The organism is Pedobacter ginsengisoli (assembly GCF_002736205.1).
Classification (GTDB): domain Bacteria; phylum Bacteroidota; class Bacteroidia; order Sphingobacteriales; family Sphingobacteriaceae; genus Pedobacter; species Pedobacter ginsengisoli_A.
Genome location: NZ_CP024091.1, coordinates 4959434 through 5074776, shown reverse-complemented (window position 1 = coordinate 5074776; position 115343 = coordinate 4959434). Strand labels below are relative to the sequence as shown.

The 115343-nt window shown below is 37.2% G+C and carries 116 protein-coding genes (2 of these 116 running past the window's edge); 36 read left to right on the top strand and 80 right to left on the bottom strand.

Annotated elements, in window-relative coordinates:
• Nucleotides 1-580: the 5' portion of a tetraacyldisaccharide 4'-kinase gene (lpxK, locus tag CPT03_RS21425; RefSeq protein ID WP_099440730.1), read on the bottom strand. It extends 482 nt beyond the left edge of the window; only the first 580 of its 1062 coding nucleotides appear in the window; it begins with the start codon at nt 578-580; its stop codon lies beyond the left edge, outside the window.
• Between the two features lie 113 nt (nt 581-693).
• Here lpxK and pruA point away from each other — a divergent pair, with 113 nt between their 5' ends.
• Nucleotides 694-2322, top strand: a complete 1629-nt coding sequence (gene pruA, locus CPT03_RS21420; protein WP_099440729.1) for an L-glutamate gamma-semialdehyde dehydrogenase — start codon at nt 694-696, stop codon at nt 2320-2322.
• A gap of 43 nt (nt 2323-2365) precedes the next feature.
• On the opposite strand, the gene CPT03_RS21415 is transcribed toward pruA, so the two are convergent.
• The 3 genes from CPT03_RS21415 to CPT03_RS21405 form a co-directional block, all read right to left on the bottom strand.
• On the bottom strand, nt 2366-3037 hold the full coding sequence (locus CPT03_RS21415; protein ID WP_099440728.1) for a carbonic anhydrase: 672 nt from the start codon (nt 3035-3037) through the stop codon (nt 2366-2368).
• A 5-nt stretch (nt 3038-3042) separates the two neighbouring features.
• Complete coding sequence (locus CPT03_RS21410) at nt 3043-4647, bottom strand: SulP family inorganic anion transporter (protein WP_099440727.1); 1605 nt, start codon at nt 4645-4647, stop codon at nt 3043-3045.
• Between the two features lie 76 nt (nt 4648-4723).
• Complete coding sequence (locus tag CPT03_RS21405; protein WP_099440726.1) at nt 4724-5062, bottom strand: hypothetical protein; 339 nt, start codon at nt 5060-5062, stop codon at nt 4724-4726.
• Between the two features lie 196 nt (nt 5063-5258).
• On the opposite strand from CPT03_RS21405, the gene CPT03_RS21400 reads away from it, so the two are divergent.
• The 6 genes from CPT03_RS21400 (at nt 5259) to CPT03_RS21375 (ending at nt 12309) form a co-directional block, all read left to right on the top strand.
• Nucleotides 5259-6494, top strand: a complete 1236-nt coding sequence (locus tag CPT03_RS21400; protein WP_099440725.1) for a porin — start codon at nt 5259-5261, stop codon at nt 6492-6494.
• 25 nt (nt 6495-6519) lie between these two features.
• Nucleotides 6520-8061: an acyl-CoA carboxylase subunit beta gene (locus CPT03_RS21395; protein ID WP_099440724.1), complete on the top strand. Its 1542-nt coding sequence runs from the start codon at nt 6520-6522 to the stop codon at nt 8059-8061.
• 5 nt (nt 8062-8066) lie between these two features.
• Nucleotides 8067-8486 carry a GNAT family N-acetyltransferase gene (locus CPT03_RS21390; protein ID WP_099440723.1) on the top strand — a complete coding sequence of 140 codons (420 nt, stop codon included), beginning with the start codon at nt 8067-8069 and terminating at the stop codon, nt 8484-8486.
• 51 nt (nt 8487-8537) lie between these two features.
• On the top strand, nt 8538-9653 hold the full coding sequence (locus CPT03_RS21385) for a M42 family metallopeptidase (RefSeq protein WP_099440722.1): 1116 nt from the start codon (nt 8538-8540) through the stop codon (nt 9651-9653).
• A gap of 105 nt (nt 9654-9758) precedes the next feature.
• On the top strand, nt 9759-11303 hold the full coding sequence (locus CPT03_RS21380; protein WP_099440721.1) for a helicase HerA-like domain-containing protein: 1545 nt from the start codon (nt 9759-9761) through the stop codon (nt 11301-11303).
• 103 nt (nt 11304-11406) lie between these two features.
• Nucleotides 11407-12309 (top strand): NDP-sugar synthase, encoded by a 903-nt coding sequence (locus CPT03_RS21375; RefSeq protein ID WP_099440720.1) that lies wholly within the window; start codon nt 11407-11409, stop codon nt 12307-12309.
• 74 nt (nt 12310-12383) lie between these two features.
• Here CPT03_RS21375 and dnaK read toward each other — a convergent pair whose 3' ends face one another.
• The 33 genes from dnaK to CPT03_RS21210 form a co-directional block, all read right to left on the bottom strand.
• Complete coding sequence (gene dnaK, locus CPT03_RS21370) at nt 12384-14294, bottom strand: molecular chaperone DnaK (RefSeq protein ID WP_099440719.1); 1911 nt, start codon at nt 14292-14294, stop codon at nt 12384-12386.
• 163 nt (nt 14295-14457) lie between these two features.
• On the bottom strand, nt 14458-15648 hold the full coding sequence (locus CPT03_RS21365) for a class I SAM-dependent methyltransferase (RefSeq protein WP_099440718.1): 1191 nt from the start codon (nt 15646-15648) through the stop codon (nt 14458-14460).
• Nucleotides 15649-15738: 90 nt separating this feature from the next.
• Entirely contained in the window at nt 15739-16266 is a 528-nt protein-coding gene (gene rplQ / locus CPT03_RS21360; protein ID WP_099440717.1) for a 50S ribosomal protein L17, read from the bottom strand.
• 92 nt (nt 16267-16358) lie between these two features.
• Nucleotides 16359-17351 (bottom strand): DNA-directed RNA polymerase subunit alpha, encoded by a 993-nt coding sequence (locus CPT03_RS21355; RefSeq protein WP_048907425.1) that lies wholly within the window; start codon nt 17349-17351, stop codon nt 16359-16361.
• A 75-nt stretch (nt 17352-17426) separates the two neighbouring features.
• Nucleotides 17427-18035: a 30S ribosomal protein S4 gene (gene rpsD / locus CPT03_RS21350; RefSeq protein ID WP_069379645.1), complete on the bottom strand. Its 609-nt coding sequence runs from the start codon at nt 18033-18035 to the stop codon at nt 17427-17429.
• Nucleotides 18036-18100: 65 nt separating this feature from the next.
• Nucleotides 18101-18490, bottom strand: a complete 390-nt coding sequence (gene rpsK / locus CPT03_RS21345) for a 30S ribosomal protein S11 (RefSeq protein ID WP_048907426.1) — start codon at nt 18488-18490, stop codon at nt 18101-18103.
• A 22-nt stretch (nt 18491-18512) separates the two neighbouring features.
• Nucleotides 18513-18890, bottom strand: coding sequence for a 30S ribosomal protein S13 (gene rpsM, locus CPT03_RS21340; protein ID WP_048907427.1), 378 nt, complete (start codon nt 18888-18890; stop codon nt 18513-18515).
• 83 nt (nt 18891-18973) lie between these two features.
• Nucleotides 18974-19090 (bottom strand): type B 50S ribosomal protein L36, encoded by a 117-nt coding sequence (gene ykgO / locus CPT03_RS21335; RefSeq protein ID WP_008244551.1) that lies wholly within the window; start codon nt 19088-19090, stop codon nt 18974-18976.
• Between the two features lies 1 nt (nt 19091).
• A complete protein-coding gene (gene infA, locus CPT03_RS21330; protein WP_048907428.1) occupies nt 19092-19310 on the bottom strand; it encodes a translation initiation factor IF-1 in 219 nt (72 codons plus the stop codon).
• 71 nt (nt 19311-19381) lie between these two features.
• Entirely contained in the window at nt 19382-20167 is a 786-nt protein-coding gene (gene map, locus CPT03_RS21325) for a type I methionyl aminopeptidase (protein ID WP_099440716.1), read from the bottom strand.
• Between the two features lie 9 nt (nt 20168-20176).
• The gene (gene secY / locus CPT03_RS21320; protein ID WP_099440715.1) at nt 20177-21511 is read right to left on the bottom strand and encodes a preprotein translocase subunit SecY; all 1335 of its coding nucleotides are present in this window, start codon (nt 21509-21511) and stop codon (nt 20177-20179) included.
• Between the two features lie 3 nt (nt 21512-21514).
• Nucleotides 21515-21961 (bottom strand): 50S ribosomal protein L15, encoded by a 447-nt coding sequence (rplO, locus tag CPT03_RS21315; RefSeq protein WP_099440714.1) that lies wholly within the window; start codon nt 21959-21961, stop codon nt 21515-21517.
• A gap of 111 nt (nt 21962-22072) precedes the next feature.
• Complete coding sequence (gene rpmD / locus CPT03_RS21310) at nt 22073-22252, bottom strand: 50S ribosomal protein L30 (protein WP_099440713.1); 180 nt, start codon at nt 22250-22252, stop codon at nt 22073-22075.
• Between the two features lie 4 nt (nt 22253-22256).
• Entirely contained in the window at nt 22257-22775 is a 519-nt protein-coding gene (rpsE, locus tag CPT03_RS21305) for a 30S ribosomal protein S5 (protein ID WP_099440712.1), read from the bottom strand.
• An 18-nt stretch (nt 22776-22793) separates the two neighbouring features.
• Entirely contained in the window at nt 22794-23147 is a 354-nt protein-coding gene (rplR, locus tag CPT03_RS21300) for a 50S ribosomal protein L18 (protein ID WP_099440711.1), read from the bottom strand.
• A gap of 5 nt (nt 23148-23152) precedes the next feature.
• Nucleotides 23153-23710 (bottom strand): 50S ribosomal protein L6, encoded by a 558-nt coding sequence (rplF, locus tag CPT03_RS21295; RefSeq protein ID WP_099440710.1) that lies wholly within the window; start codon nt 23708-23710, stop codon nt 23153-23155.
• 18 nt (nt 23711-23728) lie between these two features.
• Nucleotides 23729-24127, bottom strand: coding sequence for a 30S ribosomal protein S8 (rpsH, locus tag CPT03_RS21290; protein WP_099440709.1), 399 nt, complete (start codon nt 24125-24127; stop codon nt 23729-23731).
• A 110-nt stretch (nt 24128-24237) separates the two neighbouring features.
• On the bottom strand, nt 24238-24507 hold the full coding sequence (gene rpsN / locus CPT03_RS21285; protein WP_012780786.1) for a 30S ribosomal protein S14: 270 nt from the start codon (nt 24505-24507) through the stop codon (nt 24238-24240).
• Nucleotides 24507-25073 (bottom strand): 50S ribosomal protein L5, encoded by a 567-nt coding sequence (gene rplE, locus CPT03_RS21280; protein ID WP_099440708.1) that lies wholly within the window; start codon nt 25071-25073, stop codon nt 24507-24509. Before rplE ends, rpsN begins: the two co-directional genes overlap by 1 nt.
• Entirely contained in the window at nt 25073-25411 is a 339-nt protein-coding gene (rplX, locus tag CPT03_RS21275; protein WP_099440707.1) for a 50S ribosomal protein L24, read from the bottom strand. Before rplX ends, rplE begins: the two co-directional genes overlap by 1 nt.
• Before the next feature lies 1 nt (nt 25412).
• Nucleotides 25413-25781: a 50S ribosomal protein L14 gene (gene rplN / locus CPT03_RS21270; protein WP_008244575.1), complete on the bottom strand. Its 369-nt coding sequence runs from the start codon at nt 25779-25781 to the stop codon at nt 25413-25415.
• Between the two features lies 1 nt (nt 25782).
• Nucleotides 25783-26037, bottom strand: a complete 255-nt coding sequence (gene rpsQ, locus CPT03_RS21265; protein ID WP_048907439.1) for a 30S ribosomal protein S17 — start codon at nt 26035-26037, stop codon at nt 25783-25785.
• Nucleotides 26038-26050: 13 nt separating this feature from the next.
• Nucleotides 26051-26260, bottom strand: a complete 210-nt coding sequence (gene rpmC, locus CPT03_RS21260; RefSeq protein ID WP_099440706.1) for a 50S ribosomal protein L29 — start codon at nt 26258-26260, stop codon at nt 26051-26053.
• Between the two features lie 72 nt (nt 26261-26332).
• Complete coding sequence (gene rplP / locus CPT03_RS21255) at nt 26333-26755, bottom strand: 50S ribosomal protein L16 (protein ID WP_008244578.1); 423 nt, start codon at nt 26753-26755, stop codon at nt 26333-26335.
• Nucleotides 26756-26793: 38 nt separating this feature from the next.
• Complete coding sequence (gene rpsC / locus CPT03_RS21250; protein WP_099440705.1) at nt 26794-27642, bottom strand: 30S ribosomal protein S3; 849 nt, start codon at nt 27640-27642, stop codon at nt 26794-26796.
• Between the two features lie 5 nt (nt 27643-27647).
• Nucleotides 27648-28010, bottom strand: coding sequence for a 50S ribosomal protein L22 (gene rplV / locus CPT03_RS21245; RefSeq protein WP_099440704.1), 363 nt, complete (start codon nt 28008-28010; stop codon nt 27648-27650).
• A gap of 7 nt (nt 28011-28017) precedes the next feature.
• On the bottom strand, nt 28018-28284 hold the full coding sequence (gene rpsS, locus CPT03_RS21240) for a 30S ribosomal protein S19 (RefSeq protein ID WP_008244581.1): 267 nt from the start codon (nt 28282-28284) through the stop codon (nt 28018-28020).
• A complete protein-coding gene (rplB, locus tag CPT03_RS21235) occupies nt 28284-29108 on the bottom strand; it encodes a 50S ribosomal protein L2 (RefSeq protein ID WP_099440703.1) in 825 nt (274 codons plus the stop codon). The genes rpsS and rplB overlap by 1 nt, the downstream gene beginning before the upstream one ends.
• A gap of 24 nt (nt 29109-29132) precedes the next feature.
• Complete coding sequence (rplW, locus tag CPT03_RS21230; protein ID WP_099440702.1) at nt 29133-29423, bottom strand: 50S ribosomal protein L23; 291 nt, start codon at nt 29421-29423, stop codon at nt 29133-29135.
• 1 nt (nt 29424) lies between these two features.
• Nucleotides 29425-30054 carry a 50S ribosomal protein L4 gene (rplD, locus tag CPT03_RS21225; RefSeq protein ID WP_099440701.1) on the bottom strand — a complete coding sequence of 210 codons (630 nt, stop codon included), beginning with the start codon at nt 30052-30054 and terminating at the stop codon, nt 29425-29427.
• A 4-nt stretch (nt 30055-30058) separates the two neighbouring features.
• A complete protein-coding gene (rplC, locus tag CPT03_RS21220; protein WP_099440700.1) occupies nt 30059-30676 on the bottom strand; it encodes a 50S ribosomal protein L3 in 618 nt (205 codons plus the stop codon).
• 179 nt (nt 30677-30855) lie between these two features.
• Complete coding sequence (locus CPT03_RS21215; protein WP_099440699.1) at nt 30856-31248, bottom strand: DUF1634 domain-containing protein; 393 nt, start codon at nt 31246-31248, stop codon at nt 30856-30858.
• Nucleotides 31245-32081: a sulfite exporter TauE/SafE family protein gene (locus CPT03_RS21210; RefSeq protein WP_099440698.1), complete on the bottom strand. Its 837-nt coding sequence runs from the start codon at nt 32079-32081 to the stop codon at nt 31245-31247. The genes CPT03_RS21215 and CPT03_RS21210 overlap by 4 nt, the downstream gene beginning before the upstream one ends.
• A 128-nt stretch (nt 32082-32209) precedes the next feature.
• Between CPT03_RS21210 and CPT03_RS21205 the strand changes: the two genes are divergently transcribed.
• Entirely contained in the window at nt 32210-32818 is a 609-nt protein-coding gene (locus tag CPT03_RS21205; protein WP_099440697.1) for a hypothetical protein, read from the top strand.
• A gap of 78 nt (nt 32819-32896) precedes the next feature.
• Here the strand turns inward: CPT03_RS21205 and rpsJ are convergent, their stop codons facing one another.
• From rpsJ to CPT03_RS21180, 5 genes are all read right to left on the bottom strand, one after another.
• Nucleotides 32897-33202 carry a 30S ribosomal protein S10 gene (rpsJ, locus tag CPT03_RS21200; protein ID WP_008244591.1) on the bottom strand — a complete coding sequence of 102 codons (306 nt, stop codon included), beginning with the start codon at nt 33200-33202 and terminating at the stop codon, nt 32897-32899.
• Nucleotides 33203-33262: 60 nt separating this feature from the next.
• A complete protein-coding gene (gene fusA, locus CPT03_RS21195) occupies nt 33263-35377 on the bottom strand; it encodes an elongation factor G (RefSeq protein WP_099440696.1) in 2115 nt (704 codons plus the stop codon).
• 17 nt (nt 35378-35394) lie between these two features.
• Complete coding sequence (gene rpsG, locus CPT03_RS21190; RefSeq protein ID WP_099440695.1) at nt 35395-35862, bottom strand: 30S ribosomal protein S7; 468 nt, start codon at nt 35860-35862, stop codon at nt 35395-35397.
• Nucleotides 35863-35878: 16 nt separating this feature from the next.
• Nucleotides 35879-36292 (bottom strand): 30S ribosomal protein S12, encoded by a 414-nt coding sequence (gene rpsL, locus CPT03_RS21185; RefSeq protein ID WP_008244597.1) that lies wholly within the window; start codon nt 36290-36292, stop codon nt 35879-35881.
• 297 nt (nt 36293-36589) lie between these two features.
• Nucleotides 36590-36811 carry a VF530 family DNA-binding protein gene (locus CPT03_RS21180; RefSeq protein WP_099441213.1) on the bottom strand — a complete coding sequence of 74 codons (222 nt, stop codon included), beginning with the start codon at nt 36809-36811 and terminating at the stop codon, nt 36590-36592.
• Between the two features lie 48 nt (nt 36812-36859).
• Between CPT03_RS21180 and CPT03_RS21175 the strand changes: the two genes are divergently transcribed.
• A complete protein-coding gene (locus CPT03_RS21175; protein WP_099440694.1) occupies nt 36860-37501 on the top strand; it encodes a hypothetical protein in 642 nt (213 codons plus the stop codon).
• Between the two features lie 61 nt (nt 37502-37562).
• Here the strand turns inward: CPT03_RS21175 and CPT03_RS21170 are convergent, their stop codons facing one another.
• The 3 genes from CPT03_RS21170 to CPT03_RS21160 form a co-directional block, all read right to left on the bottom strand.
• Nucleotides 37563-39527, bottom strand: coding sequence for a M1 family metallopeptidase (locus CPT03_RS21170; protein WP_099440693.1), 1965 nt, complete (start codon nt 39525-39527; stop codon nt 37563-37565).
• A gap of 74 nt (nt 39528-39601) precedes the next feature.
• Complete coding sequence (locus CPT03_RS21165; RefSeq protein WP_099440692.1) at nt 39602-40339, bottom strand: hypothetical protein; 738 nt, start codon at nt 40337-40339, stop codon at nt 39602-39604.
• 93 nt (nt 40340-40432) lie between these two features.
• Nucleotides 40433-40780: an arsenate reductase gene (locus CPT03_RS21160; RefSeq protein WP_099440691.1), complete on the bottom strand. Its 348-nt coding sequence runs from the start codon at nt 40778-40780 to the stop codon at nt 40433-40435.
• A gap of 137 nt (nt 40781-40917) precedes the next feature.
• Here CPT03_RS21160 and CPT03_RS21155 point away from each other — a divergent pair, with 137 nt between their 5' ends.
• The 5 genes from CPT03_RS21155 to CPT03_RS21135 all read left to right on the top strand — a co-directional run bounded on the left by CPT03_RS21155 (nt 40918) and on the right by CPT03_RS21135 (nt 49200).
• The gene (locus tag CPT03_RS21155; protein WP_099440690.1) at nt 40918-42420 is read left to right on the top strand and encodes a sensor histidine kinase; all 1503 of its coding nucleotides are present in this window, start codon (nt 40918-40920) and stop codon (nt 42418-42420) included.
• Between the two features lie 83 nt (nt 42421-42503).
• Nucleotides 42504-43190 carry a LytR/AlgR family response regulator transcription factor gene (locus CPT03_RS21150; protein ID WP_099440689.1) on the top strand — a complete coding sequence of 229 codons (687 nt, stop codon included), beginning with the start codon at nt 42504-42506 and terminating at the stop codon, nt 43188-43190.
• Nucleotides 43191-43278: 88 nt separating this feature from the next.
• Nucleotides 43279-46755, top strand: coding sequence for a response regulator (locus CPT03_RS21145; RefSeq protein ID WP_099440688.1), 3477 nt, complete (start codon nt 43279-43281; stop codon nt 46753-46755).
• Between the two features lies 1 nt (nt 46756).
• Nucleotides 46757-47581: a CheR family methyltransferase gene (locus CPT03_RS21140; protein ID WP_099440687.1), complete on the top strand. Its 825-nt coding sequence runs from the start codon at nt 46757-46759 to the stop codon at nt 47579-47581.
• A 26-nt stretch (nt 47582-47607) separates the two neighbouring features.
• Nucleotides 47608-49200, top strand: coding sequence for a response regulator (locus CPT03_RS21135; RefSeq protein WP_099440686.1), 1593 nt, complete (start codon nt 47608-47610; stop codon nt 49198-49200).
• On the opposite strand, the gene pth is transcribed toward CPT03_RS21135, so the two are convergent.
• The 3 genes from pth to CPT03_RS21120 form a co-directional block, all read right to left on the bottom strand.
• Nucleotides 49190-49750, bottom strand: a complete 561-nt coding sequence (gene pth / locus CPT03_RS21130) for an aminoacyl-tRNA hydrolase (protein ID WP_099440685.1) — start codon at nt 49748-49750, stop codon at nt 49190-49192. The two genes, CPT03_RS21135 and pth, sit on opposite strands and share 11 nt — an antisense overlap.
• Before the next feature lie 111 nt (nt 49751-49861).
• Nucleotides 49862-50440: a 50S ribosomal protein L25/general stress protein Ctc gene (locus tag CPT03_RS21125; RefSeq protein WP_099440684.1), complete on the bottom strand. Its 579-nt coding sequence runs from the start codon at nt 50438-50440 to the stop codon at nt 49862-49864.
• A 61-nt stretch (nt 50441-50501) separates the two neighbouring features.
• A complete protein-coding gene (locus CPT03_RS21120; protein WP_099440683.1) occupies nt 50502-51443 on the bottom strand; it encodes a ribose-phosphate pyrophosphokinase in 942 nt (313 codons plus the stop codon).
• A gap of 534 nt (nt 51444-51977) precedes the next feature.
• Between CPT03_RS21120 and CPT03_RS21110 the strand changes: the two genes are divergently transcribed.
• Nucleotides 51978-55004: a DUF2723 domain-containing protein gene (locus CPT03_RS21110; protein WP_099440682.1), complete on the top strand. Its 3027-nt coding sequence runs from the start codon at nt 51978-51980 to the stop codon at nt 55002-55004.
• A gap of 334 nt (nt 55005-55338) precedes the next feature.
• Here CPT03_RS21110 and CPT03_RS21105 read toward each other — a convergent pair whose 3' ends face one another.
• The 6 genes from CPT03_RS21105 to CPT03_RS21080 form a co-directional block, all read right to left on the bottom strand.
• The gene (locus tag CPT03_RS21105; RefSeq protein ID WP_099440681.1) at nt 55339-56304 is read right to left on the bottom strand and encodes an acetyl-CoA carboxylase carboxyltransferase subunit alpha; all 966 of its coding nucleotides are present in this window, start codon (nt 56302-56304) and stop codon (nt 55339-55341) included.
• A 211-nt stretch (nt 56305-56515) separates the two neighbouring features.
• Nucleotides 56516-58060 carry a glycerophosphodiester phosphodiesterase family protein gene (locus CPT03_RS23195; protein WP_245869913.1) on the bottom strand — a complete coding sequence of 515 codons (1545 nt, stop codon included), beginning with the start codon at nt 58058-58060 and terminating at the stop codon, nt 56516-56518.
• A gap of 22 nt (nt 58061-58082) precedes the next feature.
• Nucleotides 58083-59495 carry a calcineurin-like phosphoesterase C-terminal domain-containing protein gene (locus tag CPT03_RS21095; protein ID WP_099440680.1) on the bottom strand — a complete coding sequence of 471 codons (1413 nt, stop codon included), beginning with the start codon at nt 59493-59495 and terminating at the stop codon, nt 58083-58085.
• A gap of 58 nt (nt 59496-59553) precedes the next feature.
• Nucleotides 59554-61011 carry a SusD/RagB family nutrient-binding outer membrane lipoprotein gene (locus CPT03_RS21090; protein ID WP_099440679.1) on the bottom strand — a complete coding sequence of 486 codons (1458 nt, stop codon included), beginning with the start codon at nt 61009-61011 and terminating at the stop codon, nt 59554-59556.
• A gap of 53 nt (nt 61012-61064) precedes the next feature.
• The gene (locus CPT03_RS21085) at nt 61065-64331 is read right to left on the bottom strand and encodes a SusC/RagA family TonB-linked outer membrane protein (protein ID WP_245869912.1); all 3267 of its coding nucleotides are present in this window, start codon (nt 64329-64331) and stop codon (nt 61065-61067) included.
• 136 nt (nt 64332-64467) lie between these two features.
• Nucleotides 64468-66030 (bottom strand): glycerol-3-phosphate dehydrogenase/oxidase, encoded by a 1563-nt coding sequence (locus tag CPT03_RS21080; RefSeq protein ID WP_099440677.1) that lies wholly within the window; start codon nt 66028-66030, stop codon nt 64468-64470.
• 201 nt (nt 66031-66231) lie between these two features.
• Between CPT03_RS21080 and CPT03_RS21075 the strand changes: the two genes are divergently transcribed.
• Together CPT03_RS21075 and CPT03_RS21070 are read left to right on the top strand one after the other, a co-directional pair.
• On the top strand, nt 66232-66996 hold the full coding sequence (locus tag CPT03_RS21075; RefSeq protein ID WP_099440676.1) for a DeoR/GlpR family DNA-binding transcription regulator: 765 nt from the start codon (nt 66232-66234) through the stop codon (nt 66994-66996).
• Nucleotides 66997-67063: 67 nt separating this feature from the next.
• Nucleotides 67064-67705, top strand: a complete 642-nt coding sequence (locus CPT03_RS21070; RefSeq protein ID WP_099440675.1) for a DUF47 domain-containing protein — start codon at nt 67064-67066, stop codon at nt 67703-67705.
• 11 nt (nt 67706-67716) lie between these two features.
• Here CPT03_RS21070 and CPT03_RS21065 read toward each other — a convergent pair whose 3' ends face one another.
• Both CPT03_RS21065 and CPT03_RS21060 read right to left on the bottom strand, forming a co-directional pair.
• On the bottom strand, nt 67717-69159 hold the full coding sequence (locus CPT03_RS21065) for a M28 family peptidase (RefSeq protein WP_099441212.1): 1443 nt from the start codon (nt 69157-69159) through the stop codon (nt 67717-67719).
• Between the two features lie 49 nt (nt 69160-69208).
• Nucleotides 69209-70180 carry a polyprenyl synthetase family protein gene (locus CPT03_RS21060; protein ID WP_099440674.1) on the bottom strand — a complete coding sequence of 324 codons (972 nt, stop codon included), beginning with the start codon at nt 70178-70180 and terminating at the stop codon, nt 69209-69211.
• A gap of 71 nt (nt 70181-70251) precedes the next feature.
• On the opposite strand from CPT03_RS21060, the gene CPT03_RS21055 reads away from it, so the two are divergent.
• Nucleotides 70252-71244 (top strand): alpha/beta hydrolase, encoded by a 993-nt coding sequence (locus CPT03_RS21055; RefSeq protein WP_099440673.1) that lies wholly within the window; start codon nt 70252-70254, stop codon nt 71242-71244.
• A gap of 4 nt (nt 71245-71248) precedes the next feature.
• Here CPT03_RS21055 and CPT03_RS21050 read toward each other — a convergent pair whose 3' ends face one another.
• The 5 genes from CPT03_RS21050 to CPT03_RS21030 form a co-directional block, all read right to left on the bottom strand.
• Entirely contained in the window at nt 71249-72670 is a 1422-nt protein-coding gene (locus CPT03_RS21050; protein ID WP_245869911.1) for an MBL fold metallo-hydrolase, read from the bottom strand.
• A 54-nt stretch (nt 72671-72724) separates the two neighbouring features.
• Nucleotides 72725-73741 carry an asparaginase gene (locus tag CPT03_RS21045; protein WP_099440672.1) on the bottom strand — a complete coding sequence of 339 codons (1017 nt, stop codon included), beginning with the start codon at nt 73739-73741 and terminating at the stop codon, nt 72725-72727.
• A gap of 2 nt (nt 73742-73743) precedes the next feature.
• Nucleotides 73744-74511 carry a TatD family hydrolase gene (locus tag CPT03_RS21040; protein WP_099440671.1) on the bottom strand — a complete coding sequence of 256 codons (768 nt, stop codon included), beginning with the start codon at nt 74509-74511 and terminating at the stop codon, nt 73744-73746.
• 108 nt (nt 74512-74619) lie between these two features.
• Entirely contained in the window at nt 74620-75612 is a 993-nt protein-coding gene (locus CPT03_RS21035; RefSeq protein WP_099440670.1) for an FKBP-type peptidyl-prolyl cis-trans isomerase, read from the bottom strand.
• A gap of 32 nt (nt 75613-75644) precedes the next feature.
• Entirely contained in the window at nt 75645-76655 is a 1011-nt protein-coding gene (locus CPT03_RS21030) for a DHH family phosphoesterase (protein ID WP_099440669.1), read from the bottom strand.
• A gap of 194 nt (nt 76656-76849) precedes the next feature.
• On the opposite strand from CPT03_RS21030, the gene CPT03_RS21025 reads away from it, so the two are divergent.
• The 3 genes from CPT03_RS21025 to CPT03_RS22915 all read left to right on the top strand — a co-directional run bounded on the left by CPT03_RS21025 (nt 76850) and on the right by CPT03_RS22915 (nt 78323).
• Nucleotides 76850-77269 (top strand): nucleoside-diphosphate kinase, encoded by a 420-nt coding sequence (locus CPT03_RS21025; RefSeq protein WP_099440668.1) that lies wholly within the window; start codon nt 76850-76852, stop codon nt 77267-77269.
• A gap of 92 nt (nt 77270-77361) precedes the next feature.
• On the top strand, nt 77362-78102 hold the full coding sequence (locus CPT03_RS21020) for an FKBP-type peptidyl-prolyl cis-trans isomerase (protein ID WP_099440667.1): 741 nt from the start codon (nt 77362-77364) through the stop codon (nt 78100-78102).
• 53 nt (nt 78103-78155) lie between these two features.
• On the top strand, nt 78156-78323 hold the full coding sequence (locus CPT03_RS22915) for a hypothetical protein (protein WP_172954205.1): 168 nt from the start codon (nt 78156-78158) through the stop codon (nt 78321-78323).
• 14 nt (nt 78324-78337) lie between these two features.
• Here the strand turns inward: CPT03_RS22915 and CPT03_RS21015 are convergent, their stop codons facing one another.
• Together CPT03_RS21015 and recF are read right to left on the bottom strand one after the other, a co-directional pair.
• Nucleotides 78338-78628 (bottom strand): DUF721 domain-containing protein, encoded by a 291-nt coding sequence (locus CPT03_RS21015; protein WP_048907487.1) that lies wholly within the window; start codon nt 78626-78628, stop codon nt 78338-78340.
• Nucleotides 78621-79724, bottom strand: a complete 1104-nt coding sequence (recF, locus tag CPT03_RS21010) for a DNA replication/repair protein RecF (protein WP_099440666.1) — start codon at nt 79722-79724, stop codon at nt 78621-78623. The genes CPT03_RS21015 and recF overlap by 8 nt, the downstream gene beginning before the upstream one ends.
• A gap of 238 nt (nt 79725-79962) precedes the next feature.
• Here recF and CPT03_RS21005 point away from each other — a divergent pair, with 238 nt between their 5' ends.
• The 6 genes from CPT03_RS21005 to CPT03_RS20980 all read left to right on the top strand — a co-directional run bounded on the left by CPT03_RS21005 (nt 79963) and on the right by CPT03_RS20980 (nt 84446).
• Nucleotides 79963-80631 (top strand): tetratricopeptide repeat protein, encoded by a 669-nt coding sequence (locus CPT03_RS21005; RefSeq protein WP_099440665.1) that lies wholly within the window; start codon nt 79963-79965, stop codon nt 80629-80631.
• 115 nt (nt 80632-80746) lie between these two features.
• Nucleotides 80747-81238 (top strand): 6,7-dimethyl-8-ribityllumazine synthase, encoded by a 492-nt coding sequence (ribH, locus tag CPT03_RS21000; protein WP_099440664.1) that lies wholly within the window; start codon nt 80747-80749, stop codon nt 81236-81238.
• Nucleotides 81239-81456: 218 nt separating this feature from the next.
• Nucleotides 81457-81789, top strand: a complete 333-nt coding sequence (gene ytxJ / locus CPT03_RS20995; RefSeq protein WP_099440663.1) for a bacillithiol system redox-active protein YtxJ — start codon at nt 81457-81459, stop codon at nt 81787-81789.
• A 280-nt stretch (nt 81790-82069) separates the two neighbouring features.
• Complete coding sequence (gene lipA / locus CPT03_RS20990) at nt 82070-82948, top strand: lipoyl synthase (RefSeq protein WP_099440662.1); 879 nt, start codon at nt 82070-82072, stop codon at nt 82946-82948.
• Between the two features lie 66 nt (nt 82949-83014).
• On the top strand, nt 83015-83566 hold the full coding sequence (locus tag CPT03_RS20985) for an RNA polymerase sigma factor (protein WP_099440661.1): 552 nt from the start codon (nt 83015-83017) through the stop codon (nt 83564-83566).
• A 1-nt stretch (nt 83567) separates the two neighbouring features.
• On the top strand, nt 83568-84446 hold the full coding sequence (locus tag CPT03_RS20980; protein WP_099440660.1) for an anti-sigma factor domain-containing protein: 879 nt from the start codon (nt 83568-83570) through the stop codon (nt 84444-84446).
• Nucleotides 84447-84452: 6 nt separating this feature from the next.
• Here the strand turns inward: CPT03_RS20980 and CPT03_RS20975 are convergent, their stop codons facing one another.
• The 4 genes from CPT03_RS20975 to CPT03_RS20960 all read right to left on the bottom strand — a co-directional run bounded on the left by CPT03_RS20975 (nt 84453) and on the right by CPT03_RS20960 (nt 90208).
• Nucleotides 84453-85388, bottom strand: coding sequence for an NAD(P)H-hydrate dehydratase (locus tag CPT03_RS20975; RefSeq protein WP_099440659.1), 936 nt, complete (start codon nt 85386-85388; stop codon nt 84453-84455).
• A gap of 3 nt (nt 85389-85391) precedes the next feature.
• Nucleotides 85392-88235 (bottom strand): excinuclease ABC subunit UvrA, encoded by a 2844-nt coding sequence (gene uvrA, locus CPT03_RS20970; RefSeq protein ID WP_099440658.1) that lies wholly within the window; start codon nt 88233-88235, stop codon nt 85392-85394.
• Between the two features lie 90 nt (nt 88236-88325).
• Entirely contained in the window at nt 88326-89369 is a 1044-nt protein-coding gene (locus CPT03_RS20965; RefSeq protein WP_317044317.1) for a ferredoxin--NADP reductase, read from the bottom strand.
• 101 nt (nt 89370-89470) lie between these two features.
• Nucleotides 89471-90208, bottom strand: coding sequence for a lytic transglycosylase domain-containing protein (locus CPT03_RS20960; RefSeq protein WP_245869910.1), 738 nt, complete (start codon nt 90206-90208; stop codon nt 89471-89473).
• A gap of 369 nt (nt 90209-90577) precedes the next feature.
• On the opposite strand from CPT03_RS20960, the gene CPT03_RS20955 reads away from it, so the two are divergent.
• A complete protein-coding gene (locus tag CPT03_RS20955) occupies nt 90578-91909 on the top strand; it encodes a pseudouridine synthase (protein WP_099440656.1) in 1332 nt (443 codons plus the stop codon).
• Between the two features lie 8 nt (nt 91910-91917).
• Entirely contained in the window at nt 91918-93030 is a 1113-nt protein-coding gene (locus CPT03_RS20950; protein WP_099440655.1) for a lactonase family protein, read from the top strand.
• Between the two features lie 62 nt (nt 93031-93092).
• Here the strand turns inward: CPT03_RS20950 and bshA are convergent, their stop codons facing one another.
• The 3 genes from bshA to tilS form a co-directional block, all read right to left on the bottom strand.
• Nucleotides 93093-94238: an N-acetyl-alpha-D-glucosaminyl L-malate synthase BshA gene (bshA, locus tag CPT03_RS20945; protein ID WP_099440654.1), complete on the bottom strand. Its 1146-nt coding sequence runs from the start codon at nt 94236-94238 to the stop codon at nt 93093-93095.
• Nucleotides 94239-94304: 66 nt separating this feature from the next.
• Complete coding sequence (locus tag CPT03_RS20940) at nt 94305-94787, bottom strand: hypothetical protein (protein WP_099440653.1); 483 nt, start codon at nt 94785-94787, stop codon at nt 94305-94307.
• A gap of 85 nt (nt 94788-94872) precedes the next feature.
• A complete protein-coding gene (gene tilS, locus CPT03_RS20935; protein ID WP_099440652.1) occupies nt 94873-96198 on the bottom strand; it encodes a tRNA lysidine(34) synthetase TilS in 1326 nt (441 codons plus the stop codon).
• A gap of 50 nt (nt 96199-96248) precedes the next feature.
• On the opposite strand from tilS, the gene CPT03_RS20930 reads away from it, so the two are divergent.
• Entirely contained in the window at nt 96249-98555 is a 2307-nt protein-coding gene (locus CPT03_RS20930) for an OstA-like protein (protein WP_099440651.1), read from the top strand.
• On the opposite strand, the gene rdgB is transcribed toward CPT03_RS20930, so the two are convergent.
• Together rdgB and CPT03_RS20920 are read right to left on the bottom strand one after the other, a co-directional pair.
• Nucleotides 98527-99108, bottom strand: a complete 582-nt coding sequence (rdgB, locus tag CPT03_RS20925) for an RdgB/HAM1 family non-canonical purine NTP pyrophosphatase (protein WP_216641679.1) — start codon at nt 99106-99108, stop codon at nt 98527-98529. The two genes, CPT03_RS20930 and rdgB, sit on opposite strands and share 29 nt — an antisense overlap.
• Nucleotides 99108-99680 carry a DNA polymerase III subunit psi gene (locus CPT03_RS20920; protein WP_099440649.1) on the bottom strand — a complete coding sequence of 191 codons (573 nt, stop codon included), beginning with the start codon at nt 99678-99680 and terminating at the stop codon, nt 99108-99110. Before CPT03_RS20920 ends, rdgB begins: the two co-directional genes overlap by 1 nt.
• Nucleotides 99681-99791: 111 nt before the next feature.
• Here CPT03_RS20920 and CPT03_RS20915 point away from each other — a divergent pair, with 111 nt between their 5' ends.
• The 3 genes from CPT03_RS20915 (at nt 99792) to CPT03_RS20905 (ending at nt 102781) form a co-directional block, all read left to right on the top strand.
• Complete coding sequence (locus tag CPT03_RS20915) at nt 99792-100382, top strand: hypothetical protein (RefSeq protein ID WP_099440648.1); 591 nt, start codon at nt 99792-99794, stop codon at nt 100380-100382.
• A gap of 66 nt (nt 100383-100448) precedes the next feature.
• A complete protein-coding gene (locus CPT03_RS20910; RefSeq protein WP_099440647.1) occupies nt 100449-101813 on the top strand; it encodes a peptidylprolyl isomerase in 1365 nt (454 codons plus the stop codon).
• Nucleotides 101814-101818: 5 nt separating this feature from the next.
• Nucleotides 101819-102781 carry an AAA family ATPase gene (locus CPT03_RS20905; RefSeq protein ID WP_099441210.1) on the top strand — a complete coding sequence of 321 codons (963 nt, stop codon included), beginning with the start codon at nt 101819-101821 and terminating at the stop codon, nt 102779-102781.
• Between the two features lies 1 nt (nt 102782).
• Here the strand turns inward: CPT03_RS20905 and CPT03_RS20900 are convergent, their stop codons facing one another.
• The 7 genes from CPT03_RS20900 to mutL all read right to left on the bottom strand — a co-directional run bounded on the left by CPT03_RS20900 (nt 102783) and on the right by mutL (nt 110815).
• Entirely contained in the window at nt 102783-103667 is an 885-nt protein-coding gene (locus tag CPT03_RS20900) for a glycerophosphodiester phosphodiesterase family protein (protein ID WP_099440646.1), read from the bottom strand.
• A 103-nt stretch (nt 103668-103770) separates the two neighbouring features.
• A complete protein-coding gene (locus tag CPT03_RS20895) occupies nt 103771-104628 on the bottom strand; it encodes a nuclear transport factor 2 family protein (protein ID WP_099440645.1) in 858 nt (285 codons plus the stop codon).
• Nucleotides 104629-104706: 78 nt separating this feature from the next.
• The gene (cysS, locus tag CPT03_RS20890) at nt 104707-106167 is read right to left on the bottom strand and encodes a cysteine--tRNA ligase (protein ID WP_099440644.1); all 1461 of its coding nucleotides are present in this window, start codon (nt 106165-106167) and stop codon (nt 104707-104709) included.
• Between the two features lie 18 nt (nt 106168-106185).
• Nucleotides 106186-107298 carry an endonuclease/exonuclease/phosphatase family protein gene (locus CPT03_RS20885; protein ID WP_099440643.1) on the bottom strand — a complete coding sequence of 371 codons (1113 nt, stop codon included), beginning with the start codon at nt 107296-107298 and terminating at the stop codon, nt 106186-106188.
• 33 nt (nt 107299-107331) lie between these two features.
• Nucleotides 107332-108192, bottom strand: a complete 861-nt coding sequence (locus CPT03_RS20880; protein WP_099440642.1) for a rhomboid family intramembrane serine protease — start codon at nt 108190-108192, stop codon at nt 107332-107334.
• Complete coding sequence (locus CPT03_RS20875) at nt 108185-108928, bottom strand: rhomboid family intramembrane serine protease (RefSeq protein ID WP_099440641.1); 744 nt, start codon at nt 108926-108928, stop codon at nt 108185-108187. The genes CPT03_RS20880 and CPT03_RS20875 overlap by 8 nt, the downstream gene beginning before the upstream one ends.
• Nucleotides 108929-108934: 6 nt before the next feature.
• Complete coding sequence (mutL, locus tag CPT03_RS20870; protein WP_099440640.1) at nt 108935-110815, bottom strand: DNA mismatch repair endonuclease MutL; 1881 nt, start codon at nt 110813-110815, stop codon at nt 108935-108937.
• A gap of 192 nt (nt 110816-111007) precedes the next feature.
• On the opposite strand from mutL, the gene CPT03_RS20865 reads away from it, so the two are divergent.
• On the top strand, nt 111008-112825 hold the full coding sequence (locus CPT03_RS20865; RefSeq protein WP_099440639.1) for a serine hydrolase domain-containing protein: 1818 nt from the start codon (nt 111008-111010) through the stop codon (nt 112823-112825).
• A gap of 99 nt (nt 112826-112924) precedes the next feature.
• A complete protein-coding gene (locus tag CPT03_RS20860; protein WP_099440638.1) occupies nt 112925-113491 on the top strand; it encodes a DUF1579 domain-containing protein in 567 nt (188 codons plus the stop codon).
• A gap of 60 nt (nt 113492-113551) precedes the next feature.
• On the opposite strand, the gene CPT03_RS20855 is transcribed toward CPT03_RS20860, so the two are convergent.
• The gene (locus tag CPT03_RS20855; protein ID WP_099440637.1) at nt 113552-114514 is read right to left on the bottom strand and encodes an isopenicillin N synthase family dioxygenase; all 963 of its coding nucleotides are present in this window, start codon (nt 114512-114514) and stop codon (nt 113552-113554) included.
• Between the two features lie 244 nt (nt 114515-114758).
• Here CPT03_RS20855 and msrA point away from each other — a divergent pair, with 244 nt between their 5' ends.
• Nucleotides 114759-115343 carry the 5' portion of a peptide-methionine (S)-S-oxide reductase MsrA gene (msrA, locus tag CPT03_RS20850; protein WP_099440636.1) on the top strand. Its footprint extends 15 nt past the window's final position, so only the first 585 of its 600 coding nucleotides appear in the window; its start codon is at nt 114759-114761; its stop codon lies off the right edge, out of view.

Here is a 115343-nt window from a genome sequence, read left to right as displayed (position 1 = left end):
GTGCTTCAATATTTTCCGGGCCTTTTGTAATCAACAATGCCTGTGCACGATGATACCCGAAAAAAGGTTCTCTTAAATTCCCGGCAGGAAGCAAAAACTGCATACTCAATAGCTTTTGATATTCAAACAGAAGAATGCTAAAACCTGGTTTTACGCTTCTATGCTGAAAGGCATCGTCGAGTATAATTAAATCGTGGTTGCTTTTTAAATGATTAATTCCCGCAACCCGTTTCTCACAAACTGCAACAGTAACGTTAGGAAACTTATTATAAAATTGCATGGGCTCATCGCCTATCGATTCGGCAGTTGCAGTGGCATCTGCAAGGATGTATCCTGTAGTTTTACGCCCATATCCTCTGCTTAGAATTGCAATACGCTTATCAGGAAATAAATTTACAAGATATTCTGTTACCGGACTTTTGCCAGAACCACCAACAACAAGGTTACCTACACAGATTACAGGCAGATTAAAAGCAGTTTGCTTAAACACACCTATGTCATAAAGCTTATTCCTGATCAGGGTTATTAAGCCATACACTACAGAAAACGGAAGTAATAATAGTCTGAGGTATTTAGTCATGTGCGGTTTCAAAAATAAGAATTATTACGGCTCATTTTATCACCTATATAACGTTTCCTATTTACCAGCGTAATAAATAAAAGGTTACCTTTGTAAAAATAACTTATTACAAAATGCTTAAAGGATTTTTTAACGTACCAGCTCCTGTAAATGAGCCCATTTTGGGTTATGCGCCAGGAAGTAAAGAACGTGAACTTTTGAAGGCCGCTTTAGCCGATGCCCGTTCCAAACAAATTGAAATACCAATGTATATTGGTGTTGAGGAAGTGCATACAGAAGTTAAAGGAAAGGTTACCCCTCCGCACGATCATCAACATATATTGGGTAAATATAGTATTGGAAATAAAAACCATGTAAAGCAAGCTATTGATGCAGCTTTAGCTGCCAAAGCTGACTGGGAAAATTTGGCATGGGAACACCGCGCTGCAATTTTCTTGAAAGCTGCTGATTTAATTGCGGGTCCTTATCGCTACAAGTTAAACGCAGCAACAATGCTTGGGCAATCAAAAAATGCTTATCAAGCTGAGATTGATTCGGCATGTGAACTGATCGATTTTCTTCGTTTCAATGTTAGCTACATGGCCGAAATCTATAAGCAACAACCTCCTGTATCGCCTAAAGGATCATGGAACCGAGTTGAACAACGTCCTTTAGAGGGTTTTGTATTTGCTTTAACGCCTTTTAACTTTACAGCTATTGCAGGAAATCTTCCTACATCTGCAGCTATGATGGGTAACGTGGTAGTATGGAAGCCAGCTGACACACAAATTTTTGCCGCAAATGTTTTAATGCAGATATTTAGAGAAGCCGGATTACCTGATGGCGTTATCAACCTGGTTTACGTTGATGGCCCCGAAGCTGGTGAAGTAATATTTAGTCACCCGGATTTTGCAGGAATTCACTTTACAGGATCTACTGCTGTTTTCCAAAATATCTGGAAAACTATTGGCAATAATATCCATAAATTTAAAACCTATCCGCGCATTGTTGGCGAAACCGGAGGTAAGGACTTTATCCTTGTACATGGTTCGGCAGACCCGGAAATATCAAGTACTGCTATTATCCGTGGTGCTTTTGAATATCAAGGCCAGAAATGTTCTGCTGCATCTCGTGTATATATTTCGAAAACTGTATGGCCAGAAATTAAGGACCTGATGTTACGTGATCTGGCAACATTTAAAATGGGCGGGACTGAAGATTTCAGCAACTTCATTAATGCAGTTATTGACGAGAAATCTTTTAACAAACTAGCTAAATATATTGATGAAGCTAAGCAAGATAAATCTGTAGAGATCATTGCAGGTGGAAATTACGACAAATCTAAAGGTTACTTTATTGAGCCTACAGTTCTTGTTGTTAAAGATCCAAAGTACGTTACAATGTGCGAAGAACTTTTTGGCCCTGTATTAACAATCTATGTTTACGAGGATAAAGATTTTGATAAAGTTCTTGACATTATTGACACTACTTCTATCTATGCATTAACAGGAGCTGTTATTGCTCAGGATCGTTACGCTATTGAAAAAGCTACTCAGCGTTTAAGAAATGCTGCTGGCAATTTCTATATTAATGATAAATGTACTGGTGCAGTTGTTGGACAACAACCTTTTGGCGGTGCCAGAGGATCTGGTACAAATGACAAAGCCGGATCGATGATTAATCTTTTACGCTGGGTTTCTCCACGTACTATTAAAGAAACATTTGATCCACCGAAGGATTATCGTTATCCTTTTTTAGGATAAAAAGATCAAAAAAAACTCCCGGTGATGAACCGGGAGTTTTTTTTTATTTTTCAGCTTTCATTTTAAAGACCGGAGAAATATCATCTCCACTTGATGCACTCACCAGCATGTCTGTAATCAATCCTGTTTTTAAGCTGTAAACCCAGGCATTAACAGAAAGCTCTTGGCCTGAAGCCCATGCATTTTGTACAATTGAAGTACTCATCACATTTGCAGCACTTTCTATTGCGTTTAGTTCAACCAAACGATCTGATCTCTTTTGAGGATCTTTAATGGTCGACATTTCACGCTCATGTATACGAATCACGTCTTTGATATTTCTTAACCAGTTATCAATTAATCCTACTTGCTTATCTCCAAGTGCGGCATTTACACCGCCACACCCATAATGACCACATACAATGATATGTTTTACTTTAAGCACGTTTACTGAATAATCCAGTACGCTTAACAAATTCATATCTGTATGTGTTACCACATTAGCAATGTTGCGATGTACAAAAATATCGCCCGGCAAAGTATTAGTGATCTGATTTGCAGGCACACGACTGTCTGAGCAACCTATCCACAATACTGGAGGAGCCTGACCAGCAGACAAGCGGTCAAAAAACTGAGGGTCTTCTTTAAGAGTTGCAGCAACCCATTCTTTATTTCCCTTTAATAAACTATCGTATGTAATCTGATCTGTATGTTGTTTTTCTAATTTAGCGCACATAATATTTAACTGTTAATTTCTTCAATGACTTTATTGTTTAATTTAGGTACGGTATATTGTTCTTTTATATTTTCTAAAATTACAATAATACCTTTAGTATAAGCATTATGCTTATAGTTAAAAATGGTTTCCAATACATCCGGATCTATGTACCTTGAATTGGATCCGTCGATGATTACATTTGTTTCTTTAGGAATTTTATTTAACACTACCTGAATTGCGGCCTTATTTAAAAAGGATACTTCTTCAGCGAGCTTTATCCTTAAATTCTTTTTATTCCCTTCTTCCTGTATTTTATAGAAATATGGGTTGCGCATGTTGGTACGCAATAAATAAAATATTGAGAATAGCATACCTATAGCTACGCCTTTTAACAAATCTGTTAACAAAACGGCAACTATAGTAATAACAAATGGGACAAACTGATCCCAACCCTTATGGTACATATGTTTAAAAAGCTCTATACGTGCTAATTTATATCCTGTTACCAATAGAATTGCCGCCAAACATGCTAAAGGAATCATGTTTATAATTCCAGGTATAAAAAGAAGAGACAACAGCAACCACACGCCATGAAAAATAGCTGACATCTTTGTTCTTCCGCCTGCATTTACGTTTGCTGAGCTTCTTACTATTACTGATGTTAGTGGTAAACCACCTAATAAACCACTCACCATGTTGCCGGTTCCCTGAGCTACCAACTCTCTATTTGTTGGCGAAACACGCTTAATTGGGTCTATTTTATCAATCGCTTCTATACTTAGCAGTGTTTCAAGACTTGCTACCACTGCAATTGTTCCAGCTACAACCCATACCTTTCCATTTAGTATCTGTGAAAAATCGGGTGCTGTAAATAAACCTGTAAATTCCGACCAGCTGTTTACAACCGGAATCTCTACCATTTGTTTTGCTTGCAAGGCATAATTACTACCTTGAAAAACAATAGTAAGTACAACCCCGATTACCACCACAACTAATGGTGCAGGCACAATACTTAGCTTCTTAAATTTTGGCCAGAAAATCAGAACCAAAATTGATAATACACTAATCACAATAGCCGCCAGGCTAAAATGACTTAATGCCCCACCAATGGCTGAAAATGTATTTTCATTATCTTTTTGGAAGAAACTTTCATCACCAAAAAAATCTGAATCCACACCCAGTGCATGAGGAAGCTGTTTAAGTATCAATGTTAGTCCAATTGCAGCTAGCATTCCTTCAATTACACTTGAAGGAAAATAGTTACCTATTGTTCCGCCCTTTAATAATCCCAACACTATCTGAATTGCACCAGCAAGAACAACTGCAACTAAAAATATCTGATAACCTCCTAATTGACCAATAGCCCCCAAAACAATTGCAGTTAGCCCTGCAGCGGGCCCACTAACACTTAATTGTGAGCCACTTGCACTTGCAACTACAATTCCACCAACTATACCAGTAATTAAACCGGCAAACAATGGTGCACCTGAAGCAAGGGCAATACCCAAACAGAGGGGCAAGGCAACAAGAAATACCACAATACTAGAGGGCAAATCACGCTTCAGGTTCTTTTTTAATATATATTTCTTCACTTCCAATCTTGAAAAGATTGAGTTTCCACTTTGCATAAAACTATGTTTTAATCTTTTAAACTAATTTCAAAAAATTGCATACCAATTCTTAAAATTGGTTACACACACTAAATTAGCTTAAGTTAGGAGGCGGTGTAGGCACCGAAGGATGAAATGGATCGAAATACCGTTTGAAATTATCTATAAAACTATTATTTATACCATATAGATGAAGCACAGATGACCACACATAAGTGTGTTGAAAATCTGCTTTGTAATCAAAGAGCTTTACTTTAGCCTTACCGGAATCTCCATCAGTACTATGTTCAGCTTCAATTTGCATGATTACGGAAACCATGATATTCTTATCAATATGACTAAAAAACACCGGTGCGCCAGAAATTACCATCTTCGCCGAGAAGATACTTAAGAAGGTAATCACTATTAAAAAACGGTATTTTCTTAGAAACATTTGTTTTTACTTTTTTCTAACTCACCAAAAATAGCTCCAAACATTGCTTACTTACAAATTATCATGTAAAAAAAATGTAATTTAGTTGTTGCTTCTCCTTGTGCTATACCCCTACTTTTTAAAATATCTGGAAGCATTTTAAAGAAAAATGCTTCATTTACCGTAATTTAGGCGATCAAAATTCTTTTACTCATTCATGAAAAAAATACTATTAATCCTGATATTTTTTTATCCGGTTGTTCTTTTTGCCCAAAGTAATAATGCTCCTTCTACCTATGATCCTCACGAAATTGCTATAACAGGTTATTTGCAAACACAATTTCAAAAAGCACAATCTGAAGGAATTTCTTCCTTTTCGGGTGGAGATTTCTCAAAAAACTCTGATAGTCGTTTCATGATACGCAGGGGCCGATTGAAGATTGACAGGGCAGATAAGTATTCAAGTATTGTTTTTCAAATAGATGCTACGCAAAACGGAATTCAATTGATGGATGCATTTATACAATTACACCAACCTGATTCAAAAACCCTTCTCTTAACCGCAGGTCTGTTTAACCGCCCTTTTGGCCATTCTATTGTTTATTCATCAGGATATAGGGATTTCCCTGAAAGAGCACGGGTTTTCCAGACTTTAATGCCAAGGGAAAGAGATATTGGCGCTATGGTAACTTACCATCCAAAAAAGCTTTTTAAATTTCTGACAGCAGAATTAGCAGTTGTAAATGGAAGTGGTTATAATGCAAGAGACTATGATTCAAAAAAAGATATTATTGGAAATCTTGGTTTCAAATTCGATAGCCTGGCAAATAAAAAACTTCACCTAGGTTTTGGAGCCTCTATTTATGAGGGCAGTGTGCGGAATAATACAGAGAGTTATTATTCAGCAACAGCCTCAGGTTTTGAAAAAAATACTAGTCCAAATAACGTAGGCTATTTTGGCAAACGAGAATATTATGGGGGTAATTTGCAACTCCAGTATGATAATACCTTTGGCAGAACCATCTTTAAGGCCGAATATCTTCAGGGCACGCAACCTGGTGTAGCAGCCTCGGCAAGTGTAATAGGTCCTCTTTCAAGTACTAGTTTCTCAGCACAGCCTGCAACAGATTTATACCTGCGTCCATTTTCTGGATACTACTTATGGCTAACCCAGCAAATTGCAAATACTAAATTCACTGCACTTGTATCTTATGATGTGTACGATCCAAACAGAGAAATAAGTGAATCGGAAATTGGTGTTGCAGGAAATAACACTACAGCCGGTGATATTAAATTCAGTACCCTTGGCTATGGCATTACCTATCTAATAAATTCAAGATTTAAACTTACATTGTACAACGAGCATGTGGTAAATGATGGCACAAAGCTTCCAGACTATACTGCTGACTTAAAAGACGATGTATTTACTACCAGATTGCAATATCGCTGGTAAATAATTAAAATTATTAGGGTTTAACATGAAGAATAAAATTGAGGCACTTCAGGACAAAATAAAAAAAGCGAATGAAGGTGGTGGCCAAGCGAGAATTCAAAGTCAGCACAAAAAGGGTAAATTAACCGCAAGAGAGCGAATTCATTTTTTATTGGATGAAAATTCGTTCGAAGAAATCGGCATGATGGTAACCCATAGAAGTGTAGATTTTGGAATGGAACGCGAGAAATATCTGGGCGACGGAGTTGTAACTGGTTATGGGAACATAAACGGCCGTCTGGTTTATGTGTTTTCACAGGATTTTACAGTTTTTGGAGGTTCCCTTTCTGAAACACATGCCGAAAAGATCTGTAAAATAATGGACATGGCCATGAAAAATGGGGCCCCTCTTATTGGCCTGAATGATAGTGGCGGAGCAAGGATACAGGAAGGCGTAGTTTCATTAGGTGGTTATGCAGATATTTTTTACAGAAATGTTCAGGCTTCGGGAGTTATCCCTCAACTTTCGGCAATAATGGGGCCTTGTGCAGGCGGCGCAGTTTATTCACCCGCTATTACTGATTTCATTTTAATGGTAGAGAATACCTCATACATGTTTGTTACGGGACCAAATGTTGTTAAAACTGTAACTCACGAGGAGGTTAGCTCTGAAGAACTTGGAGGTGCTTCAACTCATGCTACAAAATCAGGAGTAACTCATTTTGCTTGCCCAAATGAACTGGATGCCATTAATCATGTTAAAAAATTACTGAGCTATATGCCTCAGAATTGCGAGGAAATTCCAACACAATTACCTTATACATTAACAAATGAAAGTCGCTTGTCTCTTAACTCCATTATGCCTGAGAATGCGAATCAGCCTTACGATATAAGATCCATAATAACTGAAGTTGTTGATACAGATAGCTTTTTGGAAGTACATAAAGATTATGCGGAAAATATTGTTGTCGGATTTGTCCGCTTAGCTGGTAGGAGCATAGGAGTTGTTGCAAATCAGCCAGCTTACCTGGCAGGGGTTTTAGACAATCATGCTTCTACAAAAGCAGCCAGATTTGTACGCTTCTGCGATTGTTTTAACATTCCTTTGCTTGTTTTTGAAGATGTTCCCGGCTTTTTGCCTGGTACAGATCAGGAATGGAATGGAATTATTACAAATGGAGCTAAACTATTATATGCTTTTAGCGAGGCAACAGTACCGCGCATTACCGTAATTACCCGCAAAGCATACGGAGGTGCATACGATGTAATGAACTCCAAGCATATTGGGGCCGATTTAAATTATGCATGGCCTTCGGCAGAGATTGCAGTGATGGGTGCAAAGGGCGCTGCTGAAATAATTTTCAAGAAAGAAATTACCAGCGCCGAACACCCTGAGGAAAAATGGCTGGAGAAAGAGAAACTATATTCTGATATTTTTGCAAATCCTTACAGAGCTGCAGAACGCGGCTTTGTAGATGAGGTAATTGAACCTGCGCAAACCAGAATTAAGCTTATTAAAGCATTTAAAATGCTGGAAAATAAAGTTGTTAACCGCCCACGTAAAAAACACGGGAATATCCCATTATAACCTTGATGCCGGAAGTCCATATTGAACAAATCAGAACTGACTTAACCTGGAGGATAAGACATGAAGTGATGTATCCTGATTTACCTTTTGATGCTATAAAATTGGCAAATGATGAAGAGGGAATACATTTTGGATTATTTGTGGGCAATCAATTAGCATCTGTAGTTTCATTATTTAACAAAGGCAACATTTATCAGTTCAGAAAATTCGCAACAATTGTGGAATTGCAGGGAAAGGGGTATGGATCACTTTTACTGGATCATATAATTAGCTTTGTTAAAACTTTTGGAGCTATAAAGTTATGGTGTAATGCACGCGTATCAGCAATTCCTTTTTACAACAAATTTGGCTTCATTCAAACAGATAAAATTTCTACCAATAATGGTATCGACTTTGTCATTATGGAGTTAGAACTCAATAATTAGCTTGCTGCTTAGGCCTTAGTTTCTATATTTGTTTACAATAAAAAATATAAGATGGCAAAGAAAAAAGAAGATAAAAAGAAACACGTAAGTGTAGTAAATAAGAAATCGCTTCAATTTTTTGAAAAATATATCAATAACCCGTCTCCGACAGGGTTTGAATATCCCGGCCAAAAGTTATGGCTGGATTATTTAAAGCCTTATATAGATGAAAGTTTTATAGATAATTACGGAACAGCAGTTGGTGTTATTAACCCTAAAGCAGATTTTAAGGTAGTTATTGAGGCTCATGCAGATGAAATCTCTTGGTTTGTTAATTATATAACAGCAGATGGCTTAATTTATGTAATCCGCAACGGAGGTTCGGATCATCAAATAGCTCCGTCTAAAAGAGTGAATATTCATACGGATAAAGGCATGGTTAAAGCCGTATTTGGATGGCCTGCAATTCATACCCGTAACGGAGGCGAAAAAGAAGAAGCTCCGGCATTAAAAAACATATTTCTTGATTGCGGATGTACATCTAAAGAAGAAGTGGAAAAACTAGGCATTCATGTAGGCTGTGTAATTACTTACGAAGATGAATTCATGGTTTTAAATGACCGCTATTATGTGGGTCGTGCACTTGACAACAGGGCTGGTGGATTTATGATTGCTGAGGTTGCAAGACTGCTTCAGGAAAATAAAAAGAAATTACCCTTTGGACTTTATATAGTGAATTCCGTTCAGGAAGAAATTGGATTAAGAGGGGCTGAAATGATTGCACATAGAATTAAACCTAATGTAGCAATAATTACTGATGTTACTCATGATACTACAACCCCTATGATCAGTAAGATCACCCAGGGAGATTTAGCTTGTGGTAAAGGCCCGGTAGTTTCATATGCCCCAGCTGTTCAAACAAATCTGAATAAATTGCTTATTGAAACAGCTGAAAAGAATGACATACCTTTCCAGCGCCAGGCATCATCACGTTCAACTGGTACAGATACTGATGCTTTTGCATACTCTAATGGCGGCGTTCCATCGGCATTAATTTCTTTACCATTAAGATACATGCATACTACTGTAGAAATGATTCACAAAGAAGATGTTGATAATGTAATTAACCTGATTTATCACTCACTGCTGAACATAAAAAAAGATCACGATTTTACCTATTCCAGGTAAATTTAAATAACTAATTTTTAAGCGTGCCCGTTAATTCGAGGCACGCTTTTCTTTTTGTTTAGATTTCGGGTGCTTTTCTTACTTTTATAAAAAAACTATGTTCCTATGAGTGATCAATCTGCAAAATTCACAGAAAAAATTAAGGCTTCCTATACACCAAGTGGGTCATACATCTATTTGGGGGCAGGTATTCTGGATGGGCAAGTAATTGCTGAGGCTGAGGTTAACCTTTCGCTAAAGATGATGAACAGGCATGGTCTAGTTGCAGGAGCAACGGGCACAGGAAAAACCCGCACATTACAATTGCTATCAGAACAGCTATCCGACGCAGGTGTACCTGTGTTTATGCTTGATGTAAAAGGAGATTTGTCGGGTCTTAACCAGCCAGGGCCAATCAATCCGAAAATAGAAGAGAGAGCGAGTCAGCTTGGCAGGCCTTTCAGCCCTTCCGGATTCCCTGTCGAGATTTTTTCTCTGTCTGGCAAACTAGGTGCACAAATGCGAGCTACAGTTCTTGAATTTGGCCCCACCCTACTCTCTAAAATTCTTGATTTAAATGATACGCAAGCAGGTGTGCTGGCTGTGATCTTTAAATATGCCGACGATAATAAGTTGCCAATTATTGACCTGAATGATCTTAAAAAATTAGTTTCATATTTAGCCGAAGGTCAAGGCGCCGAGGAGATTAAAAGTTCTTACGGCAAAATATCTACCGCAACTTCTGGAACAATATTAAGAAAGATCGTTACTATTGAACAACAAGGCCTTAGTGCGATGTTTGGCGAACGATCTTTTGACATAGAAGATCTTTTTACCAAAACCGATGGCAAAGGAGTAATTAGTTTACTTAATATCTCAGATGTACAAAACCAGCCTGTACTTTACTCTACTTACCTGCTAAGTTTACTTGCTGAGATTTTCTATAACATGCCTGAGGCGGGAGATTTGGATAAACCTAAACTGGTTTTCTTTTTTGATGAGGCACACTTATTATTTAAAAATTCATCAAAAGCATTCCTTGAGCAGATAGAAACTATTATTAGATTGATCAGATCAAAAGGAATAGGCGTATTTTTCTGTACTCAGGCCCCTACCGATGTCCCTGAGAGCGTATTATCTCAACTTGGGAACCGTGTTCAGCATGCTTTAAGAGCATTTACACCTAACGATGTTGATGCGCTTAAAAAGACTGTAAATACTTATCCCAGATCCGAGTTTTACGAGATTGATAAAATGTTAACTTCATTAGGAACCGGACAGGCATTGATAACTGTATTAAATGAAAAAGGTATCCCAACAGAAGTAGCCGCAACAATGCTTACCCCTCCAAGAGCAATTATGGGTCCTCTTAGTGCTGCAGATTATAATAGCCTTATCCAGTCAAGTGAGCTAACTGCTAAATATCAGGAATCAATTGACCCTGAGAGCGCCTATGAAATTCTAACTAAACGTGTAAATGACAAATTAGCTGAGGAGGAATCAGAAGAAATAGAAGAAGCGCCAAAGAAAAATGAGAAAAGTTTAGTAGAACAGGTAATGGGTGCAACTATAACCAGACAAATAGGAAAAGAAATAGTGCGTGGCATATTTGGTATGCTTACAGGGAAAAAACCTCGCAGCAGTGGTGGAAAGGGAATATTTGGATTTTAACCACCGCCATACTCCTATGATACAGTGAGAAACGTTAAAAAACTAATAAAAAAACTATCTCACTTTTTACATTGAATATAAATTGAATCATTATTTTCGCTGCATGAAAAAACCTACCTTATTAATATTAGCAGCTGGCATGGCAAGTCGCTATGGCAGTATGAAACAAATTGATGGCTTTGGCCCCAATGGAGAAACAATTATTGATTATTCTATATACGATGCAATTAAAGCCGGATTTGGCAAAGTAGTTTTCATCATCAAAGAAGAATTTGTAGAAAACTTTAAAGCCATATTTGAACCTAAATTAAGCGGTAAAATTGAAACGGATTATGTTTTCCAAAATTTCGATTTGAAACAATTTGGAATAGAGGAAGAAATCTATCGTGAAAAACCATGGGGAACTGCTCATGCTATTCTATCTGGTAGAAATGTAATTAAAGAGCCTTTTTGCGTAATCAACGCAGATGACTATTATGGCTATGATGCATTTAAAAAAATGGTAGACTTTTTAAATAATGAGGCAACTGATAGTAATTATTCTATTGTTGGTTATCAAATTGGAAAGACGCTATCTGATTTCGGATCTGTATCTCGTGGTGTTTGCAAAACCAATGATGCTGCATATCTTGAAGAAATTACTGAACGCACACAAGTTTATAAAAAAGATGGTGGAATAGTATATGAGGAAAAAGGATCTGAATATCCATTAGAATATAATACCCCTGTTTCTATGAACTTTTGGGGCTTCACTCCAGCAGTTTTTAAACTAACGGAAGATTTATTCAGAGTATTTGCTTTAGAAAATAAAGAAAAACCAAAAGCTGAGTTCTTTATTCCTTTGATTGGTGAGAATCTTGTAAAAAGCGGTGCAGCTTCTTTCAAAGTTATTCCTACGGATAGCCAGTGGTTTGGAGTAACCTATAAAGAAGATAAACCTTTTGTACAGGAATCTATAGATCAGCTGGTAAAAGATGGAACTTACCCTGCTAATCTTTGGAACTAGTTAAACGCTATTAAAGGCAATAAAAAAAGCCTCCTGGTAAATTTACCAGGAGGCTTTTTTTATTGATTAAAGGACTATTTCTTATCGTCTTTTACTTCTTCAAAATCAACATCAGTAACGTTATCGCCACCATCAGCTGCCTGAGCTCCATCCTGAGCACCGCCTTCAGGTTGTGCACCATCCTGTCCTGATTTATACATTTCCTCTGAAGCTGCATTCCATGCATTTTGCAATTCAGCTTGTGCTGTATCAATATCAGCAAAGTTTCTCGCAGCATGTGCATCTTTAAGTTTTTTCAAACCTTCTTCAATAGGTGCTTTTTTATCAGCCGATAATTTATCACCGAATTCTTTTAATTGTTTCTCAGTTGAGAAGATTAAAGCATCAGCACCGTTGATTTTTTCTGCTTCTTCTTTAGCAGCTTTATCAGCTTCTGCATTTTTCTCGGCCTCATCTTTCATTCTTTTAATCTCTTCATCAGTTAAACCTGAAGAAGCTTCGATACGGATTTTCTGCTCTTTACCAGTTGCTTTATCTTTAGCACTTACATGCAAAATACCATTTGCATCAATATCAAATGCTACTTCAACTTGAGGAACTCCACGAGGTGCTGGTGGAATACCATCTAATATAAAGCGCCCAATTGTACGGTTTTGAGCCGCCATAGGGCGCTCTCCTTGTAAAATGTGGATTTCAACTGAAGGCTGATTATCAGCTGCAGTAGAAAAAGTTTCTGCTTTTTTAGAAGGTATGGTTGTGTTAGCTTCAATTAACTTCGTCATTACACCACCCATAGTCTCGATACCTAAAGAAAGAGGGGTTACATCTAATAACAATACATCTTTAACTTCTCCGGTTAAAACACCACCTTGAATTGCAGCACCAATAGCTACCACCTCATCAGGGTTAACACCTTTAGATGGTTCTTTACCAAAGAAAGCTTTTACTGCATCCTGAATAGCAGGAATACGTGTAGAACCACCAACAAGTATAATCTCATCAATATCACTTGTTTTTAAACCTGCATTTTTCAAAGCTGATTTACAAGGGTCAATTGTACGTTTAATTAAATCACTAGCTAATTGCTCAAATTTAGCACGGGTTAAAGTTCTTACCAAGTGTTTTGGACCTGTTGCATCAGCAGTGATATATGGCAAGTTAATCTCAGTCGAAGTTGTACTCGAAAGCTCAATTTTAGCTTTTTCAGCAGCTTCTTTAAGACGTTGCAATGCCATTGGATCCTGATGAAGATCCATGCCGTTCTCATTTTTAAACTCCTCAGCTAACCACTCAATAATGATATGGTCAAAGTCATCACCACCAAGGTGAGTATCACCGTCAGTTGATTTTACTTCAAATACACCATCACCTAATTCTAATACAGAAACGTCATGAGTACCACCACCACAGTCAAACACAACAATTTTCATATCCTTGTGTGCTTTATCCAATCCATAAGCTAAAGCAGCTGCAGTTGGCTCGTTAATGATACGTTTAACAGTTAATCCTGCAATTTCTCCAGCTTCTTTTGTTGCCTGGCGCTGAGCGTCATTAAAATAAGCTGGCACAGTAATAACGGCTTCTGTTACTTCCTGGCCTAAGAAATCTTCTGCAGTTTTTTTCATTTTCTGCAAAACCATTGCAGAAATCTCTTGTGGTGTATATTTACGGTCGTCAATTTCAACCCTTGGTGTATTATTATCACCCTTCACTACCTTATAAGGCATGCGGGATATTTCTTTAGAAACTTCAGCAAAGCTGCTTCCCATAAAGCGCTTAATTGAAGAAATTGTTTTTGTTGGGTTAGTAATTGCCTGACGCTTCGCAGGCTCACCTACTTTACGTTCTCCATTTTCTGCAAAGGCAACAATGGAAGGCGTAGTACGTTTACCCTCGCTGTTGGCTATAACTACAGGTTCGTTACCTTCCATTACGGCTACGCAAGAGTTTGTTGTTCCTAAGTCTATACCAATAATTTTTGACATGCTATTTTTATCTATGTTAATGTTTGTGAAATCTTTATTTACATCTGATTAACAAGCAATGTGCCAATAGAGTTTTGGCAGAAAAAATAGTTTTCCTATAAGATTTTCAATATAAAACTGTCCGAATTACATAATAAAAATGTGACAGTATGACAGAATTCGTTTAAATCTCTTCTTTTAAGAGTTTTTCCAGATGATGATAACTTATTCCAAAATAATCCTTAGTCGCCTCTATCTGAGCAAGTATCTCAGTTTTTTTATTGTTATCAACGCTACCTTTTATACCTACTACTAAAACATTTTTAGGGGTATGAACATCTGATATAAATTCAAATACTTTAGTTTTATAACCAAAATACTCCAGTACTAATGCCCTAATGCCATCAGTTATCATCTCTGCCTGACGCTCCAGAAATATTCCATACTTGGTTAAAAAGGAAACACTATTTTTAGCTTTACCCTTTTCCATTTCTCTTCTGATCTGCTTATGGCAGCAAGGTGCTACAACAATTAATTCAGCCTTTGCCTTTATTCCTTTATAAATGGCATCATCGGTTGCAGTATCGCAAGCATGTAGGGCAATTAACAAATCTATTGAATCAGAACTATAACTATCAATGCTCCCTTGCTCAAATCGCAATTGATTAAAGCTTGCCTTTTCAGCAATTCCATTACACAACTGTACTAAGTCCTCTCTGAATTCAACACCAACCATATTCACACTTAGATTAAGAACATTATGTAAGTAATCATAAAGAGCAAAGGTGAGATACCCCTTGCCAGAGCCCATATCCACAACATTTCGAATTCCCGCATTTGATATTTCCTTAATCAAAGAGCTCAAAATCTCAATATACTGATTAATCTGCTTGTACTTGTCTTGAGAATTTTTAAAAACATTCCCTTCCTGATCTGTAATTTTTAGATCTTGCAAATAAGTTTTTCCCTCTGGCCCGATAATTCTTTTCTTCTCTCTATCATGAGCCAAATTTGGCTTAACATTAGAAATGTTCTGACGTTCTCTTAAGGAAATTGCCCCCTTCTTCCCATGTTCAATAATTACTTCCTTTTCAGTAGTAAATAGTGTACATATCCTAAAATCATTGCTGATCAGATTACCTATCAAATCAGAACCTTCCGGGATACTCAAGTTCTTAAAAATATCGCGGGTTTTATAACGATAATTAAAAGAAAGCACATCTACTCTCTTAATCTTTACTCTACGAACATATATATTCTTAAGCTCTTTTTCATTGCCATGATAATTGCCTAAAGATGCTTTTAGAAAAAGATTTAAAGAGATGCTTTCAGATAATTGATCCAGAAATAATTGGATATTCAGTTGATTCGACATGAAATTAGATTACTGTACAAAGATAGTTTTTTTAAAAACAAAAAAAGTCGGTCCAAATTGAACCGACTTTCGTATTTTGATATGGAAATATTATTCTCCTTTATCTTCTTTTGCTTCTTCAGCAGCAGGAGCTTCTTCAACAACCTCTTCAGCTTTAACTTCTTCGGTTTTTGCTGCAGGAGCGTCAGATTTTTTAGCTTTGCTTCTACCACGACGAGTAGTTTTCTTCTCAGCTGCTTCTGCTTCTTTACCGTAAACTTCGTTATAGTCAACTAATTCGATTAATGCCATTTCAGCATTATCACCTAAACGATTGTTTAACTTAATGATCCTGGTGTAACCACCTGGACGGTTAGCAACTTTTGCAGCAACATCACGGAATAATTCAGTAACAGTTTCTTTATCTTGTAAGTAACCGAAAACAATACGACGAGAGTGTGTTGTATCAGATTTTGATTTAGTGATAAGAGGCTCCACATACGTACGCAAAGCTTTTGCTTTTGCTAATGTTGTAGAGATTCTCTTATGTTTAATTAACGATGAAGCCATATTAGCCAGCATCGCCTTACGATGTGAATCTGTTCTTCCTAAGTGATTTACTTTTTTACCGTGTCTCATTTTTAAATTTATTCAGTGTATACCGTCTCTATGAAATTAATCTGAGGGAATTACACACTATTAACAATATATAATTTATACTTTTTAATCTATTATTCTTCATCCAGTTTGAACTTAGATAAGTTCATACCAAAAGATAAACTTTTAGATTTTACAAGTTCTTGTATCTCTGTTAAAGATTTTTTACCGAAGTTTCTGAATTTTAACATATCAGCTACATCATAAGAAACCAAATCAGCTAAAGTACGAATATCAGCTGCTTTTAAGCAATTCAATGCACGAACTGATAAGTCTAAATCAACCAATTCAGTTTTTAAGATCTTACGCATATGCAAGATTTCCTCATCAACTTCCTTAGTTTCTTCTTTAGCTTGAGATTCTAATACTAAATTCTCATCTGAGAACAACATAAAGTGCTGGATCAAGATCTTAGCAGCTTCTTTTAATGCCTCTTCAGGATGGATAGATCCATCAGTAGAAATATCTAATATTAATTTTTCGTAATCTGTTTTTTGCTCAACACGATAGTTTTCAATCGTGTATTTTACATTTTTCATTGGAGTGAAGATCGAGTCTATCGCAATAACTCCAACTACAGCATCATTGATTTTGTTCTCTTCTGCTGGTACATAACCACGTCCTTTATTAATGGTCAGTTCCACCTCTAAAGTAACAGATTTCTCCATGTTACAGATAACGAAATCTGGATTAAGAACTTCAAAGTTATTAGAGAATTTAGTGATATCTCCTGCAGCAAATTGCTCTTGGCCATTTACTACAATAAAAACTTTCTCAGAATCACCTGAATCACCTACTTTTTTAAAACGCACTTGTTTTAAATTAAGGATAATTTCAGTTAAATCTTCTACAACACCTTTCATTGTAGAAAACTCATGAGATACGCCAGAAAAACGAATACTTGTAATGGCATAACCTTCTAAAGAAGAAAGTAATATTCTTCTTAGGGCATTACCAATTGTTACACCGAAACCGGGCTCTAAAGGACGAAATTCAAATATACCATCGAAATCTGTTGATTTCTGCATGATTACCTTATCGGGTTTCTGAAATGCTAAAATTGCCATTTATAATGTTTTTAGATCGTTATTAAAATTATGCAACATAAAAAATTAATTGCCCGTAGGCAATTAATAAATATATTACTTAGAGTATAACTCTACTATAAGGTTTTCTTTGATGTTTTCTGGTATCTCATCACGATTAGGATAAGTTAAAAATTTACCAGTTAACTCACTTGCATTCCAGTCTAACCAATTGAACTTATTGATTACTCTTCCTGCTACAGAATTGGTAATTGCTTCTAATGTTTTTGATTTCTCACGAACTGCAACAACATCTCCTGCTTTTAATTGATATGAAGGGATATTAACTACCTCACCGTTAACTGTTACGTGTTTATGGCTAACTAACTGACGAGCAGCTGAACGTGTTGTAGCAATACCTAATCTATAAACTGTATTATCTAAACGAGCTTCCAATAATTGCAATAAGTTATCACCTGTAATACCTTCACGTGAAGATGCTTTTGTAAACAAGTTACGGAACTGACGCTCCAATACACCATAAGTATATTTAACTTTTTGCTTTTCCATTAATTGAACAGCGTACTCAGATTGTTTTCCTCTTCTTTTTGAGGCACCGTGTTGCCCAGGAGGATAATTTTTTCTATCTAGAACTTTATCAGGGCCGAAAATTGGCTCTCTGAACTTACGCGCGATTTTGGACTTTGGTCCTGTATATCTTGCCATTGCTTTTTGTTTTAAAGTATCATGCAGCCTAAAGCTACAGACTCTTAGCTTTAAAAATTAATAAATTAAACTCTTCTCTTCTTAGGAGGACGACATCCATTGTGTGGAAGCGGTGTAATATCTTTGATTGAGGTTACTTCAATTCCTGAAACTTGCAATGTTCTAATTGCAGACTCACGACCTGAACCTGGACCTTTAACAAAAACCTCTACTTTACGTAGGCCTAAATCAAATGCTACTTTACCGCAATCAGATGCAGCTTGACCTGCTGCATATGGAGTGTTCTTTTTAGAACCTTTGAATCCCATTTTACCTGCAGAAGACCATGAAATAGTTTGACCGTTGTTATTTGTTAGGGTAACAATGATATTGTTAAAAGTAGCATTGATGTGCGCCTGACCAACAGGCTCTATAACAACAATACGCTTTTTGGTAACTTTTTTACTCTTAGCCATAATTATTATTCAGTACTAATTTTTATTTAGTAGCTTTTTTCTTGTTCGCAACTGTTTTTCTCTTGCCTTTACGTGTACGAGAGTTGTTTTTAGTACGCTGACCACGTACAGGTAAACCTTTTCTGTGACGTAAACCACGGTAACAACCAATATCCATTAAACGTTTAATGTTTAGTTGAACCTCTGAACGTAAAGCTCCTTCAACTTTTACGCCATCATTTATAATAGTACGAATTGCTGATAATTCATCATCAGACCAGTCCTGTACTTTTTTGCTTAAATCGATACCTGCCTCAGTTAATATACGTTGTGCAGTTGATCTACCTATTCCGAAGATATAAGTTAATCCAATTTCGCCTCTTTTGTTTCTTGGTAAATCAATACCTGATATCCTTGCCATATTTGTACTAAATGTTTGATTATTTGATTAAACGACAGATTGAGTAACCTGTACATTCAATCCAATCATACTTCAATAATTTCTTAACCTTGACGTTGCTTAAACTTAGGGTTTTTCTTGTTTATAACGTAAAGCTTACCTTTACGACGAATAACCTTGCAATCAGCGCTACGTTTTTTAATTGATGACCTAACTTTCATTTTATTTATATCTATAAGTAATCCTGCCCTTTGATAAATCGTAAGGCGACATCTCTAATTTTACTTTATCTCCGGGTAAAATTTTGATGTAATGCATCCTCATTTTTCCCGAAATATGAGCTATTATCTCATGTCCATTTTCTAGTTCAACTCTGAACATGGCATTTGATAATGCTTCTTTTATTACACCGTCTTGTTCAATTGAGGCTTGTTTAGCCATATAATATTGATTTTTACTTAATTAGCTGCTATTAAACAGGGTTGCAAAATTAAATAAAAAATTTTAATTATTTACTTTTTTTCTATTAAAACTTCTTCAATTAAAGAAAAGGTAGATAAAACATCTGCTTTTCCCTTTTTTACAGCCACTGTATGTTCAAAATGTGCAGAAGGTCTATTATCACTACTGGTTACTGTCCAGCCATCAGACCAAAACTTCACTCCGGCTGTGCCGGCATTTATCATTGGTTCTATTGCTATTACCATCCCCTCTTCCAGCTTAATTCCACTTCCACGTTTACCGTAGTTAGGAACCTCTGGCTTTTCATGCAATTTAACTCCTACTCCATGTCCTACAAGCTCTCTAACCACCCCAAAACCATTCTTTTCAGCAAGGTCTTGAACAGCAAACCCAATATCTCCAATCCTGGAACCTACTACAGCTTTTTCAACAGCTAATCGCAAACACTCCTGAGTTACCTCTACCAACTTCTTCTTCTCAGCACTTACTTCCCCAATTGAGAATGTATAAGCAGAATCTCCAAAGTAGTTATTCTTAATAACCCCACAATCTACTGAGATAAGATCACCTTCCTGAATCACATAGTCGCTAGGAAAACCGTGAACTACTTGCTCATTAGGCGAAATACACAATGAATAAGGAAAGCCATTATAGTTCAAAAAAGCGGGAATCGCCCCATGATCTTTAATAAAAGTCTCAGCCAGCTGATCTAACTTTTTGGTTGTAACACCTGGCTGAATAACTTTTGCTACTTCAGCTAATGTCTTTGACACTAACAAAGAGCTTTCTCTTATTAACTCTATTTCCTCAAGGGATTTATAATAGATTTTAGACATCCTCTTCTACTATATCACTGCGTTGCTTCCGCTAGCGGCTGGGATCCCCGTTCTTCCGGTAACACGACCAGTCTTCATTAAGCCATCATAATGACGCATTAACAAATAACTCTCGATCTGTTGCAATGTATCTAACACTACACCTACCAGAATTAATAAAGAAGTACCGCCATAGAAATGAGCAAATTCTGACTTAATTCCAAACTTTACTGCAATTGAAGGAAGAATAGCGATGATTGCTAAAAAGACAGCACCTGGAAAGGTAATCTTTGAAATCACATCGTCTATAAAAGATGAAGTAGACAATCCAGGCTTGATCCCAGGAATAAACCCTCCGTTCTTTTTCATATCATCCGACATCTGAGTAGGATTAACCGTAATAGCAGTATAGAAAAACGTAAATGCAATAATTAAAAAAGCAAATGTTAAACTATAGGCCAGTGAAGTATAATCACTAAACTGGATTAACCATGTATTTTGCAATGAAGGAAAAAATTGCGTTAAAGTAGCCGGGATAAACATTAATGCCTGAGCAAAAATGATCGGCATTACACCTGCTGCATTCACTTTTAATGGGATGTACTGTCTTACACCACCAAATTGTCTGTTACCAACAATTCTTTTAGCGTACTGAACCGGCACTTTACGTACACCTTGTACAATCATAATAGTAAACATAACAACTGCAAAAAGAGCAACTATTTCAATAACCAAAGCGATAAGTCCGCCATCTCCTACAAATCTTGAGCTGATTTCTTGCTGCAAAGCAATAGGTAAACGCGCAATAATCCCTACCATAATGATCAAAGAAATACCATTACCGATACCTTTATCTGTAATCTTCTCTCCTAACCACATTACAAATAATGTACCTGCGGCTAACACAAAAGTTGCCAGAACAAAGAATAATGTATGATTAATGATAATTGCCTCTGGTGGAACCTGAGTTTTTACATAACCAATTGCTTGTACAGCTGTAATAGCAACAGTTAGATAGCGTGTAATTTGATTCAGTTTATTTCTTCCACTTTCACCTTCCTTTTGCATTTTCTGAAACGAAGGTACAGCAATACCTAATAGCTGAACTACAATTGATGCAGAAATATAAGGCATAACTCCTAAAGCAAGAATAGATACTCTGGAGAAAGATCCCCCAGCGAACATATCCAAAAGACCTAAAAGGCCAGACTTTTCATTATCGCCTAAAAGAGTTGCATCAACACCTGGTAAAACCACATGCGATACAAATCTATATACCAAAAGAATCATGAGCGTAAATACTATACGCTCTTTCAATTCTTGAATTTTCCAAATATTACTTAAAGTAGTAAACAGCTTCTTCATTAATTACAATTTTTCGATTGAGCCTCCAACAGCCTCAATAGCTTTTTGTGCAGTAGCAGAAAAAGCATGTGCTTTAACTTCTAATTTAGATTTAACCTCACCACGACCTAATACTTTTACAAGATCATTTTTTGATGCCAAACCGTGCTCTTGCAAGGTAGCAAAATCAATGGTAGTTAAGTTAAATTTCTCAGCCAAACCTTGTAAAACATCTAAGTTTACACCAACATATTCAACACGGTTAATTGGTTTGAAACCTACTTTAGGTACACGACGTTGTAATGGCATCTGACCACCTTCGAATCCAATTTTAGTTGAATGTCCTGAACGTGATCCAGCACCTTTATGTCCACGTGTCGAAGTACCACCACGACCAGAACCCGTTCCACGACCTATTCTCTTACTATTTTTAGTAGAACCTGCTGCAGGTTTTAAATTACTTAAGTTCATTTTTAAAACTTATTGTGTTGCCCTTCGCTTTCACTAATCAGGGACAACGGTTAAACAATATACAAAGGTTGCAAATGTAGTCATATAACTCACATTTGCAACCTTAAATAATTATATACTCTCGATAGCTACTAAGTGATTAACTTTTCTAACCATTCCAATAATGGCAGCAGTTGCTTCTACTTCTACACTTTGGTTCATTTTAGTTAAACCTAAAGCCTGCATCGTTCTTTTTTGGCGTTCGCTTCTATCGATAATGCTTTTTACCTGGGTTATTTTGATCTTCGCCATAATATTATCCGTTAAAAACTTTATTTAAATCTACACCACGTTGCTGAGCCACAGTATAAGCATCACGCATCTTAGTTAAAGCATCAACAGTTGCTTTTACCACGTTATGTGGATTAGATGAACCTTTTGATTTTGCCAATACGTTATGTACACCGGCACTCTCTAATACAGCACGCATTGCACCACCTGCAATTACTCCGGTACCTACTGCAGCTGGTTTAATTAAAACAAAACCACCTGAGAACTTACCGATTTGCTCGTGAGGAACAGTACCTTTTAACAAAGGAACTTTTACTAAGTTCTTTTTAGCATCATCAATGCCCTTTGCAATTGCTTCTGTTACCTCTTTAGCTTTACCCAATCCGTAACCTACGATTCCGTTTTCATCTCCAACAACCACGATTGCTGAGAAGCTGAAAGTACGACCACCTTTGGTTACTTTGGCCACACGCTGTATGCTAACTAAACGATCTTTCAATTCGATTTCGCTAGTCTTAACTCTTTTTATATTGATAGTTGACATTCTTATCCTATTTTCAGATTAAAATACTAAACCAGCTTCGCGAGCACCTTCTGCCAACGATTTTATACGTCCATGGTATAAATAGCCATTTCTATCGAAAACAACTTCTTTAACACCTGCTGCGATTGCTTTTTCGGCAACTAATTTACCTACAGCCACAGATTGCTCCGATTTGCTTCCAGTACCTGAAAAATCTTTAGATAAAGATGAAGCTGATACAATTGTACTACCGGTTACGTCGTTAATGATTTGAGCATAAATTCCTTTATTGCTTCTATAAACCGATAAACGTGGACGGCTTTCAGAACCTGCTAATTTTTTTCTGATTCCTTTTTTTATACGATCTCTACGAGATAATTTTTTCCCTGCCATGATGATTATTTTTTAGAAGCTGATTTACCTGCTTTTCTTCTTAACACTTCTCCTACAAACTTGATACCTTTACCTTTATATGGCTCTGGTGCACGTAACGAGCGGATTTTCGCAGCTACCTGTCCTATCAGTTGCTTATCAATACTTTCCAAAATAATTTTTGGAGTCTGACCTTTTTCTGAAGTTGTCGTTACCTTAATTTCTTCCGGTAATTGGAAAACATAATGGTGAGAATATCCTAAAACAAGATCTAAAGTATTTCCTTGGTTAGTAGCACGGTAACCCACACCTACTAATTCTTGTTCTAATTTATAACCATCTGTTACACCAACAACCATATTATTCAACAAAGAACGATACAAACCATGTAACGCTTTGTGTCTTTTTTGATCTGATGGACGTTGTACAGTTAGTACACCATCTTCCTGACTTACAGTGATATCTGAATCTACTGCTTGAGTTAACTCACCTTTAGGACCTTTTACAGATACAACGTTATCTTTAGATACCGTAATTGTAACACCTGAAGGGACATTAATTGGGGCTTTTCCTATTCTTGACATTTTGCTATCCTCCTTTAATTAATAAACGTGACACAAAACTTCGCCACCAATGTTTAGTTTGGCAGCTTCTTTATCAGTCATAACACCCTTAGATGTAGATAAGATCGCGATACCTAAACCATTTAATACTCTTGGCATATTCTCTACGCCAGCATATTGCCTTAAACCTGGTTTACTGATACGTACTAATGTACGGATTGCAGGTATTTTCGTGATAGCATTATATTTCAAAGCTATTTTGATTGTACCTTGAGCATTAGTGTCCTCAAATTTGTAGTTGGCAATGTAACCTTTATCAAAAAGAACTTTAGTAATTTCCTTTTTAAGGTTTGATGCAGGAATCTCTACAATTCTGTGATTTGCCTTGATGGCATTTCTTACCCTTGTAAGATAATCTGCTATTGGATCTGTATTCATTTTTATATAGTTGTGATAGTGGTTTCCTTCCCGACCTATTCGGGACGACCTGCCATCGGTTAATATTTAATTTCTACTCAAGGCACAACCTTAAGCACAAAGAAGCTGTATTACCAGCTTGCTTTTCTAACTCCAGGTATTTTACCTGCTAAAGCCATATCACGGAAAAGTACCCTTGATATACCGAAAGTACGCATATAACCACGAGGACGACCTGTTAATTTACAACGATTGTGCAAACGTACAGCAGATGAGTTTTTTGGTAACTTATCTAATCCTTCATAATCACCAGCAGCTTTAAGTTCAGCACGTTTCTCTGCATACTTAGCTACTAATTTCTGGCGCTTAATTTCGCGAGCTTTTACTCCTTCTTTTGCCATTATAGATTTGTATTTTGATTTTTAAATGGTAATCCAAATTGTTTTAAAAGTTCCAATGCTTCAACATCAGTAGTAGCAGTAGTTACAAAAGTAATGTCCATACCTAAAATCTTATTGATCTTATCGATGTTGATCTCTGGGAAGATGATTTGTTCAGTAACACCTAAAGTATAGTTACCTTTTCCATCAAAACCTTTATCATTGATACCTTTGAAATCACGGATACGAGGCAAAGCTACGGAAATTAAACGATCTAAAAACTCATACATGTTATTATCACGCAAAGTAACACGTACACCTACCGGCATACCTTTACGTAACTTAAAGTTTGAGATATCTTTTTTAGATTTTGCTCCAACCGCTTGCTGACCTGAAATAGTAGTCATCTCTAAAATAGAGCTGTCCATTATTTTCTTATCAGTTACAGAGAAACGCCCAACACCTTGGTTAATAGCGATTTTCTCTAACTTAGGAACTTGCATAACACTTTTATAGTTGAACTTCTCTTTAAGTGCAGTTACAATTTCCTCTTTATATTTACTTTTTAATCTTGGTACGTAAGCCATTATTTGATCTCCTCTCCTGATTTTTTACTAACCCTAACTAATTTCCCATCAGCATTAAGCTTTCTGCCAACGCGTGTTATTTCACCTGATTTAGGATCTATTAACGCTACGTTAGAAATATGAAGAGCAGCTTCTTTTTTAATGATACCACCATTTGGTGTAGCAGCATTTGGTTTTGTATGTTTTGATACAAGGTTAACACCTTCTACAAGGATTCTGCTTTTAGTAGTTAATACTGAAAGAACTTTTCCTTGTTGGCCTTTTGAATCGCCAGCTATAACCTTTACTAAATCTCCTTTACGGATTTTTATTTTTGGTGTAGTTACTTTATTTTTCATTTTATAATACCTCCGGTGCTAATGATACAATTTTCATGAATTGTTTTTCACGCAGTTCTCTTGCTACCGGGCCAAAAATACGTGTACCACGCGGCTCATCTTGTGCATTTAATAATACTGCTGCATTGTCGTCGAAACGGATGTAAGAACCATCTTTACGTCTGATCTCTTTCTTTGTTCTTACAACAACTGCTTTAGAAACTGTTCCTTTCTTGATGTTTCCAGAAGGCAATGCACTTTTAACGGTAACAACAATTTTGTCACCAATAGAAGCATATCTCTTTCCGGTACCACCAAGCACACGGATAACCAATACTTCTTTTGCGCCGCTATTGTCGGCTACGTTTAATCTTGATTCCTGTTGTACCATGTTATTTAGCCCTTTCTAAAATTTCCACTAATCTCCAGTTCTTGTTTTTACTCAGCGGACGAGTCTCCATGATCAGTACTGTATCTCCAATACCGCAATCGTTTTTCTCGTCATGAGCCATAAATTTGGTAGTTTTCTTAACAAACTTACCATAGATCGGGTGTTTCACTTTACGTTCTACCGCTACAACAATAGATTTATCCATCTTGTTGCTTACCACCAACCCGGTTCTTGTTTTTCTTAATTGTCTTTCCATTTCGACTCTAAAGTTATTTAGTTTCAGTAGCTGACGCAGCTTTACGCTTAGTCACTTCAGTATTTAATCGGGCGATATCTCTTCTTACCTTTTTAATACGGGTAGGATTCTCTATAGCCGAAATTGTATGTGCAAATTTTAACTTTACTAAGTTTTCCTTTTCTTCTGCAATCCTGGCTACTAGTTCTTCTTGTGAAAGCCCTGTGATTTCTGAGTTCTTCATTTTATTAATTTTTATGTTGTGGGTCTAGCGGTTATAATAACAAGTTACTTACAACATTCAACCCATAACTTATTATGCCTCTACGTAATCTCTACGTACTACAAATTTTGTTTGGATCGGTAATTTTTGAGCTGCCAATCTCATAGCCTCTTTAGCAATTTCTAAAGGAACTCCTTCGGCTTCAAAAATAATACGTCCGGGTCTAACTACGGCTACCCAGTACTCTGGAGCACCCTTACCTTTACCCATACGTACCTCAGCTGGTTTCTTAGTTACCGGTTTATCCGGGAATATTCTAATCCAAACCTGGCCTTCACGTTTCATGAAACGAGTTACGGCAATACGGGCTGCCTCTATCTGACGACTGGTAATCCAAGTCGACTCTAAAGATTTAATCCCGAAAGACCCGAATGATAATTCAGCACCACGAGTTGCTAAACCTTTCATTCTGCCCTTTTGCATCTTTCTGAACTTCGTTCTTTTTGGCTGTAACATTTTATTTTAATATTATCGTTAAACGATCTGTTAACTAATTATTTACGAGGACCTCTGTTCTGAGTATTTCCGCCTCTATTATCTCTTCCTGCGCCAGAACCACCTTGACCTGGGCCTCTTCCGCCACGACCTTTGTCGTTTCTTCTGTCGCCACCGCCACGGTTATCTCTGTCTCTACCACCACCTGCAAAAGCACCTTCTGGTCTTCCACCTTTACCAGGAGCATTGCTCGTAGCACCGATGTTTGGAGAAAGATCACGTTTACCGTAAACTTCACCTTTACAGATCCATACTTTAACACCTATTTTTCCATAAGTAGTTAAAGCTTCTGCTAATGCATAATCAATGTCAGCACGGAAAGTATGCAAAGGAATTCTTCCTTCTTTATACTGTTCGCTACGAGCCATCTCAGCACCACCTAAACGACCAGAGGTCATAATTTTGATACCTTCAGCACCCATACGCATTGTTGATGCGATAGTAGATTTCATTGCTCTACGGAATGAAATCCTTGCTTCTAATTGTTTTGCAACACCTTCAGCTACTAATTGAGCATCAAGTTCAGGACGTTTAATTTCAAAAATGTTGATCTGAATTTCCTTTTTAGTCAATTTTTTCAACTCTTCTTTGATCTTGTCAACTTCCTGTCCTGCTTTACCTATCACAATCCCCGGACGAGCTGTGTGAATAGTAACAGTGATACGTTTCAACGTACGCTCAATTACTACTTTAGCTACACCGCCTTTTGCGATACGTGCAGAAAGGTATTTTCTTATTTTTTCGTCCTCAACTAATTTATCAGCATAGTTGTTGCCACCGAACCAGTTAGAATCCCAACCTTTGATGATTCCTAACCTGTTACCTATTGGATGTGCTTTTTGTCCCATTTCTGTTAATTAGTTTGAGTTTCAACGTTTTTACTATCTACTATCAAAGTTACGTGGTTTGAACGTTTACGTATTCTGTAACCGCGTCCTTGAGGTGCTGGTCTTAATCTTTTTAACTGACGACCACCGCCTACCATTATCGTTTTCACGTATAATTGATTTTCTTCAGGGCGAGAACCTTCATTCTTAGTTTCCCAGTTTTTGATAGCTGATAATAATAGTTTCTCAACTTTTATTGCTGCTTCTTTATTGGTAAACTTTAAAATATGTAAAGCTTTCTCAACACGCTCACCTCTGATAAGATCTACAACCAAACGCATTTTACGTGGTGAGGTTGGACAATTGTTTAATTTCGCTACTGCTTCCATCTCTTAATTATTTTTTCTTTTCAGAGTGACCCCTAAATGTTCTGGTTGGAGCAAACTCTCCCAGCTTATGACCAACCATGTTTTCTGTTACGTATACCGGTATAAATTTATTACCGTTGTGTACTGCAAATGTATGACCCACAAAATCTGGTGAAATCATTGATCTGCGTGACCAAGTTTTAATTACAGACTTCTTGCCTGAATCATTCATAGATACTACTTTCTTCTCTACGTTATGGTCAATATAAGGTCCTTTTTTTATCGAACGAGCCATTATTTCTTCCTTTTCTCTATGATGAAACGATTTGAGTATTTTTTAAGTGTACGGGTTTTGAAGCCTTTGGCATACATACCGTTTCTTGAGCGAGGCTGACCTCCTGATGAGCGACCCTCACCACCACCCATTGGGTGATCTACCGGGTTCATCGCTACTGGACGTGTTCTTGGACGACGTCCCAACCAGCGGCTGCGACCTGCTTTACCTAATACCTCATTTGCATGATCTGAATTGGAAACTGCTCCGATTGTAGCCAAACATGCAGTCAAGATTAATCTTGTCTCGCCTGAAGGCATTTTCAATGTAGCATATTTACCATCACGAGCTGCTAACTGTGCATAAGCACCTGCGCTACGTGCTAACTGTGCTCCACGGCCTGGATGAATCTCTACATTGTGTACAATAGATCCCAAAGGAATATTGGCCAATGTAAGGGTATTTCCTACCTCTGGAGTAGCTGTTTCTCCCGAAACTACTGTTTGTCCTACTTGCAACCCTTCAGGTGCAATAATGTAACGCTTCTCGCCATCTGCATAATGTAATAATGCAATACGTGAGGTACGGTTTGGATCGTACTCAACAGTTGCTACTGTTGCAGGAATGTTAAATTTCTCACGTTTAAAATCAATTAAACGGTAAGATTTTTTGTGACCACCACCAATGTAGCGCATAGTCATCTTTCCTGTATTGTTACGTCCTCCCGATTTCTTAGAAGATACAACCAATGATTTTTCGGGCTTGGTTGCTGTAATCTCCGTAAAACTGGCACCAACTCTAAAGCGGGTTCCCGGAGTAACTGGTTTAAATTTTCTTAAGCCCATAGTTTATAAATAATTCAATTCTTATTAAATATTCGCGTAATAATCTATTGTTTCGCCTGCTTTCAAGGTAACAACAGCTTTTTTGTATTTCGGGCTACGACCAGTAACTAATCCGCCTTTTGTATTTCTAGATTTAACTTTTCCAACTACAACCATAGTGTTGATAGCTAAAACGTTAACGCCATACATTTTTTCAATAACTTGCTTAATCTGCAATTTATTAGCTTTTGGATCTACCTGAAAAGTAAAACGATTAGACTTTTCTGTTAATGCCGAAGCCTTTTCTGTTAATATTGGTTTTCTTAAAAGTTCCATATTACTTGGCAAATGCCTCCTCCAATGTTTTAAGAGAATCAGTAGTCAACAAAAGCTTACCACAGTTTAATACATCATAAGTATTCAATTGGTCTGCAGTAATTACTTTAGCTTTCTGAATGTTTCTGCTTGATAAATAGATATTGTTATTTTGTGAAGGTAAAACCAACAATGTCTTTTCGTTAACCAAGTTCAATGCGCTAACTAAATTCAAGTAGTTTTTAGTTTTGATTGAATCAAAAGTGAAGCCTTCTAAAACCACAACATTTTGATCTTGTGCTTTATAAGATAACGCAGACTTACGAGCTAACGCTTTCAATTTTTTATTCAATTTAAAACTATAATCGCGTGGTTGAGGACCAAATACACGACCACCACCATTAAACAATGGAGATTTAATACTTCCGGCACGAGCACCACCAGTACCTTTTTGTTTATATAATTTACGGGTTGAACCAGCAATCTCATTACGTTGTTTAGACTTGTGAGTACCTTGACGTTGATTAGCCAAATACTGTTTAACATCTAAATAAATTGCGTGGTCAACAGGCGTAATGCCAAATACCGACTCAGGAAGCTGCACCTTGGCACCTGTCTCTTTTCCTGAAATGTTTAATACTTTAACTTCCATCTGCTTACTTATCTAAGATTACGTAAGAACCCTTAGCTCCTGGTACGGAACCACTAACTACAACTAGATTTTGATCAGCGTAAACTTTCAAAACTTGTAAGTTTTGAACTTTCACTCTATCTCCACCCATTCTTCCCGCCATACGCATGCCTTTAAATACACGTGAAGGATAAGAAGCAGCACCTAATGAACCTGGCGCACGCATTCTGTTATGCTGTCCGTGAGTTTGCCCACCAACACCACCGAAACCATGGCGTTTAACAACACCCTGGAAACCTTTACCTTTTGATGTACCAACTACATCCACAAAATCACCTTCGTTAAAGATGTTTACCGTTACAGTATCGCCTAAATTTAACGATTCTTCAAACGGGTCAAATTCAACCAATTTACGTTTTGGGGTAGTGTTTGCTTTCGCAAAGTGGCCTTTAAGGGGCTGAGTGGTGTTTTTTTCTTTAGCTTCGTCGAAACTCAACTGAACTGAAACGTAACCGTCTTTTTCTTCGGTCTTTACCTGTGTAACTACACAAGGCCCAGCTTCGATCACCGTGCATGGAATATTCTTTCCTTCGGCGTCGAAAATGCTGGTCATTCCTACTTTTTTTCCAATAATACCTGACATTTTCTATTTTAATTTAACACCCATCGAAGCAGTAGGGCTTCGTTCAAGGTGGATACACATCCCTGTTAAGGGACGGCAAAAATAAGAAAGAAATCTTAATTTTCAAATAGTTAGCTCATTATTTTTTCAAATAATTGCAAAAAAATATTTCTTGGGGTAGCGCTCATTTAAAACCGCATTTACCCAACCAACTTATTACTTAGACTAAAAAGAATTACACACAAAACGAAAGCGCCAATCAAAACATACAGATAATCGCGTTCAATTAAGAAGCTAAAAATAGAAAAAACAACCCGCATAATCGGCGTAAAGATCAACAGCAGAACACCAAATTGAATAATAGCACTCCCCTTTAAATCTCCCAAACCTATAAAAATATCAGAAACGGCCGAGAATCCCGACTTAACAGAATCAAATTGGCTATAATTCACAATTTCTGAATGATTAGAGCCCAAGTATACCAACCCTCCTATTAAAATTACGCTCATTGAAGCAATTACACCAACTCTAAGTAATGTTCCAAGGATGATCTGAATATCCCTGTCTGCAAAGAAATTTTTCTCCTTACTCATAATTTACCTGTTAATCCATTATATATCATTTGCAGTGCTAAAAAAGCAACAACAACAGCAAAAATAATTTTAAGCTTATCCGTTTTTGTTTTCACCAATATCTTGGAGCCTACTGTTGCTCCCGTTAAAACACCCAATGCTACAGGCATCGCAATCCCCGGATCAATCTGCCCTCTGTGTAAATATACAATGGCACTAGCCGCTGCCGTAACCCCCATCATAAAATTACTTGTTGTAGTTGACACCTTAAAGGGGATTCGCATAATATTATCCATCGCAATAACCTTTAAAGCCCCCGATCCAATTCCAAGTAATCCAGAAATAATACCCGCCACAAACATCATAAAGAAACCACCTGCTACATTATGCACCGCATAATTTTGCATCCCCTTATCTGTTGGGTAGCTACCATTCAATTTTAAGAAAACCGCCAATTTTCCAGATGTGTCATTATCAGAATGGTCAACCTTTTTACGTACCATCATTATGGCCGAGAACAACAAGATGACACCAAAAATTATTGCAATATAACTTGGGTTAATAAACACAGTTATAACGGCTCCAATAATTGCACTTATTGTAGTAGCAATCTCCAGAAACATTCCGATCCTAATATTTGTGATACCCTCCTTTACATAAGCCGCGGCCGACCCGGATGAGGTTGCTATTACAGAAATGATGGATGCTCCTATTGCATAGTGAATATCAACCCCTAATACCAGTGTTAATAACGGAATGATAATTACTCCTCCACCTAAGCCGGTTAGTGACCCTACTAATCCAGCTACAAAAGCTCCCAGCAAGACAATAATTGTAAATAATAATACCGACATTGTTGCAAATATACTATCTCCTAACAAAACACAATAAAATTAAAATATGAATGTTAAATTAGAGGTAAACCACTTTGGTATACCCAAACCGAATAAACAACTACCATATATAAAACAAAAGTCTATCAATGAGAAAAATCTTACTACCAATCATCACAATTCTGTTTATTAATTTTACTGCCCTGGCACAGGTAAAAACTGATACCACCAAAATTGACCCTACCCTAAAAGGACAATATCAATTGCTATTGTCAAAATCAAAAACTTTAAATGGATACAAGCTTGTAAATCCATCCAGGTTATCTGGATTCTGGCAAAACGTTAGAGACAGCTTAAATACCGACCGCAAACAATTAGTGGTAACCAGAAAAAAAATAGCAGATCAGGGGAAAGAAATCGTTAATCTCAAAAAACAAATTTCTGACACCGAATCTTCACTTGCCAGCTCTAATACCAAGTTAAATGAAATCAGCTTTCTTGGTATAGGATTTACCAAATCCAATTACAACCTTTTTGTATGGGGCTTAATAATTGTATTAGGACTAGCATTGGTTATAATAATTTTACGATCGGCAAAGCATATACACGAAGCCAGGTATAGAAGCACCTTGTATGATGAAATCTCACAGGAATACCAAAACTATAAAGTAAAGGCAAATGACAAGGAGAAAAAGTTAGCCAGAGAATTGCAGGATGAGCGCAACAAATTAGACGAATTTAAAAGTCGCGGCAGATAAACTGCTTATCTCAACATAAACAAAAAGGCCCTTGAAAAATAAACTTCAAGGGCCTTTTTGTTAACCGTTAAAGTATAGTTATACTTTAATTTCTACTTCAACTCCGCTAGGTAATTCAAGTTTCATTAAAGCATCAACTGTTTTAGAGTTAGAGCTATAAATGTCTAACAAACGTTTGTATGCACATAATTGAAACTGCTCACGTGCTTTTTTGTTCACGTGTGGTGAACGTAAAACTGTGAATATTTTCTTTTCTGTTGGCAACGGAATTGGTCCGCTAACCACTGCACCCGTAGGTTTAACAGTTTTTACGATTTTCTCAGCAGATTTATCTACCAAGTTGTAATCGTAAGATTTTAATTTAATTCTGATTCTTTGGCTCATCGTATTTATTTAATTAAGGCGCCGGTTAGAGCTATTAATAACCGGCAGCCAGTTTATTTTTTATTCTACAGATTTAATTCTGCCTTTTGATTTAGCAATAACTTCATCCTGAACGTTTTTCGGAGCTGGTTCGTAGTGATCAAACTCCATTGTAGAGGTTGCACGACCAGAAGTAATAGTACGTAACTGAGTTACATAACCAAACATCTCTGAAAGAGGTACAGTTGCTTTAATTACCTGAGCACCATTACGTGTATCCATTCCTAAAAGTTGACCACGACGACGGTTCATGTCACCGATAACATCTCCCATGTTTTCTTCAGGAGTAAGAATCTCGATTTTCATGATTGGCTCCATCAATACAGGGCTACATTTAGGTAATGCCTCGCGGTATGCCATTTTAGCAGCAAGCTCAAAAGATAAAGCATCTGAATCGACTGCGTGGAATGAACCATCAATTAAGCGAACTTTCATATCAGGTAGTGGGTAACCAGCCAATACTCCGTTAGCCATAGATGCAGCAAATCCTTTTTCTACAGATGGGATAAATTCACGAGGAATTGAACCACCGGTGATTTCGTTAACAAACTGCAATCCGCCTTTTTCCCAATCAGCATCAATAGGAGAGATAACAACTTGGATATCCGCGAATTTACCACGACCACCAGATTGTTTTTTATATGTCTCACGATGTTGAACGGTTCCATTAATTGCTTCTTTGTAAGCAACTTGTGGCGCACCTTGATTAACCTCAACCTTAAACTCACGTTTTAAACGGTCAATCAAAATATCTAAGTGAAGCTCACCCATACCAGAGATTACAGTCTGGCCAGTTTCCTGATCAGTTTGAACTCTAAAGGTAGGATCCTCTTCAGCCAATTTAGATAAGCCCATACCTAATTTATCAATATCAGCTTGAGTTTTAGGCTCAATTGCTAAACCGATAACCGGTTCTGGGAAATCCATTGATTCAAGGATAATTGGGTTTTTCTCATCACAAAGTGTATCACCTGTTTTAATATCTTTAAATCCAACTACAGCAGCAATATCACCAGCACCTACATTAGGAATTGGGTTTTGCTTGTTAGCATGCATTTGGAAGATACGAGAAATACGCTCTTTGCTTTCAGAACGTGCGTTATAAACGTACGAACCAGCTTCTAAGTTACCCGAATAAACACGGATAAAGCACAAACGACCTACGAAAGGATCTGTTGCAATTTTAAAAGCTAAAGCTGCAAAAGGCTCTTTTACATCTGGCTGACGAGTTACTTCTTTACCAGTTTCTGGGTCAGTACCTGTAATACCATCCACATCCATTGGCGAAGGCAATAATTCCATTACCAAATCAAGCATGGTCTGAACACCTTTGTTTTTGAAAGATGAACCACAAACCATAGGAACAATTTTTGCATCTAAGGTAGCTTTACGCAATGCATCAAGAATTTCACGCTCAGTGATTGAACTTGGATCTTCGAAGAATTTCTCCATCAAAGACTCATCATAATCAGCAACAGCTTCTAATAAATTCTCTCTCCATTCAGCAACCTCATCAATCATATCATCAGGAATTGGCACTTCAGTAAAGGTCATACCTTTATCATGCTCATTCCAAACAATACCACGGTTATTGATCAAATCAACAACACCTTTAAAGTTATCTTCAGCACCAATTGGTAACTGCAAAGGAACAGCGTGGCTACCCAGCATGTCTCTTACTTGTTTAACAACTTTTAAGAAATCAGCTCCTGAGCGGTCCATTTTGTTAACGAAACCAATACGTGGAACTGCATAGTTGTTAGCTAAACGCCAGTTAGTTTCAGATTGAGGTTCAACACCATCAACAGCTGAAAATAAAAACACTAATCCATCCAAAACACGTAATGAACGGTTTACCTCTACGGTAAAATCCACGTGTCCGGGAGTATCGATAACGTTTACCTGATATTTGTTACCGCGGTAAGGCCAGAATACAGTAGTTGCAGCAGACGTGATGGTTATCCCACGTTCAGCTTCCTGTACCATCCAGTCCATAGTTGATGCACCTTCGTGTACCTCACCAATTTTGTGGTTTACCCCAGCATAATAAAGGATACGCTCTGTTGTTGTAGTTTTACCTGCATCAATGTGAGCTGCAATCCCGATATTTCTAGTAAATTTTAAATCTCTTGACATTATAATAATTTCAAATATTAGAAACGGAAATGTGAGAACGCTTTGTTAGCCTCAGCCATTTTATGCGTATCTTCTTTCTTTTTCACTGCTGCACCTTCACCTTTAGCTGCTGAAACAATTTCACCTGCTAATTTCTCTTTCATTGTTTTTTCACCACGTTTACGAGCGTAAGAAATTAACCATTTCATGCCTAAAGCAATCTTACGGTCTGGTCTTACTTCTGTAGGCACCTGGAAGTTAGCACCACCAACACGGCGTGACTTAACCTCTACTGCAGGCATTACATTTGCTAAAGCACGTTTCCATACTTCTAAACCGTTCTCACCAGCTTTTTTCTCAGCTAATTCAACAGCATTATAAAAAATATCATATGCGATAGATTTTTTTCCATCGTACATCATATTATTTACAAATCTCGTCACCTGAACATCGTTAAATTTTGGATCAGGAAGGATAATTCTCTTTTTTGGTTTTGACTTTCTCATTTTTCTTTCCTCCTAATTATTTCTTTTTACCTTTTGTTGGTGCCGCTGCTACTTGTCCCGGTTTAGGGCGTTTAGTACCATATTTTGAACGACGTTGGTTACGACCAGCAACTCCTGAAGTATCTAATGCTCCACGGATGATGTGATAACGTACACCTGGTAAATCTTTAACACGTCCACCACGAATCAATACGATTGAGTGCTCCTGTAAATTGTGACCTTCTCCAGGGATGTAAGCGTTAACCTCTTTACCATTGGTTAAACGTACACGTGCAACTTTACGCATTGCTGAGTTTGGTTTTTTAGGGGTAGTGGTATATACACGTGTACATACACCTCTTCGCTGTGGACAGCTGTCCAACGCCGGAGACTTACTCTTGAACTCCAGTGCTACTCTACCTTTTCTAACTAATTGTTGAATGGTTGGCATTGTTCTTTTTTGTTTTTCTTATTTTATGTTTAAAAACTTTACCCCTCAATAAGGGACTGCAAAGGTAAGACAATACATTTTATAAATCAAGGGGTTAACTAATATTTCCATCAAGGATATATTATTTTTTCTAAAAACCACGATAACACGGCTTTTCATGTAAGAACAAAAACAACGGTTCTTCACAAGATTAGCATTTCTTCACACCTCCTTCACACCAAATACACAAACAGGTACCTTTTTGTGAAGGAGGTGTGTAGAATGTGTGAACCATGTGAGGACTTGACCCTAACAGGGTTAATGGAATGTATTTAGATATAATCTCTCAACTTTTTTCCTGGCCCAGTCGGTTTTCCTTAAAAATTTAAGACTCGAATTCATGGTGGGGTTATTATTAAAGCAGGCAATTTTTACGAGTATGCCCAATTCTTCCCAACCATAATGCCATACAAGTTGTTTTAGGATAAATTCGAGTGTTTTTCCGTGTAATGGATTATTTTTCTGTTCATCGATGGCCATGCCACAAAAATAATAAGAATAACTAAATTTGGACATAAATAAAAGTGTATGAATTTCAAACTAGGAGACTTTGTTCGTTTTGTTGACGAGAATTTAGAAGGGTACATTACCCGAATTATCGACAAAGACACCATTGGTGTTACTGATGCCAATGATTTTGAGATACCAGTTTTAGCATCTAAAGTAACATTGGTACACGGAGAGGTTACAGACAATGATGTTGTTACCAATCGCCCTGCACCAGTTACACCTCAAACAGAGTTTATAAAAAACGGTGTATTTCTTGCTATAGTAACCGATCAGCACAGTAATTCTGTAGCGCACTTTCATATCGTGAACGAAACATCATTCCAATTACTTATTAGTTTAACTACTGAAAAAGGAGGAGATTTTAAAGGGGAATTTGCTAACATTTTAGCTCCTCATTCAACAAAAAAAATCTATTCAGATCACTTGGGCGATATCCAGATCTGGCCTAAGTTTATTATTGAAGCCCTGTTTAATACAGTAGCTAATATAGAACCTAAGCCTCCAATAGTTATAAAAAGAAGCCTGAAAGGCAAAGATCTTTCTGTTGCTAAAGTAGATATTGCTTTGCTGAAGCAAAAAGGATGGCTAATTCGACTTGACGAAACTGAGGCATTAATAGATCCCCAGAAATTAAAGGAAAGCTTTTTTAAAAGCCACTAGCTAAAGCCAATTATGTTAAAAGAAGAAGGGGTATCATTAGATCATGATACCCCTTCTTCTTTTAATTTTTCTTCCATTTATTATTGTCGCTGTTTACATCGGGCAATAAATTCTCCGGATCTAAAACAACCGACACCACTTCCTCTGTTGTAGGATAAGGAACTGTCCATGTATTATTTCTCATCCAAACATCTACCGGAATTTTTACCTGATCGGTTTTGCCGCTTTTGGTTTTTATTTCCAAAATGATTGGCATTGGCATTTTTTCAAGATTTGCAACAACAATATTATAACCTTTAGGTTCATCTCGGTTAGATTCTGTTACAGAAACAATAGCCTGATCCATTTTCCAGTTATCCAGGAACCAGCCTCTCCAAAACCACGAAAGATCCTCGCCAGCACCGTTTTCTATTGAACGGAAGAAATCTTGCGGTGTTGGATGTTTAAAGGCCCAATGATCTATATATTGCCTGAAAGCGTAATCAAAACGGCCGGCTCCTAATACTACGTTTCTAAGGATATTCAGGCCTTGAGCTGGCTTATAGTACAAGTTCTCTCCAATGTTACGCTCTTTCATAGCATCGGGGCTTAACATGATATATTCCAACTCCGGATTTTGTAGCTTCTCTGCAACTTTATGCATGTTATCGGGATCTTTCTTGTACTCTCCGTTGTTAAATTCCGAAGAAGATATTCTATTGATAAAGGTATTAAAACCTTCGTCCATCCAGCCGTATTTACGCTCATTACTACCCACAATCATCGGAAACCAGGTATGGCCAAATTCATGATCTATAACTCCCCATGCACTGCCTTTTTTAGCCTTCCAGCCACAAAAAACAATACCAGGGTACTCCATACCACCAACATTACTGGCAACATTAACTGCCATTGGGTAAGGATACTCGAACCATTTCTCTGAATAGTGTTCTATAGATGTTTTAACATATTCAACAGCGCGGCCGTAACCGTCATTCCCATTACTTTCAACCGGATGAACCGAAACTGCCAATGATTTTTTGCCGCTTGGTAAGTTAATACGAGCTGCATCTAAAACAAAGGCCTTTGATGAACCCCAGGCAACATCTCTGGCATTTTTCATTTTAAATTTCCAGGTAAGTTTATCCTTTTCAGGACGGGATTTAGGATCATTAACTTCAGATTCAGATCTAATTGAGATTGTTTTGTCGCTTGATTTTGCTTCATTCCATCGTTGCAATTGTACAGGAGTAAAAACCTCTTGTGGATTTACCAACTCGCCCGAGCCCATAACAATGTGGTTTGCCGGTGCTGTAACAGAGAAATCAAAATCGCCATATTCGCAATAGAATTCGCCAGCACCCCAATAAGGCAGGGTATTCCATCCTAATACATCATCGTAAACACACATCCGCGGAAACCATTGGGCTATTGAAAATATTTCGCCATTTTTTGTAGTTAAATGTCCCATCCTATCAGACCCGTTAATAGGAATGATAAATGAGAAATTCATTTTTATGGTAACCACGTCGCCTGCAGCAGCCATTGGTTCAGCCAATCTTATCTGCATACGGGTATCCTCTATTAAAGAAGTAAATTTAACTGCTTTCTGTTTTTGAGATACAGATAAGGCTTCTATTTTGTATCCACCAATTAGTTTTTCGCCTCTGGCGCCATATCTGCTTCCGGCAGCAATGAGTGAGTTCCCTCTGGATTCGGGTGCAAATAAATTCTGATCTAACTGCAGCCATAAATAAGGTAATTTATCGGGGCTGTTATTTTTATAGGTAATGGTAACTGAACCTGTAATTTTATTATTTGCTTCATCAAGATCTGCACTTATAATATAATCTGCATGATTTTGCCAGTATTTTGGGCCTGGATAACCACTTGCCGATCTGTATTCATTACCATTTTGAGTGTAAAAAAGCGGATTAAATGCTGCATGTGCATCATAATTACTTGATTTTGTATCCGTTTGCTGTGCCACTGTGGTCAATGCAAATACACACAACAATACCATCAGGATGGTTGACTTATAAGACATATAAAAGTTTAGTTTAAAGATTTCGAAATAAAGGTATAAAATCCAAGCAATCACCTGGTAATGTAACGACTTTATTAGTTTTTCTTTAACCTTGGTACCTGAGGCGGTTTTCTTTGAGAAGGTGGTAGTTTCAACCACTGATGATATGCCTGTACGGTATAATACTTGTAGTTGAATGGTCTGGCACTTTGCACAGTTGCAACAGGTGGCCTATATAAGGTCATAAAATCTTTTAAATCCTGACCTTTTAGCTTTACCAAATCCGAAACATAGGCTTCGGTAAAAACACTTTTTATTTCGTTTTCATATTGATCTTTCTCTTCCAAATCCTTTGCCTTGGCTTGCTGCTCTTTGTATTTGCCATATCCTAAGTTCAGCTTAATACCACCTGCTCTTGAAATATTTGGTTTCCCACGATAATCATCTGCCTCAACCCGCTTAGATTCTTTTGCCTCGGGATCGGGGCTTAAAATTGTAGGGTTTATTTTAGCACTTAATATCTTTACTTCTTTTAAGCTGGTAGAGCTTCCCGGGAGGAATATGGTTTTTGGAGAAAGGTTTGTAAGGTAAAGTGTATCTTTATGATACCCGTTTAATGAGAACTCTAATACATCGCCAACGTTGGCTGCAAGCGTGAATTTACCCGAAGCTTTTGTTGTTGTACTTTGATTATTATTAAAGTTTTTAACACTTACCTCTTGAAGTGGTAAAGTCTTTATTTCAAAATCATAGACAGTTCCTGAAACAACATCCTGTGCCCACAGTGTTGCAGGGGTCAATAAGATCAATGCCAACAAAAGTTTCTTAAGCATGCTCAAATATAACGCTGTTTAAATATTACGTTAGTTATTTAACAAATATTAACAGGAAAATGTTCGTGTACAGTACTAAATTTTTATGTATTGCTACTTTAAAATGCTTTGGTAGCTTTCTTCGCTAAAGCTAATTAAAACAGGCTTCCCATCAACCTCTATTATTGGACGTTTAATGGCACTTGTATAAGTCATTAAGACCTTAATTGCACTCTCTTTGCTATTTACTTCTTGCTGTTCCTCTGTGCTTAACTTTTTCCAAGTAGTTCCTTTTTTGTTCAGTACGGTTTCCCAACCAAATGTATCACACCAGGCATTTAATTTTTCGGCACTGATTCCTTTTTTCTTAAAGTCATGAAACTCTGGTTTAAACCCATTTTCAGTTAACCATGTCATGGCCTTTTTTACAGTATTGCAATTTGGTATTCCGTATACGATCATGCCCACAAACTTAAAAAAAAGAATTCAAATGATAATTCGTCACATTTTTTAACTGTTTCATCACATTTTAAATTTTGAGATCTTGCGTCGTTGTACTATTGCATTAACAAAGCATATCGAAAATTAATAAATAGCAAATGAAATTATCAGAATTAACGAAGGTTGAATTTTGGATAGCCACAAGCCTTTATGGGTTTGCAATCCTTTTACTTGTTTCAAATTCGGGCGATCGGACCCCTAGCCAGCTTGAATATTTGGCCAAAGGTGCAAATATGGAATATTCTTATGTTTCCAATTATCTTGTTCCTGAACTATTCCGTTTTTCAATACTCTACTTTAGTTTTCTCTTATTAAATTTCTGTATCATTCCGGCTCTTTTTAAGGCAAATAGCCGGGCATTGTCGCTGGTGATTTTAATTGGCCTGTTTCTGGGTATTGGATTAATTACAAGCGTCACATATACCTATAGCAAAGTTTATATGTTTCCTGATTTTAACAGCACTCAGGATGCCTATAATCACTTCTTTTTTAAAGGTTTTACCTATTCTGCGTGGTTGATGTTGGTTATAACCATATATGTATGTCTCAAAAAACTAATTATTAGTATTAAAGAGAATGAGAACACAGGTAATGATCCTTACAACCGCACTAAGCTAGAGGCTGTTTTTGGCGCAGCATTCTGGTTTGTGGGTCTGCTTTTACTAATAGCTACCTCATCGCCATTTGAGGTAATAGTATGCTGGACACTGGTGATCTGTTCAACAATAGCTATTGTTATCTTTTCTTTATACTATCTCATCCCACAAGTAAAAGAGTCGGGAAAGGGCTTTTGGAACTATTTCTGGAAGATATTTTTTATTACCCTAGCATCTTGTGTTCCTCTTTCTCTTATCGCATTAATGTTTAGTAATCATGGCGAAGTGGCAGCTGTTGTAATAGCTTTCCATATACCTACCCAACTTATCATAAGTGCTCCTTTATCGTGGTATATCTATAAAAAAAGAAATGAAAGTACTAATGAGCTTAACAACTTAAAAACTGAACTTGGAAAATCTGATGCAAGTTTAAGTTTCCTCAGGTCTCAAATTAACCCACACTTCTTGTTTAATGCTTTAAATACATTGTACGGGACCGCCTTACAAGAAAAAGCTGAACGTACGGGCGAAGGTATCCAGAAATTGGGCGATATGATGAGGTTTATGCTTCAGGAAAACCTGCAGGATAAAATTTCGCTAACCAGAGATGTAGATTACCTGAATAATTACATTGCTTTACAAAAATTAAGGACCTCCCGCTCTGCTTCAATTTCAATAGAAACACAAATTGAAGATCAGATTAATGGTCAACTGATAGCGCCAATGTTGCTTATTCCCTTTGTAGAAAATGCTTTTAAACATGGTGTTAGTTTACAACATCCATCACATATAAAAGTTACCCTCCAAACAAAGGAGAATACTTTATACTTTGATGTAAATAACAGTATTCATATTAAACCCGACAATGACCCAGAAAAACTTAAAAGTGGTATTGGCTTACAAAACGTAAAACAAAGACTTGCACTTTTATATCCGCGGAGGCATGAGTTAATTGTAAGGGAAAGTGCCAATGAATTCTTTATTCATTTAACACTGCAACTATAATAGTTATCGGGTTAACAAACTTACTTAAGTTATCTATATTTGAGCATAAAAGAAGATTCAACCATAACAAATGAGATTATAAAATGCTGGCAATAGCAATTGATGACGAGCCAATAGCCCTGGATATAATAGAGTCGCACGCGTCAAAAGTTCCATTTATTGAACTGAAGGCTACTTTCATAAATGCTTTTGAGGCCATAACTTATTTGCAAAACAATAAAATAGACTTAATTTTTCTGGATATCAAGATGCCTGATATCAGCGGTATTGACTTTTTAAATAGCTTAACAAACCCTCCGATGGTTATTTTTACAACCGCATATTCCGAACATGCGGTTAAGGGTTTTGAGCTCGATGCTGTAGATTACTTATTAAAACCATTTTCACTTGCCCGTTTTTTAAAGGGTTGCAACAAAGCACAGGAATTTTATACCCTCAGAAATAGTGCTGAAAGTGAGGAACAACCGGCTGCTATTTTTATAAAAGATGGCTATGAGCAGATAAAGGTTTATATTGATGATATATTATATGTAGAAGCTTCGGGCAATTATACACTGGTACACCTTGCAAACAAACCTCTTCTAAGTACCAGAATTCCAATAAGCGAAATGCTTTTACTGCTTCCGGCTAAAGCTTTTATTAGAACCCACCGTGCATTTATAGTTTCAAAAAACAAAATTAGTAAGTTCGATCGTTCTCAGATTTGGATTGGTGAGCAGGTTATCCCAATAGGAGTAACTTATTCTCAATGTTTAAGGGAATTACATTAAATTTATCTTGCAATAGTTAGTGAACTTGTCATAACAAGCACTATCATTGTATTTACTTTTAAAGGCTTCAATATTTATTAATTTACATATGTTTAAATTATCTTTTAAACAACAAGTGCTAACAGGATTTGCTATATCCTTATTATTTGTTCTGGTGTCTGCAATTACATCATATCTTAGCATTGACCAGCTAAGTAAAGACACAAAATGGCAAGGTCATACATATGATGTTATGAATTTAGCTAAGGATGTTGAATTCCAGGTTTTAAACTCAGAAACCAGCATCAGAGGGTTCGTTTTATCTGGAAACAAAGAATATCTAAATCCTTACCACACTAATGTTTCAAAGATTCTGCCTACAATAGCCGAGTTAAAAAGGTTAACAATTGATAATGCTGAACAGCAAATCAGAATTGATACCCTAAGTCAGTACGCGCATGCTAAAATTGAGGAGATGAAAGAAGTTCTCCGCATTTATGAATCGAAGGGAAAAGATGCGACATCAGCAAGGGTAATGGGAGGTTTGGGCCAATTTTATAAATCCCAAATATTAAAATCAGGAAACCAAATAATCCAGAATGAAGTTAAGCTGCTAGCCAAAAGAAAAGCTGCAATTGTAAGTAGCAGCAAGCAAAGCGAATGGGTAGTTCTGCTAAGTGCTATAATTATTTTCTGTTTGATATTGTTTCTCTTTTCTTACATCAAAAAAACTTTTGATCAGCAAAAATTAACAGAAAGACAAATCAGAGAATCTAATATTGAATTAGAACGGATTTCAGCTGAAAATGAACAAAAGAATTGGTTACTATCTGGTGTAACCGCTGTAAATGAAGCTATGCGGGGCGAACAGGACACAGAAGAGTTTTCTACAAAAGTATTGGCATCAATATGTAATTATATAAATGCCTCTGTTGGATCGCTATTTCTGGCTAATCGCTCAAAAAAAACAATAAAATTTGTGGGGGGCTATGCATTCGAAACAGCAAAAGGAGCCGTAAAGGAATATCAATTTGGGGAGGGGCTAGTTGGACAAACTGCGATTGAAAAACAAGCCAAACTTCTTAACAAGGTTCCTTCAGATTATATAAAAATACAATCGGGATTAGGAAGCATGATTCCGAGTCATATATTTCTACTTCCAATACTATTTGAAAATGAAACGCTGGCAGTGATAGAATTGGGTTTAAACAATGAACCAGATTCATCTACTTTGTTGTTTTTAAACACAATTGCCGAGAACATTGGTATTGGAATAAACAGTGCCGTAGCACGTGTTACATTACGGGCCTTATTTGAGCAAACTCAGCAACAGGCCGAGGAATTGGAAAGTCAGCAGGAAGAACTTCGTACAACAAACGAGGAACTTGTTTATAAATCTGAGCAGTTGCAGGCATCAGAAGAAGAACTTAGGGTACAGCAAGAGGAACTTCGCCAAACAAATGCAGAACTAGAAGAAAAGGCGCAACAGCTTGAAGAACGGAACATACTTGTAAATCAGGCCCGGGAAGCGATGAGTTTAAAAGCTGAAGAACTTGAGATTTCGAGTAAATATAAATCTGAGTTTTTGGCCAATATGAGTCATGAGTTAAGAACTCCATTAAATAGTATATTGATTCTGGCAAGAATTTTAAAAGAGAATAGACCTGAGAATTTAAACGAAGATCAAATTAAATATGCGGGTGTTATCCATAATGCGGGTTCCGATCTGTTAGCTCTTATTAATGATATTCTTGATCTTTCAAAAATTGAATCCGGCAAAATAGACCTAACTATTGAGCACATTCAGCCTAAAGTTGTTCAGCAAGATATGGATGCGTTATTCGGTGAATTGGCTAGGAGCAAGAAAATCACTTTTAAAACAACGCTTGAACAAAATTTACCAGATTCAATATTCACTGATCAGACCAGGCTGGAGCAAATAGTAAAAAACCTATTATCAAATGCCTTTAAATTTACTTCAGAGCATGGAGAGATTTCTTTAAATATAAGCAATGCAACAAAGGAATCGAGGTTTTATTCTGAGCAGCTAAGAAACTCTACTAAAAAAATTATAGCAATAGAAGTAAAAGATACGGGAATTGGAATACCAGAGGATAAGCAAAAGCTAATCTTTGAAGCATTTCAGCAAGCAGATGGATCTACGAGCAGGAAATACGGCGGAACCGGGCTGGGTCTGTCTATTAGCAAGGAGCTAGCGTACATATTAGGTGGCGAAATTCAGGTTAAGAGTGAGCCTGGCCATGGAAGCATATTTACGCTTTTTATTCCTGAGGAGAATACGACAAACAGCCCTAAAGAGGCAATTAACCATGTTGCGGAGGAGGCTAAAATTGTGCCGCTAATTCCAGAACCTGTATTGCTCCCGGTTAAGAATGGTACCGCTCAAACTTTATTAATAGTAGAAGATGATGTTGTTTTTGCGGATGTATTAAATGACTACGCTATAGAAAAGGGTTTTAAACCTCTTCTTGCTCATAGCGGAGATGTTGGACTGGAAATGGCGATATCTCAACTTCCCGATGCCATTGTGCTTGATATTATGCTGCCAGTAATGGATGGATGGACAATACTTAAAAAACTTAAAGAGAATCCGAAAACCAAACACATTCCTGTGCACATGATGTCGGCCGGCAATGAAAAGGAAAGTAAGGCCAAAAAAGAAGGTGCAATTGGGTTCCTTAAAAAGCCTATTGAAAAGGACAGGTTAGATGAAGCTTTTGAACTTCTAAGTTCTGCATATATAAAATATGATTTCAATACGGTTTTAGTAATTGAAGATCAGGAACTGCATAGTACACTCTTAACCCAGCAGCTTACTGAAAGTGGTGTTGAAGTAAAGCAAGCATTTAACGGAAAAGAGGCTCTGGAACTTTTAGAAAACCACACTTTTGATTGTATTATACTTGATTTAAAACTTCCGGATATTTCTGGGTTTGATTTATTGGACATGATTAAGTCTAAGCCGGAACTTGTACATGTGCCTGTAATTATAAATACGGCAATGGAATTGAGTGACGAAAAAATGGCTCACATTATGAGGTATACTGAGGCTATGGTTTTGAAATCGAACAAGTCAAACGATAGACTAATTGATGAGGTAAGTCTTTTCATGAATAAGCTTAAACAAGGTGACAAGTCGCCTACAGTTCAAAGTCAAAATAAAAGTAAGGGAACCTCTACTATTGAGAAGGCATTAAAGGACAAAACTATTTTAATTACGGATGATGATATGCGTAATATTTTTGCCCTTTCGAGTGCATTACAACTTTATGATATAAATATTATAATAGCAAATAATGGCAGAGAAGCACTTGAAAGACTGGCCGAGCATGAACAGATTGATCTTGTTTTAATGGATATTATGATGCCAGAAATGGATGGATATGAGGCAATGAAAGCAATTAGAACGGAGAAACGTTTTTCTAAGCTCCCAATTATTGCTTTAACTGCAAAAGCCATGAAAAATGACAGAGAGAAATGTATTGAAGCAGGTGCAAATGATTATATCTCTAAACCGGTGGATATGGACAAGTTGTTATCAATGTTAAGGGTTTGGTTGAGCTAATATGAATCAATCGGCAGATACAATAACATACGAGCAGCTAAAAGATCTGGTAGATTTCATCAGGAATGTGCATGGTTTTGACTTTGGAGATTATTCGGCCGCGTCTTTAAAAAGGAGGGTGACCAGAATTATGCAGTTACAAAGGCTCTCACTATTTGATTTACGTACACTATTAACAAATGACCCGGATTACTTTGAAACTTTTTTAGTTGAGGTTACAGTAAATGTGACTGAAATGTTTAGAGATCCGCAATTCTATAAGTCTGTTGCTACCAATATAATCCCCTATTTAAAGTCATACCAACGGATAAAAGTTTGGAATGCAGGTTGTTCGACAGGAGAAGAACTTTATTCGTATGCTATACTTTTCTCTGAAGAAAGCCTTTATGAAAGATGTTTTTTTTATGGGACAGACATCAATGTGGACGTTTTGGAATATGCCCGCAATGGAATATATGATTTGCAAAAGATGAAGCTATATTCCGAAAATTTCCATAAAACGGGCACAATACATACACTATCTGATTATTATACAGCAAAGTATGATGCTGCCAAGATTAATCATTCTTTAAAGAAAAATGTATTGTTCTCTGTTCATAACCTAGCCTCGGATGGAGTGTTTAATGAATTTCAGGTTATATCATGCCGCAATGTGCTAATCTATTTCAATACCGATTTACAAAAAAGAGTAATTGAACTATTTTACAATAGTTTAGCTAATTTTGGGTTTTTATGTTTAGGATCAAAAGAGACATTAAGGAGTACAGAAATAGGCAGGTTCAAAACAATAGACAAAAAAAACAACATCTACCAGAAAATAGGTTAACATTAACATTCAGACAAAGATAAACCATGGAGAAGATTAATATATTGATTGTTGATGACAGACCTGAAAATATAATAGCGCTTGAGGCACTATTACAAAGAAACGACATTAATTTAATCAGTACCACAAATCCGAACGAAGCACTTAGGATTTCCTGGGAAATGGACATTGCAATAGCTTTAGTTGATGTTCAAATGCCAGAAATGGACGGTTTTGAACTTGTAGAAATACTGAAAAGTAATCCTCGCACGAAAGACATACTTATCATATTTGTAACCGCAATTTCGAAAGAAACAAAATATGCTGTAAAAGGATTAAATACTGGTGCCATTGACTATTTATATAAACCGCTAGATCCGTTTATTACTTCTGCTAAAGTTGACTCGTTTATACAATTTGTAAGGAGCCAGCGCGAACTCCAGGCTAAAAACAGAGAGCTAGAGGCTTATCAGAGGGAGCTAATAAAAGCTAAAGAAGAAGCTGAACAAGGCAAAAGGATAAAAGAAAATTTTCTTGCCAACATGAGTCATGAAATCAGAACGCCTATAAATGGAATTATTGGCATTGCCCATCTCTTAGAGCGAACTGATTTAAACGACGAACAAAAGGAGATGATCTCATTACTTGAAATTTCTTCAAGTTCATTGCTGGGGGTTATTAATGATATACTGGATCTATCAAAAATTGAAGCTGGTAAATTCAAAATTAACAGAGCTCCCACAGATATAGTAAGTGTATGCAAGTCGGTCATTAACCTTTTAAGGATTAGAGCAAAAGAGAAAAAACTAGCCTTAGAATTAGAATTAGACTCTGCACTGCCAACTCATGTTCTTGCTGATTCATTGCGTTTAAACCAGATTTTAATGAATTTGATTGGGAATGCAATTAAGTTTACTTCGCAAGGTAGTGTTACATTAAGGGTAGATATTCTTGATAATAAAGGAAATAATATTAAGGTTAAATTTTCTGTAAGCGACACTGGAATAGGAATAGCCCCGGAAAATATTGAGAAAATATTTGAGACATTTGAACAGGCAGATGAGCAAACTACTGTAAAGTTTGGTGGTACTGGCCTTGGTTTATCTATAGTAAAAAACCTTGCCAAGCTTAAAGGCGGGCATCTGGAAGTATCAAGTGAAGAAAACAAAGGAAGCACTTTCAGTTTTACAAATTGGTATGAAATTGTAAAGGAGACAGCAACGACCCAGAAAATGACTAAAGAGAATTTCACCCCATTTAAGAATGTTAAAATTCTTGTAGCAGAGGATAATCCAATCAATAAGTTTCTTATTGTAAAAATATTAAAGGATTGGATGATTGATACAGATGTTGTTGAAAATGGTAAAGATGCAATTAATAAGCTAAAAGAAAACCACTATGACCTTATTCTAATGGATACCTTTATGCCTGTTTTAAATGGGCTTGATGCAATAAGAATGATTAGAGAAGGTTATGCTAAAGGAAAAGAAAATATCCCGATTATTACATTCTCTGCAGCAGTTATGGAAACAGATACCAAAACAGCTATGGATGCCGGGGCAAATGACGTAATAAGTAAGCCCTTTGAACTTGTAACTTTACATGAGAAAATAACCAAGTATACTAAGGTTACTTATTAAAAGCAGTCATAGTTTTTGCAGGACCAATAGTTACAAAGCTTTTAATTAATTCTACGCTGGTATCTATCAGTGCTGGTAATTCAGGTTGTTCGTCTTTATCAAAGTTCGAAAGAACATAATCGGCTTGTCTGCCTTTGGGAAAATCATCACCAATTCCAAAACGCAGACGAGGATAACCCTGACCTCCACACAAGCCTTCAATGCTTCTTAACCCGTTGTGTCCGGCACTGCTACCCTGCATTTTTAACCGTAGTTTACCAAGTGGTAGTGCAAGATCATCAACGATAACCAAAACGTTTTCTAAGGGAATACGTAGCTCCTGCATCCAATAATTTACGGCCTTACCACTTAAATTCATAAAAGTGGTGGGTTTTATTACGTGTAGCTTTTTTCCTTTAAATGAAACCTCGGAATAATAAGCAAGACGCAAATTTGAAAAAGAACCACCTAGTTGTTTCACCAGCTCATCTGCTATGTTAAATCCTATATTATGCCTGGTGTAAGCATATTCAGGCCCTATATTACCCAGACCGACTATTAAGTACTTCATTACTGCAAAGATAATGGTTTACACGACATCCATTTTTAGTTATTCGATTTTCATAAAAAAAGCAGCATTAATTATCTTAATGCTGCTTTTTTTATACTTAGCTAGTTCGAATTATTTCTTATTAGCTTCTTGTTCTGCTTGCTTTAATGCTCTTGACATACCTACAGAAACGATAGTATCTTCAGGAGTGTTAGTAATAACGTATTCACCTTTTTGAAGGTCACGAACACGGAATAGGTTACCAACCTCTAATTTCGCAATACTTACTTCAACAGTTTGTGGCATGTTTTTAGGCAATGCTTTAACGCGAAGTTTACGTAATTTTTGAACTAGTTTACCACCCATTTTAACACCTGGAGAAGTTCCGGTTAATTTAACAGGGATTTCCATAAGGATTTCTTTTTCATCAAATAACTGAAGAAAATCTACGTGTAGTAATAAATCAGTTAATGGGTGAAATTGTAATTCTTTGATAATAGCTTTGATTTTTTTACCACCTAAGGTAATCTCAACAAAGTTAGCTTCTGGCGTATAAATAGCATCTTTTAATTCAGTTGTTACTACAGCAAAATGTGCTTGTTCTTTACCACCATACAATACTGCAGGAACTTTACCTTCATAGCGAAGCTCTTTAGCATCGCGTTTCCCTACGTTCTCTCTTGGAGAACCGCTAATTGCGATTGTTTTCATTTTCTTGTTGTTTAAATGTTTTGAAACCTTAGCGGTTTCGTTATTATATAATTATTAAATACTAAACGTTAAAAAGATCACTGATTGATCCATGCTCATTTACATTGGCAATTGCCTTTGCAAATAACGGAGCTGTTGAAAGTACCCTTATTTTTGGGCTAACCTGCTTTAAAGGAATTGTATCTGTTACGATCAATTCTGTTAACATTGAATTTTCAACAGTTTCATATGCTTTACCAGATAATACAGGATGTGTACAAACTGCTCTTACACTTTTTGCGCCCTTTTCCATAATTAAAGCTGCAGCTTTAGCTAATGTACCTGCAGTATCGCAAATATCATCTATAAGTACAACATCTAAGCCTACTACGTCTCCAATTATAGACATTGATTCTATTTCATTAGCACGTTTACGGCGCTTATCGCAAATCACTACCTCAGCGTTAAAGAACTTAGCAAAGGTACGTGCACGGTAAGAACCACCCATATCTGGTGAGGCTATGGTTAAATTTTCAAGTCCTAAACTTTTTATGTAAGGAACAAAAATAACAGAACCATCAAGGTGATCAACCGGAATATCAAAAAATCCCTGAATCTGAGCTGCATGTAAGTCCATGGTCATGATTCTATGGATACCCGCCGATTTTAAAAGATTTGCTACTAATTTAGCACCTATTGCAACCCTTGGTTTATCTTTTCTATCTTGCCTTGCTAATCCATAGTAAGGTACTACCGCAGTTATATAATGTGCTGATGCTCTTTTTGCAGCATCAATCATTAATAACAATTCCATTAAATTATCGGAAGGCTGATAGGTGGACTGGATTAGAAATACGTCACATCCTCTTACTGTTTCATCGTATGAAGGCTGAAACTCACCATCGCTAAACTTACTTAAGGTTACACTCCCAAGAGGCTTGCCGTAACTTTCGGCAATTTTATGTGCTAAATCTTTAGTGCCGGATCCGGCAAAAAGCTTAACGGGGTTAAATTGCAATGGCATTATTGAAAAGTTTCAATATTGGTTAAAAAAAATCGGATTGTGTTTAATTCACAATCCGAATATTGTTTAGTTGTCCGACCTGGATTCGAACCAAGACAAACGGTACCAAAAACCGTTGTACTACCCTTATACTATCGGACAATCTTCCATCAAAAAGGTTCCTTTGAAATGGAATGCAAATCTACGCACATTTTTCAATTTTGCAAGGGGCAAATAAAAAAAATATAAAAAAAATCGCATCAGACAGTTCTCCATACTTATTACTGCCAATAAATCAATCAGTTAATCTCATAAAATTTTATAATTTATTTTTCGGCATTGCTACTTAATTTTAAAAGTGCTTCAATAATACTATTCAAACCAATCTACAAAGCTATTTTCAGGTGTAACTTAAAGTGTATTACATGAAATATTTACCTAAAATAAGAATGTTAAATTTGTTAAACACAGCTTTAGATTATACGATTATCAATCTTATTCTTTATTTTCGGACGCAATTAATTGCCTTTACATTAGTAACTACTTGATAACGAAATGAATTATTCAAAAATCAATAACATTACCGGTTGGTTTTGTTTTGCCATTGCTACCTTAACCTACATTTTAACGCTAGAGCCCTCAGTTAGCTTTTGGGATTGCGGTGAATTCATAGCCTCAGCTCTAAAAATGCAGGTGGTACATCAACCTGGAGCGCCTTTATTTTTAATGATCCAACGCTTTTTCTCTTTATTAGCTTTGGGTGATGCTACTAAAGTAGCATATTTCATGAATGTTGGATCAGCAGTTGCAAGTGGTGCTACTATTTTATTTTTGTTCTGGACAATTACTGCTCTTGCAAAAAAGATTCTAGTAAAAGATAAAGAAGAAATATCTAAAGCTAACCTAATCTCTATCATGGGAGCTGGTATTGTAGGGGCTCTTGCTTATACTTTCTCTGATAGCTTCTGGTTTTCGGCAGTTGAATCTGAGGTATATGCTTTATCTTCGTTATTTACTGCTATAGTTTTTTGGGCCATATTAAAATGGGAAGCTCATGCTGATGAGCCTCGTGCTGATAGATGGTTATTATTTATAGCTTACATTATGGGGCTTTCAATAGGTATACACTTATTAAACTTATTAACCATACCTGCTATTGCTTTCGTTTACTATTTTAAGAAAACTAAAAAGGCAACAACCGCAGGCATTGTAAAGACCGGACTAGTTGGTATTCTAATTTTAGCCTTTATCCAGTACGGAATTATCCAATATCTGGTTTCATTTGGGGCTTATTTTGATTTGTTCTTCGTGAACACACTAGGTCTTGGATTTGGATCTGGGGTTATTTTCTTTGCAATACTATTAATAGGAGGCCTTGTGTGGGGCATAAGATATTCTATAAAGCATCAAAAGAAAATTCTAAACCTGGCACTATTATCTACGGTATTAATAATATTTGGATACGGATCATTCGCGATGATCATTATTCGTGCAAAAGCTGACCCTAACCTTAACAATAGTGACCCTGATAATGCCTTCTCGTTTTTAGGGTACCTTAACAGGGAGCAATACGGTGATAGGCCATTGCTTTTTGGACCTAACTACAACTCACAAAAGGTTGATATTAAACAAGGCAAGACCCTTTACAGGAAAGGTGCGGACAAGTACGAAGTAGCAGGAAGAAAAACTGATTATGAATACGATAAAACTACTCTTTTCCCAAGAATGTATAGTGATGATCCACGACATGTAGGTTATTATAAAGATATGATGGGCTTTGATGATTCCCATTTTCCTAACCTTATTGATAATATTGGATTCTTTTTTGGCTATCAGACAGGCCAGATGTACATGAGATACTTTATGTGGAACTTTGTGGGGCGTCAAAATGACGATCAGGGACAGGGAAGTTTATACGAAGGTCAATGGCTAAGCGGAATTAAACCTATTGACGCCGCTCGCTTAGGCGATCAAAGTCATTTACCTCCAACTATTGTTGATAATAGTGCATACAATAGATTCTTCTTTTTACCACTCATACTAGGTTTATTAGGTGCTATATGGCATTTCCAACGTAATCAAAAAGATGCAGGTATAGTAGCGTTACTTTTTTTCTTTACTGGTATCGCAATTGTATTATATCTTAATCAAAAACCTATGGAGCCAAGAGAGCGGGACTATGCCTATGCCGGGTCTTTTTATGCTTTTGCAATATGGATTGGACTGGGGGCATTGGCTTTAAAGGAATGGCTATTCAAGAAGGTTTCCCCAGCTACCGGAGCAGTTCTGGCAACGGTTGCCGGATTATTTGCGGCTCCCGTAATCATGGCTGCACAAGGCTGGGATGATCATGATCGTTCTTCAAAGCTTGTAGCTCACGATATAGCAGTTGATTATTTAGAATCTTGCGCACCAAATGCAATTCTATTTACCTATGGAGATAATGACACCTATCCGCTTTGGTATATACAAGAAGTTGAAAACGTAAGACCAGATATTCGTTTGGTTAACCTTAGTTTATTTGATACCGATTGGTATATAAATGGCATGAAGCGTAAGCAAAATGAATCTGAGCCATTGCCGATAAGCATGAAAGAATCTCAATACGTTCAAGGCAATAGAGATGTAATGTACTATCAGGATTATAAAATTGCGGGTTCAATTGAACTAAGTAAGATTTTTGAGGTATTAACTTCGGATAATGATGAAGATAAACTTGCTTTAAATGATGGTTCAAAAGAGAATTTTATTCCAACTAAAAACTTCAAACTTACAGTTAACCGCGCTGATGTTATCAAAAACGGAGTAGTTAGTGCTGCAGATTCTGCCAAAATTGTTCCTGCTATTGAGTGGAAATTTAATAAGAATTATGTTACTAAAGGTACTTTAGCAATGTTTGACATCCTTGTGCACAACAACTGGAAAAGACCAATTTATTTTGCAAGCACGGTTCCTTCTGAGCAATACAATGGCTTAGACAATTATTTATATAATGAAGGACTGGCAATACGTTTAATGCCTTTAAAATTAGATAGTGCTGCCGGAAAAAGTGACCTGGTAAACACTCCTGTTCTATACAATAACCTGATGAATAAATTCAAATGGGGTAATGTAAAGAATGCCAGCTACCTTGACACACAATCTGCGGATGACATCTCTATTTTTACAAGCATGTTTAACAATGCAATTACAGGCCTTGTTAAAGAAGGAAAAATTGAAGATGCTAAAAAAGTTGCAAACCGTTATTTTGAGGTAATGCCTGATAAGTTCTATGGCATGCGTTCTATGATGGGAGCCTATTTTATGGCTGAAAACCTGTACACATTAAATGACAACAAAAGAGCTAATACTCTAATTGAAAAATCTGCAGATTACATACAAAAAGAACTCACTTATCTTGCTGATGTATCTAAGAGTAAAAACAAATTTATTGGTGGGCAGAATGTACAACTAGGCATGTCGTTCTTAAATCAAATGGCTAAAATAACTGAGTCTCATAAGGAAACGAAATTAAGTCAGAGTTTGACCAAACAGTTCAATGAGTTAGAAGGACGGTTTTCGCAGTATTTTGCACAGCAATAATAGGTAAGCTCGCATTCTGTTCATCGGCTGCATTAAATTGGCTCAGAAAAAGAGCCAAATGAACGCTAGGCCGGTTCACAGAAAACTCGCTTCTTAGCAAATAAAAACAAAAGCGAGAAAAAAAGGCCGAATTAATTAGCCAAACGGCAGGTCAAAAGATATATAAGTACAACAGAAAAAGGCCCCGATAAAATTTCGGGGCCTTTTTCTGTTATTATGATTTTAACTCTAGATATTTTAAGTTGTAGGAAGCGAGTTTTCTGTGAACCGGCCTAGCGTTCATTTGGCTCTTTTTCTGAGCCAATTTAATGCAGCCGATGAACAGAATGCGAGCTTATCCCTCTACAACAACTCCCATTTCACAGAATTTATCAATTCTGGCAGCAATCATTTTCTCTGTTTTTTCCTTAGTAAGTACTTTCAAATCATCCAGGATTTGTTTTTTAATTGTCCCTGCCATTTCTTCAGGATTTTGATGAGCACCACCAAGAGGTTCTTTTATAATACCGTCAATGAGTTTGTTTTTGAACATGTCGTCAGAAGTCAGCTTTAAACATTCAGCTGCTTTTTCTTTATAGTCCCAGCTTCTCCATAGAATTGAAGAACAAGACTCAGGTGAAATTACTGAATACCAAGTATGCTCCAACATGTATACCTTATCTCCAATACCAATACCCAAGGCACCACCAGAAGCACCTTCACCAACTACAAAGCAAAGAATCGGCACCTTTAATACAGACATTTCCAATAAGTTTCTGGCAATCGCTTCCCCCTGACCACGCTCTTCAGCTTCCAGTCCTGGATATGCTCCCATAGTATCTATAAAAGAAATTACAGGTTTATTAAATTTTTCAGCCAGCCTCATTAAACGAAGGGCTTTTCTATATCCTTCAGGATTAGCCATACCGAAATTACGGTATTGACGTTCTTTAGTATTCTTTCCTTTCTGATGCCCAATAACCATTACTGTTTGGCCATCAATAGTAGCAAAACCTCCAATAATAGCTTTATCATCCCCTACCGTTCTATCGCCATGCATCTCAATAAAGTCATCGCAAATCATGCTAATGTAATCTAAAGTCTGAGGTCTTTCAGGATGACGAGACATTTGAACTTTTTGCCAGCCAGTTAAGTGGGTGTAAAGAGTTTTCTGTGTTTGCTCCAATTTTTCTTCAAGCTCTGCTAAGGTGGCAGACATGTCTACTTTTGTCTTATCAGCAACCTGTTTAACCTTCTCTATTTGCTGAACAAGCTCAGCTAAAGGTTTTTCAAAATCAAATGATGTTTTTATCTGTTCCATAAGCGGGCTGTAAAAGTAGGTATTTTATTTTACCTGTTCAACTCCTTTTTATTGTAAAAGCCAAAACATATTCATCGCCTAAATAATCTTTACAAATCTGTTCCTATGTGCTTAATTACCTTTGGATCTGTAATCAAAAACTATCAAGATTCACTAATTCACAGTAAGTATAGATGAAAATCTAAACTCGCAATAACTATTTTCCTAGTTTCTATTTCACATAACCCTCATTTTTAAGAAAATCGCACCATATCTTATATCCTGCATCATTCAGGTGCAGGCCATCTTTGGTTAAATCTGCCCTGAGGTGATTTGCTCCATCAATAAACTGCGGATATAGATCAATTATTGTAAGCTGTTTGTCTTTAAAATTCCTTATCTGTTCATTTAGCCATAAAATATGCTCATCCTTGGCATAATGATTTTTAAACTTATTAAACTCACTATTTACCGGCAAAAGAGTATAAAAGTAAATCCTGGTTCTTTTTGATCCTTTACGAATTCTGCTGATTATCGTTTTATAATTTCTAAGAATAATACTATCAGGAATATTTCTCGAAATATCATTAATCCCTATCAAAATAAATACTTTAGCAGGCTTCCCTGATATTACTCCATTTAACCGCTCTAAAACACCAAATGTAATATCACCAGAGATACCTCTATTTTTTGCATTCGGCAAATCAAGCAACTTAGCCCAGTTACCTCCAGCCGTTATACTATTGCCCAAAAACACGAAGTCCTTCTCAGATTTCTTATCCGCATTAAACTTTTCTATCAACTCCTTATATTTAGCAGGTCTGTAGGTACTATCCCAGGCCATACTCTGTCCAGTAGATGACTTGATAGGAAAGGAGTCTGCAAACAAATTCGGATAGTCAGAAATAATTCCATCAACCCCCATCTTTTTTAGTCTATTGATATCCACCTTTGTATTTACTGTCCAAGGGATTACCTTGATATGCTTTTCGTGGCTCTTTTTCACCATGGCTTCATCAACCATTTTAAAAGCCGGACTTATTATAAAAGGATTAAAACCAAGGTCTGTTAAATTCTGTTCAACATCTTTCTTATTATCTACCAGAAAAGATGTCTTTACTTTTGGGTACTTCTTATTGAGGATTTGTAGTGTTCTTTTGTCAAAAGATTGAATAACTACATAAGGGGTTATACCTTTACTTTCTATTACACCCATTAATAGCTCTACGAATTTTTCTGGTTCAGGATTCAAAATATTATCACCTGCCACGCTGCATTTAGTTTCAATATTATAGAACATCTGTTTTTTACCTTTTGAATATTGCTGAACAGAATCTATTAAATCGGCCAAAAGTGGGATGTAGGATTTAACCTTCTTTTGATCAGGAAACCCTGTGTTAATTTTTGACCCCAAATCAAACGTTTTTAATACGTCGTAATTCATTTGATAAACCGCATATCTTTTTGAATCTCCAACTGGGATATCTTTGCCATCAGGAGTTAACATAAACCCCGGGCTTAAATAATCATCATGTGTAACCACAACTCTACCATCTTTAGTGATATGGGTGTCCATTTCCAAAGTAGTTACTCCAATATCTATTGCATTACGCATAGCAATAATTGTATTCTCCGGCATTAATCCTCTCCCCCCTCTATGCGCTTCAGTACTAAACAACGGAAACCCTGAATTATAATTGAAAGCATTATTTTTACTTGTTTTACAAGCGTATAGGCATAATAAAATCCCAACTCCTAAAATTATCAGTTTCTTCATTCTTATAATTGTTTAATGCGTTTTATGATTCAGCAACAGCTGTATACTTATTTCCAAAACGATCCGTCACATTCACTTCAACTTTTTTTATTGAGGCATTAAAATGAGCAATAAACAAATGTTCCGTTTTTCTAGGCTCAGCAAAAGTTCTTCCTATTGGCAGGTCATCGCCTTTGTATAATTCAACAGCCAATGGGTCATACCCCTTTAATTGTTCAAGTGCCCCCATAGGCTTATCATCAATGGCATATTCTACTTTCCATTCCGGATCCCAATTCCAAACATTTGCCACAAGCCTTTGTTGGTCACTTAGCTTATCTACGTAAATGTTCAACTGTTTTGTCCTATCCAATCCTGTAGATTTGTAATACCATTTCATTTTTGTTCCATCTACCTCATAAACACCGTAGCCCCTTGGCGTTCCATCCTCACATATTGGCCCTGTCCACCAGGCACCGCACACTGTTCCGTGATTATGCTCGTAAACTCCATTTTTGATTACGTTAGTATTATAATGGGTATGCCCCGACATAATGTGTACATTCTCAAACCCTTCCAAAGTGGCATAAAGTGCTTCATTATTTTTAACTGCATTATGAACAGGTATATGAAGACAAATTATGATCAGTTTACCCTTATCAACATACTGCAAATCCTTCGCCAACCACTCCAACTGGTTTTCAGTTATATAGCCATCATATAGTCTTTCACTACCCAGATATCTTACATCATCAAGAACCACATAATGCGCCTTTCCGCGATTAAAAGAATAATATGTTGGCCCATATACTTCTTTAAAGGTCTTGTCAGAAGTATCATCTCCACCTTGCCTGTAGTCCATATCATGATTCCCTAATGCCTGGAAAAATGGAATCCCCATCTGAGCTACTGCGGCATTATAGTCCGGAAAAAGCGCATGATTATCCCAAACTATATCACCCACACAAATACCATGAACCAAAGCATCAGACCCCATAGTTGCAATCTCCTTCTTAACATCAGGAACAGCTGTCTCCATCATTTGCTGAACATCCTTTTTGTTCTTTACCTGCGGGTCAGCCCATACAATAAAATTATGCTTGTCATCATTCTTTTTTAAACGTATCAGCTCAAAATCATATTGATTCCTACTTCCAAGCATTTCATACTGTTCTGCTATATTATGAGTTGTTTTAAATTCATAGCCTGAAGGTGTCGACATAAATATTTGAATAGCATTTTGATGTGGATTTATTATATACTCGCCTTTTGAATTTGTAATTACTACAGAGAATCCGTCAGAAATAGCTACCCCTGCCACACCTTTTCTGTTTGCTATTACCTTACCTTTAATGGTATCACCTCTCTTCAGGTTACCATAACCTTTGGTTTGTAAACTAATAAATGCGGCCCCTGTAAATAAGCCAAAACTTTGTATAAATGATCTTCTATTCATTCTTATTTAAATCTAAAAAAAGCTTGCAGAAACTAACTGCAAGCCTTTCTTGGTCAAATTACTTTTCCCACCATACTTTGGTCATCACATTATCGCCTCCAATACGATCAGCTGCGATTTTATAATTAGCAGGATTAAATCTGCGTACATCATTATGGTACATAAAACGGGTTGGCATTTCTCCATTATGAAGCATAAATTCCGTTTTAGGCAAAACAGGGAAGCCGGTTCTGCGATATTCAAACCATTGCTGATAATCACAAAAGAATAAGGCTAGATATTTTTGGTTCATAATCTGCTCAAATGTCCCATTAAAAGCAGCCTTTTGGTTTACAAAATAATTTGCAGGCATTACACCATTTGGCCATTGGGTTACTGCGGCCGTAACTCCCTTTTCATACGCAACTTTTGCCGCAGCCAAATCACCGGTTTTCAATGCAACCTCAGCTTTAATAAATTCTACCTCAGCATAACTCATTATAATTTCATTAATAAATGTCCCTACAGCACTTGGATACATCAAATCGCCATTTGGAGTACTTGGATTAAAATCAAATTGAGTAATATCACCAGAGTGACCTGCAGTAAATCCCTTATATCCTATACTTTCTGATTTATCGTTTACAATTCTTGAAGCCTTTGTCATAAATAAAGCTCTTCTTGGATCTTCCAGGTCATTCAACATATCAACAAAGAATGAGCCCATAGCGGTAAAGTTAACATAGTCCTGACGGCGGCCCCATGCATAATCATAAGGTGCTACACCGTTAACTTTTACAATTGCTGCCTCAGTATTGCTAGTAAATACGGGGTATTTAACAGGATCAGCAATTATTGCCGCCAATTTCTCATAACTCTTAAACTCAGCTTTTTTTGAAAGACGCAAGATCATGCGCATCAAAAGTGAGTTATTAAACTTACGCCAGTTGGCTTTTACGTTATTATACAAGAGATCATTTCCTGACATCACCTCAGTTCCACTATAAATGGTATTTGCCTCCTCTAATTGTTTTATTAAAGAAGTATAAATTTCTTCCTGAGTGTCAAACTTAGGTTGTGTGATCTTATCTTCTGCCTGCAATGCTTCCGAAAACGGAATATCACCAAAACTATCGGTCAAAATCCCTGTAATGTAAGCACGCAAGGTAATGGCCACAGCTTTATAAGCCGGCTGATTATATGTTACTGATGCAGCCTCCATCTCTCTAACATTCCGTAAATATTTGTAACAATTGTTCCAGGTTCCGTTTCCGGCACCTTCCTGAACGTCATAACGGTGTATTCCAAGAGCAACGCTTGGATTCGGGATTCCTACCTGCATCAGTTGCCAGGTAAAATCATAACTCCTAACTGTAAAATAAGTACTCATTCCATAAATGGTTGGAGTAATTAAACTTCCCGGCGTTACTTTATCTATTCGGTTAGGATCAACATTTAGTTCTTCAAAGTTTTTAGTACATGAAGAGGCTGCCATCAGACTAACTAAGGTAAAAATGGCGATTATCTTTTTTTTCATCTTTATTTCTTTTTTGGCCAAAGCCTTATTATCAATATTTTATCTGAAACCAATTACAGTTGCAGGCGAAGATTTAATCCAAAGGTCCTTGTACTTGGCAATTGGCCCATTTCCACACCCGGCATAATGGTTGATCCGTTCAACGCAGCCGTTTCAGGATCAAAAGCAGGGAACTTCGAAATCATCGCAAGGTCTCTTCCGTAAAGTGCCACCGTAATTCCCGATACCTTTAATCTATTTATCACTGATTTAGGCAAGCGATATTCAATACGAGCCTCCCTTAACTTTAAAAATGATGCATCAAAGCTATTGGTTTCCAAATTTGCGCGACGATAATAATCAGCATACCATGTGTTAACCGGTACTCTTGTAGTATTCGGAGAAAAAGTTCCATCAGCATTTTGTACAACACCATCACCTATAACCCCACCTTCTTCACGACCCACCAAAGTATGTTTTAATTTACCTTGCTCTGTCATTTTATGATGCGTTTGCGAATAAACTATCCCTCCATATTGTCCATCAATTAGCACGCTAAGTGTAAAATCTTTATATCTGAATTCATTCTGAAATCCACCTCTCCAGTCTGCATAAGCATTCCCAATTTTTTGTATATCGCTAGGGCGGGTTGCAAGGCCTGTAGCTTTATCAAAAATAACCTGGCCTTTATCGTTTCTTACCAATCCATAACCCCACAAATCACCTGTAGAACCTCCAACTGTGGCAATTATCGACGCTGCACCAGCACCACTCTGTGCAATAACCTGTTGCGAAGCAAGTACATCTTTACTTAATTCCAGAATTGTATTCTTATTCTTTGCCCAGGTAACTGTTGATGTCCACGTAAAATCCGTTGTGGCAACAGGCTTTCCACTCAGCATTACTTCAATACCTTTATTCCTAATTTTTCCACCATTTATAAAGGCACTGCTAAATCCGGTAGTTATATCTAAAGGAACAGATAATACCTGATTTGTAGTATTTGTTAAATACAAGTTCACATCGGCATTTATACGGTTCTTAAATAAAGATATGTTAGCTCCAGTTTCCCATGATCTTGACATTTCAGGTTTAAGATCTGCATTTTGCAAAGTGCTCGGAGCTTCCGAAGAACCAGGGAATGCCGAAACTCCGTAATATTTAATAGTTCTGTATGGTTCAGTATCAGATCCTATCTGAGCCCATGAAAGCCTAAGTTTTGCAAATGAAATCACTTCTGGCAATTTAAAAATCTCACTCAGAATATAACTTGAACTTACTGAAGGGTAGAAATAAGAATTATTATTTTCAGGCAAAGTAGAAGACCAGTCATTGCGGCCTGTAATATCCAGATAAATCTTTTTATCCCACGAGAAGTTCATTAATCCAAAAACACTATGCGTTTTTCTCTTATATATACCATTTTCCGCAACTGCTGAAGTTAAAGCATTTGAAAGTTTGTACACACCTGGAAGCAGTAACCCTCTTGCAATTGAATTAATTTGTTTCTCGTCCCTGTTCATCAAATTTCCTCCAATAGAGGCCCGAAACTCTAATTTTGGCAAAATCTCATTGTTATAACTTAACAATGCATCCGTATTGGACTCCATGAAATTAACATCTTGCTGCTTATAGTACCCTAGCGGGAAATTAGCTGTATCAAAAGTCCGGCGCTGTTCTCTTGCATCTACACGCATGTTAATGCCCGATCTAAACATTAATTCCCACCTGTCATTAAAAGTATAAACTCCCTGTAAATTCCCATCAAGATTAGTGCTATTCAAACTGTTTGTCATCTCATTGGCAATCAGAAAAGGATTCTCAATAAAAGAACTATATGGGTGAATCTGTTTCAATTGCTCCTGACCTTTTTTCCATCTTGGAGCATACCAATTGAGGTCAACGTTTGGATTTTGAAAAATCATAAAGTAAGCAATAGACTGCCCATTATATCCTGTACCAGGCAAATTATCACTGGTTTTATTTGTATAGTTAAATTTACCATTCAGCTTAAGCTTCTTTGAAAGTTGCAAACTCGTATTTAATGACCCGACAATTCTTTCAAAACCCGTATTAGGCATTATCCACTCATTCTTAGTATGTGTAATTGATGCCCTTGCGGTAAACACATCCGTACCACCATCTAGTGCCACGCTATTTTGCAATGTATATCCTGTCCTCCAAAATCCTTTAATATTATCCTTATAAGGAACCCACGGAGTTCTTGTAGCACCTTGTCCTTCTACATTCGGATCATATTGAAAATAACTTTGGCCATCAAATTTAGGCCCCCACGCACTTGATGTCGATCCCGTGTTTGGTCCATCCGCCGAAGCTGAATAAGAATAATAAAGCTCTCCTGCCTTATTCTTGTTCAAGTTACCTTGCCCATACTCATATTGATAATCTGGCCAGCGCAACACATCGTTAAAACTACTGTTTGAGTTAACAGTAACACCAATTCCCTTGTCTCTTTTGCTTCCTGATTTTGTAGTGATAATAAAAGCGCCATTTTGAGCCCTACTTCCGTAAAGTGCCGCAGCAGCAGCTCCTTTTAATACAGTTATAGATTCTATGTCGTCAGGATTTATATCCGAAATTCCATTTCCAAAATCTACCGGAATATCTTTATCCGCACCAGATGAACCTGCTCCGTAAGCATCATTAACACCGGAACTTGCAGCTCGGGTTATTAACGGAACTCCGTCTACAACTATTAATGCCTCATTATTTCCACTTAAAGATCTATCCCCTCTCAAATTTATTCTGGTGCTATTTATAGGCCCGGAACCAGTTTGTGTAAGCGTTAAACCCGGAACTTTTCCTTTCAAAGCGTCAGACCAGTTATTAGAAGGAGCATCTGAAATTTCCTTACCTCCAATTTTTGTGGCTCCAAAACCTAAAGAATTAGCCTCACGTTTTATACCCAATGCGGTAACAACAACTTCATTAAGTTCACTGCTTGAAGAAGCCAATTTAACCTCTACATTTGACTGATTTTCAGAGAAAATCATTTTAGCAGCAACATACCCAAGCATATTAAAAGACACTTCAGTACCTTTATTAACCGTTATAGTAAAAGCTCCTTCTCCATTCGTAACACCCAGAACTTTCTTTTGATTATCAGTTATTGTTACCCCTGGCATCAACTGGCCATCGGCAGCATCCTTTACCTTTCCTTTAACTGTGATAGTCTCCTGCTGAGACATTTTGCCCGAAACTGCAATAGGCGCAGCTGCAAGCATTTGAAGCGGATTCATAAAAGTAACAAAGAATGCAAAAAGCACACACTTTGAAACTTTTCGTAATCGCATTTGATTTGTAAAAGTTTTATTCATCATACTTGGGTTTGTTATTTGGTTTTCTTTTCTTTTTTTGCAACATTTCGTTTCATTTCGTTTTTTTCTTTTTGCTGCAAAGATGCCAGTTGTAGTTTTAAGTTAATATTAACACTATATTAAGTTCACGCCCATCACACTAGCTCAATAAATATTGTTTCACCAGGTTTTTGAATTCTTCAATCTGGCTTTCTACCCATTTAGCATCCTTCTCCAATTCATCAGCCATCATACTCGCTACCTCCGGAGCAAGCAATAAAGCTCCTTTTGCGTCAAGAAACAACAATCGCATTCTACGAGAAAGCACATCTTCTATGGAGCGGGCCATCTCATTCCTTACCATCCAAACCACCTCTGCCTTTAAATAATCATAGCCCGGGTATACAGAAGCATTCAATTCAGGCTCCTCAACCATCAACCTTCTTATTCCTTGTGCATCTGCACCATAAATCCCCAGCGGGCTTTCATCTATCCCTGGAGTATATCCATGAATCTTAACGTTTTCAGTAATACAACTGGCAGCAGGCAACTTACCAAGTTCAATAGCCTTGTCCACCACATCCATAGCCATTCTGCGATAAGTAGTCCATTTACCACCGGTTATGGTAATGAGTCCTGACTTGCTGGTTAACAGCTTATGACTTCTTGAAATCTCTTTAGTGCTATTGGTATCTTTACCGGGCGCGGCTAACGGGCGTAGACCGGCGAATGTTGCCAGCACATCAGATCGCGATGGTACTTTAGTTAAATATTTACCTGCCGTACTTAATATAAAATCAATCTCCTCATCCAATGGTTTTGGCTCCAAACTGTGCTCATCTAGTGGAGTATCTGTTGTGCCCACAAGTACTTTTCCATGCCATGGAACAGCAAACAGAACTCGCCCATCGGACGTTTTTGGAATCATTAAGGCACTATTACCTTGTAAAAACGACTTATCAAGTACCACATGCGCACCTTGACTTGGCCGCACTATTTGCTTGCCAGAAGGCAAATCCATCTTTAAAATCTCATCCACAAATACGCCTGTAGCATTCACAACCACCTTCGCTTTTAACGAATACAATTTCCCGCTCTCCAGATCAGTAAACGAAACACCATTAACCTGTCCTCCTTCTTTATTAAGGCCGGTCACCTTCATATAATTAAGCGTTACACCACCATACTCTGCAGTAGTCTGAGCTAAGTTTAATGCTAACCTCGCATCATCAAATTGACCATCGCTATAACTAATCCCACCAATCAATCCATCACGTTTTAAACCTGGAATTGCTTGTAAAACCTTATCAACAGATAAAAAAGACGATTTTTTAAACCCACTTTTCCCAGCCAGTAAATCATAAAATTTTAGCCCTATTAAATACTTGTATTTGGAAAACCACGAATAGCACGGTATAATAAAATCCTGATCCTTCACCAAATGCGCTGCGTTTTTAAGCAACAATCCACGCTCATGCAAAGCCTCATAAACCAGAGCAATATCACCCTGAGCCAAGTACCTTACTCCTCCATGAACAAGCTTCGTACTTCTGCTCGAAGTCCCCTTTGCAAAATCAGACTGTTCCAAAAGCAGAGTGCTATACCCTCGGGATGCAGCATCCACAGCTGTACCTAATCCCGTTGCGCCTCCACCTATAATTATAACATCCCAATCACTTTTCTTATCAATCCGTTCAATAAATGCTGTTCTATTAAATATCATTTCGTTTATTTACCATTTTAAGCCATTATTATTTCATAAACTTTCGTTTACAACAATAAAAGCAATAAAACGAAACTAAACATAATTATTATATAATAAAAACAAAATCATTAAAAAATTTAAACAACAATTCTTATTGCTTCGCTAACTTTACAGTTGAAAAATATCATTATATTAATAGATCTTAATATTTTAGCTCTAATGATTAACATTGCGGAAAGACACCAATATATTTTAAATAAGATTCAGGTTAACGGATCGCTCGATGTTCAAAGCCTGTGCAAAGAACTCGACGTTTCATCTGTTACAATACGGAAGGATCTGAAACTCCTCGAAGATAAAAACCTGCTGTTTAGAACACATGGAGGGGCAACTTTAAACAATCCGTACACAGTAGACAAGCCTGTTAATGAAAAAGAACACCTTCAATCTGCAGAAAAAGTAAGAATTGGAACCCTTGCTGCAGAACTGATAGAAGACAATGATTCTATCATTATAGCATCCGGAACTACTGTTCTGGCACTGGCAAGATGTATTAAGCCAAAAGGAGCTTTAACAGTAATTACATCGGCATTAAATGTTGCCCTTGAACTTGTACACCATTCTAACATAGAAGTAATTCAGCTAGGCGGATTGCTAAGAAAAAGCTCATCATCTGTTACCGGCCCCTATTCAGACAATGTATTGGGAAATGTATTTTGCAGCAAACTATTTTTAGGGGTAGATGGAATAGACCTTGAATTTGGCCTCACCACAACAAATGCCTTTGAAGCCCACCTAAACCGACAAATGATAGATTCATCTCAAAAAATAATTGTCCTGGCCGATTCAACTAAATTTGGCAAACGTGGTTTCGGCAGAATATGCGGTATCGAAGAAGTAGACCATATCATTACCGACAGCGGTATTTCCGAACATACAGTAAAACATCTTGAGAGTATGGGAATAAAAATATCTATAATTTAAAATATCTAATTTAAAGTTCACAATAGGTTAATATAGCTGATGTACATTTACTATATACATCCGTCATATGAACAACGTCCTCAAATTTTTCATTCCGCCCGACAAAAAATTCCAGCCTCTATTTGAACAATCTGGAAAAAATCTGATCAGCATATCCGAAACGTTATTACTTGCCCTAAGCACAAATGATCTCGATCAGAGAAATAAACATATAAAAAAGATAGAGCAGCTGGAACGTAATGTAAATAAAATAAGACATGCAGTTTTCCTTGGATTAAGCAAAAGTATCATCACCCCCTTTAGCCGGGAAGATATCCATACCCTTATTAGTGCGGTTTACGATATTTCCGATTATATAAGGGCCGCAGCTATCAGCATTGAAATGTATAACATCCTTCAGCTCGATAAAACCATGATCAAGCTAGCAAACTTACTCACAGAAATGTGTAAAGATCTGGATAGTGCACTTAAGGAGCTTAGGAGTTTCAAAAATAAAACCGTTATATCTGATGTTTGTCTCAGAATATACAAAGGTGAAAGCAAAGCAGATAAACTATGTAATCATGCCGTTGCCGGTCTCTTTAAAACCGAATTAAATCCAATCGAACTTATTAAACAGAAAGAACTTCTGCAGACATTAGAAATGGCTACCGACAGGTGTGACGATGCAGCCAATGCCCTGGAAGCTATACTGGTAAAAAACTCTTGATCAACCTCGTTCTACCATCTCCATTCACCCGCAATCTTCAAAGGAACTTCAAGATTATTCTGTTTTAAAAACTCTTTCAGCTCATCGTCGCCTTGTCTTTTAACCGGTAAAGCAGGGGTATTTGCAAGCCCATACACAAGCATAGTACTAAAGCGCACCGTATTTTTCAGTCCCTGCTCGTCAACCAATTTAAAAACATCTCCATCAGAATGATAGAATGGGCCCGAGTTATTTGGTAAATCCCCACCAGTTCCTCCGCCAATTGGAATTCCCTGTAACATAAAAGGTTGATGATCACTATGCAACCAAGCTCCAGAATAGAATATATTTTTAAACCCGGTATCTATTTTAGCTATCTGACTGCCCCATATACCAAACAGATCCTTCATCTCAGCCCTGCTTGTCGAAAAACCCTTAGGGTCATTAGTCATGTCATAGTTTAACATAAACTTAATCTGATCCAGAGCATTTAAATGCTTTGCCACCTCTACATAAGCTTTTGAGCCTAATAAACCTTGTTCCTCTCCCATAAATAGCACAAACTCAATTGTCCTTTTATTTTCAAGATTCAATGCCTTATAGGTTCTTGCCATATCTATTACTGCAAACGATCCGATACCATTATCAATTGCTCCCGTTGCCAAATCCCAACTATCCAAATGTCCTCCTACAACAATTTTATCACCTAGTGTATCTGTACCTTTCGTGGTGGCAATTACATTCCTTGCTTTAATCAGACCCGAGAAATTTGTCATATTTAAACTTGCAAACTGCTTCCTGGTCTTTAACTTTTCCTTAATTAGCATTCCATTTTCCAGGCCAATACAAACAGCCGGTATCGGAATTAATTTTCCTGTTACTGATGCAGTGCCGGTAAGCAGCACACCACCTTTTACCCCGTTAATAATAATTATGCCTGCGGCACCGTATTTTGTAGCTATTGCTGTTTTTTCTGAACGATGTAACGCAGGAGTACCCTCAGGTGACCCTGGAAGAACCCCCAAAAACACCAATGCTATTTTTCCCTTTACCTTTCCCGAATCCAGCTTATAATCATTTTCAAGCCCATTACCTAAGTCTACTAACTCTGCCTTTACATTTGCCTTTACAGGAGAATGCGCAAGCGTTACCGAGGTAATTTTAGCCAGGCTATCTTCCGAATCACCAATCCTGGTCTCATTAGTCAACCTACTCCAGCTTTCCACTTCAAAAGGCTGAAATTTAACATCATAACCATACGATCTAAGTAACTTAAATGCATACTCTTCTGCTTTTGCACCATTGGCAGATCCTGTTAACCTATGACCAATTGATTCGGTCACGTTCTTTAAATTAACATATGCTTTAGATCCTGTCTGTACTTCAGTATTAATTTTTTTAAAAGCAGCACTGAAATCATCTTGTGCCTGAACTTTAATCGTGCAAAAAATAAATAAAAAAAGAAAAATCCTCATAAACATATTTTATAGTTTCTGATTATATGATAACAGATAAAAACGAATATTATTTTTTCCGTTCGGTAGTATATCTTACCAGTTGTTCCAGTCCGGTTCTTGCTTCGCCCGGCTCAAAGCTATGCAGAATATCAAAAGCTTCCTGCTGATACTGTATCATTTTCTGATTGGCATAATGTACGCCATCTTTTGCGTTTACAAAATCAATAATCTCCTGTATTTTCACAGGGTCATCCTGATGGTTTTTTACAAGACTTACGATCCTTTTTTTCTCTGCTTTTTCGGCCCGGTTTAGGGCATAAATTAAAGGTAGTGTAACTTTTTTCTCCTTAATATCTATCCCTAACGGTTTTCCAACATCATCAGTTCCAAAATCAAAAGTATCATCCTTAATCTGAAAAGCGATTCCTACCTTCTCACCAAACAACCTCATCTTCTCTATCGTTTCATCATCGGCACCAGCAGATGCAGCCCCACATGCACAGCATGAAGCAATTAGCGATGCCGTCTTCTGCCTGATAACATCAAAATACAAGGTCTCACTAATATCCATCCGCCTTACCTTCTCAATTTGCAGCAGCTCACCTTCACTCATCTGTTTTACCGCCTCCGAAACGATCTGAAGTAATCGGAACTCATTATTATTTACTGATAACAGTAAACCTTTAGCAAGCAAATAATCACCCACTAAAACAGCTATCTTATTTTTCCATAATGCATTAATAGAAAAGAACCCTCTTCTTTCATAAGCATTATCAACCACATCATCATGAACAAGCGTAGCAGTATGTAGTAACTCTACCAAAGCAGCACCACGATGTGTTGATTCAATAATACCGCCACATAGCTTTGCAGCAAAAAAAACAAACATCGGACGGATTTGCTTACCCTTTCTTTTTACAATATAATGGGTAATACGATCTAACAATGGGGCATCGCTATGCATCGAGGCTTTGAATTTTTCTTCAAAGGCATCAATATCTTTTGCTATTGGTAATTTTATCTGATCTATTCCAGGCATTCAGGTAAAAAATGTGTGTGCAAACATAAATTAAATTCCTTTAAAACTGTACTTTTAGTAAAAAGTTTAAGGTGAAAATAACATTAATAGTACTATCTGCTGTGCTTGCCCTCGCAATTGTGGTCTATCTGTTAGGCCCAAAACCTCAGCACCCGCTCTACGCGACAGCTCTACCCCATGTTCCCGCAATAAATAAACTCGAAGGTTATATAAAAAGTATAGAAAACCGACATAAAATAAAACCAGATAATGAGGCCGAAATTGTTTGGGCGGACACCACTAAACAGCAAACAAACTATGCCATAGTCTATTTACATGGCTACTCAGCATCTAAAGAAGAGGGCAATCCTGTCCATATAAACCTCGCCAGAAAGATAAAAGCCAACCTCTATCTATCCCGACTGGCAGATCATGGTGTAGACACAGCTTCAGCAATGGAATATTCTACTGCCGATCGATTATGGGAAAGTGCCAAACAGGCTCTTGAAATAGGAAAAAGATTAGGCAAAAAAGTTATTCTGATCGGCACTTCTACAGGAGGCACGCTGGCATTAAAACTTGCAGCCACCTATCCAGATGTATACAGCGTTATTCTAATCTCACCTAACGTGGCCATTAACGATAAACTTGCCTTTCTAGCTAACAATCCATGGGGTCTGCAAATGTCGCGGCTAGTATCTGGAGGGAAAGAAAGAATAGTAGAAGGTAAAACTGAAGAATATAAAAAATACTGGTACACCAAATATCGTCTTGAATCAGTAGTACAACTCGAAGAACTGGTTGAAACAACCATGCTCAAAGAGACCTTTAACAAGATCAAGCAACCATTACTACTTTTATACTATTACAAAAATGAACAGGAACAAGATCCCGTTGTCAGGGTTGATGCCATGTTAAAAATGTACGATGAACTGGGAACACCCTCAGATTTAAAAGCAAAGGTTGCTATACCAAACGGCGGCAGTCATGTTCTTGGCTCTCACATTACATCCAAAGATATCGAGGGTGTTCAAAAGGCAATCGACAACTTTATCACCGGCACCTTAAAGATCAAAGAAAACTAACTCTTTAACTTTTCATTGCTTTAGATGGGCATGCAAAATCTGTCCGTTTTAAACCGGTTGATTTAATAGCACCATAACCACCCGCAATATCAATTACATGATCTACCCCCCTCGCTTTAAGTATAGAAGCTGCTATCATAGATCTGTAACCGCCGGCGCAATGAATATAATAAGTTTGCTTAGTATCAATCTCCTTTGTCCAGTCATTAATATAATCCAAAGGACGGGTTAAGGTATTTGCTAAATGCTCCGCTTCATATTCTCCGGGCTTTCTTACATCAAGAGCATTTACATCAGGATTCTCATTTACTATATCTTCAAATGCCTCAGCAGAAATAGAAGTAATCGTGTCAATATCTTTACCGCTTGCTTTCCAGGCATCAATTCCGCCATCCAGATATCCAATGGTATTATCATAACCCACGCGCGATAAGCGTGTAATGGCTTCTTCCTCTTTTCCTTCCTCAACAATCAGCAATAAAGCTTGCTTCAAATCAGTAATTAAAGCTCCTACCCAAGGTGCAAATTGTCCGTTAAGTCCAATATTTACCGACGATGGGATGAAACCTTTAGCAAACACCTGTGGATCCCTCGTATCCACAATCACTGCTCCCGAATGATTCGCTGTAGCCTCAAATTCATCTGGCGACAAAGGATTTAGTCCCTTCTCATAAACATCATCAAAACTCTCATAGCCCTCTTTATTCATTGCAGCATTCTTTGCAAAATACTGCGGAGGTGGCAAAATACCATCAGTTACTTCTTTTATAAACTGTTCTTTTGTTTTTGCCTTAAGTGCATAGTTTACTTCCTTTTGATGACCTAAAGTATCAAAAGTCTCCTTACTCATGTTCTTACCACAGGCAGAACCTGCCCCATGTGCAGGGTACACAAGTACATCATCCGGCAATGTTAATATCTTATTCTGCAAAGAGTCATACAAAGTACCCGCCATATCCTCAACAGTTAAAGAACCCTGCTGAGCCAGGTCTGGCCTGCCCACATCACCAATAAATAAGGTATCACCGGTAAAAATACAATAGGCCTTACCATCTTTGTCTGCTAGTAAATAAGTTGTAGATTCGGGAGTATGCCCCGGTGTGTGCAATGTAGTAATTGTTAAATCACCAACTTTAAATTGCTCCCCATCTTTAGCAATATGCGATTTAAATGAGGTTGCAGCTGTTGGCCCATATACAATATCAGCTCCCGATTTCTCAGCTAAATCAATATGTCCGGATACAAAATCAGCATGAAAATGTGTTTCAAAAATATACTTAATCTTAGCTTTGTCCTTCACTGCCTTTTTTAAATAAGGCTCAACTTCGCGTAAAGGATCTATTATAGCAGCTTCGCCATTACTTTCAATATAATAAGCTGCTTCTGCTAAACAACCTGTATAAATCTGCTCAATATTCATTCCCATATACAAATTTAAGATTAAAATCGTCCAGCATAAAACCTACACTGCAAATTTACTTTAAACAGTTAATTCGCCTCTTAGAGGCAGTTCTATTAAACGCACCAGTTCATTTCTATCTAACCCCTGTCCCATCAAATACATCATTTTAGTAGTTGTGGCTTCAAATGTCATATCATACCCGCTAACCACACCCATTTGCTGAAGCTTTTTACTGGTCTGATACATCCCAAGCTCTACTGAGCCACGTTGGCACTGAGTAATATCTACTATCACCTTACCTTTATTAATTGCCTTTTGCAAACAATCAATAAACCATTGCGCCGTAGTTGTATTTCCAGAGCCAAAGGTTTCTAAGATAATAGCGTCTACTGGTGAGTCTGTTATGGCCTTAACGGCCTGAGGCGAAATCCCCGGATATAATTTTAACACGCCAATATTAGAGTTAAATTTCAAATTCAGCTTTAACGCCTTCCCTGGCTGAGGCAAAATATAATTCTTAAAAAAAGAAAGTGTTACCCCCGCCTCTGCCAGAATAGGGTAATTTGGCGACCTAAAAGCTTCAAACTTTTCGGCATTGTATTTTATTGACCTGTTTCCTCTAAACAACTGGTAATCAAAATAAATACATACTTCCGGAATCATTGCCGTCCCATCAGTTTTAGTAGCGGCTATTTCCAGGGCAGTAATTAAATTCTCCTTAGCATCCGTTCTAATTTCACCTATCGGGAGCTGGGAACCCGTAAGTACTACCGGCTTCCCAAGGTTTTCGAGCATAAAACTTAAGGCCGAAGCCGTAAAAGCCATCGTATCTGATCCATGCAAAATTACAAAACCATCAAACTCTTCATATTTATTGTAGATCAGTTGAGCAATATCAGCCCAGATCTCAGGCGTCATATTCGACGAATCGAGTATAGGATCAAAAGAATACACATCAAGATCGTAATTCAACCGCTTCAATTCAGGTACATTTTGCTGAATTTGCTTAAAATCAAAAGGAATTAAAGCCCCCGTTCCAGGGTCGTTAACCATCCCTATTGTACCGCCAGTGTATATAATAAGTATCTTGGTCATTATTAAATTTTAAAAATACTCCTGGAATTTGCTGTTGTAACTAAAGCAACCTCTTCTATACTTGTATTGTATATCTCAGCTACTTTCTCTGCAATATGAACAAGGTAACTGCTTTCATTAGGCTTTCCCCTAAAAGGAACCGGTGCCAGATAAGGAGAATCTGTTTCCAAAACAATATTTGCCAAAGGGATTTCTTTTAATACCTCATCCAATCCGGCTTTTTTATAAGTAACCACACCACCAATGCCTAAATAAAACCCAAGGTTTATGGCTTGTCTGGCTTGTTCAAGGTTACCTGTAAAACAGTGAAAAATCCCTCTCAGCTTTTCGTCCTTCTCCTGTTCCAAAACCTCAAAAACCTCATCAAAGGCTTCTCTACAGTGAATCACAATAGGCAAATCAAGATCTTTAGCCCAGTTAATCTGTTCTATAAAAGCTGTTTTCTGAATTTCCAAAGTCGCCTTGTCCCAGTACAAATCAATACCTATCTCTCCAATAGCATAAATTTCCCTATCTACAATACTCTCGCAAATCTCATCCAGTACCAGCTCATAGCCCTCCTTAACCTCGCAAGGATGAAGGCCTGCCATAGCAAAACAATTTTTAGGGTATTTCTTCAGCATCGCATCTATGCTGGCGATGGATGCAATATCAACATTAGGCAAAAACAGTCGCTCTACATTATTATCAAAGCAACGCTGCATCAGCAATGTTTGTTTTTCCTCGTCCGTTTCGTAATACAGGTGTGTGTGGGTATCTGTTAAAAGCATGAGCAAAGTTAACAAAAAACCATGGTAAGCCGATAATAACAAAAAAGGGAGCGATCTAGAATGATCACTCCCTTTTATTCAAGCTGTGTGTACAGCTAATAAGCTATATTATTTTACTGGAGCTGTTGGGGTAATTGGAGCAATAGTTGCACCAGCTGTTGGTTTTTTAATATCTACAACCTCAATTTCAAAGCAAAGAGGAGAGAAAGGACTGATTCCAGCTTGTGGCTGACCACCTTCTCCGTAACCTAATGCCGAAGGAATGATTACAGTGATTTTTCCACCTTTACCGATTAATTGATAAGCCTCATCAAATCCAGGGATTGCTGCACCGATAGTAAACGGACGTGGAGCATATTTTGCCATAGCATTATATTTTCCTGCTTCTTTAGCAACAGATTCTATTGAAGTATCAAAAATATTGTCTTTACCGTTAGCTTTTTTAGGAAGCAATTTACCGGTATAGTTCAACATAATTGTATCACCCGCAACTGGCTTTTGTGCACTACCTGGAGTATTAATTACATACTGTAAACCAGATGCAGTAGTTTGGGTTTTAAGGTTATTGTCTTCAACAAATTTCTTGATTTTTCCAGCTTCAGAATCTTTTAATTTAGCAATAGTAGCCTGGTAATCTTTTTGGAAAAACTCCTGAGCTTTTTTCTGGAAAGTTGTATCTGCTTCGCCAGCAGCTTTTTTCAATACTTTTTCAATTTTAACAGTAAACACCATATAGGTATCTTTTGCGTTTGCTGGTGGTTTTGGCTGGCCAGAGTGCTTAGCCATAGTATCAAGGTTTAACTTAAATGTTGCACTATCACCTTCGCCAAATAAGTAAAGTACATCGTTCATATCGCCATCATAAGCTTTTTTCCCAACAGGAAATACTTGTGGCTGACCTAAATCAAACGTGCTTACAATTGTTGAATCTTTTTCAGTTTTTTGGATAAAGTTAATCTTAACGATATCACCTTCTTTAATTTTTTCGTTTCCTCCCGATTTGTGTATCTGATACATCAAACCTCCCGGTCCTTTTTTGTAGTTGTTACAAGCAGCTAACCCAAGTGTTGCTGCGAAAAGAATTACTATACCTTTCTTCATGTGGTTGTTTATAAATTATTTTGGTTTTTTATTTATTGTAATAATTGTGTTTTATATTCTATCAATACCGATTTAAATTGCTCAATCGTATCCTCTAAATTCTTATCCGAAAATCCTCCTGCCGCATTCCTGTGCCCTCCTCCATTAAAGTATTTCTTACAAATCTCATTAGCAGGGAAATCGCCGGTAGAGCGCAAAGATAATTTAACTTTATCAGTTCTTTCAATAATAAATGCAGCAAGCCTTATTCCATTTACAGATAAAGCATAATTTACTATCCCCTCCGTATCACCTGTAACTATATTATACTGCTTTAATTCTTCTTTAGTAACAGAAATAATTGCCGTATTAAACTCCCTTAGTATCTCTAACTTGTTACTTATGCAATGTCCTAAAAATCTCAACCTGTTTTCAGTAGCATTATCATATACCAACTGATGAATCCTCCAGTGCTCTGCACCAAGATCAATCAGATCGGCCGCAATGCGGTATACTTCTGAAGTAGCTGATGGAAACCTGAAATTACCCGAATCAGTCATTATACCTGTATAAAGACAGGCAGCAATATCTTTATTCATTTTTGCTCCATCGCCAAGTTCATTTACAATAAAATCATAAACTAACTGAGCCGCAGCACAGGCATTAATACTCCAGTGGCGATAATCATCAAAATCTTCAGGCTCCAGATGATGGTCGATCATTAATTTATAAGCTCCAGATGCCCTTACCAACTCGCCAAGTTCGTTAATTCTAACAAGGCTATTAAAGTCAAGACAAAAGATCATTGCAGCCTCGGCAACCAATGCAGCCGATTGCTCAGGTTGTTCTGTATAAATAATTACATCAGAATTATTAGGCAGCCAATGCAAAAAATACGGATAATCTGTTGGTGTTATCACCTTAACATGATGCCCCAATTGAATCAAATAAGCATATAAGCCCAAAGAAGAGCCCATTGCATCCCCATCAGGTTTATGATGAGTAGTGATCACTATTTTTTGCGGCGTAGCCAGCAATGATTTTATTTCTGAAATAGATAACATAATTTTCGGTCGCAAAGCTAACGAATTAATATTTAATGATTAATTGAACCTATTATATTTCCTCTATAATCCAATTAATTTTGAAAACAGAGTCCCGAGCGACTTAATTTCTTTTACACAGCGGCAATTATATATAAATTTCAAACTTTAATATTAACAGTATTAAATGTAATTTTGCAAAAAATTTGAAATAAATGACAACGAACAGAACTTTTACCATGATTAAGCCTGATGCTGTTGCAAATGGGCATATTGGTGCAATTATTAATGATATAACTGCAGCTGGCTTTAAAATCATCGCATTAAAATACACTCAATTAACGCCTGAAACTGCTGGTAAATTTTACGAAGTACATAAAGAACGTCCTTTTTACGCTGATTTAGTAAGCTTTATGTCTTCAGGACCTATCATTGCTGCTATTTTAGAAAAAGATAATGCAATTGAAGATTTCAGGACTCTTATTGGTGCTACCAACCCTGCAGAAGCAGCTGAAGGTACTATCCGCAGAAAGTATGCAAAATCTATCGATGCAAATGCTGTTCACGGTTCAGACTCAAACGAAAACGCTGCTATTGAAGGCGATTTCTTCTTTACCGCTGCTGAGCGTTTCTAGAAAAAACTCCTAATTACCCTGCATGCTCAAAATTTTAATAACATGCAGGGTAATTATCATAAGTTTGTACCTTTCGGAACAAATTTATTAAAATGAAGAAGATCGCTATCGCACTTTTATTACCACTATGCTCAGTTGCAGCAATTGCACAGACAAGTAAAAAGCCTACCACTACCCCTAAAAAAACAACCGCTACTAAAAGCGTACAAAAACCAATCGCCAAGCCTGTATTTAAATCTACGTTAGACTCGGCAAGTTATTCGTTCGGAATAACAATGGCCAGCAACATGAAAAAAGATGGTTTAAATGCTATCAATTACGACTTAATGATGCAAGGCATGAAAGATGCTTTTAACGAAAAGCCTTTTGCCTTAACAACACAAGCATCACAATCAGCCATCAATAATCTATTCGTAACCCTTAGCAAAAAGAAGTTCGGGCCGGCTATTGCAGAAGGGACTGCATTCCTGGAAAACAACAAAAAACAACCCGGAGTTCAGGTTACTGCAAGCGGTTTGCAATATCAGGTAATTACAAAAGGCACAGGCGCTATGCCCAAAGCTACCGATTCAGTACTTGTACATTATAAAGGAACGCTGCTAAACGGCAAACAGTTTGATAGCTCGTATGATAGAAATGAACCTATATCGTTCCCGCTTAGCAATGTTATTCCTGGATGGACAGAAGGAGTACAACTAATGCCTGCAGGTTCAAAGTATAAATTCTTTATACCATACAACCTTGCCTATGGCGAGCGTGGCGCTGGTCAGGACATCCCTCCTTACAGCACACTAATATTTGAAATTGAACTACTTAAAGTAAACGGACAGTAAATCTAAAACTATTTGTCGTAAGATTTTGTTAGGTACATTAAAACACAAAGCTTATGATAACCAAAAGATTTTTCCCGCTTGCAATTATTGCATTTCTATCAACCACATTAGCCAGTTGCGACTTAATTCAAGGAATTTTTAAAGCAGGAGTTTGGACCGGAGTAATCGTTGTAGTACTGGTACTGGCGCTAATTATTTGGTTGATCAGCAAGATATTTTAAATAAGTAAAAATCACTACAGGAACACAATATCTGTAATCACTTCAGTGCCGGCATGTTCATTTATCTTTTGAATAATGCCGGCTCTAACCATCAGCAATTCATTTTTAACTACCGACGATTCAAGCCTTACAAACAATTTCTTGTGCGCAATGTAGATTTGAGTAGTCCTGTTTGCAACAGCCTTACCCATTAATTCGGGCCAAAAAGCAACAACAGACGTTTCATCAAACCGCCCTTTTAGCCTGTATACATTCAGTAATTTACCAATACCTTCCTTTAAGGTTATATCATTAGGTTTACGCATGATTTACTGATCCGTTATTTACTTCAAATAATGTTACCGGCACATTTATTTTATTAAACAATGCCAAAACTCTTTCTCTTCCTGTATCCGTTATAAAAATCTGTCCAAAGTCATGATGAGACACCATCTCCATCAGTTTATGCATTCTGTTATCATCAAGTTTATCAAAAATATCGTCTAACAGCAGCAAGGGCTTAAATCCTTTATACTTCTGAAGATAAGCATATTGCGCCAATTTTAATGCAATTAAAAACGATTTTTGCTGTCCTTGTGAGCCGAACTTCTTTAAAGGCATTTCTGTAATGGTAAATATCAGATCGTCTTTATGAATTCCTGTAGTTGTTCTTTCTAAAATCTTGTCCTTTTCTATAGACTGGGTAAGTAGCTGTTCAAAAGGAGTATCGCTTAGCTGACTCTGGTATTGTAAACTTACTTGCTCATTGTCATCAGTCAAAAACTGATAATACTTATCAAACAGAGGGATAAAATCCAACATAAATTGTTTCCGCTTAGCAAAAATCTTTTCGCCCGACTGAACCAGCTGTTCGTTATAAATTTCAAGCAACGTAGGGTCATAGCTTCTCGTTATGGCTATCTGCTTAAATAAAGCGTTACGGTTTAGCAGGTGACGGTTATAAAGAATAAGTTCATCCAGATAATGAGTGTCTGTTTGCGAAATCACATTATCCATAAAACGCCTGCGCTCCTCGCTCCCATCAATAATAATATTGGTATCATAAGGAGAAATCATCACCAATGGAAACAGCCCAATATGATCAGCTAACTTATCATACTCTTTCTTGTTTCTTTTAAACTGTTTCTTCTGGTTTCTTTTAACCCCGCAGGTTATTTTTTCATTTTTTTCCTTACGATCAAAATCACCTTGTATTAAAAAAAGATCCTCGGCAGTTTTAATCTGCTGACTATCTATCGGATTAAAATACCCCTTACACAAACATAAATAGTGTATTGCATCCAGCAAATTAGTTTTACCGGCACCATTGTTTCCCACAAACGCATTTACCGTTTTTGAAAAACTAATACTAGCATCTGCGTAGTTCTTAAAATTGAGGAGTGTAATATTTTTTAACCACATATTATCTGAAGCCAAAGTTACCGTTTAGCTTTGTTAAATCAGGCCGGTATACACCTATTTATTTACCACCAAACTTTCCCTATTTTGGCTACAGTTTAACAAGCATTGGCAAAATATTAAACCATTGGTCGGTTCTAATTAACGCTCAGTTCATTAAACTTTATTTAAATACTAAAAAAAGGGGTTGATACTTTAATGTAAAAATGTATTTTTGCAGTCCTTAATTTTTTTAAATAAAATGTCCACAACAGAAAAAGAAATAAATCAACAGGTAAGAAAGGGTTCTTTTTTACAAGAAAACTCAAAAAGCCTTTTGTTCATTGCAGGTGCTATTATTGTGCTAATTGGAATTTACATCTGGTATCAGAATGTTTATTTAAAAAACAGAGCTGAAGAGGCTTCTGCTAAAATGTATAAAGCAGAGCAATTTCTTGGTGTAGACTCATTGGCTAATAAAGCGATAAACGGTGAAGGTGGTTATCCTGGATTTGAAAAAATTGCTGATGAATATGCAAACACTAAATCAGCTAACCTTGCCAATCTTTATTTAGGTGGGATCTACTTGCGTAAAGGTGAGTACAAAAAAGCAATCGAGTCGTTAGGAAAATACTCTGATACTGGAAGCCCGGTTGCAGATCCTTTGGCTTTAGGTTTATTAGGTGATGCTTACAGTGAGTTGAAAGATTACAAACAAGCTATTACATATTATAAAAAAGCCGCTGATAAAGCAAGCAACAAATTCACATCTCCATTGTTTCTTAAAAAACTAGGTTTAGTTTACGAGTCTCAGAAAGACTACAAAGATGCTGCTGATGCTTATAATAAAATCAAAACTCAGTATCCTCAAAGTCAGGAAGCTCAAATGATAGACGAATACATTGCTCGTGCCGAAGCACAAGTAAAATAAGTTATTACAACATTATAGTAGAAAAGGCAAGTGCATATGTACTTGCCTTTTTTGTTTAAACACTTCCTTACTTTTCAATTAAAAAACTTTTACGATTTTTCCATAGCTTTGCCCCATGGCAACACAATTAAAGAACCTCTCTGATTTTTCTCATACAACAGTACCAAACGGAAGTGCTTATAAAATAGCAATTGCAGTAGCAGAATGGAATGCCGAAATTACCGGAAGCCTATACAATGGCGCTCTTGAAACATTAACCAAATATGGTGTTGCTCAAGAGAATATCCTTTCTATTGCAGTTCCGGGTAGCTTTGAGTTAACATCCGCAGCTGATCTGCTTTTACAAAAACATCAGGATCTTGATGCAGTTATCTGCCTTGGTTGTGTAATTCAAGGCGACACCAAACACTTTGATTTCATTTGCGATGCGGTTGCAAATGGCATTACCCAGGTAAGTGTTAAACACAGTAAACCTGTAATATTTGGTGTGTTAACTACCAACAACCAGCAGCAAGCAATAGACAGAGCAGGAGGTAAACACGGGAATAAAGGTGATGAGGCGGCAATTACCGCTTTAAAAATGGCTGAGCTTAAGGCAACAGTCTAAAATTACTTTGATACTTTCTTCTAAAAGATGTAGATTAGAAGAATATATCAATTAAAGACTTACACAGATGAAGAAAGTAGCTATTTTATTACTCGGCGTATTTTTTGCCATATCTGTTTTAGAAGCATGTTCTAACAGGATTTGCCCGGCCTACAATTCCTATCCGGAAGGCAAAAGAAGAAGATGATAACTAAGGCTAAACTTTAGAAAGATATTAGATGCAGTGGAAAAACATTACTGATTTAACTCAAATCAGCGAAATAAAACAAAAAGAAGGTTACAGTTTAATCTTTAAACACAGTACCAGATGTTCTGTTAGCTCTATGGCTAAAAGACGTTTCGAATTAGACTGGGAAGTATTACCAGCCGATACTTCATTATATTTTCTGGATCTGATCAGCTATCGCGACATCTCTGCAGAAATAGCTGAAATTTTTCAGGTTCACCATGAATCTCCTCAAATCCTTTTGATTAAAGACGGCGATTGTATCCTGGACGCTTCTCATAGCGACATCTCTGCAGATGAAGTTGCAGAAGTGATCAACAATTAGCAAATCTACCTTAAAAGTTAAAAGAAATCCTTTGTCAGGGTGCGCTAAACGCGTGCCCTAAACTATCGTTATGCGCTGTTTACCAGAACATTAAGCAATGTTCACACAGTATTTAATTGCGTAAGCATTGTTTAACGATTGTATGATCATTGTTTAAACATTGTATAAACCCCAATACATAACTCATTATCAGTAACTTACAAGGGGGTAAAAAATAACATTACATCAGGTAAACATTTCATTTTTATAACAATTCAAACCTATTGCTTAACTTTGTGCCATGATCGCACTTCCGGTTGTTTCAGAAAACCCAGTACAACGTAAACCAGATTGGCTTAGAGTAAAGCTTCCTGTTGGTAAAGAATATGCACAAGTCCGCAGTCTTGTAGATACTCATAAACTTCATACCATATGCGAAAGCGGCAATTGCCCTAATATGGGCGAATGCTGGGGAGCAGGTACAGCTACCTTCATGATTCTGGGAAATATCTGTACACGCTCATGCTCTTTCTGCGCAGTAGCTACAGGCAGGCCTTTAGCTGTTGATTTGGATGAACCAAACAGGGTAGCTAATTCTGTTAAGCTAATGCAGGTAAAGCATTGTGTTATTACTTCGGTAGACAGAGATGATTTAAAGGATGGTGGCTCAATTATCTGGGCAGAAACATTACAGGCCATCAGAAGAGAAAGCCCTGAAACTACTCTTGAAACACTTATTCCTGATTTCAGAGGTGTATGGGATAACTTATACCGAGTGCTGGAAGAAAGACCTGAAGTGATGTCACACAATGTTGAAACGGTTAAACGTTTAACCAAACAAGTACGTATCCAGGCAAAATACGACAGAAGTTTAGAGTGTTTAAAACGCATTTCAGAATTTGGCTTAAGAACTAAAACAGGTATTATGCTTGGCTTAGGCGAAACAGAAGATGATGTTTTGGAGGCAATGGATGACCTGGTAGCTAATGGGGTTCATATATTAACACTTGGCCAGTACTTGCAGCCTACACGCAACCATCACCCTGTGGTAGACTGGATTCATCCTGATCAGTTTGCAAAATACAAGGAAATAGGATTAGCAAAAGGATTGAGGTATGTAGAAAGCGGTCCGTTGGTACGCTCATCTTATCATGCCGAGAAACACTTGTTTGATTTTTAACCTTCGGTTAATAAAAAACAAATTCTCCTTTGTTCTTGTTGTAGTTTCTGTATATTAGCCAAACCCTTGGGAACTATAAAGAAAATATCGCTATCTGAAGAAGATCTTGTTAGTAAACTGAAAAGTCAGGATACTATAGCTATTCAGGCATTATATGATATGTACTCTGGTGCACTGCTAGGTGTTATCTCAAGAATTATTCAACAAACTGAAGTTGCCGAAGATCTGTTACAAGAAACCTTTGTAAAAATATGGAACTCTGCAGGCAGCTATGACAGTTCAAAAGGCCGACTATTTACCTGGATGATGAACATTGCACGTAACCTTTCTATAGACAAGTTACGCTCAAAAGATTTTAAAAATGCAGGTAAAAACCAAGATATAGAAAATAACGTAGATTTCATTGACGCACAAAAAGAAGTTACCTTTAATGCGGATATTCTGGGAATTAAAGATATGGTTACCGCGCTTAAGCCAGAATTTAATGAAGTATTAAACATGGTGTATTTTAAGGGATATACACATATAGAAACGGCAGAAGAATTAAATTTACCATTAGGTACTGTAAAAACACGTATCAGAATGGCTATTATGGAATTAAGAAAGCATTTTAACTGAAGTGGAAGAAGTAAAAGCATATATTGAATCAGGCATACTTGAACTTTACGTTCTGGGGCAATTGAATGCTCAGGAACATGCTGAAGTTGAAGCAATGGCATCAAAATATCCTGAAATAAAACAGGAAATTGAAGCTATTGAAATTGCTATGGAACAGTATGCGTTACAAAATGCCATACAACCTTCTGCTGACCTGGAACGCAAAATTCTTGATAAAATAGGTGCTACTGAAAGTCGTGAAGAAACCATCCCGGTAGCTGAGCCAATTAAAGCAAGTGAACGTGTTAAGGAAACAGTAATTGTACCTTTGAATACGGCACCTTACGAATCCAAAATAAAATCGTTGCGAATTGCGCTGGTAGCATGTATTGCACTTCTGGTAATGAGTATTGTTGCGCTTTATTCTGCGCACAATCAACTAGGTGATGCAAAAGAGCAGATTGCCGCTCTAAACCTTAATAACGAGAAGTTTACAAGTACGGTTAATTTCATGAAGCAAAGCAATGCCGACCTGCAAAAGATTATTGACATGAACAATGATCCGGATTGGAAAACTGTGAAACTAGCAGGAACTGTGATGGATCCTAACGCCAAAATGACGGTATATTGGCACGCAAAAGGTAAACATGTGATGGTAGACAATTCAAAAATGGATTTACCCGCCAATGATCAGCAACATCAATATCAGCTTTGGGCTATTGTAAATGGCAAGCCTGTTGATTTAGGGGTATTTGATGTTAAAGCCGACTCTACGCATATTCTTGTAGCTATGAAAGAAATTGGCTCTGCTGCAGCATTTGCGGTAACTCTGGAGAAAAAAGGTGGCAGTGCAAGCCCTACCATGAATCAAATGATCGTGATGGGGAACGTTTCTATCTAATAATCTCTAACCCAGAAAATCTTTTACAGTTTTTGGAATCTGCATAGCAACCTGAGATGCAGTAACATTAAAAAAGCTGTTGGCCAAATCATCACCAGCCTTGCCATGAAAATAACAACCTAATATTGAAGCATCCTTTGCGGGATAACCCTGGGCAACATAAGCAGTAATTATACCCGTAAGCACATCGCCCATCCCCCCCTGTGCCATGGCCGGATTGCCCGTAGAATTGATAAGCACCTCTCCGCGTTGGCTTACAATAAACGTATATTGATTTTTAAGGACAATGACTATTCCAAGTTGTATGGCCTTTTTTCGTGCAGTCTGCAACCTGTCCCACCAATTTGTATGCTTGCCAAACAAATTATCAAATTCTTTTACATGGGGTGTTATTATAGAATGTTTTTCAATTACCGCCAGCAGGTCTGGTCTTGATGCCAGTATATTTAATGCATCTGCATCTGCAATAAAGTCTCTTTTTAAGGCAAACAACTGCGCTAAGGTTTGCTCAGCTTTTGCTCCTTTGCCCAAACCCGGGCCTATTGATATGGCATTATATTTAGTTAATGCATCGCTTTTTAAAAGCGCCTTCCTTTTTACGAACATTACTTCGGGCAGGGATGTGTTCAAAGCCACCAGACCGCTTTCGGGCATTGAAGTGGTAGTTAATCCTGCTCCGGCATAAAGACAACCTTTAGAAGCCAGCAATGCGGCTCCCATAGTTTGCGGGGCACCTGCTATAATTAATGCATGACCATAAGTGCCTTTATAAGAAAAAGCAGTCCTTGTTTTAAACAGTTTTTTGATATCCTCAGATTCTATGAGCCGATATGGGGATGTTTCTTCTTCTTTAGTATTCTGCTTACCCAAACCTTTCCCTACAACCTGTACTTTGCTGTACGGATCTGAATCCGGAATAAAAGAATTTAAAAAAGCTGTCATATATTAAAGTCCCATTTCTTTTTTCAAAAACTTACCTGTAAGGCTTATTGGATTTTGAATTAGACCCTCTGGTGTACCTTCAAAGATAATCCTGCCCCCTCCTGCACCGCCTTCTTCACCAAGATCAATAATCCAATCAGCAACTTTTACCACATCAAGGTTATGCTCAATAACCAGCACAGTATTCCCTTTTTCAACCAATTCATTTAATACCCCAAGCAATACATTTATATCTTCAAAATGCAAACCTGTAGTTGGTTCATCCAGAATATAAAAAGTTCTTCCTGTATCCTTTTTAGAAAGTTCAGTAGCCAGTTTTACGCGCTGCGCTTCTCCACCCGATAAGGTTGTTGATGATTGACCTAAGGTGATATACCCAAGCCCAACATCTTTAAGTGTCTTTATTTTACGATAGATGGCAGGCATATTTTCAAAGAAATCACACGCTTCTTCTATACTCATGTCAAGCACATCACTAATCGATTTACTTCTATAACGTACCTCCAGGGTTTCCCGGTTATACCTTTTTCCACCACACTCTTCACAAGGCACCTGTACATCCGGCAGGAAATTCATTTCAATTACCTTCATTCCTCCACCCTGACAGGTTTCGCAGCGGCCTCCCTTTACATTAAAGGAGAAGCGCCCTGGCTTATAGCCTCTTATCTTTGCTTCGGGCAGCTGTACGTATAAGTTCCGGATATCTGAAAATACACCGGTATAAGTAGATGGATTAGACCTTGGTGTACGGCCAATTGGTGCCTGATCTATTTCAATTACTTTATCTATTTCTTTTAAGCCATTGATCTTTTCGTACGGAAGCGGATGTTTTTTGGCCCTAAAGAAATGATGATTCAATATAGGGTAAAGCGTTTCGGTAATTAAGCTTGATTTACCACTGCCCGAAACTCCGGTAACGGCAATAAACTTGCCTAATGGGAAATCAACCGAAACATCCTTTAAGTTATGGCCGCTAGCTTTAATTATTGAAAGTTTATGCCCATTCCCTTTTCTACGTTTGGCAGGTATTTCTATGCCTTTTTTGCCATTAAGATATGCAGCGGTTAAGGTATCTGATTTTAGGATCTGAGCTGGATTACCCTGAGCTACAATTTCTCCGCCATGGGCACCTGCAGCAGGCCCTACATCAATAACGTGATCTGCTTCCAGTATCATGTCCTTATCGTGTTCAACAACAAGCACCGTATTACCTAAATCCCTAAGATTTTTAAGGGCTCCTATTAAACGTTCATTGTCGCGCTGATGTAAACCAATGCTCGGCTCATCCAGAATATACATTACGTTCATAAGCTGCGACCCGATCTGGGTAGCCAGCCTTATCCTTTGAGCCTCGCCACCAGAAAGAGTACGTGCAGTACGATCTAGTGACAGGTAATTTAAACCAACATCGGTAAGGAAGCCCAATCTGGCACGGATCTCTTTAAGAATTTCTTTGGCAATAATATTTTGACGCTCACTAAGTCTGCTCTCTACATCTACATACCAGTTTTTAAGACTGATGATGTCCATCTCGGCAAGTTCAAATATATTCTTGCCATCTATTTTAAAATTCAGGCTTTCTTTCTTTAAACGAGCGCCATTACATACCGGACAGGTTTTAAGCTTACGGAAGCTCTCCATATCATCAACGGCTCCTTCGCCTTTGCGCTCCTGTTGCTCTTCAAGTAGTTTAATAATTCCGTCGAACGTAATCTGATAGTTCTGAACGTTCCACTTATTATACTCAACAGCTACACTTAATAATTCATGAGTACCATTAAGAATGATATTAATATTATCCTCTCCCAGTTTTTCGAGCGGGGTTGAAAGTGAAAAGTTATATTTTTTTGCAAGTGCTTTTAAAACCTGAAATACCCATACTTCACGATATTCGCCTAAGGGGGCCAATCCTCCATTAAGGATACTAAGTTTAGGATTCGGGATTACTGACTCCCTGTCGATTACAAAGATGTAACCCAAGCCATCGCAGTTCTCGCAAGCTCCGTATGGCGAGTTAAAAGAAAAACTGTTTGGCTGCGGCTCGTCGTAAGAGATACCCGTTGTAGGGCACATTAAAAACCGGCTAAAGTGCGATACATTATTTGCCTTATCACTTATTTTAATAATTCCCTTACCTAAACGCATTGCGGTTTGGAGTGAATCTTGAAGCCGTTTTATGTCTTTTCTATCTATTACAAGTCTATCAACAACAATTTCAATGTCATGAATTTTGTACCGGTCTACCTGCATTTTAGGTGTGATATCCTGTATATCACCATCAATACGCACTTTTACATACCCTTGTTTACGAATTTGCTCAAAAAGCTCACGATAATGACCTTTACGGCCTTTAACTACAGGTGCCAGTATGTTTACCGGCATATCACCAAACTTGTTAAATATATTATTAAGAATCTGGTCTTCGCTCATACGCTCCATTTTCTCACCTGTGTTGTAAGAAAAGGCATCAGCAGCACGGGCATAAAGTAAGCGCATAAAATCGTAGATCTCGGTAATTGTTCCTACGGTTGATCTTGGATTTTTACTGGTTGTTTTTTGTTCTATTGCAATAACCGGGCTTAAGCCCGAAACTTTATCTACATCAGGCCTTTCCATTCCGCCCATAAACTGACGCGAATAGGCACTAAAAGTTTCCATATACCTGCGCTGTCCCTCGGCATAAATGGTATCAAAAGCAAGAGACGATTTACCACTTCCGCTTAAACCTGTAATTACAACAAGCTTATTTCTGGGAAAGGAAACGTCTATATTTTTTAGGTTATGCACCCTTGCCCCATACACTTCTACATCTTTTTGCTCTCCAAGGTCGATGGTATTTTTGCTCATATATATATTAAAAACAATATGGATATCTGATAATTAAGATAACAATTTTAAAGGCACAAAGGTACGCCATAATAAGGAAAGATTATCTATTTACCAAACTATGGTTGTGTCATTTTCTGTAGGATGACCTGTACAAACCAGCACACGACCGGCTGCAATTTCATCATCCATCAGGATTTCATTATAGTCCATCCGCACGCCACCCTTAACACAATTTGCAGTACAGGTACTGCAAATTCCAGCCTTACAGCTATACGGAACATCAATATGCTGCTCAAGGGCCGCATTAAGAATAGTTTTATTATATGGAACAGAAAGCCGGTACTGCTGCCCCCGTAGCTTTAGTACTACAGAATAAGTATTGGTATCTTTTACTTCTTTTTCAGTAGTATCATCCTCGTCAACCTCGTCCTCAGGCATTACAAAAGTCTCCCTTTTGATCTGCATTATATCGAACCCTAAATTAAGTAGGGTTATTCGGCAGGTAACCATATAATCAATAGGTCCGCACGTATAGAACAAGGCATCATTTTTATCGAACTCCAAGTAGTCCTTAACTATTTTTTCTATAAGGAACACATTTAACCTGGCCATTAATAGATTTTGCGACTGGCTGGATACATAGATGATCTTAAATCTATCAGGGTGGTTTTTCTGGAGTTCATTAAGCTCATCATTGAAAAGTGCTTCTGTTGGTGAGCGGACACTGTATACAAGTATGATTTTTGATTGGCTTTCTCTTACCAACGCTGTTTTAATAATAGAGAAAAGAGGGGTAATGCCTACGCCTGCACCAAAAAGAAAAACAGTTCTTTTTAGATCTGACTGTGGCGGGTAGGTAAACAAACCATTGGGCTGCAGGGCATACATAATATCACCTATTGCGGTTCTATGATGCAGCAGTCTGGATATTTCGCCATTTTCGACCCGTTTTATAGCAATAGCAAGCGGCTCATCAACATCGGGAGAACTGCATAAAGAATATGACCTTCTAAGTTCTCTTCCTTGAATATCAAATACTAATGTTAAAAATTGGCCGGCCTGGTAATTTGGTTTCGGTTCATCCAAAACATCAAATATGAGAACAAGTATTTCTCCCGAGCCGTACTTCATATCTTGTATACGCAGTTTCATCAGTCCCATCATAGGGCAGTAAATTAGTAATTTTCAAATAAAACAAAAAGCCGTTCCAATAATTTGGAACGGCTCCCCCCATTTGCACGTGTCTTTTCTTTCTAATTTATAGAACTTTGGGCATTACCCGCGTTCCAAGCTAATAATGCTCTAGGAGCAGTATAACCATGACGAACAGGATCTTCCACTATCTCTTTCATGGAAATCAATTTGTAAACATAACCACCTGTTTCGCGATTTAGTTTCATTTTGAAATAATTGTCCTGATTTTGTCTGTCTATCTGTCTCCTCATATGTCCATCACCTACATTATAGGCGGCGGCAACTAGCGTCCAGCTATCAAAAATACCGTAAAGTTCTTTAATGTATTTAGCGGCAGCTATTGTTGATTTACGTAAATTCTTACGCTCATCTACTTTTGAATTGACTTTTAAACCATATGTACGGGCAGTTGCAGGCATAAATTGCCAAAACCCTGCAGCACCTTTTGGTGATACACCCGCTTTTAATCCTGATTCTACTAATGGAACATACTTAAAATCCTCTGGAATACCGTAAGCGGCAAGGATTGGTTCTATCACAGGAAACCATTCTGCCGCTTTTTTATGCAGGCGATTGGTTTGTAAATTATTGAAGCTGAATTCAGCAAGAATTCTCTTCATTTTACGTTCCACTTTGGCATCCCCTAGTGGTAGTGTTTCTTCTGCGAAACTCAATTTAGCCATCTGAGATAATGGCTTTTCAACTGGTGTTACTGTTGTATCTTTTTTTGTTGTTTTTTCTTCTTTTAAAAGACTTTTTGATGCTTGGGGCATGTGGTAAGCAAACACTTTTGCCATAACCAGTAATGAAATTATTACCGTACATGTTATTATGTGTTTCTTTATCATTTTCCTCCTTTTTTTGGTGAATAATATAAAACGCCTGCAAACATACGATATATTAACCTAATTATCAAGCTTTTACAAAAAACACTTCCAAAATCAACGTTTAAAGGTATCTGAGGACTGATTTTTTTACTTGTGGCCCAACAAAAAAATAAGCACCTCAAATCAAGTGTTTTTAACAATAAATCTCCTCTTTAAAAGTCACAAAATGCTCCCATTGAAAGCACATAGAAATTACGCTTTATCTACACTTAAAATTGTGAATTAGAGCAATTTTAAGTAAGTTTGCACCCGCATAAATTATGCGGTTAAAAGCGTATCATGATAAAAAACAACAACAGGAACAGTCGGGATGACAAGTCCAAACCGGGAAACCGAAGCACAACTGGCAGAAGGCCAAGTGGAACAGAGAGTTCTTACAAAGGAAAAAGCAAGTTTGACGATAAAGAAGGAAAAGATAATAAATTTGGTGCATCCAAAGACTTTAAGCCAAGAACCCCACGTGAGGGTGACAAAAAGGATTTCAAATCCAAGGGAGGCAGAGATGGTGATTCAAAAGGCTTTAGCCCAAGAGGTTCAGCTGGCAAAGACTTTAAACCAAGGACACCAAGGGATGGGGACTTCAATAAAGAATACAAGCCAAGAGCTTATAAAGAAGGTAGCTCAAGAGAGACTCCTCCAGGCGAAAAAACCCGCAGCTATATAAAGAAAGACCATTTTAGCCAATCAGGCGACAAGCCTTTCAGGAAATTCGATGATAAAAAAGGTCAGAACGCAAGAAGTACTGACAACAGACCTTTCAGAAAAAGAGAGGGAGACACACAGAGACCTGATTTTCAATCCCGCCCTGATCGTGGAGCACGCGGCGGACGCAACGAACGTTTTGAGAAAGAACCTGTGATGCGTAGCAGGAAAAACCCTGTTGTTAAAGATGACGGACTAATTCGTTTAAACAGATATATTGCAAATTCAGGAATTTGCTCTCGCCGTAAAGCCGACGAGCTAATTACAGCAGGTGTTGTGTCTGTTAATGGAGTGATTGTTTCTGAATTGGGACAGAAAGTTGACCCTGCAAAAGATGAAATCCGTTATAACGGTGAATTGTTAAAACGTGAGAAAAAGATTTATGTTCTGTTAAACAAACCTAAAGATTATATCACTACTACTGATGATCCACAAGAGCGTAAGACTGTTATGCAGCTTGTTGAAAAAGCAAGCAGAGAACGTATTTACCCTGTTGGAAGATTAGACCGTAACACTACTGGTTTGCTATTGATGACGAATGATGGTGATTTGGCCGACAAATTATCTCACCCTAAAAACGGAATTACAAAGATCTATCATGTTGAATTAAGCAGAAGTTTAACCCAGGGTGATTTGAATAAAATTCAGTTTGGTCTTGAACTTGAAGATGGTATAATTAAACCAGATTCAGTATCTTACGTTACCGGTGGTACCAAGCGTGAGGTAGGTATCCAGATCCATAGTGGTAAAAACAGGATTGTGCGTAGGATTTTTGAGCATCTGGGTTATGATGTAGTTAAGCTTGACAGAGTAGTGTATGGCAATTTAACTAAAAAAGATCTTCCAAGAGGTAAATGGCGATTCCTTGAAGAGCACGAATTAATACAGATCAAACATCTGATTAAATAATTTTAAACATGAAAAAATCCTTCCTTTTCCCAATTATCCTTCTAGCAATGCAAAGTTGTGCACAGAAAAATGATTATAATTTAATTATAGGAACATATACTAATACGGGTAAAAGTGAAGGGATTTACACTTATAGTTTTGATGCCAATAATGGTGATTCTAAACAATTAAGCGTTGCAAAAGGTGTAGAGAACCCAAGTTATGTTACTTTAAGCCCCGACAATAAATTTGTATATGCTGTAAATGAAACTGGCAAAACCAGTTCTGTAAGTGCATTTGAATTTCATGCTGCAAAAGGTGAGCTTAAGTTCCTGAACAAGCAAGCTACAAATGGTGATGACCCTTGCTATGTGATTGCTGATGAGAAAAATGTTATTTCTGCCAATTATTCGGGAGGGAATGCTTCAGTTTTTGGCATAGAAGGCAATGGATCTGTAGGCGCATTAAAACAAGTTGTTCAGCATTATGGGAAAAGTGTAAATAAAGACAGGCAAAATGAACCTCATGTGCACATGGTGTTTTTTACACCAGACCACAAATATCTGATCATTAATGATCTTGGGACAGATAAAGTTTACTTGTATAATTACAATCCTAATGGAAGTAATGATGTACTTACACCTCACGATAGTGTTGCTGTAACACCTGGCGCAGGACCAAGACACATTACCTTTAGTAAAGATGGTAAATATGCTTATCTGATTCATGAAATGGACGGTGGGATAACGGTTTTTAGCTATTCAAATGGTTCATTAGAAAAAATACAGGAAACTAAAATTACTGCAGACGGATTTAAAGGAGAGAACGGTGCAGCAGACATTCATATTTCTCCTGATGGCAAGTTCTTATATGCCACTAACAGAGGAAGCGAAAACAACATCACTTTCTTTGCTATTGAAAAAGGAGGCTTGCTTAGTAAAAGAGGCCAGATCAGCACATTAGGTAAAGGACCAAGAAATTTTGCAATTGATCCTAGCGGGAAGTATCTGTTGGTTGCCCATCAGTACACAAATGATGTGGTGGTATTTGAACGTGATACACAAACCGGCGAGTTAAAGGATACAGGCAAAAGAATTGAAGTAGGAGCTCCTGTTTGCCTTCTTTTTGCCCCTAAGAAATAACAGGAAATAAGGAATCATAAAAAAGGCTTGTATCTATGGATACAAGCCTTTTTTATGATCGTTTATACAGCTTTTAACTTATGCTGTGCTTCAATAACCTTGTTATAATAATTAATATAGAATGGTAATATTTTCTTGAGGTCAAAGTCTTTTGCTCTTGTTAAGGCATTCTCTTTAAACTGCTTTAATATGGCATCATTTTCAAGAATATGAATTGCTTTTGCAGCCATGTCATCAACATCGCCAACATTACTCATATATCCACAAAAGCCGTCAACATTTAATTCAGGCAATCCACCGGCATTTGAGGTAATAGCCGGCACTTTACATGCCATTGCCTCAAGAGCTGCCAAACCAAAGCTCTCAGACTCTGATGGCATTAAAAACAAATCAGATACTGATAAAATTTCTTCTATTGCGTCTTGTTTCCCCAAGAAACGAACGTGCTCACAAATGCCCAGGCTTCTGCAAAGTTGCTCATCATATGCGCGTTCCGGACCATCACCAACCATTAGTAATTTAGATGGGATTTTTGCCTGAATCTTTTGAAACATCCTGATTACATCGGCAGTACGCTTTACTTTTCTAAAGTTTGAGGTATGAATTAATATCCGCTCATTATTTGGCGCAATAGCCTTTTTAAAATGATCTTTTGGCTTTAAGCTAAATCTCGAAAAATCAATAAAGTTCGGAATAACCTGAATCTCATTGGTAATTTCGAAATGTTTCTCTGTATCGTCTTTTAGACTTTGAGAAACAGTCGTAACACCATCCGATTTGTTAATAGAAAAAGTAACTACCGGTTTATAGGTTGGATCTTTACCAACCAATGTAATATCTGTACCATGCAATGTGGTTACAAATGGTATATTGATACCATAAGTTTCAAGAATCTGCTTCGCCATAAATGCTGCAGAAGCATGTGGTATTGCATAATGAACATGCAAAATATCCAGTTTCTCAAAACGTACCACATCTACCAGCTTACTGGCTAGCGCAGATTCGTAAGGGGCATAATCAAATAATGGATAATCTCTTACTGATACTTCGTGATAGAATAAGTTTTCAGAGAAAAAATCTAGCCTTGCAGGCTGACTATATGTGATGAAATGTACCTGGTGACCTTCGTCGGCAAGTGCCTTACCTAATTCAGTGGCAACTACTCCACTACCTCCAAAAGTCGGGTAACAAACAATACCTATTTTCATGAATATTTTTTTACGTTGCAAAGTACACTACTTAAATTGAGCTTTGTGTTAAACAATTGCAATTATTTAAGATTTCATCTCTGCCTGTATCACCAGATACATTTCATTAGGCCTTTGTGTACCAATGTAATATTCAAATCCGTCAGTATCTGTAAGTACAACAGCATCTTTCCCGGATGAATAAAACCTTATGCTTCCCTTACGGTGAAGGTTATATACCGGATTATTGAACAAGTAATTGCTATAAGTGTCCTTTCTTACTTTTACAATTGAATTAAGGTCTATTTCTACTCTTTTAGCCGACCACAATCCATCTATTACGATCTTTTTATTATCAATAATAGTTTTGTACTGAATCAGAAAAAGTAAAGCTATTGAAACCCCTATGATACCAAATCCAACTACAAGAAACAGATCCTGGGTATTGTCTCTGTCTCGCTCATATACATAGGCCGCAAAGCAAAACGCAGCCATAACAAGTCTTATACAGATCCTGATATAGTCTCGTCCTATGTATTGTTTTTCAAAAAAAGCGTAGCGGTTGCTCATTTGTGTAAATTTCAATAAAGTTACTTTTTTTTTATCTCTTGAGTATCCCTATCTATGTTAAGATTGTTTAAAAAATGTAATATGATTATTTTAGACTGAATATGGCCACCTTTTTTGTGGAAGGCGTTACCTTATATCTTTCATCTTGCCTCATTCCGCCCAGCCAAATTACTTCGCCATTTCCATTTATAAGAATAGGGACACTTCCTTTTTCTACAAGGGGTATTTTATTATCAATAAAAAAATCACTTAGCTTTTTAAAGAACTTCATGCCCAATGGGATAAACTTATCGCCCGACTGCCAGGTTCTTAACACCAAAGGAAATATAAGCTTGTCTGCATCTACAAATGCTCGTTCGCTCCCTCTTTCGAAATATGGTTCATCTGTAAAAGACATCGATAATTTATGCTGTAATATGTTTACAGTTTGATCATTAATATGGATAAATGCCAATTGCTGGTTTTCTGTTACCACAGGACTTAATATCAAATTCTTTCTATCAATGGTAATTCTGTGAGAATTACTGTAAAAAGATGTACCGCTTTGTTTATCCAAGGCCTGCAACAACTCTATAACCACAAGTTCCGAAAACCCATAAGGCCTAAGCAATTCAAACATCAACAGTCTTTGTGGTTTTAAGGTCTTTACTTTAGCTACTTCCAAGTACAGATTATTCTGCTTTTCAGTTATCAGGTGCCCCCTTAATTCCGACACCACATTCTGCAACACAAGCTCGGTTTCAGAAAACCGCTGAATATTTTGTTCAAATGTTTGCTCCAGATTGGGGTTAATCTCTTTAAGGTGAGGGATTACCTTTAACCGGATTTTATTTCGGGCATAATCGACAGATAAATTCGAGCTGTCTTCTACAAAGTCAATATCATTCTTTACTATCAGTTCATTGATTTGTTCACGTGAAAGAAATAGAAGTGGCCTGATAAGTTTATCTCTTTTAGGTAAAATACCATGTAAGCCGGCTATTCCGGTACCTCTTGTTAAATTTAATAATATGGTTTCCATAGCATCATCCTGATGCTGAGCAAGGGCAATGAAATCATAGTTTTCAGATTGCCGAATTTCCTCGAACCAATTGTATCGCAAATCTCTTGCAGCCATTTGGGTGGATATTTTATGAATTGCTGCATAACTTTTAGTTTTAAAATGCGTTACATAAAACGGAACTTCAAGGGAATTGGCTAGCATTCTGACAAAGTTTTCGTCTCTCTGAGATTCATCAGCCCGTAAATTAAAATTGCAGTGTGCTATACCAAAATCAAAACCTGCGAGTTTAAAGAAGTGAACCATTAAAACAGAATCCTTCCCTCCGCTTACGGCAAGTAATATTTTGTTGCTTTGAGCAAAGAGTGAATTATGGTTGATAAAATCTTTAAAGTTTTGAATGGGCAACATCTTTCAAAAATATTTAATTAAAATGGTAAGCAAAAAACTAACTTTGTAAAGTGCAGAAAATACGCTTTTTCATTATCTTTTTCATGTTTCCTTTCTCTTTGCTAGCGCAACAGAGGACAAAGATTATTTTGAAGGATGCCAGAGTAGGAAATACAGATGGGAAAAAAAACATCTCCTATCTGAAATTTCCGGTATTTAGTCATGAAAATGCCACCTTAACTTGCGACAGTGCAGTTTTTTATCAAAACGACAATGTTTTTGAAGCATTTAAGAATGTTCACATCAATCAGGGTGACACCATAAATATTTATTCTGACCACCTAACTTATAATGGAAATACTAAAATTGCGCATTTAACTAGTAATGTGCGCATGGTTGACAAGGAATCTGTCCTCACTACCAATACATTGGATTATAATATGGCCACCAAAGTTGGAACTTATGTAGAAGGAGGTAAAATTGTTAATAAAGATGTAACCTTAACCAGTAAAAATGGATACTACTTTTCTAACAGTCGCGATTCGTACTTCCGTTACAATGTAGTAGTGGTAACGCCGCAAACCACCATTAAATCAGACACTCTAAGATATAACACCCTTACCAACTGGGCATATTTTTATGGTCCTACAAATATTAAAGGCAAAGAAGATAATTTGTACACCGAAAATGGCGCATACAATACCAAAACTGAATATGCCTATTTTGGAAAGAAAAATCTATATACCAACGGGACCAAATCTTTAAAGGGTGACAGCTTATATTATGATGGTATTGCAGGATATGGTAAAGCTGTTAGGAATATCATTTTTAAAGATACTGCAGATAAAACTGTTCTTTATGGACAATTAGGTTATTATTACAAAATTGATGAACGCGCCGTTGTAACCAAAAATGCATATGTGGGAATGGGTACAAAAGATTCTATAACAGTTAACAAAAAGTTGCAGCCAGATACTTTATGGCTAGGTTCTGATACTTTGGAAACACAAATGGTGCTTCAAAAAACGCTGAAGTTAATTGAATCGCCGGTACTCAAAAAGAATAATGAACTGGGCGACCCTGAAAAACCACAAAAGAATAATGGCGCGCAAGTACCCGGCATGACAGCAGAAGAAATTGGTATAACAAAGAAGCCGGAAAAAATAGATCCTAAAGGCAAGGCAAAACCGGAGAAAAAAGGCAATAAAAATGTGCTTCCTATTGATTCAACAGCACTGAAGGTTGCAAAGGATAGTTTGCTAACAAAGGTTACTTTGCCTAAAGACAGCCTTGCTAAGGATACCATTCTTCAAAAGAAACCCGATATCCCTTTAATTAAGGACTCTTTAAAAGTAACCAAAGACCCTGTTAAAGCGATAAAAACGGAAATAGCAGGTAAAAAACCAGATAGCTTAAGTAAAAAAGCAGATAGTCTGGTTAAACCGGGAAATGTGGTAAAAAAGATTGATGCAGCCGTTAAAACTACAGATAGTTTATTAAAGAAAAATGCAAAGGACTCATTACCTGTTAACCCTTTAGACACGGTAAAAACACGGTCCATTAAAGCTTACCATAATGTGAGAGTTTACAAGTCTAATATGCAGGCTAAGGCAGACTCTCTGTTCTATACAAGTGCCGATTCGACTTTAAGATGGTATGGAAATCCTATTTTATGGTCTCAGAACTCTCAGCAAACGGGAGATACCATTTATCTGCGATTAAAAAACAATAAGCTTAATACGCTGCAGGTAATTGACAATGCATTTCAGGTTAATGTGAATGCGGACTCTGCAAAGTTTAATCAGATAAAAGGAAAACTCATTACAGCTTTCTTTAAAGATGGAGAATTAAGCACCATGTTTGTGGACGGGAATGCGGAAAGCGTGTACTATAACAGAGGGAACGATAGTGCATACACCGACATGAACCAAACTGTAAGCAGCAGGATAAAAATTATATTTCAAAACAAGGAGATACGTCATATACTCACCGTTAAAGAACCAGAAGGTATAAGGGTACCTATTGCTGAATTAAAGGAGGATGTTTTATTAACAGGATTTACCTGGAAACCCGAACAAAGACCACTTTCTAAAAAGGAGGTGATTAATGGAAAACCTAAAGCAAAAGCTGTCACACCTAAAAAATCTACTGTGGCTGCAAAAAAAACTGCAGGTCCGAAGGGCAAAATAACTAATAAAGCGGATGTAAACAAAAAAGGACTAATAAAGGAAGCCGCAAAAGAAATTACAAAGGTCGCATCTAAAATTGACTCAGCGGCAATAGATTCTGCAAAAGCACTGATAGCGCCTGTTAAAAACTTACCTTTAAAACCTGATACGAGTAAAAAAACTATACCTGTTCCTTTAAAAAAGCAATAAGCTTTTTCATAGCAATAGCCCTGTGACTGATCTCGTTCTTTTCGGCCATGCTCATTTGCGCAAATGTCCTGTCGTAACCAAGCGGCATAAAAATCGGATCATAACCAAATCCATCCTGTCCAATTGGAGCTTGAATAATATTGCCATAAACAATCCCCTCAAAAAGGTAATTTTTATTGCCCTTATTTAAAGAAATGACTGTTTTAAAATGAGCCTTTCTGTTTGTTTCCCCTTCCATTTTTTTTAATACCAGATTAAGGTTTTTCAGATCATCCCTAACTCCTGAATATCTTGCCGAATAGATACCAGGCTCATTATTTAATGCTTCAATCTCTAAACCACTATCATCAGCGAAACAATCCAGGTCAAAGTTATCCGTCACATAACTGGTTTTAAGCTTTGCATTTTCAGCAAAAGAGTCTCCTGTTTCAGGGATATCTACATCGCAGCCAATATCTTTAAGGTTTAAAACTTTGTACTGATTAACAAGAAGATTACCTATTTCTTCTGTTTTATGCTTATTGTTGGTAGCAAATACCAATTCAGGTAACATCATAATCCAAGTTGTTTCAAGCTGCCCCACAGAATCTTTTTCCCATTAGGATCTTCATCTAGTTGCTGCAAAGTAGACGAGAAGATAAGTTTTACAGTACCTTCATTTACAACTGTGTTTTGACCCTGGTGTTTTAACCCTAGTTGTTCAGGTGAAACGCCAAAGGCAAATACAATAACACTCGAAAATCGGGCTTTCAATTGCTCATAGCTAGTTTGTTTATATTTAGCATAATTTAGCAGAGCGAAATCATTAGCTGTAAGATTTATTGATTTTACGATTTTTCTTAGCAGCTCTCTCCCTTTTTCATCACTTACATCATTCTGATCATCGTATACTAAAATCAGAATATTGCGATTATTATTTCCCAGAAATTTAAACTCAGGTTGCTCTTTAACTAATGTAATTATTGGTTCAGCAACAGTTGAAGGTGGTGCAATTGATGGGACATCGTCTTTAACATAAGCTTCAACATTTGCGTTTACCACCCTTTCAGGCTCATTTACCAGGTAAACATCATCTGTAAAAAATAAACGCAGACCTTCTTCTGTTGTTGTAAGTTGGCTAACCATTAATGATAATTTTATTGAAAATCTTTTTTCTGTTAAAATTAGTTAAATATCTCATTATAGTACCTTTATTTATTACTTTTATGCCTTAAAATTATATACCTTAAGTCTTTTGTGAGAAAAGTTTACTGTGCCATTATCATCAGTCTTTTTATTACCGGTGCATTTGCTCAAAATGTGGCTGTTGTTAATGGAAAACCAATAACCAATAAAGAGTTTATGTGGGTCTATAAAAAAAACCACTCTAGCTATAGAAATGTAACACCTGAGGATTTAGAAGCATATTTATCACTGTATATTAATTTCAAACTTAAGGTGCTTGAGGCGAAAGAGATGGGTTTGGATAAAGACACAGCCTACCTTGCCGAAGTAAAAAATTATGAACATGCATTGCGTACGCAAAAGAGAATATCGAAAACAAAGCCTGAATATGTTTTCATAATGAACGAGTATAAAGAAGCGGTTTTAATGTTCAATATCTCTGAAATTAAAGTTTGGAACCAGGCGCAGAATGATGAAAATCAGCTCCGCATTTTTTATGATAAAAACAAAAGCGTTTATTTGCAAAGTTCTTTTGACGAGGTTAGAGGGCAGGTAGTAACCGATTACCAGCAGGAACTGGAGAATGAATGGATAAAAGCATTAAGAAATAAATACCCTGTAAAGATTAATCAGGATGAGATAAGAAAGTTGGCGAGGTTATAGACCGTAAGCCAATAGCATAGATAATATTAGATTTGCACAAAAAGAATATAATTGAACAACCATAGGATGAGGAAATTTTTAGTAACAGCAAGCGCATTAATTTGCTTGTTTTTTAACGTAAAGGCTCAAAAGAAAAATATAGATAAAGTTGTTGCTGTATTGGGTAATAACATCATTTTATTATCAGACTTAAATCAGCAATATGCGCAATACTTAAATTCAGGTAATCCTGATGATGAAAAAGTAAAGTGCTATATATTACAACAAATGCTTGCCCAGAAGCTACTTAAACAACAGGCAGAGATTGACTCTGTTGTAGTTGAAGAAGCACAGGTTGATGAAGAGGTTGAAAAACGTATGCGTTATCAGATTCAGCGTGCAGGCGGACAAGAAAGACTTGAGCAGTTTTTAAATCGTTCAGTACTTCAATACAAAGATGAAATCAGACCAGACATTAAAGAGCAGCTGATTTCTAATAAAATGCAGCAAAAAATAACACAGGATGTAAACATTACACCTATTGAAGTTAAACGTTATTTCGATTCTTACCAAAAAGATAGTCTTCCCGATATTCCTACTGAGTTTGAAGTTGGAGAAATTGTATTGCATCCGAAACTTACAAAGGCAGAAAAGCAAAAATTCTATGATAAAATTGATGCACTTAGATTAAGAGTGAAAAGCGGTGAAGATTTTGCTTTCCTTGCAAAATCTTACTCTGAGGACTCTGGTTCTGCCCCTGATGGCGGTGATCTTGGATTCTTTGATCGTACCAGAATGGTAAAAGAATTTACAGCATGGGCTTTTAAATTAAAACCAGGAGAGATGTCGCCAGTTTTTGAAACAGAACATGGCTTTCATATTCTTCAGGTTATTGAACGTCGCGGAGAGCAGGTTCAGGCACGTCATATCCTTATACGTCCGGAAACTACGCCAGCCAGTTTAGAAAGAACTAAATTACAGGCTGATACTATTTACAGGAACATTTTATCTAAAAAACTTCCTTTCTCAACCGCAGCTTCATTGTACTCAGACAACAAAGAGTCGCAGTACAATGGCGGAATGATTTTATATGCCGACAATGTTACCGCCAGAACTACATTTATACCTGCTGATAAACTTGATCCAAAAGTATTTATTGTTGTGGATACCATGAAGGTGGGCGAGATCTCTCAGCCTGTTGCTTTTACAGATCCTGATGGAAAACAAGGATATAAGATTCTTTATTTGAAATCTAAAATCCCTCCGCACAAAGGAAACCTGGATCAGGATTACGCAAAATTCAAAGAGAAAGCACAACAGAATAAAATTGATAGAATGCTGAGCGAGTGGTTCGAAAAAAGAAGGGAAAACACTTATATCAGGATTGATGAAGATTATGATACTTGTGATGAATTAAAAATATGGACTAAAGGTACAACTGCTAAAAAATAATGCTAATGCAGTTTGAAAATGATATAAAAGCAGTGGATGCATTGCATCAGGCATATAATAACATTAAAGCCGAAATAGGGAAAGTTGTTATTGGTCAGGAAGAGGTAGTAAAATCTGTTTTAATCTCCATCTTCAGTAATGGGCACTGCTTATTGGTTGGTGTTCCTGGTCTTGCAAAAACACTGCTTGTTCAAACTATTGCAGATGTAATGGATCTTAACTTTAACAGGATCCAGTTTACCCCTGATCTAATGCCAAGCGATATTATCGGGGCTGAGATCTTAGGAGAAGACAGAACATTTAAATTTATAACCGGTCCAATTTTCTCGAACATTGTTCTTGCAGATGAGATCAATAGAACGCCTCCTAAAACTCAGGCTGCATTACTTGAAGCAATGCAGGAAAAGGCAGTAACAGCTGCTGGACAAAGACATGCATTACCAAATCCTTTCTTTGTACTGGCCACTCAGAATCCTATTGAACAAGAAGGGACATATCCATTGCCTGAAGCACAATTGGATAGGTTTATGTTTAATGTGCTGCTAAGTTATCCTACTTTTGCTGATGAGCTTGAAATAGTAAAAAGCACAACCAGCAACAATGAGGTTAAGCTTAAAAAAATAATAGATGCTAAGCAGATTCAGTATTTTCAGAAATTGGTACGCAATATTCCTGTTGCCGACAATGTGATTGAATATGCTGTTAAGCTGGCAAGCAAAACCCGCCCCCATACCCCGTTAGCTACCGAAGATATTAATAAGTATATAAGCTGGGGTGCCGGACCAAGGGCTTCTCAGTTCCTTGTTATTGGTGCAAAATGTCATGCAGCTATATCAGGAAAGTATTCACCGGATATAGAAGATGTTCAAGCTGTTGCCGAAGCGATTTTACGCCACCGTATTGTTCGAAATTACAGAGCTGAGGCTGAAGGATTATCGATTGAACAGATCATTAAAAACCTGTTCTAAATTAATTGTCATCCATAACCTTTTTGTAAATATTAGGGTAATCTGTAACTACACCATCAACGCCCAAACCTATCAGGTACTTCATATCTTTAATTGAGTTTACTGTCCACGGTATAATCTTAACGCCTGCTTCGTGGCAACGCTCTACCAATCCTTTACCAACCAGAACTGAATAAGGACTATAAACTGTTGGTTTGAAACCAAGATCAGCAATATTTACCTCAAAATCGATCTTCTCATCAATAAGCAAAGCCGTCTTTATTTTTGGATAGTTTTCGTGCAGGTATTGCAAAGTTCTTACATCGAATGACTGTATAGTTACTCGTTTGGTAAGCTTTTTCCGAATCACAATTTCCATAATCAGATCAACAAACTCAGCAGGTTCCGGATGGAATTCGTTATCTCCTTTGGGGATAGTTTTTGTTTCAATGCTGTAATTTGGTTTTGGTAATTTTCTTCTTTTAACATAGTTCTCTACAGAATCTATTGTCTCTTCCAAAAGCGGCTTATATGTTTCTATCTTTTCCTGATAAGGGAACCTGCTATGAACCTTGCTACCCACATCAAATTTCCTGATGTCAGCATAATCCATTTTATACATATTATAGTTCTTTTGATTTTTAAGCGTTATGGGTTTGCCATCGGGAGCAATACTAATCTCAAAATTAAAGTAAGGCTCTTGTGAGAGTACAACCCGTTTATCTTTAGAAATTACAGCATTCATGTTTAGTGTATTTACGCCCAGATCCAGTGCTCTAAGCATCCCTGGAATTGTGTTTTCAGGCATTATTCCACGAGCACCACGATTTCCTTGCAGATCGAATTTCTGTGCAATTGATTGAAGGGTGGTAATAAATATTGCTGCTGTAAGTATAATTTTTCTCATTTGCTTTACTGTATAAAAGAAAGGGGTTCTTAAATCAACTCTTTAAGAAACCCCTTCATAATAATATGATTTATAAAATAACGCTTTCTGGCCCTACATGTTGTTAACGTTCTGCGGGTGCAAATACTAATGCAATAAGGTTCCAGTTAAAATCAGGTTGGCGTTCATAAATAAACACATAATTAAAACTCTCTCTCAGATCAGCTTTATAGTCTACAGTTGCAACACCATAAGTATAGGCCAAATCACCACCATCCGCTTTGTCTACTTTGGTGGTCTTTAAAGATACCTTACTCATCATGCCATTTATAAAGGCTATTGCTTTATCCTTGCCAATAATAGGCTCGTACCCTGGAAATAATACTCTTGCATCAGGGTTTAAAAACCCTGCAAACGCCGGAACCCCATAAGATTTAAGGGTAGCATTTAAAGTTTTTTCTGTAGTAGCAATTATATTAGCACCCGTTGCACGTTCCTTATCATTTAAAAACTTAGGTTTATGAAAATCCTTTGGTTCTATAAACTCTTCTTTTACTTTATTTAATGGCTTATTATGTGATGTACCAAGGTCTAATGCAAGCTCCCATTTACCATTAACTGCCTTCCATACAGAAAGGTACTGTCCGTAATGAGTTTCATTGCCCCCTAAAGTATAAGGCCCGGTAGTAAATCCCCAATCTCCGCTTCTTGATACTTTTGCATATACCGGAGTCCAACTTAAATCTTTAGTATCGTCTTCAGTCGCATAAAATGTTTTGGCGTTAACTGGGTTTGGTCTAAAAACTAAACCATCAGCTGCCGAATAGGTAGTAAATGCAGTTTTGGCACCATTTTTTGCCAGGTTCGCAGCAAAATCTTTCTCCGCTTTAACAAGTGATTTAGTGCTTCCATCTGATTTTTGAGCGTAAGCACCAATCGTCATAGATGCAACAGCAATTGTATAAAGAAATTTATTCATCATTGTTTTTAAATAGTTTCTGCGCTAAGATAAGGGTTGAGTAATTTTTTCCTTTAAAAAGTAATTAACAATTACACATAATTAGATTTTATTCCAGGTTGTGCCATCTTTGCTGTCTTTCAGCTGAATACCCATGCTTTGTAAACCCAATCTTATTTTATCTGAGGTGGCATAATCTTTATTCTCTTTAGCTCCTTTTCTTATGTCTATAACCAGATCAAGCACTGAGTTTAATTCAGTATTTGAAGTCTCTTCATCCTTTAACCCAAAAACATCAAATACGAAGTCATTCATGAGTTTTTTTAATCTCTCAAGCTCCACTTCAGATATACTGCCCTTTCCATCATGAATTGTGTTAATAATCCGGACTGCTTCAAATAATTCGGCAATTACAACCGGGCTATTAAAATCATCATTCATTGCTTTTACGCAATTATTGGCAATAGGTTCAATTTCAAAATCGCTATTAGCCGAAGGCGTTAACTTTTCTATTAAGTTTACCGCATTCATAAGTCTTCTGAAACCTTTTTCAGATGCATCCAAAGCCTCATTAGAAAAATCTAAAGTACTTCTGTAATGCGCCTGCAGCATAAAAAACTTAACAGTCATGGGGCTAAATCCTCTTTCAAGTAAAGGATGATTTCCGGTGAATAACTCTTCGGGTAAGAATCCATTACCTGCGCTCTTAGACATCCGCGTTCCATTTACGGTAAGCATATTGGTATGCATCCAATATTTTGCGGGTTGCTTATGGCTGCAGGCTTCCGACTGTGCAATTTCGTTAGTATGATGTGTTGCTGCAAGGTCCATACCTCCGCCATGAATATCAAATTCTTCACCAAGATATTTGGCACTCATCGCAGAACATTCTATATGCCAGCCAGGAAATCCAACTCCCCAGGGAGATGCCCAGCGCATCAGCGTTTCAGGTTTGGCTTTAATCCATAATGCAAAATCCAATCTTCCATGCTTTTCATCCTGCCCACCTAATTCCCTTGTATTGGCAAGCAGATCCTCAAGATTCCTATTGGTTAATATGGTATAATTATATTTCTCACTATATTTTTCTACATCAAAATAAACTGTTCCGTTTATCTCATAAGCATAACCATTCTTAATGATCTCTTTAATCATTTCAATTTGCTCAATAATATGTCCTGTAGCAGTCGGTTCAATACTTGGAGGCAGTGTATTAAACATTCTTAATACCTCATGGAAACCCAGAGTATACTTCTGAACAATCTCCATAGGTTCTAACTGTTCAAGTTTAGCTCTTTTAGCAAATTTATCATCTCCCTCATCCCTATCACCCTCCAAATGGCCTGCATCGGTAATATTCCGAACGTAGCGCACCTTATAACCAGTATATTTTAGATACCTGAATATAAGGTCGAACGATATGAAAGTACGACAGTTACCCAAATGAACATCACTGTAAACGGTGGGGCCGCAAACATACATTCCTACATTAGGAGCATTAAGCGGTTCAAAAAGTTCTTTCTTACGTGTTAGGGTATTGTAGAGCTGTAAGCCTGTATTCATTTTGCAAATGTAAAAATTTTAGGGATTTAATCTCAAATCGCTGCGGACCGGAAAGTGATCAGATAATTTAGCATCAATAATTCGATAATTGATCACTTTTATATCCTTGGTTGTAGCAATATAGTCAATCTGAAAATTAGGAAATTTACCATTATATGTTCTTCCAAGGCCTGTGCCCTGTTCCTTAAAGGTATTATTTAACGACTTGGTAAGCTGCGTTACTGCATAAGATGCCGGGGTATCATTAAAATCTCCCGCAATCAGAAAAGGTGTTTTACATGTTTCCATGTGATTCTTCATAATATCAACCTGACCGCTCCGCTTCACAAAGGCATTTTTAAGAAGCGTTATAATTCGTTTTGAAGGAACAAGATCAGCATCCATCTTTTTAGTAACCTTATCAATATAACTGTAATCCTGTTTATCGAATGAGATGGATTGCAAATGGACATTGTAAACCCGTAATTTCTGCTTCTTAATCATTATATCTACAAAAATACTTGCGTTTCCGCCGAAATTCTCTCCAAATGCAATTATGCCTTTATCTTTTATAGGATACTTTGAGAAAATAGCCAGGCCTGTTGCCTCATAGTCGTTTTCAGAAGAAGGTACAAAGTAATAATAGGGTGTTTTTAATATTAGTTTTAAGCTATCAGTAATATCATAGGGGCCTTTACGACGGGTAAAATACTCCTGAAAACAAATAATGTCCGGGTTTTCATTTTTTATAAGTTCCAGCATCTGTTGTTTCACCGACTCAATATTTTCGAACCCATAAGGTTTAAAACTATGAACATTATAAGTCATCATTCGTACATGCTCAGGATGTTCTTTGACTTGCTTACCTGATTCTCCAAATATTCCAATAGTAGCAGTTAAAGCTCCCCAGCCCGAAAAAATTAAGATAACTGTGCCAATGGCAAATGTCCACCGTCGCCTGATGCACCACCAAATTATCATTAGTACATTAAATAGCAGGATAAAAGGATAGGCCAGACCAAAGAAGGGAATGTATTTGTATTCACGCGGATCAAACCTGCCAGCTAAAAAACCAAGTACCAAAGTAATTGCCAATACTAGTGCTGCAAGGCGAACAACTTTATCTATAAATGTTGGTTTAGTTTTCTTCATTAGTTTCTATCCATTAGCTTCCATGTAGGATACTTAATGCTTACTTGCCTTAAACAGGGTTTCTTTTTCCTCTTTTGTCAGTTTATCATATCCCGATTTAGAAATTTTGTCCAAAATTGAATCGATTTCTTTTTGATCAACGGACGGCTCTTTCTTCTTTACCCCAGGTTTAGCTTCGTTATTTTTAACCACCTTTAGCTTAGGCTTTTTCTTAAAAAGATTACTCCAATCTGTTCCATTCTGAAGTACCTTTATATAAGTAAACCCTACAATTGCCCCTCCAATGTGCGCAAAACTACCTCCAGCATTTGTTGAAGCAGTTCCTATCAAATCTAATATAATATAAGCTATAGCAAGGTATTTTAATTTAACATCCCCTAGTAATAGTAGCCTTATACTATAGTCGGGCACTAAAGTTGCCGTAGCCACTATAATGGCCATAACTGCTGCCGATGAACCAATAACACTGGCTCCGGAAATGCTGCTGATAAATACTGGAAAAATATTAAAGGCCAATGCAAACAATATGGCCCCTGCAAAGCCACCTGCCAGATATACAAAATGGAACTGACGAGGCTTCAAAAAATCTAAAAAAATTCTGCCTACCCAATAAAGCCATAACATGTTAAACAGCAAATGCAGAAAACCCTCATGAAAAAACTGATAGGTAAGAATAGTATAAAACCTTACCGGAAGTCTTTCCAATAATGCGGGAAAGCCTAAATACTCTCTTACTATCGCATTGAAATCAATGCCTTTCCCAGATAGGAAAAAGGGCACATTTATTAGCGCTACAAATACAAAAATAAACGTATTTATACCTATGTATAAATACGACGGATTGCCCGAGTGAAATACCTTATTCTTTAAATCCTGTATTATACTGTTATTCATAATATCTATAGAATCTATTATTGTCCTTATCTTTCCAAAGCCTAACTAAAATAAAACCTAATAATGCACCCCCCAAATGTGCATAGTGAGCTATCGAGTCGCCCGGTATTTTTGCTACTCCAAGAGACAACTCCATTATAATGTAAATGGGAATAATGTATTTTGCCTTTATTGGAACAGGGATAAACATAATATAAAGTTCAGTATTTGGATACAACATGCCAAAGGCAACCAGAAGCCCAAAGATAGCACCCGAAGCGCCTACCATTGGCCCGCCGTATATGCCCAAAAGTGTATTAGCTTGCTGTTCGGTCAATCCAGGGATGTTAATATTTCCTTGCAGGTATCCCCCATTTATACTTAGATCAGTAATCGGGTTGTTCATTACTGAACCCGTAATTTGATACACTTCATAAGCCTGAACAGCCATTTGCAGTGCTACTGCACCAAGCGCTGTTATAAGGTAAAAATTAATAAAACGTTTTGCTCCCCATCTGTTTTCTATAACGCCACCAAAGGTGAACAGGGCAAACATGTTAAAGAAAATATGCATAAAATCGCCATGCATAAACATATAGGTAATTAACTGCCAGCCCCTGAATAACTCTGAGTCAAAATAGAAAGCCCCAAACAAGTAGGTTAGATTAATGGAAGTTAAAATATACTTAGCTGCAAAGAAAATTATATTTATAATCAACAGGTTCTTTACAACAGGAGGTATATGGATGTTATTCATTCTTTATTATTTATCAAATTTTTTATCAAGTTCTGTTAATCCAATTGTTTGAATAACCGGTTTTCCGCTTATGCTAAAGTTAGGAGTTTTACAGGCAAAAAGCTGTTCAATAAGCATATTCATTTCTGCCTGTCCCAATACTGTACCACTTTTAATGGCGCTATTTCTTGCCATACTTCTCGCCAATGCATCCCTTTTATCCAGTTTCAATTCCTGCTGGGAATTTTTAAACCCTTCTATCAGATGCTCAAACAATTGGGTTTCATTTATATTATTGCTTCCCAGATCAACAGGAATCCCCTCAATTACTAACGTATTTTTACCAAATTCTCTTACCTCAAAGCCTAAACTTTTTATATCGTCCAGTAAGCTTTTAGCCAACTCATAATCACCTGGGGTTAAGGTAACCGTTTGCGGGAATAAACTTTGCTGTGAAGCCCCTTTCCTATCCTCAAGATGCAGAATAAAACGTTCATACAAAACCCTTTCATGCGCCGATTGCTGGTCTATCAACATCAGACCAGATTTAATCTGCGAGATAATGTAACGGTTGTGAAGCTGCATCAGCTGCTTCTGCACGGGAACAAACTGGTCATCGGCCTCCACACCAGGTAAATCAAGAGACGATTGCTGGGCTGGATTATGATTCGCTATCTCATAAAGTGAGCCCCAGTTTTTTGTACTAACAGGCATCTTACCCGACCCATAGCTTTTAGGAAAGCTTGCGTACGATGAATCCTGGCTGTAAGAGTTATCCCTTGGTGCTGGCTTATCGGCAGCAAAAGGATTAAAATCCGGGTTAAAGCTAATGCTTGGTGGCACTATCTCTTCAGGTGCCTTGTGGGTTATCATACTGCTAAATCCGGTTTCCTGATCGAAATCTATCGTTGGACTAATATTGAACTTCCCTAATGATCTTTTTACAGCAGAGTGAAGAATTGCATATATAGACTTTTCATCAAGGTACTTAATTTCTGTTTTGGTAGGGTGAACATTTACGTCAATCTTTGCCGGATCAATTTCTATAAACAGTACATATAACGGAAAGTTATCATCGGGCAATAACTCTTCATATGCCCGGTTCACCGCATGATTAAGATATGCATCTTTAATAAATCGGTTATTTACAAAAAAGAATTGCTCTCCACGTGTCTTTTTAGCGAACTCGGGCTTACCTATAAAACCCTTAAGGTTAATTATAGATGTTTCTTCTTCAACCGGAATTAATCGCTCATTGTAATTGTTACCAAATAAATGAACTATCCGCTGTTTTAAAGCAGATGCCGGTAACCTGTAAATTTCCACTCCATCATGATGAAGACTAAATGCAATACCTGGATTTGCCATTGCCACCCGCTGAAACTCATCAATTATATGACGCATTTCTGCAGGATTACTTTTTAAAAAGGTTCTTCTGGCTGGCGTATTAAAAAAAAGGTTTTTTATGCTGATGCCAGTCCCTTCGGCCGCAGCCACCGGTTCTTGCTTTACAAAAGTGGCTCCCTCAATCTCAATCAGGGTTCCTATTTCATCTTCATGTCGGCGTGTCTTCAGTTCTACTTGTGCAATGGCAGCAATAGAAGCCATAGCCTCACCTCTGAAGCCCATTGTCCGGATTGCGAACAAATCTTCTGCCTTACGAACCTTTGAGGTAGCATGTCGTTCGAAGCACATACGTGCATCAGTAATACTCATACCACACCCGTTATCTATAACTTGTATCAATGCCTTTCCAGCATCCTTAACAATCAACTGTATCTTATTGGCCCCCGCGTCTATCGCATTCTCTAACAGTTCTTTTACTGCCGATGCCGGGCGCTGCACCACCTCTCCTGCAGCAATTTGATTGGCTACACTATCGGGTAAAAGTTTTATAATATCTGACATTTATATTCCTTGGTAAAGGTTGCTAATTTATGTAAAATAAGCCTCATATTGACTCTTCTTTTCAGATATTTGATAGGCATTAGCCAGATATTACCATAAAATTACCATTATATTTACATCGCTGTCCGCGCATCAAAAAGTTAAAAATTACGTTTGTAAGAATAAAAACCAACATCGGGGAGAAATACACATATGAGAAAAAATAACCTGGCAGGCATTGTCACCATTAGCTTCCTTGCCCTATTTACATTCACAGCCTGCGCTCAGGATCATAAACAAAACGAACAAACACTCGCTGTTTTAACTAATATTGAGAGTAATACGATCCTCCTAAATAATCATGAAAATATAGTCCCCCTTTTAAATCTCGACAAAAAGAATATTGCTTCAGTTAATTTGGGGTTTGCCAGTCAAATCGTATTTGACAGTTTGCTAAATAAGTATACCAAAATCACCTCTTTCTCTTCTGCTAATTACCAAAATTCAGCTGCATTGAACGATTTGGAGGATGATCTTAAATATTTTAATACTGTTATCATAGCCTTGCCGGCAACATCGGCCAACGATGCCCGTAATATCAATTTTATTCAAAGTTTAAGCAGCAACAAACAGGTTATTATTTCCTTATTTGGAGATGGAAGAACACTATCTTCATTTGATGCCATTAAAGCTCCAATTATATGGACTGATCAAAACACGCCTTTGGCGGCAGCGATTATACCACAGGTAATTTTTGGAGGAATTGGGGTAAACAAAAAACTGACCACCAACTTCTCGGCCAAATACACAGCAAACTCAGGCTTCACTACACTCCCTATCCGCTTAAAATATACACTACCTGAAGATGCTGGCGTAAATGCTGATAATTTAAGAGAAATCGACAATATTGCCAATGAAGCTATTAATGCCCGGGCTACACCAGGACTTGTAGTATTAGTTGCTAAAAATGGAAAAGTGATTTTCAATAAAGGCTACGGTACGCACACATATGACGATAGAAGCCCCGATAAAGTGAACGACATATTTGACCTGGCCTCAGTAACCAAAGTTACTGCAACAACTCCAACGGTAATGCGTTTGTTTGAAGAGAAAAAACTTAAACTGGATACAAACATTGGCGCATATATTCCTAAAGCAAGAACAACTCCGATGAACAACATTCAGGTTCGCGAGGTTATGTTGCATCAGGCAGGTTTCATCCCTTATATCCCATTTCACGATGCCATTAAACCAACAGATCATAGTGCGGATTCTTCTGAGGCATATCCAACAAAAGTGGCTGATGGATATTATGTAAGAAAAGACTATTTTAAAGATGTAATGTGGCCTAAGATGCTGAACGCCCCCATCAGAACCAGGGGAAAATATGTATACAGCGACATTAGCATGTATGTAATGAAAGATATTGTAGAACGTATCAGCGGAGAGCCTTTAAACCAGTATGTTAGCGAAAATTTCTATCAACCTCTTGGCATGCAGACCGCGGGCTTTTTACCTAGAAACAGGTTCAGCAAAAATCAAATCATACCTACAGAAAACGATACCTATTTCAGAAAAACCCTATTAGTAGGATATGTTCATGATCAGGGAGCAGCATTAGTAGGAGGTGTATCGGGTCATGCCGGTCTATTTGCCAGTTCAAATGATTTGGCTATCATATACCAAATGCTATTAAACAAAGGAACGTATGGGGGCCAGCAATATTTTAAGCCGGAAACTGTGGATATGTTTACGCAAAGACAATCGGCAGTTAGCAGACGTGGTTTAGGATTTGATAGATGGGATCCGGATCTGACCAAAAAATATCCTTCTGAACTCGCTTCTTCACAAACATATGGGCATACCGGCTACACAGGGACCTGTGTGTGGGTAGACCCATCGAGAGGCTTGGTATATGTATTTCTATCGAACAGAGTTAACCCTTCCGTTACAGATAAACTAAGTACCATGAAAATTAGAGGAAGAATTGAAGACGCGATAAATAAAGCGATTGACAAAGGGGTAAAATAACCTTGTGAAAATTGCTACACAACTTTATACATTTAATAGCTACAGCCTATACAGAGGTATTTTTTTCGTAAATTAGATATAACCTAAAATCATATAATTATGAAAAAAGTATCAATTATTGTGGTCTTGCTTATGCTTGTCGCAGTATGCAGGATTCAGGCTCAAGACGATGCCATGATGAAAGCCTGGGAAGCTTACATGACACCTGGTGATGTACATAAAATGATGGCCAATGATAATGGCTCCTGGAACGCTGAGGTAACGATGTGGATGAGTCCGGATGCCCCGCCGACAAAAAGCAAAGGCTCATGCATACACACCATGGTCATGGGCGGACGTTATCAGCAATCGTCATTTAAAGGAACCATGATGGGGAAACCTTTTGAGGGGATGGGGATTATGGGGTACGATAACGCAAAAAAAATGTTTATAAGTTCCTGGATTGATAACATGGGTACAGGTATTATGAATATGGAGGGCACATGGGATGACGCTACTAAATCTATTACCCTTAAAGGTAAAACTGTAGATCCGATGACCGGTAAAGACATGGATGTTCGAGAAGTACATAAAATGGTTGACAACAAAACCCAGCTAATGGAAATGTATATGACCAATGATGGCAAGGAAATGAAAACCATGGAGATCAAATTCACCAGAAAATAAGACCCAGTCGCGTTAATTTTTAAGGCCCGATTTGTATAAATGCAAAACCGGGCCTTATTTTTATTTCTTTAGGCCTATCTCTCTCAGCCTTTCATCAAGATACTCACCTGCAGTCATGTCATCGTAAACCTTAGGATGTTCAGAATCTATACAAGATTCAAGACTTGTTAAATCCATATCTGAGCGGGGATGTAAAAAGAAAGGAACCGAAAAGCGCGAAGTTTTCATCAACTCTCTCGGCGGGTTTACTACCCTATGTGTTGTTGAACGAAGTTTATTGTTTGTTAATCTTTGCAACATGTCTCCAACATTTACAACAATATCCGTATGCCCCGCTTTAATTGGCAACCATTCATCGCTACGTGTTAACACTTCTAAACCATCTGCACTTGCCCCTATAAGTAAAGTGATGAGATTAATATCTTCATGCGCACCTGCCCGAACAGCATCATCCGGCAATGCATCCGGATCCTCAATAGGGAAATAATGGATCCCCCTTAAAATTGAATTGCCATTATGAACATGCTTATCAAAATAATCTATTGGTAGCCCAAGGTAAGTAGCTATTGCACGCAGCAGGTGCTTGCCGTTGCCCTCTAAGCGTTGATAAATCTCTCTTGTTACCTCATTAAATTCTGGAATCTCTTCCAGATACTCATTATCCGGATATTGGGCTTTAATAGGATCCCCGTCCATAACTTCCTGCCCGATTTGCCAAAATTCTTTTAAATCAGCCGTTTTAGCTCCCTTTGCTGTCTCCTTGCCAGCGCTGGTATAACCACGCTGTCCTGCAAGTTCTACTCTTTCGTACTTTCTTTTCTCTTCAGACGAAAGGCTAAACATCGATTGTATGTTTTTGTAAAGCTTATTTATTAATTCCTGACTTACACCATGATTAGTGATAGTTACAAAACCAGAATCATTAAATGCCCTGCCCAATTCGTCAGAGAATTTTTTTCGCTGTTCTTCAGTTCCATTGATGTATGAACCAAGGTCCAGACATGGAATATAAGGTGTTGACATAGTGATTTATTTTTATGAGTAATAACAATCTAATTTAAGAAACAATTGTTAATAAACATTAAAAGCCGAACTACAACTCGCATAACATCCTGCAAATAACTACCTTAAGTTATTCACAAAATCCAGATCAGAATTAGATTATCAGGTGATTGTAAAGTTAAAGTGAAATTTATTTTTTTAAAAACTAAACCCCATTCTGCTACGTAATTTTACGAAAGAAACGATTTTCAAAATTGTATAGATTATGAGAAGTATATTAATTATCACGTTAATCCTATTATCAGTTGGGGGTGCCAATGCACAGTCTAAAAATTCACAAAAGGCAACTTTTGGCATGGGATGCTTTTGGTGTTCTGAAGCGCTTTTTCAACGTCTAAATGGGGTTACAAATGTCCGATCAGGTTTTGAAGGCGGCACTGTAGCCAATCCTTCATACGAAGATGTTTGTACCGGTGCTACCGGGCACGCAGAAGTTATTGAAGTTACTTATGACCCGACCAAAATAAAATACGATGAGCTTCTTGAAGTATTTTGGAAAAGCCACGACCCAACAACGCTGAATCGTCAGGGTGCAGATGTGGGCACCCAGTATCGCTCAGTAATTTTCTATCATAATGAGGAGCAAAAAGCACTCGCAGAAAAATATAAAAAGGAATTAAATGACACCAAGGCCTTTGGCAAACCAGTTGTAACTGCCATAACCAAAGCAGCTCCATTTTATGTTGCAGAAGGATATCACCAGGATTACTTCAACAAAAATGGAGACAAGCCATACTGTCGTCTTGTAATTTTGCCTAAAGTAGAAAAACTTGAAAAGATATTTAAAGCA

Bases quoted from the DNA above. Each gene is read 5' to 3' on its own strand.
- rpsQ (WP_048907439.1), bottom strand. From the start codon at position 26,037: ATGGAAAGACAATTAAGAAAAACAAGAACCGGGTTGGTGGTAAGCAAC.
- CPT03_RS21375 (WP_099440720.1), top strand. From the start codon at position 11,407: ATGAAAAAACCTACCTTATTAATATTAGCAGCTGGCATGGCAAGTCGC.
- CPT03_RS21155 (WP_099440690.1), top strand. From the start codon at position 40,918: ATGAAATTATCAGAATTAACGAAGGTTGAATTTTGGATAGCCACAAGC.
- CPT03_RS20940 (WP_099440653.1), bottom strand. From the start codon at position 94,787: ATGAGCAACCGCTACGCTTTTTTTGAAAAACAATACATAGGACGAGAC.
- rpsN (WP_012780786.1), bottom strand. From the start codon at position 24,507: ATGGCAAAAGAAGGAGTAAAAGCTCGCGAAATTAAGCGCCAGAAATTA.
- CPT03_RS21050 (WP_245869911.1), bottom strand. From the start codon at position 72,670: ATGGGAATGAATATTGAGCAGATTTATACAGGTTGTTTAGCAGAAGCA.
- CPT03_RS20960 (WP_245869910.1), bottom strand. From the start codon at position 90,208: ATGGCAAAAGTGTTTGCTTACCACATGCCCCAAGCATCAAAAAGTCTT.
- CPT03_RS20975 (WP_099440659.1), bottom strand. From the start codon at position 85,388: ATGACAGCTTTTTTAAATTCTTTTATTCCGGATTCAGATCCGTACAGC.
- CPT03_RS21110 (WP_099440682.1), top strand. From the start codon at position 51,978: ATGAATTATTCAAAAATCAATAACATTACCGGTTGGTTTTGTTTTGCC.
- ytxJ (WP_099440663.1), top strand. From the start codon at position 81,457: ATGCAGTGGAAAAACATTACTGATTTAACTCAAATCAGCGAAATAAAA.
- ribH (WP_099440664.1), top strand. From the start codon at position 80,747: ATGGCAACACAATTAAAGAACCTCTCTGATTTTTCTCATACAACAGTA.
- CPT03_RS20900 (WP_099440646.1), bottom strand. From the start codon at position 103,667: ATGAGAAAAATTATACTTACAGCAGCAATATTTATTACCACCCTTCAA.
- CPT03_RS21410 (WP_099440727.1), bottom strand. From the start codon at position 4,647: ATGCAAAGTGGAAACTCAATCTTTTCAAGATTGGAAGTGAAGAAATAT.
- rplQ (WP_099440717.1), bottom strand. From the start codon at position 16,266: ATGAGACACGGTAAAAAAGTAAATCACTTAGGAAGAACAGATTCACAT.
- rpsG (WP_099440695.1), bottom strand. From the start codon at position 35,862: ATGAGAAAGTCAAAACCAAAAAAGAGAATTATCCTTCCTGATCCAAAA.
- CPT03_RS21065 (WP_099441212.1), bottom strand. From the start codon at position 69,159: ATGAGGATTTTTCTTTTTTTATTTATTTTTTGCACGATTAAAGTTCAG.
- CPT03_RS21365 (WP_099440718.1), bottom strand. From the start codon at position 15,648: ATGTCGAATCAACTGAATATCCAATTATTTCTGGATCAATTATCTGAA.
- CPT03_RS21125 (WP_099440684.1), bottom strand. From the start codon at position 50,440: ATGAAAACAATCGCAATTAGCGGTTCTCCAAGAGAGAACGTAGGGAAA.
- rpsJ (WP_008244591.1), bottom strand. From the start codon at position 33,202: ATGAGCCAAAGAATCAGAATTAAATTAAAATCTTACGATTACAACTTG.
- CPT03_RS21385 (WP_099440722.1), top strand. From the start codon at position 8,538: ATGGCAAAGAAAAAAGAAGATAAAAAGAAACACGTAAGTGTAGTAAAT.
- CPT03_RS21020 (WP_099440667.1), top strand. From the start codon at position 77,362: ATGAAGAAGATCGCTATCGCACTTTTATTACCACTATGCTCAGTTGCA.
- ykgO (WP_008244551.1), bottom strand. From the start codon at position 19,090: ATGAAAGTTAGGTCATCAATTAAAAAACGTAGCGCTGATTGCAAGGTT.
- rpsH (WP_099440709.1), bottom strand. From the start codon at position 24,127: ATGAATACAGATCCAATAGCAGATTATCTTACAAGGGTAAGAAATGCC.
- CPT03_RS21135 (WP_099440686.1), top strand. From the start codon at position 47,608: ATGGAGAAGATTAATATATTGATTGTTGATGACAGACCTGAAAATATA.
- CPT03_RS20880 (WP_099440642.1), bottom strand. From the start codon at position 108,192: ATGAATAACAGTATAATACAGGATTTAAAGAATAAGGTATTTCACTCG.
- CPT03_RS21415 (WP_099440728.1), bottom strand. From the start codon at position 3,037: ATGTGCGCTAAATTAGAAAAACAACATACAGATCAGATTACATACGAT.
- rpsM (WP_048907427.1), bottom strand. From the start codon at position 18,890: ATGGCAAGGATATCAGGTATTGATTTACCAAGAAACAAAAGAGGCGAA.
- CPT03_RS21175 (WP_099440694.1), top strand. From the start codon at position 36,860: ATGAATTTCAAACTAGGAGACTTTGTTCGTTTTGTTGACGAGAATTTA.
- rpsD (WP_069379645.1), bottom strand. From the start codon at position 18,035: ATGGCAAGATATACAGGACCAAAGTCCAAAATCGCGCGTAAGTTCAGA.
- CPT03_RS21075 (WP_099440676.1), top strand. From the start codon at position 66,232: ATGATTAACATTGCGGAAAGACACCAATATATTTTAAATAAGATTCAG.
- recF (WP_099440666.1), bottom strand. From the start codon at position 79,724: ATGTGGTTAAAAAATATTACACTCCTCAATTTTAAGAACTACGCAGAT.
- rpsC (WP_099440705.1), bottom strand. From the start codon at position 27,642: ATGGGACAAAAAGCACATCCAATAGGTAACAGGTTAGGAATCATCAAA.
- CPT03_RS21170 (WP_099440693.1), bottom strand. From the start codon at position 39,527: ATGTCTTATAAGTCAACCATCCTGATGGTATTGTTGTGTGTATTTGCA.
- CPT03_RS20910 (WP_099440647.1), top strand. From the start codon at position 100,449: ATGAGGAAATTTTTAGTAACAGCAAGCGCATTAATTTGCTTGTTTTTT.
- CPT03_RS21005 (WP_099440665.1), top strand. From the start codon at position 79,963: ATGTCCACAACAGAAAAAGAAATAAATCAACAGGTAAGAAAGGGTTCT.
- lipA (WP_099440662.1), top strand. From the start codon at position 82,070: ATGATCGCACTTCCGGTTGTTTCAGAAAACCCAGTACAACGTAAACCA.
- CPT03_RS21180 (WP_099441213.1), bottom strand. From the start codon at position 36,811: ATGGCCATCGATGAACAGAAAAATAATCCATTACACGGAAAAACACTC.
- CPT03_RS21015 (WP_048907487.1), bottom strand. From the start codon at position 78,628: ATGCGTAAACCTAATGATATAACCTTAAAGGAAGGTATTGGTAAATTA.
- CPT03_RS21395 (WP_099440724.1), top strand. From the start codon at position 6,520: ATGAAGAATAAAATTGAGGCACTTCAGGACAAAATAAAAAAAGCGAAT.
- CPT03_RS20965 (WP_317044317.1), bottom strand. From the start codon at position 89,369: ATGAAACTGCGTATACAAGATATGAAGTACGGCTCGGGAGAAATACTT.
- rpsE (WP_099440712.1), bottom strand. From the start codon at position 22,775: ATGTCAACTATCAATATAAAAAGAGTTAAGACTAGCGAAATCGAATTG.
- secY (WP_099440715.1), bottom strand. From the start codon at position 21,511: ATGAAGAAGCTGTTTACTACTTTAAGTAATATTTGGAAAATTCAAGAA.
- pth (WP_099440685.1), bottom strand. From the start codon at position 49,750: ATGAAGTACTTAATAGTCGGTCTGGGTAATATAGGGCCTGAATATGCT.
- CPT03_RS20860 (WP_099440638.1), top strand. From the start codon at position 112,925: ATGAAAAAAGTATCAATTATTGTGGTCTTGCTTATGCTTGTCGCAGTA.
- CPT03_RS21070 (WP_099440675.1), top strand. From the start codon at position 67,064: ATGAACAACGTCCTCAAATTTTTCATTCCGCCCGACAAAAAATTCCAG.
- CPT03_RS21095 (WP_099440680.1), bottom strand. From the start codon at position 59,495: ATGAATAGAAGATCATTTATACAAAGTTTTGGCTTATTTACAGGGGCC.
- CPT03_RS20875 (WP_099440641.1), bottom strand. From the start codon at position 108,928: ATGAATAACATCCATATACCTCCTGTTGTAAAGAACCTGTTGATTATA.
- CPT03_RS20865 (WP_099440639.1), top strand. From the start codon at position 111,008: ATGAGAAAAAATAACCTGGCAGGCATTGTCACCATTAGCTTCCTTGCC.
- CPT03_RS21400 (WP_099440725.1), top strand. From the start codon at position 5,259: ATGAAAAAAATACTATTAATCCTGATATTTTTTTATCCGGTTGTTCTT.
- CPT03_RS21150 (WP_099440689.1), top strand. From the start codon at position 42,504: ATGCTGGCAATAGCAATTGATGACGAGCCAATAGCCCTGGATATAATA.
- CPT03_RS21380 (WP_099440721.1), top strand. From the start codon at position 9,759: ATGAGTGATCAATCTGCAAAATTCACAGAAAAAATTAAGGCTTCCTAT.
- CPT03_RS22915 (WP_172954205.1), top strand. From the start codon at position 78,156: ATGATAACCAAAAGATTTTTCCCGCTTGCAATTATTGCATTTCTATCA.
- tilS (WP_099440652.1), bottom strand. From the start codon at position 96,198: ATGTTGCCCATTCAAAACTTTAAAGATTTTATCAACCATAATTCACTC.
- CPT03_RS20905 (WP_099441210.1), top strand. From the start codon at position 101,819: ATGCAGTTTGAAAATGATATAAAAGCAGTGGATGCATTGCATCAGGCA.
- CPT03_RS20895 (WP_099440645.1), bottom strand. From the start codon at position 104,628: ATGATGAATAAATTTCTTTATACAATTGCTGTTGCATCTATGACGATT.
- rplP (WP_008244578.1), bottom strand. From the start codon at position 26,755: ATGTTACAGCCAAAAAGAACGAAGTTCAGAAAGATGCAAAAGGGCAGA.
- rplF (WP_099440710.1), bottom strand. From the start codon at position 23,710: ATGTCAAGAATAGGAAAAGCCCCAATTAATGTCCCTTCAGGTGTTACA.
- rplD (WP_099440701.1), bottom strand. From the start codon at position 30,054: ATGGAAGTTAAAGTATTAAACATTTCAGGAAAAGAGACAGGTGCCAAG.
- CPT03_RS20855 (WP_099440637.1), bottom strand. From the start codon at position 114,514: ATGTCAACACCTTATATTCCATGTCTGGACCTTGGTTCATACATCAAT.
- CPT03_RS21205 (WP_099440697.1), top strand. From the start codon at position 32,210: ATGAGAAAAATCTTACTACCAATCATCACAATTCTGTTTATTAATTTT.
- dnaK (WP_099440719.1), bottom strand. From the start codon at position 14,294: ATGTCAAAAATTATTGGTATAGACTTAGGAACAACAAACTCTTGCGTA.
- rplC (WP_099440700.1), bottom strand. From the start codon at position 30,676: ATGTCAGGTATTATTGGAAAAAAAGTAGGAATGACCAGCATTTTCGAC.
- infA (WP_048907428.1), bottom strand. From the start codon at position 19,310: ATGGCTAAACAAGCCTCAATTGAACAAGACGGTGTAATAAAAGAAGCA.
- rpsS (WP_008244581.1), bottom strand. From the start codon at position 28,284: ATGGCTCGTTCGATAAAAAAAGGACCTTATATTGACCATAACGTAGAG.
- map (WP_099440716.1), bottom strand. From the start codon at position 20,167: ATGTCTAAAATCTATTATAAATCCCTTGAGGAAATAGAGTTAATAAGA.
- CPT03_RS20920 (WP_099440649.1), bottom strand. From the start codon at position 99,680: ATGGTTAGCCAACTTACAACAACAGAAGAAGGTCTGCGTTTATTTTTT.
- rpsK (WP_048907426.1), bottom strand. From the start codon at position 18,490: ATGGCTAAGAGTAAAAAAGTTACCAAAAAGCGTATTGTTGTTATAGAG.
- CPT03_RS20950 (WP_099440655.1), top strand. From the start codon at position 91,918: ATGAAAAAATCCTTCCTTTTCCCAATTATCCTTCTAGCAATGCAAAGT.
- CPT03_RS21045 (WP_099440672.1), bottom strand. From the start codon at position 73,741: ATGACCAAGATACTTATTATATACACTGGCGGTACAATAGGGATGGTT.
- CPT03_RS21085 (WP_245869912.1), bottom strand. From the start codon at position 64,331: ATGATGAATAAAACTTTTACAAATCAAATGCGATTACGAAAAGTTTCA.
- rplX (WP_099440707.1), bottom strand. From the start codon at position 25,411: ATGAAAAATAAAGTAACTACACCAAAAATAAAAATCCGTAAAGGAGAT.
- CPT03_RS21355 (WP_048907425.1), bottom strand. From the start codon at position 17,351: ATGGCAATTTTAGCATTTCAGAAACCCGATAAGGTAATCATGCAGAAA.
- uvrA (WP_099440658.1), bottom strand. From the start codon at position 88,235: ATGAGCAAAAATACCATCGACCTTGGAGAGCAAAAAGATGTAGAAGTG.
- CPT03_RS21090 (WP_099440679.1), bottom strand. From the start codon at position 61,011: ATGAAAAAAAAGATAATCGCCATTTTTACCTTAGTTAGTCTGATGGCA.
- CPT03_RS21140 (WP_099440687.1), top strand. From the start codon at position 46,757: ATGAATCAATCGGCAGATACAATAACATACGAGCAGCTAAAAGATCTG.
- CPT03_RS21060 (WP_099440674.1), bottom strand. From the start codon at position 70,180: ATGCCTGGAATAGATCAGATAAAATTACCAATAGCAAAAGATATTGAT.
- mutL (WP_099440640.1), bottom strand. From the start codon at position 110,815: ATGTCAGATATTATAAAACTTTTACCCGATAGTGTAGCCAATCAAATT.
- rplO (WP_099440714.1), bottom strand. From the start codon at position 21,961: ATGAACTTAAGTAATTTAAAACCTGCAGCAGGTTCTACTAAAAATAGT.
- bshA (WP_099440654.1), bottom strand. From the start codon at position 94,238: ATGAAAATAGGTATTGTTTGTTACCCGACTTTTGGAGGTAGTGGAGTA.
- CPT03_RS23195 (WP_245869913.1), bottom strand. From the start codon at position 58,060: ATGAAGAAACTGATAATTTTAGGAGTTGGGATTTTATTATGCCTATAC.
- CPT03_RS20955 (WP_099440656.1), top strand. From the start codon at position 90,578: ATGATAAAAAACAACAACAGGAACAGTCGGGATGACAAGTCCAAACCG.
- CPT03_RS21210 (WP_099440698.1), bottom strand. From the start codon at position 32,081: ATGTCGGTATTATTATTTACAATTATTGTCTTGCTGGGAGCTTTTGTA.
- rpmC (WP_099440706.1), bottom strand. From the start codon at position 26,260: ATGAAGAACTCAGAAATCACAGGGCTTTCACAAGAAGAACTAGTAGCC.
- CPT03_RS21165 (WP_099440692.1), bottom strand. From the start codon at position 40,339: ATGCTTAAGAAACTTTTGTTGGCATTGATCTTATTGACCCCTGCAACA.
- CPT03_RS21105 (WP_099440681.1), bottom strand. From the start codon at position 56,304: ATGGAACAGATAAAAACATCATTTGATTTTGAAAAACCTTTAGCTGAG.
- rplN (WP_008244575.1), bottom strand. From the start codon at position 25,781: ATGGTACAACAGGAATCAAGATTAAACGTAGCCGACAATAGCGGCGCA.
- CPT03_RS21080 (WP_099440677.1), bottom strand. From the start codon at position 66,030: ATGATATTTAATAGAACAGCATTTATTGAACGGATTGATAAGAAAAGT.
- rplB (WP_099440703.1), bottom strand. From the start codon at position 29,108: ATGGGCTTAAGAAAATTTAAACCAGTTACTCCGGGAACCCGCTTTAGA.
- rpmD (WP_099440713.1), bottom strand. From the start codon at position 22,252: ATGGCGAAGATCAAAATAACCCAGGTAAAAAGCATTATCGATAGAAGC.
- pruA (WP_099440729.1), top strand. From the start codon at position 694: ATGCTTAAAGGATTTTTTAACGTACCAGCTCCTGTAAATGAGCCCATT.
- CPT03_RS21145 (WP_099440688.1), top strand. From the start codon at position 43,279: ATGTTTAAATTATCTTTTAAACAACAAGTGCTAACAGGATTTGCTATA.
- CPT03_RS21120 (WP_099440683.1), bottom strand. From the start codon at position 51,443: ATGCCATTGCAATTTAACCCCGTTAAGCTTTTTGCCGGATCCGGCACT.
- CPT03_RS21040 (WP_099440671.1), bottom strand. From the start codon at position 74,511: ATGCTTTTAACAGATACCCACACACACCTGTATTACGAAACGGACGAG.
- fusA (WP_099440696.1), bottom strand. From the start codon at position 35,377: ATGTCAAGAGATTTAAAATTTACTAGAAATATCGGGATTGCAGCTCAC.
- CPT03_RS20885 (WP_099440643.1), bottom strand. From the start codon at position 107,298: ATGAAGAAAACTAAACCAACATTTATAGATAAAGTTGTTCGCCTTGCA.
- CPT03_RS21035 (WP_099440670.1), bottom strand. From the start codon at position 75,612: ATGAAGAAAGGTATAGTAATTCTTTTCGCAGCAACACTTGGGTTAGCT.
- rpsL (WP_008244597.1), bottom strand. From the start codon at position 36,292: ATGCCAACCATTCAACAATTAGTTAGAAAAGGTAGAGTAGCACTGGAG.
- cysS (WP_099440644.1), bottom strand. From the start codon at position 106,167: ATGAATACAGGCTTACAGCTCTACAATACCCTAACACGTAAGAAAGAA.
- rplW (WP_099440702.1), bottom strand. From the start codon at position 29,423: ATGGAACTTTTAAGAAAACCAATATTAACAGAAAAGGCTTCGGCATTA.
- rdgB (WP_216641679.1), bottom strand. From the start codon at position 99,108: ATGTTACCTGAATTGGTATTTGCTACCAACAATAAGCATAAAACAGAA.
- CPT03_RS21390 (WP_099440723.1), top strand. From the start codon at position 8,067: ATGCCGGAAGTCCATATTGAACAAATCAGAACTGACTTAACCTGGAGG.
- rplV (WP_099440704.1), bottom strand. From the start codon at position 28,010: ATGGAAGCAGTAGCGAAATTAAACAATTGTCCAACCTCACCACGTAAA.
- CPT03_RS21215 (WP_099440699.1), bottom strand. From the start codon at position 31,248: ATGAGTAAGGAGAAAAATTTCTTTGCAGACAGGGATATTCAGATCATC.
- CPT03_RS21405 (WP_099440726.1), bottom strand. From the start codon at position 5,062: ATGTTTCTAAGAAAATACCGTTTTTTAATAGTGATTACCTTCTTAAGT.
- CPT03_RS21030 (WP_099440669.1), bottom strand. From the start codon at position 76,655: ATGTTATCTATTTCAGAAATAAAATCATTGCTGGCTACGCCGCAAAAA.
- rplE (WP_099440708.1), bottom strand. From the start codon at position 25,073: ATGGCTTACGTACCAAGATTAAAAAGTAAATATAAAGAGGAAATTGTA.
- CPT03_RS21160 (WP_099440691.1), bottom strand. From the start codon at position 40,780: ATGATCGTATACGGAATACCAAATTGCAATACTGTAAAAAAGGCCATG.
- rplR (WP_099440711.1), bottom strand. From the start codon at position 23,147: ATGGCAGGGAAAAAATTATCTCGTAGAGATCGTATAAAAAAAGGAATC.
- CPT03_RS21025 (WP_099440668.1), top strand. From the start codon at position 76,850: ATGACAACGAACAGAACTTTTACCATGATTAAGCCTGATGCTGTTGCA.